This is a genomic window from Pseudomonas sp. H26/SER47-MNA-CIBAN-0231 (genome assembly GCF_040310465.1).
Taxonomy (GTDB): domain Bacteria; phylum Pseudomonadota; class Gammaproteobacteria; order Pseudomonadales; family Pseudomonadaceae; genus Aquipseudomonas; species Aquipseudomonas atacamensis.
Map to the genome: position 1 here is coordinate 113,581 of NZ_JBEOPW010000009.1, position 94,627 is coordinate 208,207.

Below are 94,627 nucleotides of genomic sequence, written 5' to 3' on the forward strand. Positions count from 1 at the left end.
CTGTTTACCGAACCCAAACACCCTTACAGCTGCGTGCTGTTGAACGCAGAGCCGGAAGGTGAAGCCCTGCCCCGTGATGAACGTGAAAATGTGCTGGAGGTCGCTGACCTGCGCGTCGATTTCCAGGTCGGCGGCGGGTTGTTCAGGCGCAAGCAGTATCTGCGCGCTGTCGATGGCATCAGTCTGAATATTCAGCGCGGCAAGACCTTGGGCATTGTTGGCGAGTCCGGTTCGGGCAAGTCGACGCTGGGTCAGGCGATCCTGCGTTTGCTGGACTCCGAGGGCAGCATTCGTTTTCAGGGCGAAGCGCTGGACGGCCTCAATCAAAAGCAGCTGCGGCCGTGGCGGCGGCAGATGCAGGTGGTGTTTCAGGACCCGTTTGGCAGCCTCAGCCCGCGCATGTCGGTGGCGCAGATCATCAGCGAAGGTTTGGAAGTGCATTGCGAGTCGACCGCTAACGAATGTGATGAGCAAGTGATTCGCGTGCTCAAGGAAGTCGGCCTCGACCCGGAAAGCCGCCATCGCTACCCGCATGAATTTTCCGGCGGCCAGCGCCAGCGCATCGCCATCGCCCGGGCGCTCGTGCTTAAGCCGGCGCTGATTCTGCTTGATGAGCCGACCTCGGCCCTCGACCGCACCGTACAGAAACAAGTGGTCGCCCTGCTCCGTGATTTGCAGGAAAAATATGGTTTGACCTACCTGTTTATCAGCCATGATCTGGCGGTGGTGCGCGCGTTGGCACACGACATGATCGTGATCAAGGACGGTCAGGTGGTCGAGCGTGGTGCCAGTCACGACGTGTTTGACAACCCGCAGCATCCCTACACCAAAGAGCTGTTGGCGGCGGCGCATCCGGGGTAGGTTTTTTCTGTTAATTCGCGGCGCGGCATTCGCGAGCAGGCTCGCTCCCACATTTGAATGCAGGCCCCTGTGGGAGCGAGCCTGCTCGCGAACGGGCCGTCACTGGCAACAAACAATCAGGACCAGCCTCCATGAACACCACCGAAAGCCTCAAGGACTACCAACGGGTACGCACCCTGGCGATCCGTTCGCTGTTCGAGATCATCGAGCAATCCAGCGAAGGCACGGTGATTGTTGACCGCGATGCGAATATCGTCTGGATGAACGAACGCTACGCCCGGCGCTTCGGTCTGGATTCAGCGGCAGGCGCTATCGGCAAACCCTGCGAAAGCGTGATCCCCGGCAGCCTGCTGCGCGAGGTGGTACGCACCGGTCGGCCGATTCTGCTGGACATGCAGGACACGCCGAAGGAACCGCTGGTGGTGATGCGCCTGCCGATCCACGACGATGCCGGCAGCGTGATCGGCGCCATCGGTTTTGCCCTGTTCGACGAGTTACGCACGCTGTCGCCGATGCTCAAGCGCTACCTGAGCATGCAGGAAGAACTGGCCTCGACCCGCTCGCTGCTGCGTGCGCGGCAGACCAAATACAACTTCGCCCACTTCATCGGTACTAGCGCTGCCAGCCTTGAAGTCAAACGACGTGCGCGCCGCAGTGCCAGCGCTGATTCGCCCGTGTTGCTGCTGGGAGAAACCGGCACCGGCAAGGAGTTGCTTGCCCAAGCGATTCACAGTGCCTCACCACGCGCGCATAAAGCCTTCGTCAGCATCAACAGCGCGGCAATTCCCGAGGCGCTGCTGGAAGCCGAATTCTTTGGCACGGCACCCGGCGCTTTTACCGGCGCTGACCGCAAGGGCCGCACCGGTAAATTACAAATCGCTCAGGGTGGCACGCTGTTTCTCGATGAGATCGGCGATATGCCGCTGCCGCTGCAAAGCAAACTGCTGCGCGTGTTGCAGGAAAAGGAGTTCGAGCCGGTCGGCTCCAATGAAGTGATTCAGAGCGATGTGCGGGTAATCGCCGCGACGTCGACGGATTTGCAGGCGGCGATCAAGCGCGGCGAATTTCGCGCCGATTTGTACTACCGCCTCAACGTACTGCCGATCCAGGTGCCGCCGCTGCGTGAACGCCTCGATGATCTGCCGGCGCTGAGCGAGGCGATTCTCGAAGAACTGCGCAGCCAGCATGAACTGCACCGCGACGCGCTGGCGTTGCTCGGCCAGCATGCCTGGCCGGGCAACATCCGTGAGTTGCGCAACGTGCTGGAGCGGGCGGCGTTGCTCAGTGATGATCTGATCCTGACCGAGCAGGATATTCGCGGGGCGATTGGCACCTTTACTCCGGTTGAGCGGACGGCCGAGCCGAGCATGCAAGCCTCCGCTGGGGAGACATTTGCACAGGCGCGGGCGCGGTTTGATCGGCAGTTGATCGAGTCGACCCTGGCGCAATGCGCGGGAAAAGTGCCAGAGGCGGCGGTTCGGCTGGGGCTGGGGCGGTCGACGCTGTACAAGAAAATGGCTGCGCTGGGGATCGTTGAGTCTACATAAAGAGATATTGAGTCTCCGCATGAAGACAAAACAAAAGCCTCGCGAGCAGGCTGGCTCCCACATGGGAATGAATGACAAATGTGGGAGCGAGCCTGCTCGCGAAGGCGTCCCTCCAGCATAAGAAGTCTCTGAATAGAGACAAAACCAATCCAAAACATTTCCTCGCAAGGAATAATCTTCATATATTTCAATCACTTGAGCTTCTGGCACAAATCTCGCTAACCCACTCTCCGCACCCGTTCCACCCACAAAAATAACAATCCTGGAGAGACACACCATGAGTGTGATCATTGCCTTGGCAGCCCTGACGCTGCTGATGCTCGCCGCCTACCGTGGCTACAGCGTCATCCTCTTTGCCCCGATCGCCGCCCTCGGCGCGGTCCTGCTCACCGATCCGTCCGCCGTTGCCCCTGCTTTCACCGGGGTGTTCATGGACAAGATGGTCGGTTTCATCAAGCTCTATTTCCCGGTATTCCTGCTCGGCGCGGTGTTCGGCAAGCTCATCGAACTGTCCGGTTTCTCGCGCTCGATCGTCGCCGCTGCGATTCGCTTGCTCGGGACTAAACAAGCGATGCTGGTGATCGTGCTGGTCTGCGCCCTGCTGACTTATGGCGGCGTGTCGTTGTTCGTCGTCGTCTTCGCTGTTTACCCGTTTGCAGCGGAGATGTTCCGCCAAAGCAATATTCCCAAACGCCTGATCCCGGCGACCATTGCCCTCGGCGCATTCTCGTTCACCATGGACGCCCTGCCCGGCACGCCGCAGATCCAGAACATCATTCCCAGCACCTTCTTCAACACCACCGCATGGGCGGCGCCGTGGCTGGGGGTGATCGGCACGATTTTCGTGTTCTGCGCCGGCATGCTGTTTCTGCAGCGCCAACGCAACAAGGCGCAACGTGCCGGCGAAGGTTACGGCACTGAACTGCGCAACGAACCGGAAACCGCCGAAGACCTGAAGCTGCCCAACCCGTGGATTGCCCTGTCGCCATTGCTGGCCGTGGGCATCATGAACCTGCTGTTCACCCAGTGGATCCCGCAGTGGTACGGCAAGACCCACAGCCTCGCACTGCCGGGCATGGCCGCGCCGGTCACCACCGAAATCGCCAAGCTCACGGCGATCTGGGCGGTGCAGGCGGCGTTGCTGGTCGGCATCCTCATGGTCCTGGCGTTCGGTTTCAAGGCGATCAAAAGCAAGCTCGCCGAAGGCAGCAAAAGCGCGGTCAGCGGTGCGTTGCTCGCGGCGATGAACACCGCGTCTGAATACGGCTTTGGTGCGGTAATCGCTTCGCTGCCGGGCTTTTTGGTGCTGGCCGACTGGCTCAAGCAGATTCCCAATCCGTTGGTCAACGAAGCGATTACCGTGACACTGCTCGCCGGCATTACCGGATCGGCGTCGGGCGGCATGAGCATCGCGCTGGCGGCGATGTCCGAGCAGTTCATCAGTGCAGCGCACGCGGCGAATATCCCGCTGGAAGTGCTGCACCGCGTGGCCGCGATGGCCAGCGGCGGCATGGACACCCTGCCGCACAACGGCGCGGTGATCACCCTGCTGGCGGTGACCGGACTGACCCACCGCGAAGCCTACAAAGACATTTTCTGTATTACGCTGATCAAGACCCTCGCGGTTTTCGTGGTGATCGGCACTTTCTACGCCACTGGCATTGTGTGAGGTATTCATGACCACTCTTTCCGGCAAGACAGCCTTGGTAACCGGCTCCACCAGCGGCATCGGCCTGGGCATCGCGCTGACTCTCGCAAAAGCTGGCGCCAACCTGATTCTCAATGGCTTCGGCGACGCCTCGAAGGTGATCGCCGACGTCGCTCAGTTCGGCGGCAAGGTCGGCCATCATCCCGCCGATGTCAGCGACCCGGCGCAGATTGCCGACATGGTCGCCTACGCCGAGCGCGAGTTTGGCGGCGTCGACATTCTGGTCAACAACGCCGGCATTCAGCACGTTGCGGCCGTAGAAGAGTTTCCTGTTGAGCGCTGGGATTCGATCATCGCGATCAACCTGTCATCGGTATTCCACAGCACGCGGCTGAGCCTGCCGGGCATGCGCCGCAAGAACTGGGGGCGCATCATCAATATCGCCTCGGTGCACGGCCAGGTCGGCTCCACCGGCAAAGCCGCGTACGTCGCCGCCAAGCATGGCGTGATCGGCCTGACCAAAGTAGTCGGGCTGGAAACCGCGACCAGCAACGTCACCTGCAATGCGATCTGTCCGGGCTGGGTGTTGACGCCGCTGGTGCAGAAGCAGATCGATGATCGCGCGGCCAAGGGTGTCGATCCGCAACAGGCGCAGCATGATCTGCTGGCGGAAAAACAGCCGTCGCTGGAGTTCGTCACACCTCAGCATCTGGGTGAGCTGGTGCTGTTCTTGTGCAGTGAAGCCGGCAGCCAGGTACGCGGCGCGGCGTGGAATATTGATGGTGGGTGGTTGGCGCAATAAACACCTGGCCATTGTGGGAGCGAGCCTGCTCGCGAATCCGATAAGAAGAGGCAAACCCATGTCCGACATCCTCTGGCAACCCGACGCCCAGCGTATCGACCGTTCGCGGATGGACGTTTTCCGGCGCGAAATCAATCAGCGGCATTCGCTTGAGCTCGACGGCTACCCTGCCCTGCACCAATGGAGCATCGATCAGCGCCCGGCGTTCTGGCAGGCGATCGTCGATTTCTTCGACATCCGCTTCCACACTCAGCCAGACGCCATCTTGCGTGAAGGTGCGGAAATGCCCAGCGCCGAGTGGTTCCCCGGCGCGACGCTGAACTTTGCCGAACACCTGCTGCGCCGCCGCGACGATGCCGTGGCGGTGGTTGCTGTGGCGGAAAACGGCCAGCGCGAACAACTGACCTGGGCCGAACTGGCCGAACACGTCGCCGGTTTTCAGGCCAGCCTGCGCGCGGCGGGCGTTGGCCGAGGTGATCGCGTGGCGGCGTGCATGCCCAACACCTGGCAAACTCTGGTGGCGATGTTGGCCACCACCAGCCTCGGCGCGATCTGGTCCTGCTCGTCGCCGGACTTCGGCACCCACGGCGTGATCGATCGCTTTGGCCAGATCGAACCGAAAGTGCTGCTCACCTGTGCCGGTTATCAATACGCCGGAAAAATCCTGGATCAGACCGCCAAGCTCAACGAAATCCTGGCACAACTGCCGTCGCTGCAGCAGTTGATCATCGTCCCGTACGCCCGTCCGCAAGCGCGCATCGAGGATTATCAAACCCACGCTGATGTCTGCTTGTGGGAGGATTTTTATCAACCCGGCGGCGAACCGGATTTCACCCCGGTGCCGTTCAATCATCCGCTCTACGTGCTGTACTCCAGCGGCACCACTGGCGTGCCGAAATGCATCGTCCACAGCACCGGCGGTGTGCTGCTGCAACACGTCAAGGAACATGGTTTGCACTGCGACCTCGGTCCCGGTGACCGCTTGTTCTACTACACGACCTGCGGCTGGATGATGTGGAACTGGCTGGTTTCAGCGCTCGCGGTGGGCAGCGCCGTGGTGCTCTACGACGGCTCGCCGTTTCATCCGGACCATCAGCGCTTGCTCGATCTGATCGACGATGAACGCATCAGTGTGTTTGGCACCAGTCCGAAATTCCTTGCCACATTGGAAAGCAGCGGCGCCAGGCCCCGCGAAAGTCATGACTCGAGCAGCTTGAAAACCCTGCTGTGCACGGGCTCGGCTTTGTCACCGCAAAGCTACGATTTCGTTTACCGCGACTTCAAAACCGATGTGTGCCTGGCTTCAATGTCCGGTGGTACCGACATCGTCTCGTGCTTCGTCAATGGCAACCCGCTGTCAGCGGTACGTCGCGGAGAAATCATGGGCAAGAGCCTGGGCATGGCCGTCGAGGTGTGGAACGACGCTGGCCAACCGGTGATCGGTGAGAAAGGTGAGCTGGTTTGCACACGGCATTTCCCGGCGATGCCGATCGGCTTGTGGAATGACCCCGACGGTTCAAAACTTCGCCAGTCCTACTTCAGCCTGTTCCCCGGCGTCTGGGCACAAGGTGATTACGCCGAACAGTTGCCCCACGGCGCGATGATGATCCATGGCCGCTCGGATGCGGTGTTGAACCCGGGCGGCGTGCGCATCGGCACGGCGGAAATCTATCGCCAGGTCGAGAAAATCACCGAGGTACTGGACAGCGTCGCCATCGGTCAGCAGTGGCAGGATGATGTGCGGGTCGTGCTGTTCGTGCGTTTGCGCGATGGTGTCGAACTCGATCAAGGACTCGAACAGCGAATCCGCGAGGTGATCCGCGCCAATACCACGCCGAGACATGTCCCGGCGCGGATTGTTGCAGTGACGGACATACCGCGCACCATCAGCGGCAAAGTCGTGGAGCTGGCGGTGCGTGATGTCGTGCATGGAAGGCCGGTAAAAAACACCGATGCACTGGCCAATCCCGAAGCGCTGGAGCAGTTTCGGGATCGGCCGGAACTGGCTGATTGAAACCGGCACTGACGCCCTCATCCGACAGGCTGGCGGCAGTGCTTTTCATCAACGAGGTTTGTTCAAGGTAATGACCACCGGCTCGCCAATCGCCCGGCCCGCACTGGCCTCGAGCGCACTGTCAAGAACAGTCATGTTTTGATCGAAAGTGACCTCGTCAGTGATCAGTTGACTCAGCAATGAGGTGACCAGCGTGAGCGAGTCGGCGTTTTCGAAGGCTCTGGACGGCGCATGACAGTCAGTGCCGCTCTGCGACTGCGCCAGGCAACCTGCCCCCAGATTGAGCAATACGGACACATCCAGCTGCTGTCCGCTGTCACTGGCATGCACGGCGTCGGTGGCATAGCCGACATCGTCGGTTTGTGCGCTGGCGTGGAACAGCTCATGAATCAGGTCGTCGGCGATAACATCGTGGTTCAGACCCATGCTGACGAAGTGTCGGTTGAAGTTTTTCGTGTAGACCTCAACAAACGCTATAGCGCAATCACCGCTCGAACCCGCGTCTTTCCAGCGCTGGTAATTGTTTGCATCGAACGATGCCAGGGTGTCGTCGATCTTGAGGCCGTCGAGAACCATGTTGCTCAAGGAGAAACCGGCGAAATCGAAGCGGATCAAACGCAAGTAGTTCACCAGCCGATCGGTGGACACCTGAGAAGCATCGCCGAACACGATCTTCATCAGCGCGTCGCGATCGCGTTTGAAATCATGACGGTTGAAGATTTCCAATGCGTTGTCGATCTTGGCCCGTGCACGGGGCAGGCTTTGCTCGATGAACTTGCGCGTGTAACTGAGCGGCAACGTGCGCGGCGAAGCAGGCAGTTGCAAGGGGGCTTGATACACAAAACCCTCCAGAGACTTGCCCCACAAGTTGCCGCGTCGATTCAGCGAGTACCATTTGTCACCACTGCGCGCGGCCAGCACGGCGACGGCTTCATGCGTAGCCCCGCGTGGCCGCCAGCTCCCCAACCCGAATTGCGCGTTATCGGCCGCTTCAAGCAGATCATAGGATTGCCGGCGACCGCTGATCCTGTGCAATTGCCCCCTGGCCAGAGTAATCAGGTCATGAGTGTTCTTGTTGAACCGCAGCAGGCCCTTGTGTACCAGTTTACCGCCCGCCTGCAGACCAGAGGGCACACCGTCGAAGGGATTGAAAAGCGAGATGGCCGAAGTAAACGCCAGCCGGGTGAAACGCGCGGCCTTGGCAGTAGTGGAAATGGCCCTGGTGGAAATACTCAGCGCCTTCGAGCTGGCGCCAGCCACTGTTCCCACCAGGCCGATGCCGTCCATCAAACATCCGTAAACCCCGTCCACCATCTTGTTGTGTTCGCCCGAGGCGATGTCCTCGATGCATTTTTTGAACGGCACCAACAGGTCGATGAAGTAAGTCAGCAAGCGTTCGCCCTCTTCCCGGGAGAGTTCGAGCGGCGTCGGTACACGCACGAGCTCTCTGAGCTCGGTTTTATTCAGGAACGGTCTGTTCTCGGCGAGAAACCCGGCGATGCGCACGACGTTCGGGTCGTTGAATTTCTGGTAGAACCCTGTCTGCAACTGCGCAGATTGCGCTGGCGCTTTCAGTGCGCCGAAGTAATCGATGATCGCCATACTGCTGCTGATCGAAGCGTCCTCGGCCGCGGCATGGGTATAGCGCCTGATGTTCAGCGGAACGCTCTGGGTCAGGGTATTGCTCAGGGGCGTCGTCATGTTGGCACTGGCGCTCATTCTTGAGCGTTGCTGAAGCTTTCTTTCCCGTCTGATGAAAGCACCCAGCGCATCATTCCTGCGGGTTTCTGCACGCGAAGTGAATAATTCATAACAAAGATCAGCGTCTTCATCAGATGTGTACATCACAACACCGAAGCGACCCGTGGCGGCATCCCGGCTTTGTTGTGTTTCTTGTTCAAGCCCTACATTCAAAGGCCCGCCGGCCCGGCGCGTAGTCACATAGGATGCCGATTCGCGCACGGTGAAAAAATGAATCTCGGCATTCATGAACACTTGCAGATCCGCTTCCGGCATGTGTGCCAGCGCCAGCTTGACGGCAGACATCATGCCGCCGTTCACCGCTTCGAAATGCACGGCCAACTGACGATCCATTTCCTCGTCACAGGATTCAATTGTCAGCAGTTGCGGATAACGCTGATAAAGACTGAGACCCGCAGGGTTGTAGTTGATCGCAGGTTGCAGCAATCCGTTGACGATCAAACGTACGGTGCGCCTGTCCCACTGACCGGTGACCAGATCGCCCGATTGGTGCAGCTCGACCATGGACATGATTTGCTGTCCGCCTTTCTCGGAAAGCGCCTTTTCGTCCAGTGTGTCGCAGCCAGGTGCAGCTTTTCTCAATTGGCTTCGGGCAATTTCCGCTCGGTTGGGTAACGGTGTCGAAAATGCGCGGGCTAGCTGGGCGAATTGGTCTACGTGTTGCTCAAACGCGTCAATCGCCCTTCGTGTACAGGTTTCTTCTGCCTGTTCGAGCTCGGCTCTGGAGATAATCCGGTTGAGCAACGCCCACTCGACAATCGGGTCGATCAGCGCCAGATCGCGCATATGCTTCTGCGCTTCACTGACCGGCTCCAGTTCGCCGTAAGCGATGATCTGTGCATAGGTCAATTCCCGCGAGGCCCCGGTTTTTACTGCCTCGACCAATACTACAGCGCGACAGAACTTGATCCAGGCGATCGACCCAAGTGTGACCTCTGTCGGAATTTTCCTGACCAGAAATTCGGGCGCGTTGCGTGCCAGGAGAAGATGAACCACCAAAGGCGCCAATATCGGATCTACCCAGCGCTTGTTCCGCACAAACTCGGTGTACTCCTCGAGTATCTCTGATGGATGGCGCTCAACATTGTCTGGCGAGTACAGGTCTCGCCGTTCGACCAGGTGGCGATGGCCGATCGATGGGTCCAGGTCGAGTAATATCGCGGTCATCAACAATTGGCGGAGAATATTTTCGGAGAGCGTTTGCCCGTCATTCACCCCGTACCAATTCAGCTCTTTGATATAACTTCTGGCAAGATCCAGCGAAACTGGATAGGCGACAAATTCAACGAGGCGCTGCGCCGCCGTTTCTTGAGATATATCTGCGCGCCCTGTGACGTTGTACAAGGCTGACAACAGTTTTCGCTTCGGCATCAATTTGGCGGTGGCGCCACGAATATCTGCAAACTGCTCTTCGGATAACCCGTTGTGACTCTGCTCACCGGATTGAAAGTGATCCCAAAAAGCAACTGGCTCCCTGACCTCGGGTGAAAACTTGAACAAGCCGATCAAGTTACTGATCTTGGCCTTGGTGTCAGGCAGATCGATATCATGAAACTTGAACCACTGATCCAGGGTTACATCCAGATCGGGCCATACAAAACCGCCGGCGACTGCGGCAATGTCGGCGATGAGACTCACCGTCGAGCGCGTAGGTTGACTGTATTCAAAATACTGCGCCGCAACCAGATCTACCCAACCTCTGACGGCACGGACTTCCATCTTGCCTTCCGGCGTAATCCGAACCAGGCCGTTATGCTCGCGCGCCTCCTCTCGACCGATTGCACCAATGACCGGCCCGGTTTTCAGCAGTTCATTGAGCAGAAGTCTGCCGGGGTTATATATTTCATGCAGTGAAGAGCCTGGTTGCAACTCTACTTCACGCCCATACCAGTCTATATCGTGATCTTCGGTGTACTCACTCAATGCCTCTTCCAGATGCCGAAGAACCATATCGCGCTCGGTGGCATCTGCCGCAGACCGATACTTCCATTCAGCCAGCGCAACTTTCGATGGGCGGAATACTTTATTTTTCTTGACTTCGTTCAAGGTAAAACCTCATCAAACCAACTAGCTGACCATTCAGCGTGATGACGTTTTACCCAAACACATACAACCGAACCACGAATCAATTATTAAGTGTTGTTGCCGTGCAAACACACGATGCAATCGAAGACACCAAGTCAATCCATCAAACCCCACTCGCCGGGGCCTGTACTGTTAACACCTGCCTGGTCGTGCTGAAGTTTGATTCGCAACTTCAAGTTATTCACCGAATCGGCATTCTTCAATGCTTCCTGCTCACTGATTGCACCTTCTGCAAACAGCGCAAACAGTGCCGCGTCAAATGTCTGCATACCGAGTCCGGTCGATTTTTCCATCATCGGCTTGACCTCTTCGAACTGGCCGCGTCGGACCAGGTCAGCGATGGTCGGCGTACCCAGAAGAATTTCGACTGCCGCGCGCCTTTGGCCATCGACAGTGCGGAGCAGACGCTGCGAAACACAGGCTTTGAGGTTGTTGCCCAATGTCTGCAAAAGCTGTTCGCGCTTCTCCTCGGGAAACATATTGATGATTCGATCCAGCGCCTGATTGGCGTTGGTCGCATGCAGCGTCGACAACACAAGATGGCCGGTATCAGCGAACGACAGCGCATGCTCCATGGTTTCGCGGTCACGGATCTCACCAATCAATACAACATCCGGAGCCTGGCGCAGAGTGTTCTTCAAAGCCGCATGAAAGCTTCGGGTATCTACGCCGACTTCACGCTGATTGATGATCGAGCGCTTGTGCCGATGGATATATTCGATCGGGTCTTCGATCGTCACGATGTGTCCGGCGCTGTGGCGGTTACGGTGATCGATGAGTGCCGCCAGCGAAGTTGACTTGCCTGAGCTGGTCGCGCCGACAAAAAGAATCAGGCCACGTTTGAGCATCACCGTTTCCAGCAGCACCGGCGGCAGCTTCAGGTCTTCGAATCGCGGGATGTCGACCTTGACGTTGCGGATCACGATCGAAACGTCGTTGCGCTGCTTGAAAATGTTCACCCGGAACCGCCCGACGCCCGTTCGGGAGATTGCCAGGTTCATTTCCAGATCCCGGTCGAACTCCCGGCGCTGCTCGGCGTCCATCAGGGAGGTGGCGATGGCCGCGGTTTCGCCGGGTTTGAATGGCTGATCGCTGAGCGCCGTCAGCACGCCATCAATGCGCGCACTCGGCGCTGCGCCGGTAGAGAGGAACAGATCCGAGCCGTTTTTTTGCGACAATATTGACAACAGTGCATCGATTTCCATGGCTGAAAGCACCCGCGAAGCATTGAATGAGCAAATTTGGCCGACGCTTGGCGCGGCTCCTGCAACAATGATAGACCCCGTCTCACCGAACCACGCTCAGGATTGAAACATGAATGCTGTATCCACCACCGATGACGCTCAGGCCCTGATTGCCCGCACCGACTGGAGCCGCAGCCCGCTGGGCGCCGCCGGCACCTGGCCGCAGAGCCTGCGCACGGCGGTGGACATCGTGATTCATTCGCCGATGCCGATGCTGCTGTTATGGGGGCCGCAACTCACGCAGATCTACAACAATGGCTTTGCCCTGCTCGCTGGCAGCAAGCATCCCGAAGCGTTCGGGCAGCCGACGCATGAGGTCTGGCCAGAGGTGCGGGATTTTGCCGAGCCGATATACCAGGCGGTGCTGCAGGGTCAGGTGCGCAGCTTCAGCGAGCAGCGGTTCAGCGTGCAGCGGGACGGCAAAAAAACCGATTTCTGGCTGGATCTGACCTACAGCCCGATTCGCGATGAAACCGCACAGGTGGCCGGGATTCTGATCACTGCCATCGAAACCAACGAGCGCCGACGCATTGCCCTGGAATTGCAGCGCCGTTCCGAAGAAAGCCTCAAGGCCCAGCGCCAGTCCGAGGAGCGTCTGCAACTGGCCCTCGCCGCCACCGACGCCGTCGGCACCTGGGATTGGGACATTGGCGAAGACCGTTTCATCGCCGATGCGCATTTTGCCGAACTGCATGGCGTTGATCCGAGCAAGGCCGGGCAGTTGCCGATCAGCGAATATATGCACGGGGTGCACCCCGAAGACCGCGCCATGGTCGCGCGCGGCATCAAGTACTGCATCACCCATGGCACCGAGTACGCTGAGGAATATCGCCTGTTGCAGGCCGATGGCACGCTGCGCTGGGTGTTCGCGCGCGGGCGTTGCTACAAGGATCATCATGGTCGGCCGATGCGCTTTCTCGGCGCGGCGCTGGACCTGACCGAACGCAAACATACGGAACAGGCGCTGCGTCAGAGCCAGACCGAACTTCAGCTGATCATCAACGCCATGCCGATCCTGATCAGCTACGTCGACGCCGAAGAACGTTTTCGCTTGAACAACGCAGCCTATCTGGACTGGTACGGCCTGACGCCGCAGGAGTTGTATGGGCGCACGATCCGCGAAGTCATCGGCGAAGAGGCGTATTTCCTGCGTGCGCCGTACATCGCCGAAGCACTGGCCGGCCGCTCCTGCTCCTTCAGTTTCTACACACCGCACCGCGACGGCAGCACCCGTCATGCCCTCATGAATTATCTGCCGCGACATGGCGCGGACGGCGCAGTGAATGGCTTCTACATCTTTGTCATCGACGAAACCGAGCGCAAGAAAACCGAGGAAGCCCTGCGCAATCTCAACGAGACCCTCGAGGAGCGGGTCAGCGCGCGCACCGAGCAACTGGCTCAGGCCAACGAGCGTTTGCAGAACGAGATGTTCGAACGCGAGCGCGCCGAAGACGCCTTGCGCCACGCGCAGAAGATGGAAGCTGTCGGCCAGCTCACCGGCGGCATCGCCCATGACTTCAACAACATGCTCACCGGCATCATCGGCAGCCTCGACTTGATGCAGCGCTATATCGCTAACGGTCGCGCCGATGAGATTGGTCGCTTCACCGAGGCGGCCGTGTCGTCGGCCAACCGTGCGGCCGCGCTGACGCATCGCTTGCTGGCCTTCTCGCGGCGCCAGTCGCTGGACCGCAAGCAACTGCACGTCAATGAACTGGTGCATTCACTGGAAGACCTGATCCGCCGCACCAAGGGCGATGCCATCGAGCTGCAACTGCGCCTGCCAGAGGATTTGTGGCCGGTGAGTACCGACGTCAGCCAGCTGGAGAATGCCCTGCTCAATCTGGTGATCAATGCCCGCGACGCGATGCCCGAAGGCGGCACGTTGCTGATCCAGACCGCGAACGTGTATCTCGACAGCAGCGACATCACCATCCTCGAGCCGGTGAAGGCCGGCGAATACGTGATGCTCGCGGTCAGCGATAACGGCACCGGCATGACCCCATCAATCCGTTCGAAGGCGTTCGATCCGTTCTTTACCACCAAGCCGATCGGCCAAGGCACCGGGCTTGGGCTGTCGATGATCTACGGTTTCGCCCAGCAGTCCGGTGGCCATGTCAGCCTCGACAGTGTGCCGGGGCAAGGTACTTGCGTACGTCTGTACTTGCCGCGTTTGCTTGAGCCGACGCCCGAATCCTCGTCTGTGGAGAAAGCCGAACCGATTGCAGCTTCATCTTCAGGCGAGACCGCGATTGTGGTCGAGGATGATCCGGCAGTGCGCATGCTGGTGCTGGATCTGCTCAAGGAACTGGGCTACACCACCTTCGAAGCGGAAAACGCCACGAACGCCCTGCCCGTGCTCGAGTCCGTGCAACGCGTCGATCTGCTGGTCACTGATGTCGGGCTGCCGGGCATGAACGGTCGGCAGTTGGCGGAGATTGCTCGCCAGCATCGTCCGGGGCTTAAAGTGCTGTTCATGACCGGTTACGCGCAGATTGCTGCCGAGCGTCAGGGCTTTCTTGAAGAGGGCATGGACATGGTCGCCAAGCCCTTTGTCCTTGAAGTGCTGGCGAGCAAGATTCGCAAGTTGAGCAACCCGACCCCGCGACTTGAGGCATAATCGCGCGCCCCGCTGTCACCCCGTTATCAGGTATTGCACGATGAAAGCCCAAGCCCGCCACATTCTGGTGAAAACTGCCGAAGAGGCCGAACAACTCAAACAGCGCATTGCCAAGGGCGAAGCGTTCGATGTGCTGGCGAAGAAATTTTCCACCTGCCCGTCCGGCAAACGCGGCGGTGATCTGGGCGAAGTACGTCCAGGACAGATGGTCGGCGCGATTGATGCGGTGATTTTCAAGAAACCACTGCGCACCGTGCATGGACCGATCAAGAGCAAGTTTGGTTATCACTTGGTGCAGGTTTTTTATCGAGATTGATCGGCTGGCTGCCGGACTTCTTCGCGAGCAGGCTCGCTCCCACATGTCCACCGCGTTTTCATTGTGGGAGCGAGCCTGCTCGCGAACCGATTGCGCAGCAAGCGGCCATTCTCTGATTACCTGGGGATCAGCGCTCCAGGCACCTGTATCACCCGACTGGCCAATTCATGTCCCGCTTGCGCCGCCTCTGCCGGACTGCCGCCGAGCAAGCGCCTGGCCAGATACGCCGCACTGAACGAATCCCCCGCCGCCGTGGTGTCGACAACCTTATCGACCTTCTGCGCCGGCACTTCAAACGCGTCCCCCTGACAACGAATCAGACACGCCTCGGCGCCGCGCTTGAGCACCACTTCCGGCGTGCCGATCTGTGCATACGTGGCAAACACCTCAGCGCCATCGGCAAACCCGAACAATGCCTGTTCGTCATCCACGGTGAGTAACGCCAGATCCACATATGGCAAGACGCTGCGATATGCCGCGCGCGCCTCTTCCACCGACGCCCACAGGCGCGGGCGGTAGTTGTTGTCGAAAACGATGCGTGCGCCGCGCTGTCTGGCTTCTATCAGGGTCTTGATCAGTCGGGCGCGGCCTTGCATGCCAAGTACGGCGAGGGTGATCCCACTGAAATACAGCACGTCGTAGTGCGGCAACGCCGCGAGGATCGGCTCGGCCGCAGGGGTGGTGAAGCAATCGCGTACCGCCGCTTCGTTGCGCCAGTACAGAAAGCGCCGCTCGCCGTTGGCGTCGGTCTGGATGCAATACAAACCGGGCAGCCGACCGGGCAGGCGCTGCACCAGATCGAGGCCGATGCCTTCGCTGCGCCAGATCTGGCACATGGCGTCGCTGAAACTGTCATCGCCCAGCGCGGTGACGTAGTCGACTTGCGCCTTGTCGCCCAGCGCACGGGACAGGTACACCGCCGTGTTGAGGGTATCGCCACCGAAGCTTTGCTGCAGACTGTCGTCGGCGCGTTGCTGCAGTTCGATCATGCATTCGCCGATCAGGGCGATGCGTGGGGTGTTGTGAAAGATTTTCATCGGGTGGGATCTCGGGTGGTTCAGTGGTGGCTAAGCGGGCGTCTTCGCGAGCAGGCTCGCTCCCACAATGGAACGCATTGATCTTGTGGGAGCGAGCCTGCTCGCGAATAGCCGCCGCAACGCAATCTCAAGCCTTAGAAACAAGTCTCCATGGTCTCGATGACCGCCAACTGCTCATCCACCAGCAACCCTACCCGCCACTTGTCAAAAGTCAGGCATGGATGCGAAGTACCAAAGGAAATGATGTCGCCGACCCTCAGTTCTACACCCGGCGCCACGGTCATGAACGCATGCTGATCCATCACCGCCGTGACCTTGCACGCGCCGACATCATCCCCCGCCGCCGGCACCACGCCGGCCTTGTAGCGCAACAACGGCACCGGCAAACCGGCATCGAAGGCGACGTCGCGCTTGCCCAGAGCAATCACCGCAAAACCCGGTTCCGGCAGCGACTGCACATGAGCCCAGACTTCCAGCGCCGGGCGCAGGCCTTCGTGCAGGTCGCTGCGACGGTCGAGCACGCAGCACTGCGCCTCTTTGTAGATGCCATGGTCGTGCGCGACATAACTGCCCGGGCGCAACACACTGAGGAAACGGCCAGCGGCGTTCTGGGTTTCGAAAGATTCGGCGATCAGGTCGTACCAGGCCGAACCCGACGCAGTGATGATCGGTCTGGCGATGGCAAAGGCGCCGCTGTCCTGTAGCTGCACCGCGAGGCGAACCAGCGACGCGGCGAATTCGCGAATGCCACGGACCGCGTGGTCGCCGTGAATAACACCTTCGTAACCTTCGATGCCGGTCAGGGCCAGTGCCGGTTGCGTATCGATGGCCTTGGCCAATTCGATGACTTCCTGCTCGCTGCGGCAACCGCAACGGCCGCCGACCACGCCATATTCGATCATCACGTTGAGCTTGACCCCACGGGAAGCGAAGTAAGCCCCGAGGTCGGCGACGTTGTCCGGGTGGTCGACCAGACAATGGAAATCGAACGTCGGATCGGCGAGCAGATCGGCAATCAACGCCATGTTCGGCTTACCGACCAACTGGTTGGCCATCAACACGCGACGCACGCCGTGGGCATAAGCCGCGCGGGTCTGGGTGGCGCTGGCGAGGGTGATTCCCCAGGCGCCGGCGTCAAGCTGTCGTTTGAACAGTGCCGGGGTCATGCTGGTTTTGCCGTGGGGCGCCAGCTCGGCGCCGCTGTCGCTGACGAATTTCTGCATCCAGCGAATGTTGTGCTCCAGCGCCTCGCGGTGCAGCACCAGCGCCGGCAGGCTGACGTCGCGGGTCAATTGCGCACCGATGGCGGCGTCGCCTTTTTCTACGGCAGAGTTGATGGCAGTGGTCATGGTCGAATCCTCACAGGCGCGGCCGCAGGCAGCCGCGGTTATTCGTTGATCCGCCGGGCGAGGCTGTTGGCGCTCTCGATCAGCACCCGGCGATAGTCGTTGTAATTGTTTTTCGCATCGGCGCGCGGGGCGACGATGCACAAAGTGCAAATGGCCACGCCCTGCGGGTCTTTGACCGGCGCGGCGAAGCAATGGGTGAAGGTGTCGGCGACGCTGTCGAAGGAGAAGAAGCCATCGCTGCCGGCCTGACGAATCTCCGCCAGAAAACGGTCCAGTGGCAGGCGTTCGCCGTCGGGCAGGAGGTAGTCGTCTTCGTCGATCAGGTCGATGATCTGTTGATCGCTCAAATGCGCGAGCAACAGACGCCCGGACGCTGTCCATGGGATCGGCGCGTTTTCGCCAATATCGGAGGAAATGCGGAAATGCCGCTCGCCCTCCTTCATCAATGCAACGGTGTATTTGCGCCCGTTGAGCAGACACATCTGCGCAGTTTCGCGGGTCTGGCTGACGATCTCCTGCAAAGCGTGATCGGCCTCGCGGCTGAGGTCGAAATGCCGCAGATGCGCCTGGCCAAGGAAGTACAACTGGCGGCCAAGGTAGACGTGGCCGTCCTTGCCCACCGGCTCGAGAATCCGTCGCTCCAGCAAGGACGCGACCAGTTCGTAGACCGTCGACTTCGGACTGCCGATGCCATTGGCGATGTCGTTGGGGCGCAGGGGCTGGCCGATTTCCTTGAGAAAATCGAGGATATCGAACGCCCGGTCCAGACCGCGTGCCCGGCGCTTGATGGTGTCTTCGGTCATGTCAGTGGTTTCCATTCAAAGTCGCCGGGAGTTTACCGAGAGTCCAGTGTCGCCTGTTACATCGCTTTCGCGAGCAGGCTCGCTCCCACAGAAAAACGCATTCCAAATGTGGGAGCGAGCCTGCTCGCGAAGAGGGCTGCACTTGTTTCAGGCCTTCTTCTTGTAGGCAATGCAGTCAATCTCAACCTTGCAATCAACCATCATGCTCGCCTGCACACAGGCCCGCGCCGGGGCGTGTTCGGGTTTGAAATACTCGGCGAAGACCTTGTTGAAACTGCTGAAATCCCGTGGATCGTCCAGCCAGACGCCAGCGCGGACCACGTCTTCAAGACCATAACCAGCCTCTTCGAGAATGGCGATCAGGTTCTTCATGGTCTGGTGGGTCTGTTCGACGATGCCACCAACGATGATCTCGCCATCCACCGCCGGAACCTGGCCGGACACATGCAGCCAGCCATCCGCTTCAACTGCGCGGGCGAATGGACGAGGCTGGCCGCCGGCGGCGGTGCTGCCGGTGCCGTAACGCGTAATGCTCATGGGTGTTTCTCCTGATTGCAAAAGTGCAGATTCAAAACCGCGTGCTCTTGAGAAATTCCGCCAGACGCGGCGATTGCGGGCGTTCGAACAGTTCCTTGGGAGGTCCCTGCTCTTCGATCCGCCCTTGATTCATGAAAACGATCTTGTCCGAGACCTCGAAGGCGAAACGCATTTCGTGGGTCACCAGCAACATGGTCATGCCGTCTTCGGCCAGCCCCTTGATCACGTTGAGCACCTCACCGACCAGCTCCGGATCGAGGGCCGAAGTGACCTCATCGAAGAGCATCAGGCTCGGGTTCATCGCAATCGCTCGGGCAATCGCCACGCGCTGTTGCTGGCCACCGGACAACTGACCGGGAAAGTGATTGCGCCGCTCCAGCAGGCCAACGCGCTCCAGCCATTTTTCCGCGAGCACCACAGCTTCGTCCTTGTGCATCTTCTTCACCTTGAGCAGGCCCAAGGTGACGTTCTGCAAAGCGGTCAGGTGCGGGAACAGGTTGAATTGCTGGAAGGCCATGCCGGTCATCGCACGATGGCGGGCAATGACCTTTTCCGCATGGCGCACGCGTTTGCCGTTGACCTCGTCGTAGCCGATGGACTCGCCGTCGAGCAGGATCTGCCCGCCCTGGAATTCTTCGAGCATGTTCACGCAACGCAGCAGCGTGGTTTTGCCCGAACCGCTGGAGCCGATCAGCGTGACGACGTTGCCGCGCTGCATGCTCAGGTCGACACCCTTGAGCACTTCCACCGCGCCGTACTGTTTGTGCAGGCCGCGAATGTCCAGCAATGCCTGATCCTGTGAAGCAACTTGAGCTTGAGTCATGGCAGGGCCACCCGCTTTTCAATGTGCCGGCCGAGTAATTCGATGCCGTAGTTGATGACGAAGAACAGAAAACCGGCGAACAGGTAGAACTCCAGGGTCATGAAGTTCCGGGCGATGATCTGTTGCGTGCTGAGCAGCAATTCGGCGACGCCGATCACCGAGAGCAAGGTCGACGCCTTGACGATTTCGGTGGACGAGTTGACCCAGGTCGGCAGGATCTGCCGCAGCGCCTGAGGTAACAGTACGTAGCCGAGGGATTGATAGAACGTCAGGCCGATGGCTTTCCCCGCCTCCATCTGCCCACGCGGCAAGGCTTGCAGCGCACCACGGACAATCTCGGCGACGTGCGAGCCGCAAAACAGCGTCAGGCCCAGGGCTCCAGCCTGAAACGCACTGATCTGCCAACCGAGCGCCGGCGCCATATAAAAGCAGGCCAGCACCAATACAAACACCGGTGTGCCGCGAATCAGATCGACGTACAGCCGAAACGGCGCACGCATCCAGAACTTGCCGTAAGTCAGGACCAGGCCGGCAACCACGCCGAGCAAGGTGCCCAACACAATGGCCAGCGCCGAGACCTGCACACTGGTCAGAAAGCCCTGCCACAACAGCTCGCGCGCGACCCACAATTCATGCAACCAACTGGGAGATTCGTACATCGCAGCCTCCTATCGGCGGATCGCCAGACGCTGCTCGAGGTAACGCAGCAGCATGGCAATGAGGTAACAGGCCGCGACATACAATGCCGTGGTCACCAGCCAGGTTTCGATCACCCGGTAGCTCTCGACGTTGATCTTGCGCGCGTAATAGGTCAGCTCCGGCACCGCAATCGCAGCGGCAAGCGAGGTGTCCTTGAACAGCGAAATGAAGTTGTTCGACAGCGCCGGCAACACGTTGCGCAGCATCACCGGCACGGTGACGTAAGCCTTGACCTGCCATTCACCGAGACCGATTGCCAGCCCGGCTTCGCGCTGGCCTTTGGGAATGCTCAGCAAGCCGCCACGGAAGACTTCGGTCAGGTACGCGCCGGCATACAGCGACAGCGTGATGATGAACGAAGGAATCTTGTCCAGACGAATGCCAAGGCTGGGCAGTGCAAAGTAGATCAACAGAATCAACACCAGGATCGGCGTGTTACGCACTACCGTGACGTACACCGAGGCCAGCACCCGCAAGGCGCGATGCTTCGACAGCAAGGCAAACGCCATCAGCAGGCCGATCACGCAGCCGATGGCGATCGACACCAGCGCCAGTTGCAAGCCCAGACCGAGCCCGGCCAGCAAGGTGTCGAAATCGCGCCACACGGCGGCAAAGTTCAACTGATAGTTCATGGTCAGCAGTACCTTGAGCGGGGCGATTTGACTCGCCCCACTCTCACGGGATCATTTGAATTCGACTGGGAAACCGATGGCTGGAGATGGCAGATCAACACCGAACCATTGTTTGAACGAAGCGGCGTAGGTCGGGAACTCAACTCCGGTCATGGCTTCATGCAGCGCGGTGTTGACGAAGTTCAGCCAGTCCTGATCGCCACGTTTGACGGCGCAGGCGTAAGTCTGCGGGCTCCAGGCGTAGCTCGGGCTGCGGTAGCGGCCAGGGTTCTGCACCATCAGGTATTTGACCGACGACTGATCGGTGGCGGCGGTATCGGCGCGACCGGAGTTCACGGCCTGGTACATCAGGTCGACGCTGTCGTACTGATCGACTTTGGCCTTGGGCAATGCCTGATGCACCAGTTCTTCGGCGTAGACGTTCTGTAGCACCGCAACGGTGACGTCATCGCCCGCCGCCTGCAGGTCTTCGATTTCCTTGTACTTGCTGTTGTTCGGCAACAGCAGGCCAACACCTTCGCGGTAGTACGGCAGGGTGAACGCGACTTGCTGTGCGCGGCTGGCGGTAACGGTGATGAACTGGCAGCTCATGTCGACCTTGTCGGTGAGCAGATTGGGAATCCGCGCATCGGACGACTGCACCACGAACTCGACTTTGCTCGGGTCGTTGAACAGCCCTTTGGCCACGATCCTGGCGATGTCGATATCAAAACCCTGCAACTTGCCGTCCGCGCCCTGAAAGTGCCACGGCGCATTGGTGCTGCCAGTGCCCACGATCAACTTGCCACGGGCGAGAACACTGTCGAGCTTGCTGTCGGCAGCCTGGGCCAGGCCCATGACCGAGAAAGAAGCCGCAAGAACAAAAACACACGCTTTGAACAACGAAGGACGGCGATGCATGGCAAGCACTCCAGAATTGTGTTTATTCCGCTATACCGGAACACGGTTTGTTACTACGGAATAAACAGCAGAAAGTGTGCCACAGGAATCTCGCGGAATCTGTAACTGCTTTGAACGCTATTGGAATCAACAAGATATGGTTCGTGGACCAAAGGGTTTGGCCCGACTTAGAACGAAGGAAAGACCTGACACAGCCATTAAAGGGGTAATGCGTTCCCAACTTGGGTCAGATCGCGCCGTTGTGGTGCGAATCAGGGTGACAGTTGAACAAGACCCGGTATCAGCGCTTTAGCGCCTGCCTGTAGACATCCCCACCCTGCCGTTTCCCGACGGCTATCACCGTCACGACAGCACTTCTCGTGGTTACGCAGCCCACCTGTAATTTCTGACAGTAGACCGCGACGCCCCTGCTCCTTTAACGTCAAGGTGCCTACCCGCTCGTTGAAAAGGACCCTTCGATGAACGCCACAAACACAACCTCCACGCTGGCCCCGGTTTACCGCAAAGCCCTGAAAACCTGGCGTCCGGTCATTCTGTATTTCGCCAATGAACACTGCCCCGCCTGCGAATGGGCCGGGCCGATCTTTCGGCAGATTGCCGAGCCTTACCGACTGCGCGCCAACATTTATATGCTCAACACCAGCCAATCGCCCAAGCACCCGAATGTCACGGGCACGCCAACAGTGCTGTTCTATAAAAACGGCAGGCTGCTGAAAAAGCTCAAAGGTATCGGCACCGAGGAAAGCCTGACGAGGGATATGGCCCGGCATGTCGGCAGAACAAAGGCTCCCGCAACGCCACGCAAACCTCACCATGATCTGGCATGGCTGAGGCGAACACTCAAGTCGTTGCGCACCGTCACTGGTTCGCGCCACCGGCTTCTGCGCTGAACCCGACCGGGATTGGACAACCCGCTGTCTGCCTGCTTTGCTGTTGAACGAACACATTGCGCGCCGCCCGCCGGTTCGGGTGGTTGCCAGGATCGGCGCAGACAGCGGGACAAGCATGTTCGAAACCATTGAAGCGCAAGCGTTGAAGGAAACCGCGTCAAACGAGTTGAGGGAAGAGTTTCTCCAGCGCGAATTCGAACGGCTCAAACCGTTCAGCTTGTTGATCTATGTGGTCAGCATTTTCATGTGGCTGCTGTTTGATCTGATCGTCAGTTTTCTCGGCGGCCAGGGTTTCACGTGGCGCTCGATGGCGTTTCTCGCTGGTTTCGCGCTGTTGACGGTGGTGCTCGGTTTTACGCGCAGGGCTAGCCATTTCGATGTGCTCACCCTGTTGCTGGTCCTGGGATTGACCGTCGGTGTGCGAATGATCGTCGACGGCCTCGCGCCTGCTTCGCACAGCTTGTGGCTGGTGCTGGCCGCAGCGAGCATGTTGTACAGCGTGTCAGTACTGCCGCTGCGGCGCTGGGCGTTCTTTGCGGTACAAGTTGTGATCTGGGTGATCCTCAACCCGTTTCTCGCCACCACTACCGAAATCACTGAACTGCGCGGCGTCCTGACTGCCTGCTACAGCGTGTTCCTCTGCGCGCTCACGGTGTACACCTTTTTGAAATTTCGTGAGGCCAAGCTGAACAACTACCTGATGTCGCGGCTGCTGCTGGATCAGGCCTATAACGACCCGCTGACGCAGATTCCCAACCGACGCTCGTTCATGACCCACGCAGGGCAACGGCTGCTGGCAAGCCCGCGCGAGCGCGATCATTACCTGATGATGATCGACATCGACAACTTCAAGAAGGTCAACGACACCTACGGGCATGACATCGGTGATGAGGTGCTCATTCGCGTCGCAGCCGATATCAAGGCAGTGATGATTTCGTTTGACTACGCGCGTATGGGCGGTGAGGAGTTCGCGATCTATCTGGCGGGAGTGCGGCACGAGGATGTTGAAAGCCTTGCCACGCAACTGTGCCAGTCAGTGCGTGAACACCCCACCCGGCACCCGGTCACCATCAGCATCGGCATTACCCGGGTGGCTGAGGGTGACTCGTTGAATCAGGCGCTGATCAAGGCGGATGCGGCGTTGTACGAATCAAAGCATACGGGCAAGGACCGCTTTACGTTTCATCAGTAACAAGCGCAGCGACCGCTGCGCCATTCCGCGAATGCTCAAGCCACCTCACGCTCCAGCAACACGCGCGTCACCCGCCGCTCTTCGACCGCTTTGACGGTCAGTTGCCAGCCCTCGTATTCCAGCCGATCACCGGTCATCGGCAACCGATCCAGCAGACTCATGACCAACCCGGCCATGGTCTGATAATCCTCGGTCGGCTCGGCATCGAAGCCGGTACGCTGGCGAACGCGAGCCAAGGGCAGCGCGCCGCTGACCAGAAACCCGCCGCGCTCTTCGACCACATCAGGGCCTTCGATTTCACTGGCATCGGGCAACTCACCGGCGATCGATTCGAGGATGTCGGTCATGGTCAATACGCCGACGAAATCGCCAAACTCATTGACCACGAAGGCGATGTGCGTCGATGCCGCGCGCATTTGCTCCAGGGCATTGAGGATCGAGTAACTGTCGAGCAGATTGACGGTCTTGCGTGCCAGATGCTCCAGGTTCGGCTCGTTGCCGGCCAGATACTCCTTGAGCAATTCCTTCTTGTGTACGAAGCCAAGCGGCTCGTCCACCGCGCCATCGCGAATCAGCGGCAAGCGTGAATACGACGAATGCATCAACTTCGTGCGAATGGTTTCGGCGTCATCGGCAAGATCAATCAGGTCAACGTCGGCGCGCACCGTCATCAGGTTGCGAATCGGCCGCTCCGCCAGTTGCAGCACACCGCTGATCATCACCCGCTCACGACGGTCGAACAGCTCGGCCACCGGCGCTTCACCGTTGTCCAGCAGGTCGGAGATTTCCTCACCAACCTCCTCCGGCGCCAGCTTGCGGCCACCGAGCAGACGCATCACCGCATGGGCTGTGCGCTCGCGCATCGGGCGCACGCCCTGCATCGAACGTTTGCGCCGAGCCCGGGCGATCTGGTTGAAGACTTCGATGAGGATCGAGAAACCGATGGCGGCGTACAGGTAACCTTTCGGGATATGGAAGCCCAGACCTTCTGCGGTCAGGGCAAAACCGATCATCATCAGGAAGCCCAGACACAGCATGATCACGGTCGGGTGCGCGTTGACGAAGCGGGTCAGCGGTTTGCTGGCGACGATCATCAGGCCGATGGAAATGATCACGGCGATCATCATCACCGCCAGTTCATCGACCATGCCCACAGCGGTAATCACCGCATCGAGGGAGAACACCGCGTCGAGCACCACGATCTGCGCCACGATCGGCCAGAACAGCGCGTAGGTTGTGTTGGTCGAGCGCTCGCCGACATGGCCTTCGAGCCGTTCATGCAACTCCATCGTCGCCTTGAACAACAGGAACACGCCACCGAACAGCATGATCAGATCACGCCCGGAGAAGCTCTTGTCGAACACCTCGAACAACGGCTGTGTGAGCGTAACCAGCCAGGAAATGCTCGCCAACAGGCCCAGGCGCATGATCAACGCCAGGGACAGACCGATGATCCGCGCACGATCGCGCTGATGCGGCGGCAGTTTGTCGGCAAGAATTGCGATGAACACCAGGTTGTCGATACCCAGTACCAGTTCCAGCACGATCAGAGTCAACAGGCCTAACCAGGCTGTGGGATCCGCTAACCATTCCATAAAACGTCTCGATCTCTCTTCAGTGAATTCAGGCGGCCGGACACGGCGAAGTGCAACGCGAAAGCTCAAGAGCCGCGTTATCAACCATAGTCGGAAGTCGGAAGACGGGATGCTGCGAAAGGATCAAGACCGCGCGAAGGCGTGCTGGAGAGTGCTGACTGGGAGGCTCCGAGAGGGTGTTCATGTAGATCCTGAATGAAAAATGGCCTTCGAGCGTACAGCGTCGACCGGCCTGTTCTACAGCGGCAAATCATTTCAAAATCTGTACGAATCAATGTAACCGAAGATTTTCAGCGTTGCTGAAGAAGCCTTCGCGAGCAGGCTCGCTCCCACAGGGTGCGAGCGGTGCGGCGGATTTCAGCGCAAATCCAGCTCATCGATATGCTGATACTGCGCTTGCAGCGCGGTCGCCAGATCCTTCGCCCGCCCCAGTCGAATCGGCCCGCGTTCGATGTCGATCAGCAATCCCGGGCACGCCAGCACCGGCAACCCCGACAGCTCTTTCAAGCGACCATCGGTCACGATCAGGCAGCGTTGCTGTTCGGCGGGAAAGCGCTTGCGTCTAACCGTCAGCCATTGCTGCGCCTGCTCCAGCGCCGCGAGCAACGGCGTGCCGCCACCGGCGCCCAGACCGTCGAGCCAAGCGCTCAGGCCGCTTGAGGCCTTCAAGCCTTGCACCTGCCATTTCGGCGCAGAACCACTGGCAGTCAGCAACGCCAGCCGCGCCCGCTGGTGGTAAGCATCGTCGAACAACTGCGCGAGCAGGCCCTTGGCATCGCTCAAGGCCTGATGGCGACGGGTCGAAGCCGACGCGTCGACGATCACCAGCCAAATTTCATGGGGCGAACGGGTGCGCTGTTGAAACAGCAAATCGGCGCGGCGCTGCGGGCGGCCATTGAGCAGCGTGCCCGGCCAGTTCACCGAACCGCTGCTGGCGCTCTGGCGTTGGCCCTGGCGGCCATTGTCGAGTTGTCCGGCACGGGGTCTGGCATTCGCCCCCGCGTCGGATCGAGGGCGAATGCCTAGGGCTTTTTTGCCAGTGGCGGCCAGCTCGGAACTTCGCGGCGGGCACCGGTGGCTTGCGCCGTTGCCGGCATCTCGCCCCACTGGCCCTGCCCTTCACCGGTTTTGCTGTCTGCGCCTGACGGAGATTGCGCTTGTGGCTCCGCGCCGGCCAAGGGCTGCTCGCGACGGCGATGGCGCAGGGCAAATTCGGCCACCGCGTTGATGTCCTCTTCAGCAATCGCATCCGCCCCACGCCACGCGGCATGGGCGCGAGCCGCGCGCAACCAGACCAGATCGGCGCGCAAGCCATCGACGCCAGCAGCGAAACAACGCTCGGTAATCAACGCCAATGCCGCGTCATCCAGTGGGATGGCTGCCAAACGCTCGCGGGCGCTTTCACAGCGCGAACGCAGGATGTGTTGCTCGCTCGCCCACTGCGCGCAGAACCCTTGTGGATCGCTGTCGAAATCCAGACGTCGGCGAATGATCTGTCCGCGTTCGGCGGGCGCGGTGTGGCCGCTGAGGGCAACGTTCAAGCCGAAGCGGTCAAGCAGTTGCGGCCGCAGCTCGCCCTCTTCCGGGTTCATGGTGCCGATCAGGACGAATTTGGCCGAATGCCGATGGGAAATGCCGTCACGCTCGATCAGGTTGGTACCGCTGGCAGCGACATCGAGCAGCAGGTCGACCAAGTGATCGGGCAGCAGATTGACCTCATCGACATAGAGCACGCCACCGTCAGCCTTGGCCAGAACACCAGGCGAGAACTGCGCGCGACCGTCGCTCAGGGCAGCATCGAGGTCGAGGGTGCCGACCAGCCGCTCTTCGGTAGCGCCCAACGGCAAAGTGACAAACTGGCCGCTGGCGAGCAGATCCGCCAGGCCCCGCGCCAGCGTCGACTTGGCCATGCCGCGCGGACCTTCGATGAGTACGCCGCCGATTTTTGGGTCGATGGCGCTCAGGCACAGGGCGAGCTTCAAGTCATCGGCGCCGACCACGGCGGAGAGCGGGAAATGCGGGGTGTCGGTCATTTGGGTTTTCCCTTTCGTGGTCTTTGGTGTGCTTGAGTTTTAGTGGCGTGTCAGTTGGGTGGCCCTCACCCTAACCCTCTCCCAGAGGGAGAGGGAACTGATCTGGGTATTCTTGCAAGTTGCGCCGACCTGAATTATCGAGTTGAACTCAGGCCTCAAAACCAACACAAATCGGCTCCCTCTCCCTCCGGGAGAGGGCTGGGGTGAGGGTAGCTTTTTAGCGGCTACATATCTTCCTCGATATCCAACAGCAAATTCTCCAGCGCCTCTTTATAAGCCCCAGGCTCCTGCCACATCCCGCGCTGCTGCGCTTCGAGCATGCGTTCGGTCATGTCGCGCAGAGCATGGGGATTATGCTCACGAACAAAATCCCGGGTCGCCGGATCAAGCAAATATGCCTCCGCCAGCAACGCGTACTGATGGTCGTCGATCAACTGCGTAGTCGCATCGAAGGCGAACAGATTATCAACCGTCGCCGCCAGTTCGAACGCGCCTTTGTAGCCGTGACGCTTGACCCCGTCGATCCACTTCGGATTCGCCGCGCGCGAGCGCACCACACGGTTCAACTCTTCCTTCAGGGTACGAATCTTCGGCAGATCCGGCTGGCTGTGATCACCGTGATAACTGGCCGCCGCTTCGCCGCGCAGCGTCTCCACCGCCGCGAGCATGCCGCCCTGGAACTGGTAGTAATCGTTGGAATCGAGCAAGTCATGCTCGCGGTTGTCCTGGTTCTGCAGAACTGCCTGAACCTGGCTCAGACGCTGGCTGAACTGCTCGCGGGCAGCCGTGCCCTCGTCGGCGCCGCCGTAAGCGTAGGCGCCCCAGTTCAGGTAAACCTCGGCAAGGTCTTCGCGGGTCTGCCACAGACGCCCATCGATGGCGCCTTGCACCCCGGCGCCGTAAGCTCCCGGTTTTGCGCCGAAGATGCGCCACCCGGCCTGACGCCGCGCGGTATCTTCATCGACGCCCGACTGCAACAGCGCCTGGCGTTCGGCGCGCACCTTGGCGGCCAATGGGTTCAAGTCATCCGGCTCATCCAGCGCGGCCACCGCTTGCACGGCGGCGTCGAACAGGCGGATGAGATTGGCAAACGCATCACGGAAAAAGCCCGAAACCCGCAGCGTCACGTCGACCCGGGGACGATCGAGCAGACTCAGCGGCAGAATCTCGAAATCATCCACGCGCTGACTGCCCGTGGCCCAGACCGGACGCACGCCCATCAACGCCATGGCCTGAGCGATGTCATCGCCGCCGGTGCGCATGGTTGCGGTGCCCCACACGGACAAGCCGAGTTGGCGCAAGTGATCGCCGTGGTCCTGCAGATGCCGTTCGAGAATCAGCGTCGCCGACTGGAATCCGATGCGCCACGCGGTGGTGGTCGGCAGATTGCGCACGTCCACCGAATAGAAATTACGACCGGTGGGCAGCACGTCGAGGCGACCACGGCTCGGAGCACCGCTGGGGCCGGCGGGGACGAAACGACCGCTGAGGGCGTCGAGCAGACCGCGCATTTCGGCCGGGCCACAAGCGTCGAGCCGTGGGGCGACGACTTCGCGCAGATGCTCGAGTATCGAATTAACCTCCGCCCACCCCGACCCTTGTGGGAGCGAGCCTGCTCGCGAACTCGGTGTGTCATTCAACAATGATTTACCTGACGCACCGCTTTCGCGAGCATGCTCGCTCGCACAGGGGACATTCAGTGTTTGGGAGATCAGGTCTGCGGCAAATAACTCGAGGCGTTCGCGGGTGTCGCCGGCGGTGCGCCAGACTTCTGCGCTGAGGGTCTGCAACTCGGTCGGACGCGGGCCGCTCCAAGGATCGGCCAAGGCGCAATCCAGCGGATCAAAACCGAGATCAAACGCTTTGGCCAGTGCTCGCAGCAGACTCGACTGCGAGCCTTTGCCGTCACCGCGCGGGATGCGCAGCAACGCCAGCAAGGTATCGATACGCAAGCGCCCGCTCGGCGATTCGCCAAAAATGTGCAACCCGTCGCGAATCTGCGATTCCTTCAGGTCGCACAGATAAGTGTCCAGACGCGGCAACCAGATCGCCGCATCGGCATCGCTGTCCAGCGCGGCATCCAGTTGCAGCTCGCGGTCGATCTGCGTGTCCCGCACCAATTGCAGAATGTCGCGCTGTAACTCACGGGCGCGGCGCGGATCGAGCAGTTGCGCCTCGTAATATTCGTCGGCCAGCAACTCCAGATTACGCAGCGGCCCATAGGTTTCGGCGCGGGTCAGCGGCGGCATCAGGTGGTCGATGATCACCGCTTGCGTGCGCCTCTTGGCCTGGGCGCCCTCGCCCGGATCGTTGACGATAAACGGATAGATATTCGGCAGCGGCCCGAGCAGCGCGTCCGGCCAGCAATTCTCCGAAAGGCCGACGCCTTTACCCGGCAACCATTCGAGATTGCCGTGCTTGCCGACATGGATCACGCCGTGGGCACCGTAGGTGTTGCGCAACCAGAAATAGAACGCCAGATAGCCGTGCGGCGGAACCAGATCCGGGTCGTGGTACACCGCGCTCGGATCGACCTGATAACCCCGGGCCGGCTGGATGCCGACAAAAGTCAGACCGAAACGCAGACCGGCGATCATCAGCCGGCCGTCGCGACACATCGGATCGTTGTGTGGCGATCCCCAACGCTCTTGCACCGCGACACGATTCGCCTCCGGCAACGCATTGAACATTGCCAGGTAATCGTCCATCGCCAGGCTCTGCTGGCACGGGCGCAAGTCGAGAGTATCGAGGTCGTTGCTGACACCGCCGAGCAGTTGCTGGATCAGTTCGGTGCCGCTGGCGGGCAACTCGGCCGTGATCGGATAACCTTCGGCACGCAATGCGCGGAGGATATTCAGCGCCGCCGCCGGCGTATCGAGGCCTACGCCATTGCCGATGCGGCCGTCGCGGGTCGGGTAGTTGGCAAGGATCAACGCGATGCGTTTTTCGCCGTTCGGCACGCGTGCCAAAGATACCCAGCGCCGCGCCAGTTCGGCGACGAATTCCATGCGTTCGGGCTGGGCGCGGTAGCAGACCACATCGGACTGGCTGCGCTCGCTGCGCCAAGCCAGATCCTTGAAGCTGATCGGGCGGCTGATGATGCGCCCGTCAAGCTCCGGCAAAGCAATGTGCATCGCCAGATCGCGCGGCCCGAGACCCTGTTCGCTGTCGCGCCAGCCGGGTTCGTTGTCCTGAGCGCAGATGGCTTGAATCACTGGGATGTTGCGGCGAAACGGGCGCAGATGCGGCGCTTCGGGGCTGGACTGGGCAAAACCGGTGGTGTTGAGAATCACCCCCGCCTCGACTTCATCCAGCCAGTCCTCGACCACCGACAGACAACCGGGTTCTTTCAGACTGGCCACCGCGATCGGCAGCGGATTGAGCCCGGCTGCCTGCAAACGCTGACAGAACACATCGATGAACGCCGTGTTCGCCGCCTGCAAATGCGAGCGATAAAACAACAGCGCCGCCACCGGTTGATCGGGCAGCCATTCGGCTTGCCAGTCGCTCAGGGCAGCGCTGTTTTTCTGTGGGTGATAAATCGCCGTGCGCGGCAGGGTTTGCGGCTCGCCCCACGAATAATCCCGGGCAAACCATTGGTTGCCCAAGCAGCGGAAAAAATCCAGCGCATTGCCCATGCCGCCCTGACGCAGAAATTGCCAGAGTCTATCGCGTACTTCGGCGCTGACCGTGCTCAAGTCACTGAGCTCGGGGTCCGGGCGGTCATCGCCGGGCACCAGAATCAGTTGCACGCCGCGTTCGGACAACTCGACCAGCCGCTCGACACCATAGCGCCAATAGGCAATGCCGCCATGCAGGGAGATCAGAATGACCTTGGCGTGGCGCAGCACTTCATCGACATACAGATCGACCGAGGCATGATTCTGCACCTGCATCGGGTTGGCCAGACGCAAGCTCGGATAATCATCAGGCAGCTGCTGCGCCGCCTCGGCAAGCAGCGCCAGGCTGGAATCGCCGCTGCACAGGATTACCAGCTCGGCGGGGGTTTGTCCGAGGTCGGCAATGTTGTCGTCCGAGACGAATCCGCCGGGCTGGGTCCTGAGCAGGTGCATGGCTTAAACGCTGAGCGCAGCGCGCAATTGCGCTTCGAGTTGCGCGGCATCGAGTTCCTGACCAATCAGCACCAGACGCGTGACACGCGCTTCGTCGGCGCCCCACTGGCGGTCGAAATGCTTGTCGAAACGCGTGCCCACACCCTGGATCAACAGGCGCATCGGCTTGTTCGGAATCGCCGCGAAGCCTTTCACGCGCAGGATGCCGTGCTGCACCACCAGTTGCGTCAGCGCATCGAGCAGCAGGCTCTCGTCAGCTTGCGGCAGTTCGATTGAGATCGAATCGAAGGCGTCGTGATCGTGATCGTCGTCATCACCGTCATGGTGGTGATCGTGGTGACTGTGGCGGCTGTCGATGTGCTCCTCGGAGCCGGCACCGAGACCGATCAGCACGTCGAGCGGCAGGCGGCCGTTGCTGGCTTCGATGATTTTTACCGCTGGCGGCAGCTCTTCGGCGACTTCAGCGCGCACCCGAGCCAGATCTTCCGCGCTGGTCTGGTCGGCTTTGTTGAGGATGACCAGGTCAGCACTGGCCAGTTGATCAGCGAACAATTCGTGCAGCGGCGACTCGTGATCAAGGTTCGGATCGAGTTTGCGCTGGGCATCGACCTGATCCGGGAACGCTGCGAAGGTGCCAGCAGCGACGGCCGGGCTGTCGACCACGGTGATCACCGCGTCAACGGTGCAGGCGCTACGGATTTCCGGCCACTGGAAGGCTTGCACCAGCGGTTTTGGCAGGGCCAGGCCCGAGGTTTCAATAAGGATGTGGTCGAGATCGCCGCGACGGGCAACCAGTTCGCGCATTACCGGGAAGAATTCTTCCTGCACGGTGCAGCACAGGCAGCCGTTGGCCAGCTCATAAACGCGGCCGGTGGCCTCTTCTTCGGTGCAGCCGATGGTGCATTGCTTGAGGATTTCACCGTCGATGCCCAACTCGCCAAACTCATTGACGATCACCGCGATGCGCCGGCCCTGAGCGTTGTCAAGCATGTGCCGCAGCAGCGTGGTTTTGCCCGAACCGAGGAAACCGGTGACGATGGTGACGGGGAGTTTGGCCAGTGTTTTCATCGGTATGCCCTTTGGCAAGCGGCGGGCATACGGGACGAGAACCGGCAGCGCGCATGCACGCCGGAAGCATTCGCCACCGGATCACCCCGCCCGGTTGTAGTGAGAATCTGTGACGAGGCAGGTCTCCTGGCTGACGGCGTTCAGGCGCTGGGCCTGGCGTCCATTGCGCCTTCCCGCTGGCTCATCGGTTGAGCTGGCAGTGGCGTGGCAACGAACATCACCGTTCACAGTTGCGGGGGCAGCCGCGGCTTTGACCGCGTTCCCTTCTTAGCTTCGGCGAGTGCCGAAGAACCTCGAAAGCGCAAGGCTACGCATGGGTCCGTCGTGGGTCAATGGTCGGTGAGTCTGAAACTGGGGGTATATCCGTTGCTGCGGTAACGGCTTCTTAAGGTTTTGCTCTTACAGCGAGTCCCTTTTTCAAACGCCGGAGTGCCGGCACAGCAAAAAGGAACCAAAAGGCTTTGCCCCGGCGTACGGCCCGCTCGCTGGAGCTCGGGGTACCTTCGTTACGGGACCGATCCGGGCGCAGCCTGCTGAAGGGGCAAAAGATCAAGAGCCAGAGCAAAAGCCCCTCACCCTAGCCCTCTCCCGGAGGGAGAGGGGACTGACCGAGGTGTTCAGGCGAAATACGCCGACTTGCGATATCGAGTCGAATGCAGATACTGAAAAGCCCGCAAATCGGCTCCCTCTCCCTCGGGAGAGGGCTGGGGTGAGGGGCGAATCCAACACAGATCCAAAGCAGACCACACGCTTTTCACCACTCAACAATGAGCGCAAGCTCGAGTGCTTTTGATCTTGATCCACCGGCGACGTCGGAAGGCTGGGTGGAGGGATTGATCCGGGCGTGGGAGCGCAGCGACCGTCTGGCGCAGCCAGACACAGCGGAAGGAGGTGCAGCGAAGCAAACCGGAGCCGCTGCGCCCGGAGCAGTCCCGCAGCGAAGGAACCCGAGCCTGCGAGGGCCGAACGTAGGAGCAAGCCTTTTGGGTACTTTTTCGGCGTTTGGAAAAAGTGCCTCGCCGTAAGGGCGAAACCGTAATCAGCAACACCCGCAGCAACGGATATACACACAATAACACCCGAAAAAAACGCCCCCCCAGCAACGGATCCGCCCCCGGAAATTGACTAAAAACCCAAACCCATGTTCTCCTGCCCACCTTGTTACGGGTGCCCTTCACAGGGTGAAACGGGAAACCGGTGAATCATGTGCTTTACTCAAAGCCATGTCAGTCCGGTGCTGCCCCCGCAACGGTAAGCGAGCGAAGCGTCAGATCCACTGTGCCCCGGCATGGGAAGGTGACGCTTGCAGGTCGGCCTCGTGCCAACCCCTCGCAAGCCCGGAGACCGGCCCGCAACACCCAGCACGCGCAAGCGCCGCTGACCACAAACAAACCCGCGGTGGGCGGGCGCTGTTCGAAATCCCTGCGTGCCCGGCTCGCAGGGATTTTCATGCGCTCTGTTTACCCGCTGACATTTCAGAGGGAAGCGCTATGTCGATCATCAGCAATACCGTCAGCCACACTGACCACATCTCCAGCAGCACCACACTCGGCCAACGCGTGGCCGCCGCCCTCTTCGCCTCGATCCTCGGTGCCAGCCTGGTCTGGTTCGCCGGTTTCTCGCACATCGAAGCGGTGCACAACGCCGCCCACGATACCCGCCACAGCGCCGCGTTCCCGTGCCACTGAGGCTTGCCGAGATGATCAAGCGTATCGCGCAAACCGCAGGCTTCACCGGCTTGCTGGCCGCCCTGCTGCTGACCCTGCTGCAGAGTTTCTGGGTATCGCCACTGATTCTGCAGGCCGAATCCTTCGAGAAATCCGAACCGGTCGCGCAAGTTCACGAACACGCTGCCGGCACCGCCGCCCACAGCCATGATGGCGAAGCCTGGGAGCCGGAAGACGGCTGGCAGCGCGTGGTCTCGACCACTGGCGGCAATCTGGTGGTGGCGGTGGGTTTCGCCCTGATGCTCGCCGGCCTGTACACCTTGCGCGCGCCAACCAAAACCTCGCAAGGGCTGCTCTGGGGTCTGGCCGGTTACGCGACGTTCGTTCTCGCGCCGACCTTGGGCCTGCCACCTGAATTGCCGGGCACTGCGGCTGCCGATCTGGCTTCGCGGCAGATCTGGTGGATCGGCACTGCCGCTTCGACCGCCGTCGGCCTGGCACTGATCGCTTTCAGCCGTCACTGGCTGATGAAGCTTCTCGGTGTGGCGATTCTCGCCGTGCCGCATGTGATCGGCGCGCCGCAACCGCAGGTGCATTCGATGCTTGCCCCAGAGGCACTGGAAACCCAGTTCAAAATCGCTTCGCAGCTGACCAACGTCGCGTTCTGGCTGGCCTTGGGCCTGATCAGTGCATGGTTGTTCCGCCGCAAAAGCGCAGGCCCATATCAGGCATGACCGATGACCGCGCAGCGCCGACCCTCGTGGTCGGCCTCGGCTGCCAGCGGGGCTGCCCGGCCAGTACGTTGCGTGCGTTACTCGATCAAGCGTTGCAGGCGCACCGCATCGAGCTGCGAGCGGTCAAGGCTTTGGCGAGTATCGACCTCAAGCGCGACGAACCGGGGTTGCTGGAACTGGCCACACAATTGAACCTGCCGCTGCAGTATTTCAACAGTGCCGAACTGGCGCCCTATCAACAGCGCCTCAGTCATCAATCGCAGATCGCCTTTGAGCGCACCGGCTGCTACGGCGTGGCGGAAAGCGCCGCGCTGGCGCTCGCCGAGCAACTGATTCAGGCGCCGGCGAAACTGCTGATCCACCGGCAGAAATATGCGCAGGCCACGCTGGCATTGGCCGGCGCTGCATAAAATCCCGATAATCCCCGCCATCGATCATGAGCACGCTTCATCTGCAGTGTGCCTGCGCCTCTTCACAAGGATTCAACGATGACCGTCTACTTCATCGGCGCCGGCCCCGGCGACCCGGAACTCATCACCGTCAAAGGCCAACGGCTGATTCGCAGCTGCCCGGTGATCATTTATGCCGGTTCGCTGGTACCCGCAGCGGTGCTGGAAGGTCATCAGGCCGACACCGTGGTCAACAGCGCTGAACTGCATCTGGAACAGATCATCGATCTGATCAGGACTGCCCATGCCCAAGGCCAGGATGTGGCCCGTGTTCATTCCGGAGACCCAAGTCTGTACGGCGCGATCGGTGAGCAGATCCGCTACTTGCGTGAGCTGAACATTCCTTTCGAGATCATTCCGGGCGTAACCGCGACGGCGGCATGCGCCGCGCTGCTCGGCGCCGAGTTGACCCTGCCGGACATCTCGCAAAGCGTGATTCTGACCCGTTATGCCGACAAGACCGTGATGCCCGCCGGCGAAGAACTGGCCAGCCTGGCGCAACATGGCGCGACCATGGCGATTCATCTGGGGGTCAATCATCTGGAAAAGATTTTGGTTGAAATGCTGCCGCATTACGGCGCGGACTGCCCGATTGCCGTGATTCACCGCGCGACATGGCCGGATCAGGACTGGGTGGTCGGTACACTGGCGGACATTGCCGCAAAGGTCGAGGCCAAAGGGTTTCGGCGTACGGCGCTGATTCTGGTCGGGCGGGTGTTGGGCAGTGAAGTGTTTAGCGAGTCTTCGTTGTATCGCGCCGGGCATGCGCATTTGTACCGACCGTGAGTGGAACGCGGAGCGTCCCGGGCTGCATGCCCACGCGGAGCGTGGGCATGATCAAGCCACAGGCATAAAAAAACGGCGCTCACGGGGCGCCGTTTTTCATGTTCGCAGCGAACGCCTTAGTAGTAGGCGTTTTCTTTCTGCGTGTGGTCGGTCACGTCGCGAACGCCCTTGAGCTCCGGGATGCGCTCGAGCAGAGTGCGCTCGATGCCTTCCTTCAAGGTCACGTCGGCCTGGCCGCAGCCCTGGCAACCGCCACCGAACTGCAACACGGCAATGCCGTCCTCGACCACATCGATCAGGCTGACCTGACCGCCGTGGCTGGCCAGCCCCGGGTTGATCTCGGTTTGCAGGTAGTAGTTGATGCGCTCGTTGACCGGGCTGTCGGCATTGACCATTGGCACCTTGGCATTTGGCGCCTTGATGGTCAGCTGGCCGCCCATACGGTCGGTGGCATAGTCGACAACGGCGTCGTCAAGAAACGCTTCGCTGAAGGAATCGATGTAAGCGGTGAAGCTTTTCAGCCCCAGCGCGGTATCTTCAGGCTTCTCTTCGCCCGGCTTGCAGTAGGCAATGCAGGTTTCGGCGTACTGGGTGCCAGGCTGGGTGATGAAGACACGGATGCCGATGCCCGGGGTGTTCTGCTTGGAGAGCAGATCGGCCAGGTAATCATGGGCGGCGTCGGTAATGGTAATAGCGGTCATAAAAACTCCTCGCAGGCTTGGGCGCAGTTTACGCCAATCGGCGCGGCTGACAAAGTCCTAGTATTTTTGTCGGGAAAGAATCCCGGCATATGCCTGCGAATGCTCAAAGGTTCTCGTACCGGTTCATATCCAGCACACCCTCTTCCACCGGATCGGTTTCGTGGATGTACTGGCTCAGATCGTGAAAATACAGCCAGAACTGCGGATGACTGCGACGAATGCCCCAGCGCTCGACGATCTTGTCGAACCGATTGGCATCCTTGGCATTCTCCATCGCATCGACAAACGCCGGCACCTGCTCGGCCGGTACGTTGAACATGAAGTTCGGGTAACTGGTGAGCACGCCCGGATAGATCGTCAAGGTGTCGAGACCCGGTTGATAGCGCAGCGACTCACCGAGCAGAAACGCCACGTTGCTGTGCGCGCGGTTGCGCAGCACGCTGTAGACCTCGCGCTTGCCGCTGGCGGTTTCGACACGCAGCAAGGTCGCTTCGGGCATCTGGTCGATGACTTTCAACCCTGCGGCCGGTCGCGAGGCCAGACGGCTCAGGGCCTGCTCGGCGTTCTGCAACGCCGGATCTATATTCGGTCGCGAGCAATAAGCGCCGTCGCAGCGATTGATAGGGTCTGGCCGCGCGTTCAGATCACCGTAGCGCGCCAGCAACTGCATGGCGAAATCGTGTTTCGGGTCTTTCTCGTCGAGCGTCAATGCGGTCGGTTTGTCGTCATCGATGGCCTCGTAATCGAGCCACATCTTGAATTGGCCGCCGTCCTGGTACCAATCGTTGAGGTAATCCTCACGTGAGTCGGCGGGCATCAGGCGCAGGAAGTTCTGCTCCGCGCCATTACGGATCAGGTCGAAATACAGGCGAGTCTGCGCTTGATGGGAGACGTTGCCGAACACGTCGAAGTTGACCGCGAGCTGATAGTAGGTGCGCTCGAGCAGTGGATAGTCGAACAGCCACATGGTTTGCGGCACCTCACCGATAAGCCCCTTGGTCACCGAAGCGCTGTCGAAGTGGCGGAAAATGCTCAGCAAGGCGTTGTCGTTGCCGGCCCACAGCGTCGACCAGCTCGGCGCCGGCAGATCGGCGTAGCTGTCGCGGCGCAAGGCTTCGTATTCGTTGCGCTTGTCGCGGTAGTTGCGCCACAGGCTCAGCACGCTGCCGACATCGTCGTTCTGCCCCGGCATCGCCAGCAGCGGCGTAGCCTGGCCACGGTAGTTCGGGTCGGTGATGTAGAGATCATGTTCCGGCGCCTGGAACAGCGCCCAGAAGTTGTCGCGGATCACGTCGGTCGCGATCTGCCCACGGCACACCGGGCCGCGAATGAAGGTGCGGACGAAGTATTCAGCGTTATCGAGCATGAACTGATAGCGCGCCTGCGCCGGAATCGCTTCGAAAGTGGCAAACGGATTGGCACGGCTTTGCGGGCCGTAACCCGGCAGCGCATTGACCTGCCAGTTGCCGTTGTAGAACAGGCTCTTGATCCGCGCCATTTTGGCTGCGCTCAGCGGATAAGTGATGTGCGTCTTGTGCACGATCACCCCCTGCACCGGCCACAAGCGGTAATACACCTGCGTGCCCGGGTCGTCGTTGGGGCGGCGCGTGGCGATCAGGTCGATCGGCTGGCCGCTCGGCGTACGCGACCGCACCCACTGGAAATAATGCCCCGGCTCGCCGTCCTTGAAATAGATGTGCGCCAGATACCAGTGCTCGAACAGCCAGCGCCCGACCAGACTCTGCCGCGCACCGGGGGCGTTGAGCAGGTTTTCCCACTGCAGGATCTGCATGGCCTCTTTGGCACTCGGCGCCAGGCTCTGCTCGTCGATCGGCGCGCCAGACGCCAGCCAGCGCTGCAGGGTCTGGTATTGCTGGTCGGTCAGGCCAGTGACCGCCAGCGGCATGCCCTCTTTCGGGTGCGCGCCGGCATATCCGTCGAACTCCGCAGGCATTGCGCATAGATTGTTGCGATTGAGCCCAAGAACAATCTCTTCCGGCAGTTTGGCGTTCGGCGTAAGCGGCGTCTTGTGGCCGAGTTCGAGCATGCGTGCCATCAGCGCAGCCTGACTGCCCTGGGCGTCGAGCACCGAATAGAAGTCTTTCTGCTGCCAGGCGCGCTTGCCGAAGGCGTCGTAAAACAAGCGCGTGGTCGGTGCTGCCTGGGTACGTTCGCCGTCATATACCGGCATCTTGCTCGCGCCACGGGCGGCGCCTTCACCACTGCCGAGATTGAGCTGACAGGCCGAGTCATAGCAGGCATGGCAGGCTACGCACTTCTCGGTAAAGATCGGTTGGATATCCCGGGTGTAGGAGATTGAAGAAGAAATGGCAGGATCTTGCGCCGCAACGCTCCCGCTCAGGACCAGCAACCATAAACTGATGAAGCGGTGCGGCATGCTGCTGATCTCGATGATAAAAAAAGGCTGCGATTCTACCGTTATGACGCTCGTACCAACATGAGCGATATTCATGCAAAAGCTGCACATGCTCCAAAAGCGCACAGGTTTGCTATGATCCCGCTCCTTCGTAATGGTCTTTCCGAGTAGTCCACATGTCCGATCGCAGCGTCCGCCTTCAAGCTCTCAAGCAAGCCCTCAAAGAGCGCATCCTGATTCTCGACGGCGGGATGGGCACGATGATCCAGAGCTACAAGCTCGAAGAACAGGATTATCGCGGCAAGCGCTTCGCGGACTGGCCGAGCGACGTCAAGGGCAACAACGACCTGCTGGTGATCACCCGTCCGGACGTGATCGGCGGCATCGAAAAAGCCTACCTGGACGCCGGCGCCGACATTCTCGAAACCAACACTTTCAACGCCACGCGCATTTCCATGGCCGATTACGGCATGGAAGAGCTGGCGTACGAGTTAAACGTAGAAGGCGCACGTCTGGCGCGCAAGATTGCCGACGCCAAGACCGCCGAAAACCCGGCCAAGCCGCGCTTCGTTGCCGGCGTGCTCGGCCCGACCAGCCGCACCTGCTCGCTGTCGCCCGACGTCAATAACCCCGGCTACCGCAACGTCACCTTCGATGAGCTGGTGGAAAACTACACCGAAGCCACCAAAGGCCTGATCGAGGGCGGCGCCGACCTGATCCTGATCGAAACGATCTTCGACACCCTCAACGCCAAAGCGGCGATCTTTGCCGTACAAGGTGTATTCGAAGAGCTGCACATCGAATTGCCGATCATGATTTCCGGGACCATCACCGACGCCTCCGGCCGTACCTTGTCCGGCCAGACCACCGAAGCATTCTGGAACTCGGTGGCCCACGCCAAGCCGATCTCCGTGGGTTTGAACTGCGCCCTCGGCGCCAGCGAACTGCGCCCGTACCTGGAAGAGCTGTCGAACAAGGCCAGCACCCACGTTTCCGCGCACCCGAACGCCGGCCTGCCGAATGAATTCGGCGAGTACGACGAACTGCCCTCGCAAACCGCCAAAGTCATCGAGGAATTCGCCCAGAGCGGTTTTCTCAACATCGTCGGCGGTTGCTGCGGCACCACGCCGGGCCACATCGAAGCCATCGCCAAAGCCGTGGCCGGTTACGCGCCACGTCAAATTCCGGACATTCCCAAAGCCTGCCGCCTCTCCGGTCTGGAGCCGTTCACCATCGATCGCAGCTCGCTGTTCGTCAACGTTGGCGAGCGCACCAACATCACCGGCTCGGCGAAATTCGCCCGCCTGATCCGTGAAGACAACTACACCGAAGCCCTCGAAGTCGCTCTGCAGCAGGTCGAGGCCGGCGCGCAGATCATCGACATCAACATGGACGAGGGCATGCTTGATTCGAAGAAGGCCATGGTCACCTTCCTCAATCTGATCGCCGGCGAACCGGATATCTCGCGGGTGCCGATCATGATCGACTCGTCGAAATGGGAAGTGATCGAAGCCGGCCTCAAGTGCATTCAGGGCAAGGGCATCGTCAACTCGATCAGCATGAAAGAAGGCGTCGAGCAGTTCATCCATCACGCCAAGTTGTGCAAGCGCTACGGCGCTGCGGTGGTGGTGATGGCCTTCGACGAAGCCGGCCAGGCCGACACCGAAGCGCGCAAGAAAGAGATCTGCAAACGCTCCTACGACATTCTGGTCAACGAAGTCGGCTTCCCGCCGGAAGACATCATCTTCGACCCGAACATCTTCGCCGTCGCTACCGGCATCGAAGAGCACAACAACTACGCCGTCGACTTCATCAACGCCTGCGCCTACATCCGCGATGAGCTGCCGTATGCGCTGAGCTCCGGCGGCGTGTCCAACGTGTCGTTCTCGTTCCGTGGCAACAACCCGGTGCGTGAGGCGATTCACTCGGTGTTCCTGCTCTACGCGATCCGCGCCGGGCTGACCATGGGCATCGTCAACGCCGGTCAACTGGAGATCTACGATCAGATCCCGGTCGAGCTGCGCGATGCCGTCGAAGACGTGATCCTCAATCGCACCCCGGACGGCACCGACGCCCTCCTCGCCATCGCCGACAAGTACAAGGGCGACGGTAGCGTCAAGGAAGCCGAGACCGAAGAGTGGCGTAACTGGGACGTCAACAAGCGTCTGGAACACGCACTGGTCAAGGGCATCACCACGCACATCGTTGAAGACACCGAAGAATCCCGCCAGTCGTTTGCGCGGCCGATCGAGGTGATCGAAGGCCCTTTGATGTCCGGCATGAACATCGTCGGCGACCTGTTCGGCGCCGGCAAAATGTTCCTCCCGCAGGTGGTGAAATCCGCGCGCGTGATGAAGCAGGCCGTGGCGCACCTGATCCCGTTCATCGAACTCGAGAAAGGCGACAAGCCGGAAGCCAAGGGCAAGATCCTCATGGCTACGGTCAAGGGCGACGTGCACGACATCGGCAAGAACATCGTCGGCGTGGTGCTCGGCTGCAACGGCTATGACATCGTCGACCTCGGCGTGATGGTCCCGGCCGAGAAGATCCTGCAGGTCGCCAAAGAAGAAAAATGCGACATCATCGGCCTCTCCGGCCTGATCACGCCGTCGCTGGACGAGATGGTCCACGTTGCCCGCGAAATGCAGCGTCAGGACTTCCATCTGCCACTGATGATCGGTGGCGCGACCACGTCGAAAGCGCACACCGCGGTGAAGATCGAACCGAAGTACAGCAACGATGCCGTGGTTTACGTGACCGACGCCTCGCGCGCCGTCGGCGTGGCGACTCAGTTGTTGTCCAAGGAACTCAAGGCCGGGTTCGTCGAGAAGACCCGCCTGGAATACATCGACGTGCGCGAGCGTACGTCCAATCGCAGCGCCCGTACCGAACGCCTGAGCTACGCCGCCGCGATCGCGAAGAAGCCGCAATTCGACTGGGCCAATTATCAGCCAGTGAAACCGACCTTCACCGGCAGCAAGGTGCTCGACAATATCGATTTGAAAGTGCTGGCCGAATACATCGACTGGACACCGTTCTTCATTTCTTGGGATCTGGCCGGCAAGTTCCCGCGCATCCTCGAAGACGAAGTGGTCGGTGAAGCCGCCACTGCGCTGTACAAGGACGCGCAGGAAATGCTTGCCAAGCTCATCGACGAAAAACTGATCAGCGCCCGTGCGGTGTTCGGTTTCTGGCCGGCCAATCAGGTCAACGAAGACGACATCGAGCTGTACGACGACAACAGCAAGCCGCTGGCCAAGCTGCATCACCTGCGTCAGCAGATCATCAAGACCGACGGCAAGCCGAACTTCTGCCTCGCCGACTTCGTTGCGCCCAAAGACAGCGAAGTCACCGACTACGTCGGCGGCTTTATCACCACCGCCGGCATCGGCGCCGAAGAAGTGGCTAAGGCTTATCAGGACGCTGGCGACGACTACAACTCGATCATGGTCAAGGCCCTCGCCGACCGCTTGGCCGAAGCCTGCGCCGAATGGCTGCACCAGCAAGTGCGAAAAGAGCACTGGGGTTATGCCAAGGATGAAACCCTCGACAACGATGCGCTGATCAAAGAGCAATACCGTGGCATCCGCCCTGCTCCCGGCTACCCGGCCTGCCCGGATCACACCGAGAAAGCCGCGCTGTTCACCCTGCTCGATCCAGAGGCTGCGGAAATGCGCGCCGGGCGCAGTGGCGTGTTCCTCACCGAACACTACGCAATGTTCCCCGCCGCAGCGGTCAGCGGCTGGTACTTCGCCCATCCGCAGGCGCAGTACTTTGCCGTGGGCAAGATCGACAAGGATCAGGTGCAGAGTTACACCGCGCGCAAAGGCCAGGACCTGAGCGTGACCGAGCGTTGGCTGGCGCCGAATCTGGGTTACGACAGCTGAGTCGAGCCGACCTGGGGAGTGCCCTGCTCCCAGGTCCGCTCGATCACTCAGTCGCGGCGCCACGAAGGCCCGGGTTTCGGTGACGACGGGGGCGCTGGCGACGCTCCCGCATCCTGCGACGCCAGGCTCTCCAGCTCTGTGCGAGTCAAAGCCTTGAGTTTCTCGATACGCGCATCCGCCAGTTCGATTTCAAGCACCCTCATCGCGTCCAGATAATCGCTGTTATCTCTGTCCGGGTAGGCATCCTCGACCGCTTCGTGCCGCCTGGTAGCGTCGCGTTCAAGTGCCTCGAACGCCTCGGCGTGGCGATCCTGCAGATAGCGGATCCAGTAGTCCCGCGCAATCAGATCCTCCAGAAACATGGGTGATGCCTCGTCCGCGAGAACCGAGGCACGCGCATCGAGCAATCGTCGCCCGCGAATCGGTGAGGCGTACAACATGTGTTCGGGTTGCGCCGGCAACTCCAGGTCGTCCGGCCAGCCGCGTGTCATGGCGATGCGGTATTGCAGGCGAACTTCCGCGCGATCCTTGTTCCTGGCGGCGGCTTCGGCCAGTCGATCCACCCTTTCCAGGCGAAACAGCCGTCGAGTCAGATCAAGCAGCGCTCTGCCGCGTTGCAGCTGACGATGCCGCGGAATGTCGCGCAGAGCGTTGTATTCATAGACGCGGGTCTCCAGTTCGCTGAACGACAGGATCCGGCCATCGGGGCACGTGCCGTGGGTTTCGGCGTTGAAAAACAACAGCTCGCGCAGTTCAGCGTTTTCCGTGGCAGCCTGGATCACTTGCCAGACCCGGTGGGTCAGATCGGCACCGGCAAACCTGAATTCCAGGGTGTCGGGCAAGGTCGAGAGCAAATGAAAGAACGCCTCATGGTTGGCCTGTCGAGCCAATTGCAGCCATAGCGCTTGCCGCGCTGCACGCGCATCTGCATGCGTATAGGTCATCCATATATCCATCGCCGGCGCCGCCACGTCCTGCGCCGGATTGGCAATCACCTCCGCGGCCTCCACACCGGCATGCATATCCACGGGCCTGCTACTGCTACCGCCACCGCCTCCGCCACGCGGATCATCACCATCGTCGCTATCGGAGTCGGGGTCCGAACCCCGATCCGAATCCGATTCGGATCCGCTATCGCTTTCCGAGTCGCTCATACGTTCGGCGATCAAGCGCTGCAAGGACTCCGGCGTGTAGCCCAGCACCTCACTGCCGCCATGCGCGACGCTGTAGTCCCTGATCTGCTCCAATGCGTTAAGCGACAGCGAGTTCTCCGACAGATCGGTGCCTGCCACGAGCGCCTCATGATTGCCGCCCAACAGCCGGTCCGGGAAAACCATGATGTTGTTGCCCGACAGGTCCAGCCTTTGCAGATGCGCCAGTTCAAGCACGCCTTCAGGCCAGAAATCCAGGCCGTTCTGGCCGAGGTTGAGGGTTTGCAGACTGCTGAAGGTTGCGGCGTTGAATTCTTCCAGCCGATTGTGACTAAGGTCGAGCCAGCGCAGCCGCGCCCCGCTCGCGTGCTGATACACCGATTGCGCCACGGCCAGGCGATTGCCGCTCAATTCCAGCCGTTCGAGCCGGCTCAGACCGCCGACAGCTTCCGGCAGGCGTGCCAGGCCCGTGCCATTGAGTGTCAGCGTGGTCAACTCAGGAAACGCCGGGCAAAAGAGGTTGAAACTCTCGACGGAAAATTTAGCCCCGGTCAGGTCCAGCGTCCGCACATGGGAAAACACGTTCGACAGCGCAGGCAAATCACCCAAGCCGCCCGCTGACAGGCTCAGCGTCCGTCCGGCGGATTCGGTATGGCCGGTGAGCCCGTCCCGCCAGCAAGCGCGGATCCTGGAGGCATCAAAGAATCTTGTTGACGACGCCCCTTCACCAGCCCCTTGCGCCGGGTTGAAGATCCAGCCGTTCAACTCACGCGTCAACGCCTCGTTACTTGCTCGCCACTGATTCAGTCTGCCGACCATTTGCTCAGGGGACAGGCCTTCAGTGCGCAAACGCTCAACGCTGGCCTGGGCCTTTTCAAGCGACAGTGACGGAAAGATTTCCAGCACTGCGCGATGCATCTCGGTGCCTTGCTGAATGACCGAGACAGATGGCAATGGCAAGAGATGAGCGGCGCGATTGAGTGCCGTGTCAGGCGTGGCACCGCTGGAACCGGCGGGTATCGATGGCGCTTGCGATTCGAACCGTTGCAGCGCCCCTTCGGGCAAACCCAAGGTCATTTCGATACGTCGCTGCGCCGCCTTTAGGCTCGCTTCGCCGCTGACACTGAAGCGGTTGTTCAGCAGCCGGGTCTTGAGCAGCACAGCGTTGTCGGCAAGCACGTGATCGGGGAGCGAACCGATGGTGTTATGCCGCAAATCCATTGCTTGCAAATGCGCCAGGTTCTCCGCCCCCTTCGGCCACACATTGAGCCCGTTTGAGCTGAGGTTCAGCGTCCTGAGGCCGGTCAGGCGAGAAACGTCCAGTGTGTCCAGCCGATTGAGGCGGGCATTGAGATGTTCGAGATTGCTCAGCGCGTCGAATTGACTTTGCACCTGAGGGGTCACGGCGATTCGGTTGAAAGACAGGTCCAGCTGTGCGAGCCGGGGCAAATCGGCTGGCCGCACCGGCACTTCGGTCAATCCGCAGGCGGTGACCTCCAGGCTTGTGGCGCCACTGAACGCCTGGAGAAAGCCGCGGATCTGTTCGACCGGCACAGTCAAGCGGTCCAGCCGAACCCGCTGTACATGAGCAAACGTACCGGCCGGCAATTGCGGCAGCTCACTCACCGACTCCGCGCCCAGCGCCCAGGCGGTGTCAACCAGTTCAAACATGCTGGCGTCGTCCAGATCGCTGGCGGATATCCAGTCCTCAGCATTGAAGGGACGAACGTCATCGTTCAAGCGATAACGCCGGCGTATGGCCGCGCGCCAGTTTTTTTCCAGTGCACGAACCACCCGGGCATTGGGCGGCGCTTGCCAGCGCGCTGCCGGCGTCGCCGTACGCAACTCTGCGGATGCGCTGGCCTCGTAGAACTGGCGGAAAATTGCGCTGTGCTCCACGCGCAGAATCTCCACGGCTCCAAGTCGGGTCTCCGGTGTGTTCCACAGACTCATGATGCGCTGAGGTAACGGGTTGAGACGGCCGGCCTCACCCGTCAGAAACTGCAGTTCCCCGGCGCAGTAGCGGCGGACCATCAAGTCCAGATCAACCAGATGCCCCCATTCCCCCATGTAGTTTTTCACATAGTCGTAAGCCGGTTTGAACGCTCCGTGGGAGAACCTCGACCAGTCCAGGGACAAACCGGCCCAGAGTCTCTCGTGCCCGACATAAAGGGTCTGTGGAAGGGATGCGATGGCGGTTTGCGTCAGATCCAGACGCTCCAGCTCAGGCAGTTGTTCCACATAAGCCGGCCACTGCGTCAGGCCCGGCGCTTCAATCTTGAGTTTCTTCAGTCGTTCAAGGGGAGCCAGGTCCAGCTCGGGCGGGCTGCCTGCGCCGCCGGGAAAATCGAGATGAAGCTCCTCAACCGCGGTCAGGCTACGCAATCTTGTCGACAGATCGGCAGCCATCACCCGCGCTGGCGTTCGGAACTTGAGCTTTTTCAATGCGGACATGCGGGTCACGCTCAGGGGCAAGGTCGTCAGTGACTGCTCGTGCTCCATGTAGGTGCCGAACAGACTGCCCCGCTCCCCCAGCGACAACTTTTCGATATTGGCAAATCGCTTCAGGAAGGCATCGGCGTTGGCGTCGGTCAAACCTCCGCCGCCAATCGACAGTTCACGCACGTGAGCAAAGTCGACGGTCATCTCTGGCAGAGGATCGTAGGTGAGAATCGACAGTTGATCGGCACCCGCGACCCCAGTGGACAAAGCGTTGCGCCAGCAGGTTTTCAGCGCTTGCGCGGTGCGAAACTTGTAATTTGTTCCGGAGCGTTCCCAGGGCGCCGCCGTCGCTGTCCCCGCCCATTCATCCAGCGTCGCATTGAGCTGTTCCCACTCACGCCGACGTGATTGCAACAGCTCGAAAATGGCCCGGTCGTTTTTTCCTGCCCGATACTGGTCAAGGAGGAAGCCACGAGCCTGTTCGTCGCTCAATTGCGGGTAGATATCCTGCACGTGAGCCAGCAGGTTCGGTGCCAATCCGGCGCCGCGTCCACTGGCGGGATAACCGATCAAGGTAGCGTTCACCCGCACCGGCGGTTTTATCCACTTGACCTGAGGCGCCAGCAACGCGGGTGCATCAGCCTGGTGCTGGTCGGCGTGATCGATGATCTTTGCTTGCAACTCTGCGGACTGCCCGACCTCAGGGACACCGAGGCTGCGGCGCGCATGATCAGGCAGGGCATGCATGATCGACGAGTAAAAATTGTCGCCGTTGCGAGGCAGGCTGTTGAGTGCCTCACCGCGCTCGTTGTATGCCTGAAACTGAACGCCTGTTTTGATCAGGTATTTTTTCTCGCTGGCGGTTTCACTGCCGATGCTGTCGCGCAGCATGCCGGCTTCGTGGCCTTCGCGTACTTCAATGCGAAGGCTGTCGGGCCAACCCGCCAATTGCTCCAGCGTGTGCAACGCCAGGCGCCGGCTGTCCGCAGAAGCGACGTTTTCGCTGCGCAGACCGGCATATGCCGCTACCTGTCGACTTTGCCGCGCGTACCAGCGGGCCTCCTCCAACAGGCGCAGCGGTACTCGTTGCCCTGAGCCGAGTCGCTGAAGATCATCGGGTCGACCATGTGCCAGCACCGTTTGCGCCGCCGGTTCACTGAGTCCCGGGCAGGCCTTCTGCAAGCGCGCAACCTGCGGATCGACGGGGTCGGTCCCCGAATGAATGCTGTCGTAAATCGCCGGCTGGCGGGTGTTGGCGTAGTCGGCGATCTGCTTGCCAAACTCTGCCGGTCGGCCATCGCGCACGCGTGCCCCCTGCTCGCCGAGGAGCCGAGTGATTTCTGACTCGTCCAGTCCTGCGAGAATACGTGCTGGCAGTTCACCGCTGAAGATATCGGCCCGCGATATCTGAATGGGTGGCTTGACGCCGACATCGCGAAACCGCCGCGCGGAGCCATACCTGACGAACTTGCCGGACAATTGCTCGCCGTCGAAGACTTCCAGCACCCGGTTCTCCGGCCAGCGCGGCATTTCGGTGATCAGCGGCAACGCGTAGAGGTACAGTTCATCGATCGGTTTTGTCCCGCGCAACTGCTCGACAACCAGTGCCGCGTTGCCGTCTGCTTGCATCATGCGCATGGCCTGGGTCAGTTCCGGTGGCGGCAGCGAAGAATCAATGTGCATCTTGCGCAGCGCGGCTTCACTGACACCGCTGATATCGGCAGCCTTGATCAGCTGTGCATCGGAAAAAGCTTCGGTTGCATGGCCGATACGCCGCAAAAGGGTCAGACGATCCCAATCCTGCGGACGTTCCAGAGTATGCCGCCAGGCACCGCTGCCATTGCTGTGGAGCACCGGCTGCCAGGCGTTGATGTCGGTCGGATGGCTGATCCGCCATTTGCCGATCGATTCATCGAAAAACTGCTCATAGACCTTGCCGCTCTGGCGAATATAGGTTTTACCCTCAAGCACGTGCTGGCCGGCACTGTTTGGCCCGGGACTGGCAGGCAGTGCGACAGCCGACTCGTAAGCGCTCAGGTCGGGTTTCCACAGCCGGGTTTCGCCGTTGGGCAACTTCACCGGATGCAGATTTTCAATGACCGGCACGGCTTTGGCGCTTGAGATTTTCCTTACTGCGGCGCCCACACCGGCCATCAGCGCAATCTGCGCAAGGTTTTCCGCCACATCGATCAAATGATCCTTCGCCGCACGCCGATCGCCCTCGGCCCATTCGATTGCGCCCTCAAGCGTTTCATAGAGCAGTTGCCCGGCCATCACCACCATCATCACTTCGCCCAACACAGGCACGAACATCGAGACCATGTTCAGACCGAGCATGCCAAGTTGCATCAGATGGGCCAGTTTGGCGTCCCTTGCTCGCGCGTCTACCTCGGCAGTCGGTACCGCATGGCTTCGGGCATCATCGATCAGCTTGGTGCGGTTCTGGCTATAGAGGTATTGCCACAGATCCTCGTTGGGAGCCCAAAGTCCCTGCCCCTTGCGTCCCAGGGTGGACGGTGCGATGTAAGGGTCCGCCACTGGCTCCCATTTGACCTGGCGTTCGGGCGGTACCTGCTGAATGCGGGTGAACGCCGAGCCGGCGGTGAAGCCTTGCAGCACCGACAGCCATGGCGAGCGCAGCAGATCCCAGCCATCGCCGGGTGAGTCAGGCGCCTTTTGCCTGAACTGGCTGAAATACTCGGGACGCTGGTCATAAGGCAGGAACTGGCTGAGAAAGCGCTGGTAGGCGGTGGGCTCCGCGCCCGTCTGTTGCAGAGCGTCGCGTGCAGTGAGCAAGCGTTTGAGCTCGTCGCGCATCTGCTGGAACGTGTAGCGCTTGAGCGGATGTTCAGGATCGTGCGGGATGTAGAGAATCAGTTCGTCGGTATAGCGGTATTTCTCGCAGATGACGAACGCGACGCAGCCGGTGAGTCTTTTTTTCATCAACCCCAGGTCCTTGAACCAGACCTGTTTTTTACCCATCCAGGGATGCATCTCGCCGTCAATCACCGAGACGATCATCGCGTGATCCGCCGCCTCGATATCCTTTTGCAACAGCGCCTGCTCGGCCGCAGCGCGCAACGTCGCCTTCTGTGCGGCGATGAAGCGTTCGGCAAGCACTGCCTCTGCCACCGTTTCCTCAGGATGAAAGAATCCTTGCAGGTAAGTCTGGTATTGCTGGCCGATATCCAGATCGCGGCAAAGGTGCAGAAACTGGCTGACCGAAATACCGATGCTCACATGGTCGAACGTCTGCGCCGTGGACCCTGCCACCACAAAACCTGAGCTCGAATGGTAGGTCCCTTCGCATTCGCCAGCTTCGAAGTTGTGCAGTGCGGCTTCCAGCAGCGTTAGCTTGAGCACCTCGAATGAGGCCAGTTCGATTTGCTGGATACCCATCTCCACCGGGCGGCGCAGACACAGCAGCGTTTTGTCGACATCAATATCCAGCGAGTGTTTGTCTTTCAGCGCTTTGATGACTAATGGCCGGGCAAACGTCTCGACGTCCTGAAGTTTCGCCATGCGCTTGTCGAGACTGTTCTGGGCGATGACACTGGCCTTGAACGTGTCGTCCACGGTTTTGCGCTGGGCCGGCGTCGCATCCTGATACCAGGCTGGCAATGCTGTCGCAACCGCCTTGAAGGCTTCGCGCCGTTGCGGCGAAGCGTCGGTCAACCATTGCGGGATCGAAGCTTCGAGAAACTCGCCGTGCAGGCTTTGCGTTGCAACGAGCTTTACTGACCGACTGGCGTCTGCCGGCTGATCGGTCGACGCAGGCTGCGTCGACACGGGTTTTGGGGAAATAGCGCTCATGGTCACTCCTTGTTGATGGAGCGCTCAGCAAACCATGTCGCGTTATCGCTTCTGCGTTATCCGGGTATTGCGCAACCAGCAGTGGTAAGCGGATGTGACTTGTCCTGCCTCGGACCGCCTCAGCAAGGTGCCCTCAGGAACCGGATGTTGGTGGCAGGCGGCCGGGTTGTTCGGATTCCGCAGCGAAGCTGCTCAGCTCGCTGATCACCCGGCGTGTCAGCTCGGCGCGTTTCTGTGTGCGCAGCACGTCCATGGCCTTGCCCAACCTGTTCAGCTCAAGGTCGTATTCTTCGGAACTCAGTTCATTGCGGGCGAGACGCTGATTGAGCTGGTCCCACAGTTGCTGGCGTCGCTCATCAACCGCAACGTCCACCGCGGCCATCTCTTGTGGGTGGAGATCTTGCAGGTAAGAGATCCAGTAGTCGCGCTCTGCCATGCTTACGGACAGCGCATCGGTGCCCTCTGCCTCAAGAATCGAGGCGCGGGTGTACTCGAGCAGTTCATCACTCAGCGGAACGTCATAAATCATCGACGCGGGCTGGCCCGGTAAATCGACACCGTCGCCCCAGCCGCCCGTCAAACCGATACGATATTTAAGGCGCACTTCAGCACGATCCATACCCAGACCGGCGGCTTCAGCCAGCGTCTCGACGCGATCCAGGCGAAACAGTTGCCGCGACAGACGCAGCAGCGCCCGACCTCTGGACGCCATTCGATTCAACGGAATGTCACGCAACTGGTGATAGACCGCGACCCGCACTTCCAAATCACTGAATGTCAGAATCCGCCCGTCCGGACAGGTGCCGTGGGTCTCGGCGCCCTGAAACAACAGCTGCCGCAGTTCGGTATTTTCCTCAGCGGCCTCCATGACACGCCAGACTCTTTGCGTCAGATCGCCTCGCACCTGCCTGTAGTCCTGCGTATCGAGCAACAAGCGCAGCAACTGGAAAAACCGCTCGTGATTCGGCTCTTGCGCCAATTGCGCCCAGAGCTCGGTTCTTCGCGCAACCCACTGCGGATCGCTGTCCACAAGCCACGGATCGCGTGAGCGTGGCGCAACATCGTAGGCTGGATCAAAAACTTTCTCGGCAGGAAATACCTGCGCATGGGGATCGTCGACAACGCCACCAGCGTGATCGGTTGGAGCACCGTCTTCGGGAGTCCCGAACAGATCACCGAACACCTGACGGTTGATCATCGTCTCAATCTGCGCGCGCGTCATGCCCAGCACATGCGGTATGGCGCGCTCGCGGCTGTAACGCCTGAGGTCTTGCAATGCAGAAAGCGACAAATTGCGGTTTTCTGACAGATCCGAGCCTGCGATCAGACCCGAATGATCACCATCGAAAAGCGCCGTGGGGATTTCCGCGATTGCGTTACCGCTAAGGTTCACGGCCTGCAACCCGGGCGCCCGCAACACTCCGTCAGGCCATTCGCTCAGTTGGTTGTAGCGCAGATCCAGAGACTCGATTACGCCATAATCGGGCGGATTGAAAACACGAAGTTCGTTGTAACTCAAATCCAGCGTGCGCAGCTGCGAGTTGCCCAGCAAAGGGTAAACACTCGTCGCACTGCGCAAGCTGCAATACTGCATGTCCAGGCGGGTGAGATGACGCATGTGCAGCACCGGCGCAGGCACCGCGCCCAATTCGTTACCACTCAGATACAAGGTCTCGAGGTCGGGAAAACCGTCGAGAAAACCCGCGCTCCCCCGCGCCGTGATTCCTGCACCGCTCAGATCCAGCGTCGTCACGCCCGGAAACTGCACCACAAGCGCCGGCAGTTCTCCGGTCTGCAATCCTGCCAATTCGAGCTCCAGACCGTCGCCGCCGGGGTGTCGGGTCAGGGTGTCGCGCCAGGTCTCGCTGATTCGCCGGGCCACCAGCGAACGCACTTGCGCACTGACCAGGACAGTGTTCGTTCGTACTTCCCTGGTATAGAGCCAATCGTTCAACTGACGGGTCAGCGCCTCGCAGCTCAGATGCCATTGGCTGATCTGCGCATCGATCTGAGCGTCATTCAAGGCCCGTGTTCGCAGCACCAGCAGACTGCGTTGCGCTCGTTCGCGATTGAGGATCACCGCCAACCGCTGCAAGTGCCCCGAAGCGCCTGAGCTGACAGGCGCCGGCTGCGGGAGTGGCAGGAGCAGATCACTGAACGAACCGCCGGTTTCCAACGGCGGAAAATGCTCTGGCACCGGCTCTGCGGCGAAGCGTGACAACGTGCCCTGGCCCAACCCCCGCTGCTGCTCGATGCGCTGCAGCGCCGCGTGAAAAGCTGCCTCACCGTCGGCACTGAAGGCGTTGCCCGACAGATTCGTCCTCATCAATGCGTCAGGATGCGCCAGCGCTTGCGGCGACAGGCACGCGATCCGGTTGTCTCGTAAATCGAGCCATGACAGCCGTGGCAGAGTTTCCGCCCCGGTGGGCCAGGCCAGCAAATCCGTCGATCTCAGATTCAAGGCCTCGAGCCCGCTCAAAGCCGTGGCATCGAGTCGCCCCAGCGGGTTATGGCTCAGGTTCAGTCGTACCAGTTGTGGCAGCGCATTGAGTTGGCGCTGGACCATTGCCGTCACCGTGATTCTGTTACCCGACACGTCGAGCCGACGCAGCGCGGGCAACGCCTGCGCTGCAAAAGGTAGCTCGGTGAACATGCATCCCCCCAGCTCAAGGGTTTCGATATGACTGAAGGCGCGAATAAAATCCCGCGCCTGGCCGGAGGGCACGTTCAGCCCTCCCAGACGCAGCGTGCGCACATGGGCGAAACTGCCGGCCGGCAACGAAGGAAGCTCGACACCGGTGGTGGCACCGGGCAGCTCGACGAAGCTAAAGCGCTCAACGTCGGTCGCCAGGCCATAGCGCTGACGAATCGCACCGTGCCAGCTGCTTTTCAGCGTATGTAACAGGTCCGCGCTGGCCCCTGTCGACCAGCGCCGCGCGGGCGCTGCATAGCGTGATCCCTGGCGCGGGGATGGCGGATAAAACGCGGCGAAGATGGCCTCATGTTCGGCCCGAAGCTGCTCGATCGCCGCTACCCTCGCCGACGGTGTTGACCAAGCCGCATTGAATGCCTGCGGCAAAGGGTCGGCGCTATCCGGGGCGACGGCCATGCTATCGAGTTCGGCGCGGCAATAGTCACTGACCATCTGATGCACATCGAGCAGGTGGCCGCGCGGGCCGGAGCGGCGGCTGACAAACTCATAGGCCCGACGGAACGTCGCTGGGGTGACACGCGACCAATCCAGCGATAGCCCGGCCCAGAGTCTGTCATGGCCGCTGTAGAGCGAGTCGGGCAAGGTTTCGATCAAGGTGTGCGTGAGGTCAAGGCGTCTGAGCTGCTGAAGTCGTTCAACGTATGCCGGCCATCGCCATAACGCGTGGGGCGCATCGATGCGTAATCTGCGCAGTCGTGTCAGCGATTGCAGGTCAAGACCATGCAAAGTGGTGGAATCGAATCCGTGATAGTCGATGCGCAGTTCCTCCAGTGAAGTCAGTCCACCCAGCCTTCGCGCAAAGCTTTCCGAGAGCAATGGCGCATCGGTAGAGAAACGCAGACGTCTCAGCCCGGGCAGCCGCTCAACCGCCTCCGGCAATGTGCTAAGCGGTCGGGTGACAGGTGTCTGGCCATAGCGCCTCAATTCACCGAGCCATAAATCAGTGACATTCGGGAACGCCGCCAGAAACCCGTCCGCATTGGCGTCGGTTATGCCGATGCCGGTGATGGCCAGTTCGCGCACGTGGGGAAAGCCTGTACTCAGCTCGGGCAAAGGCGTGTCGCAATGGATTGTCAGGCGGGCCGCCTCCGCCGCCTGCCCCTCCAAGGGACCATTACGCCATGTCTCTCGCAGTGTCTGTGCCAGTTGCGCCCTGTGCGTTGCAGTGCGGCTATCACTCGGCGCTGCCTGCCATCGCTCAAGTGCAACGTTCAACGCGTCCCAATCCTGGCGGCGAGATTCCAGTTCGAGCTGAATCTGCGCCTCACTCTGGCCGTGTTGCCGGGCGAGAAATGCCCGTGCCTGGCGCGACTCGGGGTATAGATGCGCAATGCGTGATTCGAGGGACGGATTGAGGCCTGTACCACGGCCACTGGCGTAATAACCCAGCAGTCGCGCGCCCACGCGTACCGGCGGTTTGAACCACTTTGCAGCCGGTGACAGCAATCGCGCAGCTTCGGCTCGATGAAGGTGGGCCGATTCGATGATTTTCTGTTGCAGCTCACCATGGGCGTTGCCGACAGACAATCCGATTGATGAACGTGTGTCCTCAGGCAACGCGTGCATGAGCGAACTGTAAAAGCTGTCCTGGACCCTCGAGACTCTGTTCAACGCCTGGGCGTGATCATTGAACGCTTGATAGAAAGGTCCGTTTTTCACCAGATAGCGTCTAACCGGCGCCATCGGCTCGCCGATGCTGTCGAGCAAGGTGCCAGTCACGCTCCCCTCGCGAACTTCCACACGCAGCGAGTGCGGCCAGCCAGACAATTGTTCCAGCGCGTGCAAAGCCAGTCGCCGACTGTCCGCCGACGCCAGGTTTTCGCTGTGCAAACCGGCAAATGCGCGGGCCTGGCGACCATGGCGGACATGCCAGCGAGCCTCTTCCAGCATTCTCAAAGGGGAACGCCCGGTCGCATCCATTCGGGCCAGCTCGTGCGTCGAAGCATGCTCGATCACATCCTGGGCAGCCACGTCGCTGAGACCGGGACATTCACGCTGCAACAGGCGCACGGGCGCACTCGGTGATTCGGTACCCCGATAAAGACTGTCAAAAATCGCCGGTTGACGCGTATAGGCGTACTCGGCGAGTTGTTTGCCGAACTCATCGGGCCGCGCCGGGCGAAATTGGGCAGCCGTTCGTCCAAGCAGATAGTTGATTTCCTGCTCTTGCAACGCAGCCAGAATCCGCGCCGGCATTTCCCCGTTCAACACTTGCGAACGTGTCAGGCGGATAGCGGGCTTGTGGCCCAAACCGGGCAGCGTATTCTGCGCACCATAGCGGATGGACGGCCCTGCTCCATGCGGATCAGCTGTCATCTCCAGAACCCGATCGGCAGGCCAACGGGGCATCTCGGTGACCAACGGGACTGCGTACAGGTAGTGCTCGTCGATGGGCCTGGCTCCGCGCAATTGCTCGACCATTTGCCTCGCCTGTGCATCGGCATCGAACAGGCGCATGGCGTCTCGCAGTTCAGGGGGCGGGGGCAACTGATTCAGATGCATCTTGCGCAGGGCGCCATCGCTGATACCGCTGATATCGGCCAGCGCCAGCAAGGTGTCATCGGAGTAACCATCGGTGAGGTGCCCGGTGCGTCGCAGCAGGGTCAAGCGATCCCACGCCATGGGCTGTTCCAGGCTCAGGCGCCAGGCACCGTGGCCGTTATGGCTGAGCAACGGTTGGTAAGCCAGAGAATCGGTGGGATGTTTCAACCGCCAGTGCCCGCTGGAGCGGTCAAACGTCTGCTCATAGAGCCTGCCGCCCTGGCGCATCCAGGTTGTGCCGGCGACGCGGTACTGCCCCGCCGCGTCGGGCCGCGACAACTTGCCGGGGATGAGCGCTTGTTCATAGCCGCGCAAGGTCGGCCGCCACAGGCGCCTCTTGCCATCAGGCAGCGTCACCGGGTGCAGATCTTCGATCACCGGCTCCGGTTTAACGGCTGTCACCCGATTGAATGTTGCTCCTGCGGCGGCCATCGCACCGATCTGCGCAAGGTTTTCAGCAACGTCGACAAGATGTGCCCTGGCGGCGTGTTTATCCCCCTCGCTCCACTCGATCACGCCTTCGACAGTTTCGTAGAGCAACTGGGCCGTCATGACAACCAGCATGATTTCGCCCAGTACCGGAACGAACATGGACGCCATGTTCAGCGCCAGCAGACCAAATTGCAGCAGCCCGGACAGCTTGGCATCGCGCGCCTTGGCGTCGACGTCGGCGGTAGGCACCGCGTGACCACGAGCGTCATTGATGACCTTGTCACGATGTTTTTCGTACAAGTACGCCCAGAGGTCGCTATTCCTCGCCCACGGATATACCTGAAGGTGCGGCATCAACGAAACTGCCACGTAAGGATCGGTATCCGGGACCATTTTTTGATATTTCGGTGAAGTCTTCCAGATCTCTACAAAAATCAACGTTGTCTGCAGAATTTTGCGCCACGGTGACGACAGCCAATCCGATGCGCCGTCTGCAGACTTTACGAATTGGCTGAAGTAATAAGCACGCTTCTCATATGGGAAGAACTGACTGAAGAATCGTTGATAGGACGTAGGGGCCGTGCTGTCCGCCTGTTGCGCATCGCGAGCACTCAGCAGGCGCTTGAAGGTGTCCTGCATTTGCGTGCCGGTATAGCGCTTGAGCGGGTGTTCCGGATCGTTGGGGACGTACAGAATTACCGCGTCCACCGGGCCATACTTTTGCGCGATCTTGAACACCACACATCCGACCAGCCGGTGCCGCATCAAGCCCAGGTCTTGAAACCACACCTGCTTGCCGCCGATTCGCGGGTGCCTTTCGCCGTTGATCACCGCGAGGATCATCGCGTGATCTTCAGGTTGAATATCCTTGGTCAACAGTGCGCGTTCGGCTGCCGCGCGCATGGCCGTTTTCTGACTGGCGATGAAGTGCCGGCGCAACTTCGCTTCCGCGGCCGGATCGACCGGATGGAAAAACCTTGTCAGATAAGCCTGGTACCGGGCACCGATATCCAGTTCGCGGCACAGGTTCAGGTAGTTCCTGACCGACACATTCACCGGAACAGCCTTGAGGGCACCTTTTACGGCGGTTGCGGTTGCGAAGCCAGAGCTGCTGTGAAAGGCGCCATAAGCACACTCATCACTTTCGAAGTTGTGCAACGCGGCCTGGAGCATCGGCAGCGTCAATGCCTCGAATGAGCCGATTTCCTCGCCGAGAATGCCAGCGCGTATCGGCCGCCTGAGGCACAACAGCGTGTTATCCAGATCCACGGCGACCTGATAGCGGTGTTTCAGCGCCTGCGCCAGGAGCGGCCGGGCGAAGGTTTCGATGTCTTTGAAGGTGGACATGGAGCGGTCCAGCCTCGTCTGAGCAATAAAACTCATCCTGTAGCTGGTATTGACCACCTGACGCTGGGCCGGCGTCGCTTGCGTGTACCAGCGCGGGAACATTGTCTGCGCCTGCTTGAGCTCGGTTTTCCTGTGCACCGGCGCCTGAATCAGCCAATGCGGCATCACGGATTCGAGCCAGGGTGCGTGGAGGCTCTCGGACGCCGCAGGTTTGAGGGGGCGCCCGGTTACGGTCGAAACGTCTGAATCGGTGGACATACATCGCTCCTGTAAATGGAGCGACAGCACATCACTGACGCCGCGCTGTCCGGCGGTACATGGCTATATCCCTTGCGCAAAAGTTGTAACGCGGCATCCGTGACCACAGCGATTGACTATGCTTCGGGGGACGATTTTTCGCAGAGGGATTTATGGACGATCCAGTCGACAACAAACCGCCGAGTTTCTGGCAGATGCTGCACAGCGTCATGGCAGCGGCGTTCGGCGTGCAAAGCGGCAAGAACCGGGAAAGGGACTTTACCCACGGCAAACCCAGCCACTTCGTGATTCTCGGCGTTTTGTTTACAGCCGTGTTTGGCCTGACGCTGTTTGCCATCGTCAAACTGGTGTTGTATCTGGCCGGGGTGTGATGGCGCCAAGCGGGCACCGACTCAAGCTATCCGGGCCCTGAAAGAAAGGCCCGGAACGCTGATCTATTGATGGCTGACCCAGAAGACCGCTGTTCCTACAACGAGAATGATCAGGAACAAAATGGCCCACGCATCGACGCTACTGTCGCTTTTCCTGGCTTTGGTCGGGTTGCTCATTGCATCGCCTCTTGTCGGTTTTATCGGTGATTGCACAAAGACTCGATCACAGTTAAGACGATGATTGTCCGCACGACAAATGTGGATTAGATGACCGGCATTCGCGTTAGGCGATTTGGTTCTTTACATATACTCAAACATCACTTTTGCGCATAACTGCAAACGGGTATATTGCCCCGGCTCCGTGACGGAGTGCGCGGCCGTGCGCGCAGAATTGCAGAGGCAACATCGGACTCCAGCAAGCGAAAACGCAGCGTTTTCCGAGTAGCCCAAGCCTGAGAACAGGACTTATATGTACGTATACGACGAGTACGATCAGCGGATCATCGAGGACCGCGTCAAGCAGTTCCGTGATCAGACCCGACGCTATCTGGCAGGTGAGCTGAGCGAAGAAGAATTCCGCCCCCTGCGCCTGCAAAATGGCCTGTACATCCAGCGTTTCGCGCCGATGCTGCGCGTGGCCGTGCCTTACGGCCAGCTGACTTCGCGCCAGGTGCGCATGATGGCCAAAATCGCCCGCGACTACGACAAGGGCTACGCCCACATCAGTACGCGGCAGAACGTGCAGTTCAACTGGCCTGCGGTGGAAGACATCCCGGACATCCTCGCTGAACTCGCGACCGTGCAGATGCATGCGATCCAGACCAGCGGCAACTGCCTGCGCAACGTCACCACCGACCAGTTCGCCGGTGTCGCTGCCGACGAAGTGATCGACCCGCGCCCATGGTGCGAGATCGTCCGCCAGTGGACCACGTTCCACCCGGAATTCGCCTACCTGCCGCGCAAATTCAAGATCGCCGTCAACGGCTCGACCAGTGACCGCGCTGCCATTGAAGTCCACGACATCGGCCTGGAACCTGTCTACAACGCTGCTGGCGAGCTGGGTTTCCGCGTGCTGGTTGGCGGCGGCCTCGGGCGTACTCCGGTGGTGGGCGCATTCATCAATGAATTCCTGCCTTGGCAAGACCTGCTGAGCTATCTCGACGCCATCCTGCGTGTGTACAACCGCTACGGCCGTCGCGACAACAAATACAAGGCGCGGATCAAGATCCTCGTCAAGGCGCTCACGCCTGAAGTGTTCGCGCAGAAAGTCGATGCGGAAATGGAGCACCTGCGCGGTGGCCAGACCACGCTGACCGAAGCCGAACTGCATCGCGTCGCCAAGCATTTCGTCGACCCGGACTACAAAACCCTCGACAACCAGACTACGCAACTGGCCGATCTGGACCAAGAGCATCCCGGTTTCGCCCGCTGGCGCAGCCGCAATACCCTGGCGCACAAGAAGCCGGGCTATGTGGCTGTGACGCTGTCGTTGAAGCCGACCGGCGTTGCCCCTGGCGACATCACCGACAAGCAACTCGACGCCGTCGCCGATCTGGCCGAGCGCTACAGTTTCGGTCAACTGCGCACCTCCCACGAGCAGAACATCATTCTTGCCGATGTCGAGCAGAGCCAGTTGTTCACCCTGTGGGGCGAGTTGCGTGAAGGCGGTTTCGCCACGCCGAACATCGGCCTGCTGACCGACATCATCTGCTGCCCAGGCGGTGACTTCTGCTCGCTGGCCAACGCCAAGTCGATCCCGATTGCCGAATCGATCCAGCGTCGCTTCGATGATCTGGACTACCTGTTCGACATCGGCGAGCTGGACCTGAACATCTCCGGTTGCATGAACGCCTGTGGTCACCACCACGTTGGCCACATCGGCATTCTCGGCGTGGACAAGAAAGGCGAAGAGTTCTATCAGGTCTCCCTCGGCGGCAGCGCCAGCCGTGATGCGAGCCTGGGCAAGATCCTCGGCCCGTCCTTCGCACAGGAAGCCATGCCTGACGTGATCTCCAAGCTGATCGACGTGTACGTTGAACAACGCACCGAAGACGAGCGCTTTATCGACACCTATCAGCGTATTGGCATCGACCTCTTCAAGGAACGCGTCTATGCAGCGAATCATTAAGAACAACGAAGTCGTCGACGAAACCTGGCACCTGTTGCCGAAGGATTTCAACATCGATGAAATCAGCAACTGCGACGATCTGATCGTTCCTCTGCAGTTGTGGCGCGAGCACAGCCGCATGCTCCTGGCCCGCGATGGTGGCCTGGGTGTGTGGCTGGATGCTGATGAAGAGGCCGAGGAAATCGGTGAGGACGTCGCCAAGTTTCAGGTGATCGCCTTGAACTTCCCGGCGTTTACCGACGGCCGTAACTACTCCAATGCCCGCCTGCTGCGTGACCGTTATGGTTTCAAAGGCGAGCTGCGTGCGATTGGCGATGTATTGCGGGACCAATTGTTCTACATGCATCGCTGCGGTTTCGACGCCTTTGCCATTCGCGCGGACAAAGACCCGTACGAAGCACTGGAAGGCCTCAAGGACTTCTCGGTGACTTACCAGGCTGCCGCTGACGAACCACTGCCGCTGTTCCGTCGCCGCTAAGCGTCGGACGTTGTTGCAGACACAAAAACGCCGGTCATGTGACCGGCGTTTTTTTATGCCTGCGGTTTACCAGAAGCGTTGCTGGGTAAGACGGCTCCACCAGCTCAAAAGCACGCGGTCCACCGAGCCACTGGCAGCCATGCCGATGCGTTCCTGCAGGCTTTTGCGCTCGGCATAGTGCAGGTGATAGACCTCGGCCTGTTTGGCCTTCTGTGCCAGGTATTCATCGCTGGTCTTCAGTTCGTCCACCAGTTGGTTTTCCAGCGCAGCGATACCGAGCCACACCTCACCGGTAGCCACCTCATCGATCGCCAGTTGCGGGCGATAACGGGCGACGAAGTTTTTGAACAAGCGATGGGTGATGTCGAGGTCTTCCTGAAACTTCTCGCGGCCCTTCTCGGTGTTTTCGCCAAACACGGTCAGAGTGCGCTTGTACTCACCGGCGGTCAGCACTTCAAAGTCGATGTCATGCTTCTTCAAAAGGCGATTGACGTTGGGCAATTGCGCGACTACGCCGATCGAACCGAGAATGGCAAACGGAGCGCTGATGATCTTATCGCCGATACACGCCATCATGTAGCCGCCGCTGGCCGCGACCTTGTCGATGCACACGGTCAGTGGCACGCCCGCATCACGGATTCGAGCCAGCTGCGACGATGCCAGACCGTAGCTGTGCACCATGCCGCCGCCACTTTCCAGACGCAGAACCACTTCGTCTTTCGGCGTGGCCAGGGTCAGCAGCGCGGTGATCTCGTGGCGCAGGCTTTCCGTGGCGGAAGCCTTGATATCGCCGTCGAAGTCGAGCACGAACACCCGGGATTTGGTCTCAGGCTTGTTCTTCTGTTTCTTCGCGCTTTTTTCCGTTTTCGCTTCGCCCTTGCGCAATGCCTTGAGCTGATCCTTGTCTAGCAGGGTCTGCTCCAGGCGTTCACGAAGCCCCTTGTAGAAATCGTTGAGCTTGCTGACCTGCAACTGGCCCGCCGATTTGCGCCGGCCCTTGCTGCGCAACGCAGCGAAACTGGCCAGCACCACGAGAATGGCGATCACCAGCGTGACGGTCTTGGCCAGGAAGCTGGCGTATTCGGTGAAAAAATCCACAGAGACTCCTCAAAGCAATGCGTGACGGTGTATTACACGCGGAATGGCTCCAGCATACCCATGCGCTGGCTCATCGGCCAGCCGTGAAACCTCTGGCAACACGCCTGTAACGGGCATTTCAAACAAGCGTATGTTTTTTCATTGACAGCCTTACGCCATCCTCATAACCTCGCCTGACCTTCAACGTACCGGGACGACGCGGACGTGGGCAGCATCTACTTGATACGACATGGCCAGGCCTCCTTTGGTGCAGACGATTACGACGTGCTGTCGCCGACCGGTGTGCGTCAGGCAGAAATCCTCGGCCAGCACCTCGCCGACCTCGGTATCAGCTTTGATCGTTGCCTTGCCGGTGACCTGCGTCGCCAACAGCACACCGCCACCAGTGCACTGGAGCAATTCAGCGCCAGAGGCCTGCCGGTTCCAGTCCTCGAAACCGATTCCGCCTTCAACGAATTCGATGCCGATGCGGTGATCCGCGCTCTGCTCCCGGCCATGCTGCCGGAAGAGCCGGAAGCCCTCGACATACTGCGCAACGCCGCGCAGAACCGCGGTGAATTCCAGCGCATCTTCGCCTTGATCGTCGAGCGCTGGCTTGCCGGCACCTACGACACGCCCGGACTGGAAAGCTGGCTGGGTTTCGTCGAACGGGTTCAGGCCGGGCTGCACCGCATCCTCGACCTGGCGGAAAAGAACCAGAAAATCGCCGTGTTCACCTCCGGCGGCACCATCACTGCCCTGCTCCATCTGATTACGCAAATGCCTGCCAGACAGGCCTTTGAATTGAACTGGCAAATCGTCAACACCTCGCTCAACCAATTGAAGTTTCGTGGTCGCGAGGTGGCTCTGGCTTCCTTCAACAGTCACGCACACCTGCAACTGCTGAAGGCCCCGGAACTCATCACTTTTCGCTGAGTCCGGCTTACTGTGACCCTGGCTGTAACCACCCAGCTCCCATGACCAAGAAAGGATCGAACCATGACCTCCGTAGCTGATGCCGTAAAAGCAATGCAAGCCAAGTTCAACCCAGCCGCCGCTGCCGGTCTGGACCTGGTCTTCGGTTTCAACATCACCGACGAAGACAAGCAATACGCGCTGATCGTCAAAGACGGCACCTGCGACATCCAGGAAGGTGAAAACCCGGACGCCAACTGCACGCTGGTGCTGGACAGCCAGACCCTGAAAGACATCGTCAGCGGCGAAACCGACGGCATGCAGGCCTTCATGGGCGGCAAGCTGCGCGTTGAAGGCGACATGATGCTGTCGATGAAACTGTCCGAGCTGTTCCCTTCGTAAGAAGCTTCTTGGTAAAACACAAATCCCGCTTATTGGCGGGATTTGTCGTTTCAACCATTGAAGACATGGCAACGTGAGTTAACGCTTGGCTGAAGCCGTCCCATCAAGCTCTTTTTTTACCTGGAGGTATGCCGCCTCTTCATCACTTTTTTCGATCAGATTCGAAGCCATCGAGCGGGGCAGGAGTTTCTTTTCTGTCACGTCCCAATCGATCGTAACGACCACGGTCTTGTTTGCAAACGTGATGAAAAGCCAATAGGAATCCACCGGCCTGTCAGGCTCGGCAAATGAACTATAGGCATACCGTATCTGGCGGTGCAGGTCCGGCGTATTCAGAATGAGGTCTTCGGTGTCCAACTTCGGAAACTGCCGCCCTACAGCGAATAACGCTTCTGTCAAGAGAACATCATTCTCAATATGTCGCAAACTTTCAGGCCTATTGCGCAGCATGGTCACTGGGCTCTCTTCAGGCGGAGTACCCATGAGACGCGGGCGATACATACCTGAACTGAACCACCGGCTGGCGTCGAAACGGTTTTCTTCCGGACTCCACGGGCCGTAATACATCATTACTTTGGCTGGCATCTGGGCTTCCTTGGCGTAAATAAATAGTCCTGCAAAGCTGACAGCAATCAACAAGACACATAAGACGTGACGTTTGCCTATAAACTTCAGGAGCGTCATAGCGGTTTATAGGCAAGCAGGTGTTTGGGTACGCCGTCCGGTGTATCACCTGATCGAACGTCACGATGTGCGCCTAAGGCATCCAGCGGAAATCCAATCTTTCGTTCATACAATGCTCGGCTGTCATCGTGCGCCAGCAAATTGCGCTCTTCTTCAGAGACTGTTGGCGTCGGCGCCTGCGGCGCCTGTTCATCAGGTAATTGCGCCGTTGGGTCTTTGAGGGTCTTGCGATGTTCGATCAGCTTTCGTTCATAAGCGGTTTTTCGACTCAAATAATTCCGCATCGCTCGCCCATCAGCTGCTTCTCTTTCACGAATTCCCGGCACAGATCCCCGTTCCGCGGCAGTACCATAAGTCGTGTCGTAGTTGCTGCGTCTTGGAAATGCCCACACGGTGGTCCGGGTAGCATTAGCAAGAATCTGCGCTAGGCTGCGCTCGTAATGAGGATCTTCTGTTTCATTGACCTTGAAGTCGGCATCGATACCCAAACCTGTGCGACAAGCGTAGGAGTGAATTTTCGCACCATAGGCAAACGCTTCGGGCTTGAACATACTCGCTTGTGCATCACGCAGACGGTAGCTATCGTTTTTATCCAGCTCGTAGCCCAACTCGATACTGCCCACCACACCATGAGAAAAAAAGTCGAGCTGTTTGATCTCGCGCCCGCGGCGTTGCCGAGCTGCGATGAAATCCACAAGACCGGATATCGAGTCCATCTCCCGGTACTGTGCTCCGTGCTGATTTTCGACAACGTCCTTCAAAGCCGCCAGCAAGTTCTCCGGATAGTCATTTTTGAAAATCAGAAATACACGCTGGATTGTGAAGTTTGGAGTGCCGATTGGATACTTTGTGAGTTGGCGGATACCCTGATTGATAAAGCGCATCTTGTTGCCCTTCTGGCCACGAACCTTTTCATAAAGGGACATGTAAGACGCACCCACAACCGTTACGTAATCCTGTGCCAGCGTACCTTTCACTTGGGTCGTTGTATGTTGATCGCTTGTTCGAGCTTGATTCTTTTTGGGGGCTGCCACCTGCCACCTCCCTTAGTAATCTAGGCCGAGCGCGTCGAGATGGGCGGCGGCTTCCTTACCCCACTGCACAACTATCGAAGTCGGGTTGGCCGTAAACACTCGCGCGGCGTTACCATGACTATCGGTATGGCCGACGAGACGCTGCCCGTCACCCGTTTCGATGCAATAGAGCATGTCGGGAATAGCTTCGCCAGTGGCCTCATCAACCAGTTGGAAGCGCTCGCTGTGTTTAGGAACAGTGATAATCGGGGAGAAAGGTGCGGAACCGACCTGGGTGCCGACAAAAACGTCGCCAGAGCCCGTGATTATCATGCCTCCGTGGGCCGTTGCACTGCCCAAGAAAGCAATAGGCTTGCCATTGATCAAAATATTGCTGATGCCTTCGGTGACAGTATCTCCGCACGCGGTGGTGTCTCCGACACGCAAAACTGGCATTCCATTGATGTTTACATCACCGGAACCGCTGTTACTGGGATTGGTGCCATGGCCTGTGATCGGGCATGCATTAAGATCGCTGAGTCGAGCGGCAGGCTTTGCCATCTTTAACTTCCTTGTAGTAAGCGTGGGCGCGAAATGTACCGGATCTTTATATTGGTTGAAAGCCTCAATCCAGACGTAGAATGCGAGCCGCCGCGAATGTAGCTGGCAGCGACTCATCGGCCCTTGATCGCTCCCGGAACCTGGAAATTGTCATGTCGGATTCGCAGGCCCACACAAATCCGATCAACCCTCCTGCAACAACCGCGTATCCAGCCCAAACCGCTCTTGCGAAACCATCCTGAACTGACCCTCCGCCAGATCGCAACTCACCAGCAAATTCCACGAGTGTCGGGTGGCCACCGAAGGCACCAGAACAAATGGATGTTCGGCCAACAGTGCATCGGCAAACTTTCGCTGGTTGGGTGAGGTTTTGATCGGGGTGAGCCAATGCGGATTGGGCACATCTTCCGGTTGCACGATTCTGACGCTGGCGTCGTGGGTGATTTCAAAACAGGTCAATACATAGGGCTCCTGATCAAGCGCATCGAAGCTGCCATGGGCGGCCACCTCCAGTATCGCCGTGGAGGGGTCGACCGACGCATAAACGACTCTGCGGCCGGGCGTATTCCAGCGGCCGCCGTCCCGTTTCGATCCGAGGCCGCTGTCCCAGGTCTCGCTGTACACCTCGCGATCCAGCCGCCACGCGTACCAGCGATCATCCCAGGGCAAGGGATTCATTGATAAACCCCGTATTTGATCTGGTTCAGATACTCCTCCACCATCCTGAAGCCCAGCGCATTTCCAACCAGATCGAGCGGCACATAACCGTAGAAGTAAGTGGCGCGTTGCTCCAGCCATGATTCGGCCTTGGCCTGTCGCCCGAACACCTCGATGGCCAGTTCCAGCGCTGCCGCATATTGGTAGGCAATGATGCTCTGCGGCGTGTCCAGGCGCACAAACGCGCCTTCCTTGAGCAGGCGTCGCACGGTTCTCACAGATTTGCCGGTGATACGTTTGACCATCTCTCCCTGTTGGTACAGCTCGGAGGTTGCGATCATGTTCACCACATCAAGCAGCTCAAATCCTTCGCTTGTGCAGCGCAGGATGAGCATCGGATCGTCGCCGGTATCCTGCCCACGCAACAGCAACTCCAGAGGTTTGCCCTCGAGCTTCTTCAAGCCCGTGAGCCGGGGCACTTTGGTGCTCGGCATGGCAACGTCCTCCGAGGGACACCTGGCGCGATCGTCGCGCCAATAATGGCGAGGCGAATAAGCAGGCGTATGGCTTTCAATCAGTGGGATTCGCATAGTCCATCCTTTGTCCGGGTCCAGAGCGATCTGTGCGCTCGATGACTTCAATGTCAGGACTGATCCTATAGATCCGGCGTCCGACGACCAACCTGAAAAAGTCGTCAGAAATATCCCCTCATCTGATCAAAACGCTCCTGTTTCCGTAGGACTCAAACGCAATTTTCAGCGGTTCAATCCGTTGTTGCTTTCAGGTTGGGGAGAGAGCCTTTTGACTTACAATGCGCTCCACCTCCAGACACCGGCCCTGCCCCATGGACATCGACCTCGCTCGCACTTTCCTCGAAATCGTCCGTCACGGCAGTCTCGCCGCCGCTGCGCAGAAGCTGTTCGTCACGCAGACCGCCATCACCGCGCGGGTGCAGAAACTCGAAAGCCAGTTGGGCAGTACGCTGTTCGTGCGCAATCGCGCCGGGGCGAAGTTGACGGCCAATGGCGAAGCGTTTGTGATCTACGCCAATCAACTGGTGCAGACCTGGGAAGCCGCGCGCCGCGACTTGCCGCTGCCCGAGGGTTATCACAACGTTCTGCATATCGGTGGCGAGGTCAGCCTGTGCAACCCGTTGATGCTCAGTTGGGCGGCGGAACTGCGCGAGAAAATCCCCGGCCACGCACTGCGCATGGAAATTCGCGATGGCGAAAATCTGCTGCGTCAGCTCGAACTCGGTGTGCTCGATGCCGCGCTGGTTTATCAGCCGGAATACTGGCCGGGTCTGCAGGTCGAGCAAGTGCTGGAGGAAAAACTGATTCTGGTACGCGCGCCCGAGCGTCCGGAGCCTTACGTCTACATCGATTGGGGTCCGGATTTCCGCCGTCAGCACGACGCCGCCCTGCCGGAAAAAGCCAAAGCCGCGCTGAGCTTCAACCTTGGCCCGCTGGCCCTGCAATACATCCTCGAACATGGCGGCAGCGGCTATTTCCGCACTCGCGTTGTGCGCACTTACCTGGAGACCGGCGCCCTGGAAGCCGTCACCAAAGCGCCGGAATTCGGCTATCCGACCTATCTGGTGTATTCCCGTGATCGCGACTCGGCCGTGCTGCAACAGGCCTTCGATCTGTTGCGCGAAGTGATCCGCACCGATGACGACTGGTCACAGCGCTGGAATCCGTTGAGCTGACGGACAGCTTCAGTCCAGAGCATGGCGCTTAAGGCCGCAAGGTTCGCCCTGCACAAGTCAGCGGATCGGCTAATCTGCCGGGTATAACAACAATACCCGCAGGTGAAACGCATTGAGGCAGACCACCGAGGCATTCCGCAGCCGCTACCGGGCGGCCATTCATCCGTTGTACAACCCGTGGTTGCATGGCGCGTTCGTGTTGCTGTTCGGCATTTTCGCCGTCGCTGCGTTCTGGCGCACGGTGCATTCAGTGAGATGGCTGGAATGGCTGACCGTGCCGCTGAGCCTGTTGTTATTCAACTTCGGCGTGTACATGGTCCATCGCCATTTGGGCCATCACAAAAAAGCCTTCGCAAAGATGTTCTATGCACGGCATGCCGGCGATCATCACAGCTTCTTCACCCCCGGGCACATGACTTACGACAGCGCGCGGGACTGGCGAGTGATTCTGTTTCCAGCCTGGCTGATCGTCATTCATACGCTGCTGATCACGCTGCCCCTGTGGTGGTTGCTCGCGCAGGTCAACGCCAATGTCGCCGGGCTTTTCGCCGGGTGCATGGTGCTCGGTTATCTGCTCTATGAGGTGTTCCATGCCTGCGAACATCTGCCGCCGCAGAATCCGTTGACTCGTTTGCCGTGGATCCGCCAGATGCGCCGTCTGCACGAACTGCATCACCGCCGCGAGCGCATGCAGGAGCGTAATTTCAACATCGTTCTGCCCTTGATGGACTACCTGTTCGGCACGCTGTACATCGAGCCGGAACCCGCCCCTTTGAGTGATTCGCAAATGCCCATGACGCGCATGCAGCACCAGATCGATATCGCCGGCGAGCCGGTCGCTGTGCTGGCTTATGCCGCCAGCGTCAGTCACTGGCCGGACTGGCATCCCTCCTCATTGAAGATTGACGGTCCGCACGGTCCACTGCATGCCGGTGCGCGTTTCGAAGAGGACATCCATGCCGGCGGACGTGCCGGTCACTTGCGCTGGGAAGTCACTGAATATCTGCCGGGCCGGCGCTGGTGCGCACGCGCGCAAAGTGATCAGGGCCTGTCCCTGCGTTTGACTTACGAATGCTCGGCGGAGGCTGGCGGCACGCGATTCGTGCGTACGCTGGAATATCGCTTTGACGGTTTGCTCATGCGTCTGGCCAATCGTCTGTTGCTCAAGCGGCGCATCGAGCGCGAGTCTGCCGCGTCCATGCTTGCCCTGCGCGACACGACCGCGCAGTACATCGGCGCGGCGAGGGCCAGCGCGTGAAATTACGTTATGTGCTGTGCCTGCTGATCACTCTCGTCATCGCCTTCTTGTTGTTGCTGCCAACCAAAGTCGTACCAGTGGCCTGGACACCGCCACCGGCGCCCTCGTTGAAAGACGGGATCTACGCGGACAATCAGCGCCTCAAAGCTGTGGCGAAGGTCGGGCCGAGCGACATCGAAGGGCCTGAGGCGCTGCTGCTGGAAGACGAATTCCTCATTACCGGATTGCATGACGGCCGGCTGATCCGCAGCAGCCTCGACGGCACGCAGCGCAAGGTCCTCGCCGACACCGGTGGCCGTCCCTTGGGCCTGGCCCGTCATCCGAACGGCATGCTGGTGATTGCCGATGCGGTCAAAGGCTTGCTGTCGCTGGATGCACAGGGCCGCGTAATCCCCTTGACCACCGAGGCCAACGGCGTGCCATTTGGATTTACCGATGATGTGGCGGTCGACAAGTCAGGCCACTACGCTTACTTCAGCGATGCCTCGAGCCGCTGGGGCTATGGCCATGACGGTGAGGCGATCATCGAGCACGGCGCCGACGGCCGTTTGCTGCGCTACGACTTTCAAACCGGCAAGACCAGCGTGTTGCTCGACAAGTTGCAGTTTGCCAATGGCGTCACTCTTGGTCCGGACGAGGCCTATGTGCTGGTCAATGAAACCGGCGCTTATCGCATCAGCCGCTACTGGCTGAGCGGGCCGAAGGCCGGTACCCATGATGTGTTCATCGACAACTTGCCAGGGCTTCCGGACAACCTCTCGTTCAATGGCAGCAATCGCTTTTGGGTAGCGTTGTACGCGCCGCGCAACGCGTTACTCGACGGCACCGCGCAGCACCCGTTCGTACGCAAGATGATCGTGCGGGCGTTGACGGTTTTGCCCAAGCCTGTCGAAAAGCGTGGGTTTGTGCTGGGACTGGATCTGGACGGCAAGGTGATAGCCAATCTGCAGGACGCGAGCGAAGGCAATTATTCGCCGATTACCACGGTGCGCGAATATGGGCAGTGGTTGTATTTCGGCTCGTTGAAGGCGAGGCATATGGGGCGGATGGGGTTGGATGCGGCGCTGAAGTAAGCCTGCGGGATTTGCGGGGGAATGGACTTGCGCCTTCGCGAGCAGGCTCGCTCCCACAGGGGAAACGAATTCCAAATGTGGGAGCGAGCCTGCTTGTGAAGGCGGTCTGTCAGTTGCCGGAACGGTCGAACTTCTCCGGATCTTCATCCTCCGGCAGTTCTTTCACGGTTTTTTCCGGATGCGCCGTGGTATGCGCCGGGCTGTTGGGTTCAGGGCGGGTCGGAATCGGGTCGAAGCCGCCCTGCTCTTCACTGGGGAATTTCGGATCGTTCATGAGGCACCTCGCAACGAGTCGATGGTTTGCAGACTCTGCACATTGGAGGTGCCGTGGGTGGTCGCCGTTCCCTTTGGATGGCGACCACGGGTCAGGTAATTACTGACCGGTCAGCGGCTGCCCGGCCAACCGGGCGACGATCTGCTCCTTGACGATCACGCGCTTCTCTTTGAGCTTCTTCAATTCGTCGTCACTGGGGGCGTCTGACTGGGCGTTCTCGGCCTCGACCACTTCAGCATCCACCTCGAAATACTTGTTGAGCAGCGAATCCAGCTTCGCATCCTCGGAGCGTTTTTGCTCGATCTCTTCCTTTTTGCAGCCCAGGTCCTGATACAGATCATGTGAAACCGGCATGAAACACCTCCATCAAATTGATCGACAACCAGCGCGACCGATGCGCTGACTCGTTATCAGCATGGCCTTGCGCAATGGCTTCTGTCGACACCCTGTCAGACCAGCGGTTGCCGTTCGTCGCCCTGTCGTAAATGCGATAAAACCTTTGGCTTATGCATTCGCTCCATTGGGTAACGCTCACAAAAACCTGCGTGGAGATACCCAATGGACGGATTCAACCTGCGTCATCTCGCTCTGGCTGTTGCACTGTCTGCCGGCATGGGCAGCGCCTTTGCCGCGACCGACAATGACTTTGTCGATAACGCCGCCGCCGGTGGCATCGCTGAAATCGAAACCAGCCGCCTGGCTCTGGAAAAAAGCCAGTCAGCTGACATCAAAGCCTTTGCCAATCAGATGATCACCGATCACAGCAAGGCCAACGATGAGCTGGCAGCAATTGCCAAGGCCAACGACATCGAAGTCCCGGACACCACCACCCTGGTCAAACAGGCCAAGGAAAAGATTCTCGACATGCGCGATGAATCCTTCGATGCGGCCTACGCCAACAACCAGGTCAAGGCTCACGAAGAAACCATCGAGCTGTTCAAGAAGCAGGCAAACACCGTGACCGATGACAAGGCCAAAGGCGCCACTGAACTGAAAGCGTTCGCGCAGAAGATGCTGCCAGCGCTGGAAAAACACCTGGCCCACGCCAAAGAGCTGCAAGCCAAACATCCGAGCAAGTAACCGGCCGGCAATAAAAAGGCCGCATCCTTCGATGCGGCCTTTTTGCGTTTCAGCGATCAACCGCCATCGGTGTCGATATCGGCGTCGGTGCTCTCGCCCGGTTCAGGACGGTCAGGGTCAGGCTTGAAACCGGGGCTGAAGTCGTTGCTGTTGTCATTGTGATGCTGCTTCTGATCAACCTCGGCAGCCGCGCTGTCCGCCTGTCCTTCTTCAGCCGGCGCGGGGGTGTTTTGCCCCGGCGTTTGCGGGTCGATGGCCGGGTCGTTGCGGTTAATTGACTCTGAGGACTGATTTTGCTGTTGCGGCGCTTGCTCGTTCATATCCACCTCATTCATAGTCCTGCCTCCTTCTTCCAGCACGACTGGAAAACGTCGGGCATGCAGATTCGAAGCCTGACGCCGCAGATTCGTTCAAAAGATCGCTGCCTGTTGCCACGCCGACTAGAGTTACCGGGGCCTTCGACGCGGCAGGCAGAAAAATTCGCCGCTGGATGAACAACTATTTCAAGCGGCAAATGTCAGTCAATTCGCGCCGGTCATTTCGCTGAGCCGGCACCATTACGTAACGGAGCGACACGCACATGGCAGCACTGCAGAACAGCACAGTTGAAGCAATCAGGAACAACCAGGCTCAACTGCTGAGCGAATGGACCAAACGCCTCGAAGCCAGCGGCGCCACGCGCAACCTCAAGGAACATGACCTCGCTCAGCAAACCCGCGACTTGCTCTCCCTGCTGCTGGCCGGTCTGGAAAACGGCAACGGCAGCAAGATTGCCGCCGCAGGCTGGGAAGACACCCGTCAGTTCCTTGAAAAGCTGTCGCAGAGCCGCGCCCTGCTCGGCCAGGATTCCCAGCAAACCGCCAACTTCATCTTCGCCTTGAAAGGTCCGCTGTTCGCCCTGCTGCAAAACCATTATCAGGACCAGCCGGCACTGCTCGCCGAGCAACTGCTGGAAGTTTCCGAACTGCTCGACACGGTCGGCATGCACACCATCGGCACCTTCCAGAAATCCCGCGAAGCGGTGATCAAGCGTCAGCAGGAAGAGTTGCTGGAACTGTCGACTCCGGTGGTCAAGCTGTGGGACGGCGTTCTCGCCCTGCCAATGATCGGCACACTCGATTCGCAACGCACCCAGGTAGTCATGGAATCGCTGCTGCAACGCATCGTCGACACCGGTTCCGAGATCGCCATCATCGACATCACCGGCGTGCCGACCGTCGACACCCTGGTTGCCCAGCACCTGCTGAAAACCGTGACCGCCATTCGCCTGATGGGCGCTGACTGCATCATCAGCGGCGTGCGTCCGCAGATCGCCCAAACCATCGTTCACCTGGGTCTGGATCTGCAAGGCGTTGTGACCAAGGCCAACCTGGCCGACGCCTTGAAACTGGCCCTGACTCGCCTGGGCATCAGCCTCGGCAAAGCGGTCTGAGCCGATGGAACGTATTCCGATTCTTCAAATGGGCGATTTGCTGCTGGTGACCATTCAGGTCGACATGCACGACCAACTCGCCATGACCCTGCAGGACGATCTGTCCGAGCGCATCAGCCGGACCTCGGCCCGTGGCGTGCTGATCGACATCTCGGCGCTGGACATGGTCGACTCGTTCATCGGGCGCATGATCGGCACCATCTCGGGGTTGTCGAAAATCATGGACGCCGAAACCGTGCTGGTCGGCATGCAGCCGGCGGTGGCGATCACGCTCGTTGAGTTGGGCATGACTTTGCCGGGCGTCAGCACCGCCCTCAACGTCGAACGCGGAATGAAACTGCTGCAGGATCGAGTACGCCTGCAATGACCGTGCGCAGCAGTGGTACTCAACCCATCCTGATCGAACAGGACGTGGTACTGGCCCGCCAGACCACGCGCAAACTCGCCACCGAATGTGGCATGCGCCTGATCGACCTGACCAAACTGGTGACCGCTGTCAGTGAGCTGGCGCGTAACACCATGGTCTATGGCGGCGGCGGCGACATGGATTGGCAGATCCTCGAGGAAAACGGCCGGGTCGGTTTGCGCATCACGTTCCGCGACGAAGGCCCGGGCATTCCCGATATCAAACTGGCGATGACCGACGGCTGGACTTCCGGCAGCGGACTAGGCCTCGGCCTGACCGGCGCCAAACGTCTGGTCAACGAATTCGAACTCGACACTGAGCCCGGCAAAGGCACGCGCATTACGATCACACGATGGACATGAATATCACCGGGTCGTTGACCCAGGTTCTGCCGATCGAGGACAGCAGCCAGATCGGCCACGCCCGGCGCACCGCGCAGAAACTCGCCGAGCAGCATGGCTTCGACGAAAACGATGCCGGCCGCGTGGCACTGGTCGCGACGGAACTGGCAAGCAACGTGCTCAAGCATGCCCAGCGCGGCGAGTTTCATCTGCGTGCGCTGGCTCGGCCGGATAACGGCTTCGGCATCGAAATGCAGACCGTGGATCGGGCGCAAGGCTTTGATCTGGATGCCTGTCTGGCGGATGGCTTTTCCACTGGCGGCACACAAGGCATCGGCCTCGGCGCCGTATCGCGGCAGACCAATGTCTTCGATGTCTACGCCGACCACCGTGGCGCGGTGTTGCTGGCGCGGATTTTTCCGCGCAGCGATCGTCAAGCGGATATCCGCTTCGGCGTCAGCCAGCATTCGCTGCATGCCGATCCGGCCTGCGGTGATGTCTGGCATCTGGCGTATGAAGGTTCGCGGATCAGCGCGCTGGTGGTCGATGGCCTCGGCCATGGCGAGGACGCCGAACGTGCCGGCCTGGCCGGGGCGCAGGCATTCGCCCGGGCACCGTTTGCCGATCCAGTGGTATTGATGGAAGACCTGCATCAGGAAATGCTCGGCACCCGCGGCGGCGCCGTCGCTTTCGCGCAGTTCGACAGCCAGCGCGATGGCCTGACGTTCGCCGGTGTCGGTAACATTGGCGCCAGTCTGCTCGAGGCTGGCAAATCCCGTGGCCTGGCCTCGCACCCCGGCATCGTTGGCGGCCAGTACCGTAAAGCCAAACCCTTTGACTATGCTCACGTGAACGGACATTTATTGATCATGTACAGCGACGGCTTACAGTCCCGTTGGAATCTTGCAGACTACCCCGGCCTGGTGCATCGCCATCCGTCCGTGATAGCCAGCGTCCTGCATCGCGACTTCTGTCGTGGTCGCGATGACGTGACGGTACTGGTCGTTGCTCTGGAGGCCGCCCATGGCTGAATCGACAACCCTGAGCCCTGCTGAACAGGCGGCGCTCATCGCTCAGTTGCAGCGCGAAACCACTGCCCTGCGCGAAGAGCTCGATGAAACCAACCAGGGCGTGCTGGCGCTGTACGCCGAGCTCGACACTCAGGCTGAAGAACTGCGTCAGGCATCGGATCTCAAGAGCCGTTTCCTGTCATACATGAGCCATGAATTCCGCACGCCGCTGGGCTCGATCCTGAGCATCAACAGTCTGCTCGCTGACGAACTTGACGGTCCGCTCAGCCCTGAACAGCACAAGCAGGTGGCCTTCGTCAGCACCGCTGCCCGCGAGCTCAGCGACATGGTTGATGACCTGCTCGATCTGGCGAAGATCGAAGCCGGGCGCATCAGCATCTCGCCGGCCTGGTTCGACATGTTCGACCTGTTTTCGGCCCTGCGCGGGATGTTCCGGCCAATCGTCGACGCCTCGGCGGTGGATCTGATCTTCGAAGAGCCGCTGGGCCTGCCGCGCCTGTATACCGATGACAAGAAGCTCGGGCAGATCCTGCGCAACTTCATTTCCAACTCACTGAAATTCACCACCCGTGGCGAAGTGCGCGTGTCGGCGCGACTGCAAGGTGAGGACAAAGTGCGCTTTGCCGTCAGCGACACCGGCATCGGCATCGCGGCCGAACTGCATGACACGCTGTTCGAAGATTTTTCACAGGTCGATTCACCACTGCAGAAACGTCTGCGCGGCACCGGTCTGGGTCTGTCACTATGCAAGCGTTTTGCCGCCCTGCTCGGCGGTGAAGTCGGGGTAGACAGTACGCCGGGCGTGGGCTCGACGTTCTTTGTCATCATCCCGCTGGCAATCGCTCTGGAGAACGTCGATGAATCGTGACATCCGCCTGTTGATCGTCGATGACAACGTCGCCACCCGCTACGCACTGCGTCGGCGCCTGGAGCGCCACGGCTACACAGTGCTCGAAGCCGGCACCGGCAGCGACGGCCTGGCCCTGATCGAGAGCGAAGCCCTCGATGCGTTGATCCTCGACGTCAACCTGCCGGACATGAGCGGTTTCGACATCGTCCGCTTGTTGCGCGCCGACCCGGGCACCGCGCTGCTGCCGGTAATTCATGTGTCAGCGGCGTCGATCCAGACCGGCGACATCATCACCGGCCTCAACGCGGGCGCCGATGCCTATCTGATTCACCCGGTCGACCCCGATGTGCTCTTGGCGACGCTGCGTACCCTGCTGCGGGTGCGCGACACGGAAAATGCCCTGCGCGAAAGTGAGGCGCGTTTCCGCGAGATTTTCGCCAACGTCTCGGCGCCGATCGCCGTGCTCGATGCCAATCTGAAAGTGCATGAGTGCAATCACGCGTTCGCCCAATTGATCGTCGATAACCGCGATCCGCAGGCGCTGCGTGAATGCTTCGCCGAAGATCAATGCTCGATCCTCGATGAACTGCGTCTGCGTCTGGTCGACGGCGAGCGCTGGAAAGGCACGCTGAACATGCGCGTGCAGGGCGAGATTCGCGAGACGCAATGGCAGATTTCGCCGTATCGCACGCCAGAGCTGAGCCTGGTGTTCGTCGAGGACGTCACCGAACACCGCCACCGCGAGCGCTCGCATCTGGCGCGACTGGATGACACCACCACGCAGCTGGCCAAGGAAGTCGCCGAGCGTGTGCACGCCGAAGCGCAATTGCTGCAAGTGCAGAAAATGGATGCGCTGGGCAAGCTCACCGGCGGTATCGCCCACGACTTCAACAACCTGCTCACCGGGATCATCACCAGCCTGGAACTGATCCAGAAACGCGTGGCCGATGAGCGTCTGGACAAGGTGCAGTTCTATACCGAAGCAGCGCTGAATTCAGCGATGAGCGCGGCCTCGCTGACCCATCGTCTGCTGGCATTTGCCCGTCAGCAGCCGCTCGATACACGGCCGGTGGACATCAACGAGCATGTCCGCTCGCTGGAAGAATTGCTGGTGCGCACCATCGGCGAGCGCATCACCCTCAAGCTGGAACTGACCAACAAACCGGCGATTGCGCTGGTCGACCCGGTGCAGCTGGAAAGCGCGGTGCTCAACCTGGTGATCAACGCCCGCGATGCCCTGCCCTCCGGCGGCAATATCTGGGTCAATACTTACGCCGCTTATTCCCACGGCGATCCGAATCTTGCCGATGGCGCGTACGTGGCATTGTCGGTACGCGACGACGGCACCGGCATCGAACACAACGTGATCGACAAGGTGTTCGAGCCGTTCTTCACTACCAAGCCGCTGGGCCAGGGCACCGGGCTTGGTCTGTCGACGATTTACGGCTTTGCCCGTCAGTCCGGCGGTGACGCGCACATCCGCAGCGTCGCCCGGCGTGGCACCGAAGTGACCATCATGCTGCCCGGCACCAACGACCCGACCGGGGCCGACGCGCCTGTGCCGGTGCCTGACGCCAAAGGCAGTGGCGAGCATGTGCTGATCGTCGAGGACATGGCCACGGTGCGCTTGTTCGTTACCGAAGTGCTGGAAGACGCCGGCTATCGCTGCACGCAAGCGGCGGATATCGAATCGGCGCTGGAGCGCTTGCAGAACGACCAGTCGATCGACCTGCTGTTGACCGACGTCGGCTTGCCGCGCATGAGCGGCCGTGAACTGGCGGATGTTGCCCGTGGCTGGCACGAGGGGCTGCCGATCCTGTTCATGACCGGCTACGCCGAAACCGCGCTCAACCGCCAGGTCTTCCTCGGCACCGGCATGGACATGCTGGTCAAACCGTTCCAGATCAGCGAACTGCTCGACAAGGTCCGCCGCACGCTGGATGGCGCCTGAACTGGCGCCATCGCTGGCAAGCCAGCTCCCACAGGGGGCATCAGTGTGCGCAGATTTTCGGCAACAACTTGAATTCCTGTGGGAGCGGGCTTGCCAGCGATGGCGGCCAGCAAGGCGCTGCAGTTATCGGCTCAAAGCCCGAGCCAGAAACGGCGCAGTCTTGCTCTTCTTGCTCGCCGCGACTTTCTGTGGTGTGCCGGCGGCGACGATCCTGCCGCCCTGATCGCCCGCTCCAGGGCCGATGTCGATCACCCAGTCGCTCTGCGCGACGACACGCATTTCGTGTTCGACCACAATCACCGTGTGCCCCGCCGTCACCAGCGTATCGAGCTGTTCCAGCAAGCGATCGACATCCCTCGGGTGCAATCCCGTGGTCGGCTCATCCAGCACATACAAGGTCGCGCCACGCTGGTTGCGCTGCAATTCGGTTGCCAGTTTGATCCGCTGCGCCTCACCACCGGACAGTTCCGTGGCCGGTTGCCCCAAGCGCAAGTAACCCAGGCCGATATCGCGTAGCACTTCCAGCGAACGACGAATTCCTGCCTGCTCGGCAAACACCGACACCGCCTCATCGACAGTCAGTTGCAGCACCTGAGCGATGCTCAAGCCCTGCCAGAGAATCGCCAGCGTCTGCGGGTTATACCGCGCGCCATGACAGGTCGGGCACGGCGCATACACGCTGGGCATGAACAGCAATTCCACACTGACGAACCCCTCACCCTCGCAAGTGGCGCAACGGCCCTTGGCGACGTTGAAGGAAAACTGCCCGGCGTCATAGCCCGCCGCTTGTGCCTCGGGAGTCGCGGCGAACAGCTTGCGCACGTTGTCGAACAGCCCGGTGTAGGTCGCCAGATTGGAGCGCGGCGTGCGTCCAATGGGTTTCTGATCAACCTGCACCAGGCGTTTGATCGACTCCAGGCCGGCGCTGATCTGCCCGGTGCTGGGCGACGGCGTGTCATCTTCCAGGCTCGGTTCTTCCGACTCGGCCTCGGCCACCGGACGGCCCAACTGCGCGCCGACCAGTTCCAGCAAGGCCTGACTGACCAGACTCGATTTGCCAGAACCCGATACGCCGGTCACCGAGGTGAAACAGCCCAAGGGGAATTCGGCGCTGAGATTATTCAGGTTGTTGCGCGTCACGCCGTCGAGCTTCAGCCACCCGCTCGGCTTGCGTGCGGCGCGCTCAGAGCGCTGGTTTGCCGCGAACAGATAGGCGCGGGTCTGCGAATCTGCAATATCAGCAAGTCCCGCAGGCGGACCGCTGTACAACACGCGGCCGCCCTTTTCGCCCGCCGCCGGGCCGACGTCAATCAGCCAGTCGGCACGGCGCATGGTTTCAACATCGTGCTCGACCACAAACAGCGTATTGCCGTCAGCCTTCAAGCGCTGCAACGCCTCGAACAGCGCCTCGCCATCCGCCGGATGCAGACCGGCAGACGGTTCGTCCAGCACATAAATCACCCCGAACAACTGCGAACCCAATTGCGTGGCCAGGCGCAAACGCTGCAACTCGCCCGACGACAGCGTCGGTGTACTGCGTTCCAGCGCCAGATACCCCAGGCCGAGATCGGTCAGGGTGCTGACCCGCTCCAGCAAATCCTCAGCAATGCGTTGCGCCGCCAAGCGTTTTTCCAGCGACAGGTTCGGCGTGTGGCGCACGTCCGGTGCGCTGGCATGCCCGCTGGCGCCATGGGCGACCCGCTGCTGACGCGCCTCGCGGGTTTGCGCATGGCTGAGGGTATCGCCGCTCTCCTCGACCTGTTCCAGATAATTTGCCGCTGCTACAGGCCGCAGCACTTCGGCCACTTGCAGCAACGGCATCTGCGAAAACTCACCGATGTCGTAACCGGCGAAGGTCACCGACAACGCCTCGCGCTTGAGCCGCTTGCCCTCGCACAATGGGCAAGGGCTGCCGCGCATGAACTGTGAAACACGCTTCTTCATCAGCGCACTTTGCGAGTGAGTGAAGGTGTGCAGGATGTAGCGCCGGGCGCCGGTGAAGGTGCCCTGATAACTCGGTTCCATCTTGCGTTTGAGGGCCACGCGGGTTTCTTCCGGGGTCAGCCCGGCGTACACCGGCACCGTCGGCGTTTCTTCAGTGAAAAGAATCCAGTCGCGCTGCTTTTTCGGCAGTTTCTTCCAGGGAATATCGACATCAATGCCCATGGTCACCAGGATATCGCGCAGGTTCTGCCCCTGCCACGCCAAGGGCCACGACGCCACGGCGCGCTGGCGGATGGTCAGGTTCGGGTCCGGCACCATCAGCGCTTCGGTCACTTCATAGACGCGGCCAAGTCCGTGACACTCCGGGCAGGCGCCCTGGGGTGTGTTCGGTGAAAAGTCCTCGGCATACAACATTGGCTGCCCCGGCGGGTAACTGCCAGCGCGGGAATAGAGCATGCGGATCAGGCTCGATAACGTCGTCACGCTGCCCACCGACGAACGCGCGCTTGGCGTGCCGCGCTGTTGTTGCAGAGCGACGGCGGGCGGCAGTCCTTCGATGGAATCGACATCCGGCACGCCGACCTGATCGATCAGCCGCCGCGCGTACGGCGCCACCGATTCGAAATAACGCCGCTGGGCCTCGGCGTACAGCGTGGAGAACGCCAGCGACGACTTGCCCGAACCGGAGACACCGGTGAACACCACCAGCGCATCGCGCGGAATATCGACATCAACGTTCTTCAGGTTATGTTCGCGGGCGCCGCGCACACGAACCATGCCGGCGGGTGCTTTGGAATTGCGCTTGGAAATCATCGGCCTGCCTTGATTGAAAAACTGGGCAGCGCTCGGCTTCAGGTGCCGAGCACCTCGCAAATCATCTGCAGTAACGCTTGCGGGCTGTAGGGTTTGCCGAGCAGATGCGTATCGGGGCTGAGCTGGTGGTCGCGGGAAATGATGTCGCGGGTATGCCCGGAAGTGAACAGCACCGGCACCGGCGGCGTCTGCACCTTGGCCCACGCGGCCAGATCCGAACTCTTGATCAGGCCGGGCATGACCACGTCGGTGAAGATCAGATCGATCTCGATGCCTTCCAGCAACATCTGCATGGCCACGTCGCCATTGCACGCGGTCATCACCCGATAGCCTTCTTCGCGCAGCAACTCCACCGCCGAAGCGCGCACCGCGTCATTGTCTTCCACCACCAGAATGGTTTCGTGGCCGCCGCTCTTGCGTTCGCCGACACTGGCGGTCTCTTCGCGAACCGGACGCAGACTGCGCGGGAAATACAACTGCACCCGCGTGCCTTCGCCGAGCTTGCTGTCGATCTCGACGTGGCCGCCACTCTGTTTGACGAAGCCGAAAACCATGCTCAGACCGAGCCCGGTGCCCTGGCCGTCGGCCTTGGTGGTGAAGAACGGTTCGAAGACCTGTTCCAGCATTTGTGGGGCAATACCCACGCCGGTGTCGGTGACCGCCACGCGAACATACTCACCGGCCGCTATGCCCTTGCCGGCGCAGTATTCGCTGTCCAGGCTGACATTGGCGGCACTGAGGCCGATGACGCCCTCGCCTTTCATCGCGTCGCGGGCGTTGATGGCCAGATTGAGAATCGCGTTTTCCAGTTGGTTGCGGTCGACATTGATATGCCACGGCTGCGGCGGCAACTGCACGTCGATCTGAATGGTTTCGCCCAAGGCGCGTTGCAGCAACTCGCCAACGCCTTCGAAAATCTGTTCGGGGTTGCACACGGCGGGTGAAAGCGGTTGCCGGCGGGCAAACGCGAGCAATTGTGAAGACAGTTTGGCCCCGCGCTCGACCGCCGCCAGCGAAGCCCCGACCCGGCGCTGCACGTTGGCATTGTTGGGCTCGTGCCGAGCGAGCAGATGCAGGTTGCCGGCGATCACTTGCAGCAGATTGTTGAAGTCATGGGCAACGCCACCGGTCAGGCCGCCGATGGCTTCGAGTTTCTGCGACTGGCGAAGTTGTTCTTCAGCCGCCAGCCGCGCATTCACCTCAGCGGCCACGCGCTGTTCGAGGTTACGGGTGAATTTGAGCAGCGACTCTTCAGCATTCTTGCGCTCATGAATATCGATCAGCACGCCGGGGAAGCGAAACGGCCTTCCGTCTTCATCGAACTCGCAGGCACCACTGGCCAGCACCCACAGATATTGGCCATCGCCGCGCTGTACACGGTACTCGGCGTTGTAGGGCTCGCCAGTGCGCACACAATGGGCGACCCGCTCCTGGACCCATTGGTGGTCGTCGGGATGAATGCGCGATTCGGCGATCTCTTGTTGCAGATCGCTCAGGTCCTGATCCGGCGGATAGGAAAAGGTGCGGGCGAAACGTTCGTCAGCGGAGAAGCGATTGTTCTTGATGTCCCAGACAAACGAGCCAAGCAGTGCGCCGGCATTCAGCGCCAGACGCACGCGCTCGTTGTCGGCGCGATAGGCATCTTCGGCCGCCTGACGCAGGCGCTCGGAATGCACCAGTTCGGTGGTTTCGACCACCATCGCCATGACGCCGCCGGGCACGCCTTCGTCGTTGGCCACCGGGCTGTAATACAAGTCCATCCAGACGTCTTCGGGCACGCCGTCGCGCAGCAGTACCAACTCTTTGTTGCGATAGGACAAGGTGCCACCGGCCAGGCAGGTGTCAACGACGTGGCGGTTGAACTCGGCGACTTCCGGCCAGCCCAGCTCAACCGGGACGCCAAGCAGATAGGGGTGGCGGCCGCCGGCGAATTCGGAATAAGCGTCGTTGTAGATCATGTAGCCGGCGTGGCCCCACAGCATCACCATGGGCAACGGCGAAGCCAGCATCAGTTGCACGGTGTTGCACAGGCTGGCCGGCCATTCGGCGAGCGCGCCCAGTTCGGTGTGGCTCCAGTCGAACGCACGGATGCGTTCGGCCATTTCGCCTTTCCAGCCTTCACAGCCGTGGCTTTCGGATAAAAACTGCATCGCCTGACTCAGTGTCCTTTTTTGCGGTTTTCCGATCTATCGCAACGCTACAACGACGCGACGCCCGTGTGTTTCGAGGCTGTGAAAACGCATTGGTTTCATCGCAGGTATAGCCGATTTGCGACGCAGAGCCATTCAAACGCCAATCAAGTGCTTGAGTGGGTGATAGCCGGTTTTCATTTTCGCCGCGACGTCGAGGATCGCCTTCTCGATTCCGTTGAGGTGCGTGCAGGTCAGTTCGATCGCGGCGCTCTGATCGCCGGCTTCGATGTACTCGAGCAAACGCAGGTGTTCATCGTCGCGGCAGGCTTGATGACTGTCATCATCGAGCGCGGCGGCATATAGCGAGGCCCGCGAGATCAGCTTCTGGAACCAGTCGAGCAGTACCGGATTGTTCAGGCTGCGCGCCAGTTTGAGGTGGAACTCGCCGAGCAGATGGATCAGTCGTTCATGGTCGCCGGCAGCATGCGCGGCATCTTCCAGTAACAAGTGCTCGCGCAGGTCCTGCATGGCAACGCTGTCTTTACGCCGGCACAGTTCGGTGACGATGCCGATCTCGATCAGCCGCCGGGTTTCGAACAACGAACGCAGCTCTGCGTCACTGGGCAGCGACACCGAAGCGCCTTTGTTGGGCTCGGTGGTGACCAGACCATCGGCTTCCAACTGCTTGAGCGCAGCACGCACCGAGGTGCGACTGACATTGAACAGCTCGGCCAGCGAGGCCTCGCCCAGCTTCATGCCCGGGCGCAACGAACGCTTGCTGATCGCCGCGTAAACCCCTTGGTAGACGCGGTCGACCGTGGTTTCCAGCTTTTTTTCGCTCATTCGAACACTCCTTTGGCGTCGGGCAATTCATCCTGGCAGTGGCTCGCCATGGAGTTGATCGGGTTCCCGTACCAGTGTGAAGCGCAGAATATCTGCCTTCGGCCCAAAGGTGCAGCCTTTTGATTTATCTCGATTTTGAATAAACAGCCAAAACCTGTGGGAGCGGGCCTGCTCGCGAAGGCGGCGGCACAGTCAACATCGTCATCGCCTGACAGTCCGCTTTCGCGAGCAGGCTCGCTTCCACACTGATACGGGGCAGATCGACCATCTTCATCGCAACCAAAATCCCTGTGGGAGCGAGCTTGCTCGCGAAGGCGGCGGCACAGTCAACATCGTCATCGCCTGACAGTCCGCTTTCGCGAGCAAGCTCGCTCCCACACTGATCCGGGGCAGATCGACCATCTTCATCGCAACCAAAATCCCTGTGGGAGCGAGTTGCTCGCGAAGGCGGCGGCACAGTCAACATCGTCATTGCCTGACACTGCGCTTTCGCGAGCAGGCTCGCTCCCACACTGATACGGGGCAGATCGACCATCTCCAGAGCAACCAAAGTCCCTGTGGGAGCGAGCTTGCTCGCGAAGGCGGCGGCACAGTCAACATCGTCATCGCCTGACACTGCGCTTTCGCGAGCAGGCTCGCTCCCACACGGGTCAGTGGAAATCGCGGCTCTGCACATGAATGCCATTGAGCAGCGGGCTCAGGTCGCTCATGCGCCCGGCGATCAGGTGGCGCACATCGCCTTCGCGTTCCCAGCGGCCGTCGACCTTGAGCAATTGCGACCCCACCAGCACTTGGCGCTGACGCTCGGCCAGGTCACGCCAGACCACCACATTGACGTTGCCGAACTCGTCTTCCAGGGTCACGAACGTCACCCCGCTGGCCGTACCGGGGCGCTGTCGGCCGGTGACCAGACCGGCCACGCTGACCGGCCGGCCATGTTCGATATCCATCAACTCGCGCGAACTGCGGCAACGCCGGGCCTGCAACTCGCCACGCAACAATGCCAACGGGTGCGGCCCCAGCGTTGTCCCCACCGTGGCGTAATCAGCATGCAGGTCTTCGCCAACGCTGGGTTTGGGCAAGACGATTTTGACTTCTTCCTCGTTGGGCAGGCCGGCGAACAGGCCGAGTTGTTTCTGCACCCCGGCCACTTCCCAACGCGCACGATGGCGATGCCCGGCCAAGCCACGCAAAGCGCCGGAGTCTGCCAGCAAGGCCTGCGCTCGACTGTCGAGGGCGGCGCGCTCACCCAGGTCAGCGACATCGGCAAACGCCCCATGGCGGCGCGCGGCTTCGATGCGCCGGGCATCTTCTTCGCGAAACCCCTTGATCATGCGCAGGCCCATGCGAATCGCCGGTTGCCCGGTACTCAGCGGTTCGAGGCTGCAATCCCAATCGCTGGCGCGCACGTCCACCGGACGGATCTGCAATTGGTGCCGCCGCGCGTCCTGCAGAATCTGGTCCGGGCTGTAAAAGCCCATCGGCCAACTGTTGATCAGTGCACAGGCGAACGCCGCTGGCTCGTGACACTTGAGCCAGCAACTGGCGTAGGTCAGCAAGGCGAAACTGGCGGCGTGGGATTCGGGGAAGCCGTAACTGCCGAAGCCTTTGATCTGCTCGAAGATCTGCGCAGCGAATTCCGGTGTGTAGCCGTTCTTTTTCATGCCGGCGGCGAGGCGTTCCTTGTGCGGCTCCAGTCCGCCATGGCGCTTCCACGCCGCCATCGAGCGGCGCAACTGATCGGCCTCGCCGGGGCTATAGTCGGCAGCGACGATGGCGATCTGCATGACCTGTTCCTGGAACAACGGCACGCCCAGGGTTCTTTTGAGTACGACTTCGAGCGCCGGCGACGGATAGGTTTCCGCCTCTTCGTTATTACGTCGGCGCAGATACGGATGAACCATGCCGCCCTGAATCGGCCCGGGACGGACAATCGCCACTTCAATCACCAGATCGTAGAAGGTCTTTGGCTTCAGGCGCGGCAGCATCGACATCTGCGCCCGCGACTCGATCTGGAACACGCCGACGGTATCGGCGCGGCTGATCATTTCGTAGGTCGGTTTGTCTTCGGCGGGGATCGTCGCGAGCGTCAGGTTCAGATCACGATGCCGGCGCAGCAGATCGAAGCAGCGGCGAATCGCACTGAGCATGCCCAAGGCGAGGATATCCACCTTGAGCAGGCCGACCGCATCGAGGTCGTCCTTGTCCCACTGAATGATGGTGCGGTCGGCCATTGCCGCGTTTTCGACCGGCACCAAGGTGTCCAGCGGCTGCTCGGAGATCACAAAACCGCCGGGATGCTGCGACAGATGCCGGGGGAAGCCGATCAGTTGCCCGGTCAGGCTCAGTACCCGACGCAGCACCGGACTATCCGGGTCGAAGCCGCCTTCACGCAAACGTTCCAGCGGCGGCGTCTCATCGCTCCAGCGCCCGCAGCAGTCGGCCAGCGCGTTGATCTGATCCGGCGGCAGGCCGAGGGCCTTGGCCACATCGCGCACGGCACCGGTGGCGTGATAGGTGCTGACCACCGCCGTCAGCGCCGCACGTCGCCGGCCGTAACGGTTGAACACGTATTGCAGGACTTCTTCGCGGCGCTCGTGCTCGAAATCGACATCGATATCCGGCGGCTCGTTGCGCTCTTTGGACATGAAGCGTTCGAACAATAGCGTGGTGCGCTCCGGGTCGATTTCGGTGATGCCCAAGGCATAACACACCGCCGAGTTGGCTGCCGAACCACGGCCCTGACAGAGGATTTTCTGTGTGCGGGCAAAGCGCACCACGTCGTGCACGGTGAGGAAATAGCTTTCGTAGCCGAGCTCGGCGATCAATTGCAGCTCGTCATCGATCTGCTTGAGCACCTTGGCCTGAGGCCCTTTCGGCCAGCGCCAGGCAATGCCCTCCTCGGTCAGATGGCGCAACCAGGAACTGGCACTGTGGCCCTCGGGCACCAGCTCTTTCGGGTACTGATAGCGCAGCTCGCTCAGATCGAAGGTGCAGCGTCTGGCCAGTTTTAGCGACGCTTCGAGCAAGTCCGGCGGATACAGGGCGCGCAGCTCATCGAGGCAACGCAAATGCCGCTCGCCGTTGGGATGCAGGCGCAAACCCGCTTCGGCCACGGGGATGTGATGACGGATCGCGGTCATGGTGTCCTGCAAGGCACGGCGCCCCCGGGCATGCATGTGCACATCGCCGCTGGCCACGGCTGGAATCTGCAACTCAGCCGCCAGAGCCAACAATGCCGCAAGCCGCTGCTGATCGTTCTGCCCGCGATGCAGTTGCACCGTGAGCCACAGGCGGTCGCCGAAGGTTTGTTTCAGCCAGCGCCCTTCTTCCCGGTCATCCACTGAATCCGGCACCCACAACACCAGCAAACCCGGCAGCGCTTCGGCGAAGTCTTCGCGCAGCACCTGATACTGGCCTTTCTGCGTACGCCGCCGAGCCTGGGTGATCAAGCCGCACAAGGCCTGATAACCGGCAAGGTTTTCCACCAGAAGCACCAGTTTCGGGCCGTTGTCGATGCGTATCTCGCTGCCGATGATCAACGGCAACTCAACGGACTTCGCCGCTTGCCACGCACGAACGATGCCGGCCAGGGTACATTCGTCGGTGATCGCCAGCGCCTGATAGCCGTGCTTTTTCGCCCGCTGAAACAGTTCCAGCGCGCTCGAGGCTCCGCGCTGGAAACTGAAGTTCGACAGGCAATGCAGTTCGGCGTAATCGGCACTCATGCGAACCAGCCTTGCAGCCACAGCGGACCGCCCTCACCCACCGCCCGCCAGGCCCAGCCCTGCTGACCGGCGCGGTTCTGGATCAGGTAGTAATCACGCCGCACGTCGCCACCGTCCCACCAACCGGATTCGATGCGCTCCGGCCCCATGAGAATCCGCGCCGAACCTTCCGGCACGCTTTGCGGTTCGTTGAGCAGCCAGCCCGGACGCTGCACGCTGGGCAACCCCGTGCAAGGCTGCTTGTCGACGGCGCTCTGCCACGCGCACTCAGGGCGATGATCGGCCTGAAAGCGCAGCCCCTGCACCGCGTCATCACCCAGCCGTGCGCGCAGACGTTCGCGCAATTGCTCCCAGGGCAAGGTCTGCTGCGGGCGGTCGTCGAACAGCTCCTGATACTGCGGAACGAAACTCGGCAGGTCTTCGGCGCGCAAGCGAAAACCACGCACCGGTGCTTCGACCTGGACTTGTTCCAGCCGGCCACGGGCCAGTTCGAAGAGCATCGCCGCGTCACGCTCGGCGCTGAGCAGGCCGACCTTGATCACTGTGTCCGGCAGCCCGGCGTGTTCCAGAAGCAAATCGAAGCGCTGCACACCGCTGTCGCGCCCACAGAGAAACGCCGACAGGTCGCCGGTCAAGCGCCGTAACGGGAACAGCAAGGCTTGATGGGATTGCACGTCGAAATTCAGTTCGATGCGGATATCGAAACGGTCGGGCGGCAGATAGAACGCCAGCGCCAGAGGGCGTGCGCCGAACAGCGTATCCAAGTGCTTGAGCATCTGCGCTTCGAAACGCCGGGCCAGTGCCTGGCGTGGCAGGCTTTGCACCTGACTGAGATTGCGCAGGCCCATGCGCGACAACGCCGTGGCGACATTCGGCTCCAGCCCGACGCGGTCGACCGGCAATTGCCCGAGATGATGCTGCAAGGCCTCGCCGTCCGGCACCACCAAGCCATCGTAGGCATTGGCCAGCACTCGCGCCGCCACCGGATTCGGCGCGGCGACTATGCGATGACGAAAGCCCAGATCTTTCAACTCCTGGCGCAGGCGAGCTTCAAATTGCGGCCAGGTACCGAACAGGCCGAGGCTGGATTCGATCTCGAACACCACGGTACGCGGGTAATGCACGCTGACTTGCGCGCTGAAACGGTAGGCCCATGCGGCGAGAAACTGCTGCCAGTGCTCGACCTCGGCCACCTCGTAATCGGCGGTGGCAAAGCCTTTGCTCATGGCTTGCGCGGCGGTCATCGACATGCCGGGGCGCAGGCCGAGTTTGCGTGCCGACGGATTAACCGCTTGCAGCACCCGCCGCTGGGCCGGGCCGCTGAGCAGGACCAGCGGCTCTTCAGGGTCGGGCCGCTGACGCAGCACAGCGTCGAGGGCCAATTGCGGAAACAGGATACATACCCAGCGCATGACGATCAGTGCCCCACGGCAAAGGCAATCGGCGCCGCCCGCGCCAGCCCGCCACGGCACTTGAGCACACGTAGCTGCGCCGGTTTGGCATCGATGGCTATGCGTAACGCTGCCGGTGACGGGTTGACCGCTTCGCTCAACGGGCGCCAGGCAAAGGCCAGGGTCTGGCCGGTTTCCGCCGCTACCTGCAAACGCCGCAAGGCTCGGTCATCGGCCTTGTTCGGCCAGCACAGCACGGCGCCGCAACTGCCCGAGCGCAGGCATTGCTCCGCCGCCCACAAGGCATCGCGTTCGCTGGCCTGAATCACCGACAACTGGCGCAGATCGACTCCGGCATTGGCCCAAGCCTGCGGGTACGGCACGAACGGCGGCGCCACCAGCACGATGCGCTCACCGGCCGCGGACAATCGCGCCAGGGTGGGCCAGACCAGTTGCAGCTCGCCGACACCGGGGCCGGCGAGAAGGATTTCGCTCAGCGCCGCTTCCGGCCAGCCGCCGCTGGGCAGAGCTGCGTCCAGTCCCGCATGCCCGGTCGGCTGCGGACTTGCCGCCGGTGGCGCAGGCCTGCCGCGCCAGACCTGGCCGCCATTGAACAGCGTATTCAACGCAACGACGGCGCCCATCAGCCTTGCCTCACCAGACCACAGAACACGCCTTCGATGGCCAGATCCTGATCGTTACGCACAACGATGGGCTGATAGGCCGGGTTGCGTGGCAACAGGCGCACTTCATCACCGACCCGTTCGAAGCGTTTGATGGTGACTTCACCGTCCAGACGCGCAACGACGATCTGGCCGTTCAGCGCCTCCGGATTGCGCCGCACACCGACCAGATCGCCATCAAGAATGCCGTCTTCGATCATCGAGTCGCCCTGCACCCGCAGCATGTAATCCGGGGTGCGGGAGAACAGCGCCGGGTCGAGCAGCAAACGGTTATGGATATCGACATCGGCGCCAATCGGTGCGCCGGCAGCCACGCGACCGAGTACGGGGATCTCCAGCAATTCCGGACGCGGTGGCTGACCTAGCAGGCGAATGCCCCGGGCTTGATGCGGATTGACCTCAATGAAACCGGCTTCGGTGAGCGCCAGCACATGCTTGCGCGCCACGCTGCGCGAGGCAAAACCAAAAGCCTCGCTGATTTCAGCGAGGCTTGGGGGCTGACCGTGCTCGGCGATGCGATCGCGGATAAAGGTCAGAATGGCGGTACGGCGGGGAGTCAGGTTCGTCATGGAGTACATTTGTACTCCTGTGGGAATTTCCTGACAAGAACCGCCAGTCGGCGCAAGCCGACGCAGGCAGCTGCAATCGGATCAATCTGTCTGATCGTTCCCACGCTCTGCGTGGGAATGCCTCAAGGGACGCTCCGCGTCCAGTGACGCGGAGCGTCACGGGCTGCATTCCCACGCGGAGCGTGGGAACGATCATCGGATAAGGTCAGGAATCCAGTTGCGCCAGGTACTCCCACGGGTAAATCCCGCGTTGATGGCCATCGCTGAACACCAGTTGCACGCCATACCCCTGCGGATTGACCTCGATCAGGCGCACGCGCTCATCCACCAGCGGCGTGACACCGCGCAGGCGAAATGCGCGGCATTGCGAGCATGGGCATTGCCGGCGCAGATCGGCATGCTTGAGCAGCGATTCGCGCCCGTCCGGCCAGCTCAGGTGTAACGTGCGCTCACTCTGCGAGTTGCCCACCGACAGTGGGTTCATTGCAACTGACTCAACGCGATGCGCACGGCTTTGCGCACTTCCGGGTCGCCGTCGTCCTGCGCTGCCTGCAACGCGGCCACGGCGCCGCGATCGTTCAATTCACCGAGGGCCAGCGCGGCTTCCTTGCGCAGATTGCTGATGCGGTGGCCAAGGGTGTCGATTAGCGCGTCCAGCGCCGGGGCGAAGCGCAAGCGGCCAAGGCTGCGAGTGGCGCGCAGGCGCACTTGCCAGTAATCATCGCTCAGCGCTTCGACCAAGGCCGGGCCGGCGTCGCTGTGGCCAACCTTGCCCAGCGTGGTCGCAGCTTCTTCGCGCACTTGCCAGGCAGGGTCGCGCAAAGCCTGGCGCAACGCTGGCAATACTTCGGCGTCGCTCGCCAGACCGAGCGCACCCGTCGCGGCGCGGCGCACTTCGGTGTCCGGGTCGTCGCTGGCCAGGCGCGCCAGGGCTGGCAGCGCGTCGAGCTGTTTGAGCCAGCCGAGCACACCGACCGCTTCGCGACGGACATTGCCATCGGCGTCCACCAACGCGGCGACGGCAGCCGGCGCGGCCTCGGCGAAGCGCAATTCGCGTAACGCCCGAAAGGCGGCGATGCGCACACTGACATCGGCATGTGCGGTCCACGGCAGAATGATCCGCCCCGCCGCCGCAGTCTTGAGCAGGCTCAGGCTTTGCGCCGCCACCGATTGCACGGCGGGCGCCGGATCCGTCAGCGCTTCGCACAAGGCTTGCACGACCGCTTCATCCTCCCACGCTTCGAGCAATCGTGCGGCTTCAGCGCGAACGTCCTCGGCGGGATCCTGCCGGAGTCGATCAACCAGCCAGAGCAAACCATCCGGCTCCTCCAGATCGGCCAGATCAATCAGGGCAATGCGCCGCACGCCAGCGTCTTCAGCCGTCAGGCGCGGTTGCAGGGCGAGGATGTCTTCGTTGTCGGTCACAGCAAAAATAGAGGTCATAGGGCAAATCGCGGCAAAGGGTTTTCAGGAGGCAGGCCGAGCGGATTGAGGCGCGGCAGCGATCGGTCGTTGTCGTGGCGCAGCAGGTCGAGGCAATGGCGTTTCAGTCGAGCGAACTCGGGGCTGGTCACCAGTTCACTGGTACGCGGGCGTGGAAAGTCCAGACGCAAGTCTTCGATGATTCGCCCCGGTCGCGCGCTCATTACCAGCAAGCGATCGGCTAGAAACAGCGCCTCGTCGATGTCATGGGTGACGAAAACCACGGTGGTGCGGATGCGCGTCCAGATGTCCAGCAGCAGTTCCTGCATGTTCAAGCGGGTCAGCGCATCCAGCGCGCCGAACGGCTCGTCCATCAGCAACAGTCGCGGGCGATTGACCAGCACCCGGGCGATTTCTACCCGTTGCTGCATGCCCCCGGAGAGCTGATCGGGCCAGCGCTCGGCAAAGCCTTCGAGGCCGACCAGTTTGAGAATGTCGTCAGCGGCGCGATGGCGCTCAGCCTTGCCGACCCCGCGCATCTTCAGGCCGAAGGCGACGTTGTCGCGCACCGTGCGCCACGGGAACAGCGTGTGGTGCTGAAACACCATGCCGCGCTGCGGCGACGGGCCGGTCACCGCGCTGCCGTCGACTTTCAAGCTGCCGGTACTGGCATTCAAGTGTCCGGCCAGGGCGCCGAGCAAGGTCGACTTGCCGCAACCGGAGGGGCCGAGAATACACACGAACTGGCCGGATTCGATCTGGCAATCGAGGCCCTGCACCGCTTCGAAGGCTTCGCGGCCCTGGCCGAGGACGATGGACAATTGACGGATGTCGATCCGCCCTTCCGGGGTTTGCATGACGCTCATCAGGCTTTGCCTCGCGGTCGATGCCAAGGCGTGAACAAACCGCCCAGGCGTTTGATCAGCCAACTGCTGCCCATGCCCAACACGCCGATCAGGAGCATGCCGACGACAATGTCGGCGTAGTTCTGAATGGTGTAGGACTCCCAGGTGTAGTAACCGATACCGAACTGCCCGGAGATCATTTCCGCCGTCACCAGGCAGAACCATGAAGTGCCCATGCCGATCGCAAGGCCAGTGATGATGCTCGGCGCAGCGCCCGGGAGGATTACTTCCAGCAGAATCGCCCGGCGCCCTGCTCCGAGGCTTTTTGCAGAGGCGATCAGGCGTGGATCGACGCCTTCGACGCCGTGCACGGTGTTGAGCAGGATCGGGAACAGCGCGCCGGTGAAGGTGATAAAGACCATGGACAATTCCGAGGATGGAAACATCAGGATCGCCAGCGGAATCCACGCCACGGCGGGGATCGGGCGCAGGACTTCCAGTGGCGGCAGCAGAATGTCTTCGGCCCATTTCGACCGGCCGATGGCCAGGCCCAGGGCGATGCCGAGGATCAACGCCGCCACGTAACCGGCGAAGACCCGGCCGAGGCTGCTGCTCAGGTGCTGCCAGAGTTTGCCCGAGTCGCCCAGGCCCAGCGCGGCTTCGATCACCGCCAGTGGCGTCGGCACGTTGGCAAAGGTGACCAGGCCGAGGTTCCAGTGATGGCTGGCGGCGAGTTGCCAGAAGAGCAGGCAGAGCAGCAGTGAGGCGGCTTTTGATGTCCAGCGCAACGGTGTTTTCATAGTCCGGTTTCCAGTTCGGGTTCTGTGTGATGGCTGAGATTTACCCCCTCACCCCAGCCCTCTCCCCCAGGGGGGCGAGGGGGAAAGGGAGCCGATTTGCGTGCTTTTCACGACCTGAGTTCGACTCGATATTTCACGTCGGCGTATCTCTCACCAACAACTCGGTCAGTCCCCTCTCCCTTCGGGAGAGGGTTAGGGTGAGGGGCTTTTGATCTTCAGCGCTTGCAGACCTGAGTTCGACTCGGTACTTCACGTCGGCGTATCTCAACAACAACTCGGTCAGTCCCCTCTCCCTCCGGGAGAGGGTTAGGGTGAGGGGCTTTTGATCTTCAGCGCGCAGCAACAACCTGCGCAGTGGCATCGCTAAAGTCGAACACCTTGCCACCCTGCGCCGCAGCGTATTGCTGGGCCTGGCCCTTGAGCAGAAATGCGCTGAGGCGACCCTTGGCATCGCTGGCAAACCACGCTTGTTCGGCGAGCAACTTGATCCCACTGTCACTGGCCTGCGCATACACCGCACGAATGTTCTTGCCCTCCTGCTTCAACCCTGCCAACGCAGTGAACGCCGCTTCAGCCGAGCCGTAACGGCGGACTTTTTCCTCACCGCGCACCCAGATTTCCGCGACATGGCTGACGTCGGTGATGGCTTTGCCCGTCGCCGCATCCACACCCGGCACCGGCGTCTGCGCGTAGTTGGCCAGTTGCGCGGTGTAATCGAGGTTCGCAGCCTTGAAGGCGGCGCGGATGTACTGGTCGTCGATGAAGCTGTTCAGGTCGAGCCCGCGATCGGCTTTCTTCAGCAGCTTCAGGGTATCGATGGCGGTACCGACGGCCTGGCGATATTCAGGCTTCCAGCTCAGGTCACGGGTCTGTACGCCGAGCGGGCCATGGAACAGGTAGCTGACCTCGGCATCGACCCCGGTGACCTTGGCGATCAGTTCGCTGTACTTCTCCGGTTCGGCGGCGAGCAGTTGGTTGGCTTCGATGCTCGCACGCAGATAGGCGACGACGATTTCCGGATACTTTTTCGCGTAGGCCTGATCCACCAGTGCGCCATGGAAAGTCGGTGCGTTGGCCTGAGCGCCGTCGTAGATCTTGCGGGCGAAACCACGGCTCGGGAACAGCTCGGCGAAAGGCACAAAATCGGCGTGGGCGTCGATCTTGCCGGCCTGCAATGCCGAGCCGGCGACTTCCGGTGGCTGGGCGATGATGTTGACATCCTTGAGCGGGTCCCAACCCTGCTCTGCCACGGCGCGCAGCAACATGCCGTGAGCCGTCGAGGCGAACGGCACCGAAATGGTCTTGCCCTTGAGTTCGCTCAGGCTTTGCACCGACGAAGCGCTCGGCACGACGATGCCGTTGCCGCTGCCCTTGATGCTGCCCGACAGCACGCTGATGAACAGGCTGTGCTTGCCCGCCGTTTCGAACGCCACACCGTTGAATGCACCGGGGAAATCGGCCATCGCACCGAAATCGAGTTTGCCGGCGACCATCTCGTTGGTCAGCGGCGCGCCACTGGTGAAGTTTTTCCACTGCACGTCGTACTTCGCGTCTTTGTAGGCGCCATCGTGGGGCAAGTATTTTTCCAGCAGACCGAGTTGACGGATCAACAGGCCACCGGCGGCGCAATTGATAGTGGTGTCCTGGGTGCCGATGGCGATGCGGATGGTTTCGGCCGAGGCCGACAAGGTGAATGAAGCCAGGACCAGCCCAGCGAGTGCTGCACGCAACATGAGTGTTTCCCCTCGAATCATTTGTTTGAGGTTCGTCTCCGCCGCGATCGGGGCGCGGTGGGAAACGAGGGGTGTTTTGCATTCAGCGTCCGGGGTTCTCCGGATGGCTATTGGATAATCACAATCGCAATGTGGGAGATTCTATGGTTCATGCCTAGCCCCTAAACGCCTTTGGGTGAGTATTCGCTCTGGTTTTTCAATAGAGCA

General features: G+C 60.5%; 70 protein-coding genes and 2 riboswitches (1 of these 72 cut by a window edge). Of the genes, 29 read left to right on the plus strand and 41 right to left on the minus strand.

All coding sequences use genetic code 11. From position 1 onward, the window contains the following. The 5 genes from AAEZ10_RS15910 to AAEZ10_RS15930 form a co-directional block, all read left to right on the plus strand. A protein-coding gene (locus AAEZ10_RS15910; protein ID WP_073474724.1) for an ABC transporter ATP-binding protein crosses the window boundary here: on the plus strand, window positions 1–861 show its 3' portion. 714 nt of this gene lie to the left of the window's left edge; only the last 861 of its 1,575 coding nucleotides appear in the window; the start codon falls outside the window, past its left edge; it ends in the stop codon at window positions 859–861. Window positions 862–992: 131 nt separating this feature from the next. Next, window positions 993–2,408 carry a sigma-54 interaction domain-containing protein gene (locus AAEZ10_RS15915; protein ID WP_071172268.1) on the plus strand — a complete coding sequence of 472 codons (1,416 nt, stop codon included), beginning with the start codon at window positions 993–995 and terminating at the stop codon, window positions 2,406–2,408. Window positions 2,409–2,685: 277 nt separating this feature from the next. Next, entirely contained in the window at window positions 2,686–4,077 is a 1,392-nt protein-coding gene (locus AAEZ10_RS15920) for a GntP family permease (protein WP_016774505.1), read from the plus strand. A 7-nt stretch (window positions 4,078–4,084) separates the two neighbouring features. Continuing rightward, window positions 4,085–4,858 (plus strand): 3-hydroxybutyrate dehydrogenase, encoded by a 774-nt coding sequence (hbdH, locus tag AAEZ10_RS15925; protein WP_110599378.1) that lies wholly within the window; start codon window positions 4,085–4,087, stop codon window positions 4,856–4,858. Between the two features lie 58 nt (window positions 4,859–4,916). Continuing rightward, complete coding sequence (locus AAEZ10_RS15930) at window positions 4,917–6,872, plus strand: acetoacetate--CoA ligase (protein WP_350570001.1); 1,956 nt, start codon at window positions 4,917–4,919, stop codon at window positions 6,870–6,872. 48 nt (window positions 6,873–6,920) lie between these two features. On the opposite strand, the gene AAEZ10_RS15935 is transcribed toward AAEZ10_RS15930, so the two are convergent. Together AAEZ10_RS15935 and AAEZ10_RS15940 are read right to left on the minus strand one after the other, a co-directional pair. Next, entirely contained in the window at window positions 6,921–10,679 is a 3,759-nt protein-coding gene (locus AAEZ10_RS15935) for a hypothetical protein (protein ID WP_350570003.1), read from the minus strand. Between the two features lie 134 nt (window positions 10,680–10,813). Further along, window positions 10,814–11,923: a PilT/PilU family type 4a pilus ATPase gene (locus tag AAEZ10_RS15940; protein WP_350570005.1), complete on the minus strand. Its 1,110-nt coding sequence runs from the start codon at window positions 11,921–11,923 to the stop codon at window positions 10,814–10,816. Window positions 11,924–12,032: 109 nt separating this feature from the next. Between AAEZ10_RS15940 and AAEZ10_RS15945 the strand changes: the two genes are divergently transcribed. After that, a complete protein-coding gene (locus AAEZ10_RS15945) occupies window positions 12,033–14,582 on the plus strand; it encodes a PAS domain-containing hybrid sensor histidine kinase/response regulator (RefSeq protein ID WP_073474740.1) in 2,550 nt (849 codons plus the stop codon). Between the two features lie 40 nt (window positions 14,583–14,622). Then, a complete protein-coding gene (locus tag AAEZ10_RS15950) occupies window positions 14,623–14,898 on the plus strand; it encodes a peptidylprolyl isomerase (RefSeq protein WP_007912322.1) in 276 nt (91 codons plus the stop codon). A 116-nt stretch (window positions 14,899–15,014) separates the two neighbouring features. Here AAEZ10_RS15950 and kdgK read toward each other — a convergent pair whose 3' ends face one another. From kdgK to AAEZ10_RS15990, 8 genes are all read right to left on the minus strand, one after another. Beyond that, window positions 15,015–15,935, minus strand: a complete 921-nt coding sequence (kdgK, locus tag AAEZ10_RS15955; protein WP_350570008.1) for a 2-dehydro-3-deoxygluconokinase — start codon at window positions 15,933–15,935, stop codon at window positions 15,015–15,017. A 134-nt stretch (window positions 15,936–16,069) separates the two neighbouring features. Next, complete coding sequence (locus tag AAEZ10_RS15960) at window positions 16,070–17,284, minus strand: amino acid deaminase (protein WP_350570010.1); 1,215 nt, start codon at window positions 17,282–17,284, stop codon at window positions 16,070–16,072. 38 nt (window positions 17,285–17,322) lie between these two features. After that, entirely contained in the window at window positions 17,323–18,087 is a 765-nt protein-coding gene (locus AAEZ10_RS15965) for an IclR family transcriptional regulator (protein WP_350570071.1), read from the minus strand. Between the two features lie 147 nt (window positions 18,088–18,234). Continuing rightward, window positions 18,235–18,624, minus strand: a complete 390-nt coding sequence (locus AAEZ10_RS15970) for a RidA family protein (protein WP_016774497.1) — start codon at window positions 18,622–18,624, stop codon at window positions 18,235–18,237. A 31-nt stretch (window positions 18,625–18,655) separates the two neighbouring features. Continuing rightward, entirely contained in the window at window positions 18,656–19,447 is a 792-nt protein-coding gene (locus AAEZ10_RS15975) for an amino acid ABC transporter ATP-binding protein (protein ID WP_073474746.1), read from the minus strand. Beyond that, window positions 19,444–20,106 carry an amino acid ABC transporter permease gene (locus tag AAEZ10_RS15980; protein ID WP_110646499.1) on the minus strand — a complete coding sequence of 221 codons (663 nt, stop codon included), beginning with the start codon at window positions 20,104–20,106 and terminating at the stop codon, window positions 19,444–19,446. Before AAEZ10_RS15980 ends, AAEZ10_RS15975 begins: the two co-directional genes overlap by 4 nt. 9 nt (window positions 20,107–20,115) lie before the next feature. Next, window positions 20,116–20,778, minus strand: coding sequence for an amino acid ABC transporter permease (locus AAEZ10_RS15985; protein WP_024012746.1), 663 nt, complete (start codon window positions 20,776–20,778; stop codon window positions 20,116–20,118). A 51-nt stretch (window positions 20,779–20,829) separates the two neighbouring features. Continuing rightward, a complete protein-coding gene (locus tag AAEZ10_RS15990) occupies window positions 20,830–21,678 on the minus strand; it encodes a transporter substrate-binding protein (protein WP_350570013.1) in 849 nt (282 codons plus the stop codon). Between the two features lie 458 nt (window positions 21,679–22,136). Between AAEZ10_RS15990 and AAEZ10_RS15995 the strand changes: the two genes are divergently transcribed. Together AAEZ10_RS15995 and AAEZ10_RS16000 are read left to right on the plus strand one after the other, a co-directional pair. Further along, window positions 22,137–22,568 carry a thioredoxin family protein gene (locus AAEZ10_RS15995; protein WP_350570015.1) on the plus strand — a complete coding sequence of 144 codons (432 nt, stop codon included), beginning with the start codon at window positions 22,137–22,139 and terminating at the stop codon, window positions 22,566–22,568. A gap of 115 nt (window positions 22,569–22,683) precedes the next feature. Beyond that, window positions 22,684–23,760 (plus strand): GGDEF domain-containing protein, encoded by a 1,077-nt coding sequence (locus tag AAEZ10_RS16000; RefSeq protein WP_110646496.1) that lies wholly within the window; start codon window positions 22,684–22,686, stop codon window positions 23,758–23,760. Between the two features lie 35 nt (window positions 23,761–23,795). Here the strand turns inward: AAEZ10_RS16000 and AAEZ10_RS16005 are convergent, their stop codons facing one another. The 5 genes from AAEZ10_RS16005 to cobW form a co-directional block, all read right to left on the minus strand. Further along, window positions 23,796–25,355, minus strand: a complete 1,560-nt coding sequence (locus AAEZ10_RS16005; protein WP_350570018.1) for a TerC family protein — start codon at window positions 25,353–25,355, stop codon at window positions 23,796–23,798. Between the two features lie 357 nt (window positions 25,356–25,712). Beyond that, on the minus strand, window positions 25,713–26,405 hold the full coding sequence (locus tag AAEZ10_RS16010; protein ID WP_350570073.1) for a vWA domain-containing protein: 693 nt from the start codon (window positions 26,403–26,405) through the stop codon (window positions 25,713–25,715). Further along, window positions 26,378–27,388 carry a magnesium chelatase ATPase subunit I gene (locus AAEZ10_RS16015; protein WP_350570020.1) on the minus strand — a complete coding sequence of 337 codons (1,011 nt, stop codon included), beginning with the start codon at window positions 27,386–27,388 and terminating at the stop codon, window positions 26,378–26,380. The genes AAEZ10_RS16010 and AAEZ10_RS16015 overlap by 28 nt, the downstream gene beginning before the upstream one ends. Before the next feature lie 224 nt (window positions 27,389–27,612). After that, entirely contained in the window at window positions 27,613–31,461 is a 3,849-nt protein-coding gene (cobN, locus tag AAEZ10_RS16020; protein ID WP_350570022.1) for a cobaltochelatase subunit CobN, read from the minus strand. A 3-nt stretch (window positions 31,462–31,464) separates the two neighbouring features. Next, window positions 31,465–32,529, minus strand: coding sequence for a cobalamin biosynthesis protein CobW (gene cobW / locus AAEZ10_RS16025; RefSeq protein WP_122507090.1), 1,065 nt, complete (start codon window positions 32,527–32,529; stop codon window positions 31,465–31,467). Window positions 32,530–32,628: 99 nt separating this feature from the next. Beyond that, window positions 32,629–32,840, minus strand: a riboswitch (cobalamin riboswitch). Between the two features lie 837 nt (window positions 32,841–33,677). After that, window positions 33,678–33,896, plus strand: a riboswitch (cobalamin riboswitch). A gap of 123 nt (window positions 33,897–34,019) precedes the next feature. On the opposite strand from cobW, the gene AAEZ10_RS16030 reads away from it, so the two are divergent. The 4 genes from AAEZ10_RS16030 to cobM all read left to right on the plus strand — a co-directional run bounded on the left by AAEZ10_RS16030 (window position 34,020) and on the right by cobM (window position 36,165). Then, window positions 34,020–34,217: a CbtB domain-containing protein gene (locus tag AAEZ10_RS16030; RefSeq protein WP_016774486.1), complete on the plus strand. Its 198-nt coding sequence runs from the start codon at window positions 34,020–34,022 to the stop codon at window positions 34,215–34,217. Between the two features lie 11 nt (window positions 34,218–34,228). Beyond that, window positions 34,229–34,930: a CbtA family protein gene (locus tag AAEZ10_RS16035; protein WP_122751413.1), complete on the plus strand. Its 702-nt coding sequence runs from the start codon at window positions 34,229–34,231 to the stop codon at window positions 34,928–34,930. Then, the gene (locus AAEZ10_RS16040; protein ID WP_122507089.1) at window positions 34,927–35,340 is read left to right on the plus strand and encodes a cobalamin biosynthesis protein; all 414 of its coding nucleotides are present in this window, start codon (window positions 34,927–34,929) and stop codon (window positions 35,338–35,340) included. The genes AAEZ10_RS16035 and AAEZ10_RS16040 overlap by 4 nt, the downstream gene beginning before the upstream one ends. Window positions 35,341–35,418: 78 nt before the next feature. Continuing rightward, window positions 35,419–36,165, plus strand: a complete 747-nt coding sequence (gene cobM, locus AAEZ10_RS16045; RefSeq protein WP_350570025.1) for a precorrin-4 C(11)-methyltransferase — start codon at window positions 35,419–35,421, stop codon at window positions 36,163–36,165. A 116-nt stretch (window positions 36,166–36,281) separates the two neighbouring features. Here cobM and nfuA read toward each other — a convergent pair whose 3' ends face one another. Beyond that, on the minus strand, window positions 36,282–36,866 hold the full coding sequence (gene nfuA / locus AAEZ10_RS16050; RefSeq protein ID WP_003225494.1) for a Fe-S biogenesis protein NfuA: 585 nt from the start codon (window positions 36,864–36,866) through the stop codon (window positions 36,282–36,284). Window positions 36,867–36,969: 103 nt separating this feature from the next. Then, on the minus strand, window positions 36,970–39,264 hold the full coding sequence (locus AAEZ10_RS16055; RefSeq protein ID WP_350570027.1) for a fatty acid cis/trans isomerase: 2,295 nt from the start codon (window positions 39,262–39,264) through the stop codon (window positions 36,970–36,972). Between the two features lie 155 nt (window positions 39,265–39,419). On the opposite strand from AAEZ10_RS16055, the gene metH reads away from it, so the two are divergent. Beyond that, window positions 39,420–43,130 (plus strand): methionine synthase, encoded by a 3,711-nt coding sequence (metH, locus tag AAEZ10_RS16060; RefSeq protein ID WP_350570029.1) that lies wholly within the window; start codon window positions 39,420–39,422, stop codon window positions 43,128–43,130. Window positions 43,131–43,177: 47 nt separating this feature from the next. On the opposite strand, the gene AAEZ10_RS16065 is transcribed toward metH, so the two are convergent. Together AAEZ10_RS16065 and AAEZ10_RS16070 are read right to left on the minus strand one after the other, a co-directional pair. Beyond that, the gene (locus AAEZ10_RS16065; RefSeq protein ID WP_350570031.1) at window positions 43,178–50,536 is read right to left on the minus strand and encodes a dermonecrotic toxin domain-containing protein; all 7,359 of its coding nucleotides are present in this window, start codon (window positions 50,534–50,536) and stop codon (window positions 43,178–43,180) included. A gap of 133 nt (window positions 50,537–50,669) precedes the next feature. Then, window positions 50,670–57,827 (minus strand): NEL-type E3 ubiquitin ligase domain-containing protein, encoded by a 7,158-nt coding sequence (locus tag AAEZ10_RS16070; protein ID WP_350570033.1) that lies wholly within the window; start codon window positions 57,825–57,827, stop codon window positions 50,670–50,672. Window positions 57,828–57,979: 152 nt separating this feature from the next. Here AAEZ10_RS16070 and AAEZ10_RS16075 point away from each other — a divergent pair, with 152 nt between their 5' ends. From AAEZ10_RS16075 to AAEZ10_RS16085, 3 genes are all read left to right on the plus strand, one after another. Further along, on the plus strand, window positions 57,980–58,198 hold the full coding sequence (locus tag AAEZ10_RS16075; RefSeq protein ID WP_016774481.1) for a DUF2970 domain-containing protein: 219 nt from the start codon (window positions 57,980–57,982) through the stop codon (window positions 58,196–58,198). Between the two features lie 469 nt (window positions 58,199–58,667). Next, window positions 58,668–60,326 (plus strand): ferredoxin-like domain-containing protein, encoded by a 1,659-nt coding sequence (locus tag AAEZ10_RS16080; RefSeq protein ID WP_122601782.1) that lies wholly within the window; start codon window positions 58,668–58,670, stop codon window positions 60,324–60,326. Next, on the plus strand, window positions 60,310–60,804 hold the full coding sequence (locus AAEZ10_RS16085; RefSeq protein ID WP_016774480.1) for a DUF934 domain-containing protein: 495 nt from the start codon (window positions 60,310–60,312) through the stop codon (window positions 60,802–60,804). Before AAEZ10_RS16080 ends, AAEZ10_RS16085 begins: the two co-directional genes overlap by 17 nt. Window positions 60,805–60,870: 66 nt before the next feature. Here AAEZ10_RS16085 and sohB read toward each other — a convergent pair whose 3' ends face one another. Further along, complete coding sequence (gene sohB, locus AAEZ10_RS16090) at window positions 60,871–61,902, minus strand: protease SohB (protein WP_016774479.1); 1,032 nt, start codon at window positions 61,900–61,902, stop codon at window positions 60,871–60,873. A 204-nt stretch (window positions 61,903–62,106) separates the two neighbouring features. Here sohB and AAEZ10_RS16095 point away from each other — a divergent pair, with 204 nt between their 5' ends. Further along, window positions 62,107–62,817: a histidine phosphatase family protein gene (locus AAEZ10_RS16095; RefSeq protein WP_016774478.1), complete on the plus strand. Its 711-nt coding sequence runs from the start codon at window positions 62,107–62,109 to the stop codon at window positions 62,815–62,817. Window positions 62,818–62,880: 63 nt separating this feature from the next. Further along, entirely contained in the window at window positions 62,881–63,198 is a 318-nt protein-coding gene (locus AAEZ10_RS16100) for an SCP2 sterol-binding domain-containing protein (RefSeq protein WP_016774477.1), read from the plus strand. A gap of 78 nt (window positions 63,199–63,276) precedes the next feature. On the opposite strand, the gene AAEZ10_RS16105 is transcribed toward AAEZ10_RS16100, so the two are convergent. From AAEZ10_RS16105 to AAEZ10_RS16125, 5 genes are all read right to left on the minus strand, one after another. Next, on the minus strand, window positions 63,277–63,783 hold the full coding sequence (locus tag AAEZ10_RS16105; protein ID WP_130929838.1) for a hypothetical protein: 507 nt from the start codon (window positions 63,781–63,783) through the stop codon (window positions 63,277–63,279). Between the two features lie 95 nt (window positions 63,784–63,878). Beyond that, window positions 63,879–64,916, minus strand: a complete 1,038-nt coding sequence (locus tag AAEZ10_RS16110) for a hypothetical protein (RefSeq protein ID WP_130929837.1) — start codon at window positions 64,914–64,916, stop codon at window positions 63,879–63,881. A 12-nt stretch (window positions 64,917–64,928) separates the two neighbouring features. Next, window positions 64,929–65,456, minus strand: coding sequence for a PAAR domain-containing protein (locus AAEZ10_RS16115; protein WP_041478692.1), 528 nt, complete (start codon window positions 65,454–65,456; stop codon window positions 64,929–64,931). A gap of 183 nt (window positions 65,457–65,639) precedes the next feature. Further along, entirely contained in the window at window positions 65,640–66,134 is a 495-nt protein-coding gene (locus tag AAEZ10_RS16120; protein ID WP_016774476.1) for an RES family NAD+ phosphorylase, read from the minus strand. After that, on the minus strand, window positions 66,131–66,703 hold the full coding sequence (locus AAEZ10_RS16125; protein WP_490809811.1) for an antitoxin Xre/MbcA/ParS toxin-binding domain-containing protein: 573 nt from the start codon (window positions 66,701–66,703) through the stop codon (window positions 66,131–66,133). Before AAEZ10_RS16125 ends, AAEZ10_RS16120 begins: the two co-directional genes overlap by 4 nt. Window positions 66,704–66,957: 254 nt before the next feature. Between AAEZ10_RS16125 and AAEZ10_RS16130 the strand changes: the two genes are divergently transcribed. The 3 genes from AAEZ10_RS16130 to AAEZ10_RS16140 all read left to right on the plus strand — a co-directional run bounded on the left by AAEZ10_RS16130 (window position 66,958) and on the right by AAEZ10_RS16140 (window position 70,152). After that, window positions 66,958–67,821 carry a LysR family transcriptional regulator gene (locus tag AAEZ10_RS16130; RefSeq protein WP_024012724.1) on the plus strand — a complete coding sequence of 288 codons (864 nt, stop codon included), beginning with the start codon at window positions 66,958–66,960 and terminating at the stop codon, window positions 67,819–67,821. A 112-nt stretch (window positions 67,822–67,933) separates the two neighbouring features. Then, window positions 67,934–69,079 (plus strand): sterol desaturase/SRPBCC family protein, encoded by a 1,146-nt coding sequence (locus tag AAEZ10_RS16135; protein WP_350570039.1) that lies wholly within the window; start codon window positions 67,934–67,936, stop codon window positions 69,077–69,079. Further along, entirely contained in the window at window positions 69,076–70,152 is a 1,077-nt protein-coding gene (locus AAEZ10_RS16140; RefSeq protein WP_350570041.1) for an SMP-30/gluconolactonase/LRE family protein, read from the plus strand. Before AAEZ10_RS16135 ends, AAEZ10_RS16140 begins: the two co-directional genes overlap by 4 nt. A 109-nt stretch (window positions 70,153–70,261) precedes the next feature. Here AAEZ10_RS16140 and AAEZ10_RS16145 read toward each other — a convergent pair whose 3' ends face one another. Next, window positions 70,262–70,426: a hypothetical protein gene (locus AAEZ10_RS16145; protein ID WP_016774471.1), complete on the minus strand. Its 165-nt coding sequence runs from the start codon at window positions 70,424–70,426 to the stop codon at window positions 70,262–70,264. 99 nt (window positions 70,427–70,525) lie between these two features. Further along, window positions 70,526–70,780 (minus strand): DUF465 domain-containing protein, encoded by a 255-nt coding sequence (locus AAEZ10_RS16150; RefSeq protein WP_016774470.1) that lies wholly within the window; start codon window positions 70,778–70,780, stop codon window positions 70,526–70,528. 204 nt (window positions 70,781–70,984) lie between these two features. On the opposite strand from AAEZ10_RS16150, the gene AAEZ10_RS16155 reads away from it, so the two are divergent. After that, the gene (locus AAEZ10_RS16155; protein WP_016774469.1) at window positions 70,985–71,506 is read left to right on the plus strand and encodes a DUF4142 domain-containing protein; all 522 of its coding nucleotides are present in this window, start codon (window positions 70,985–70,987) and stop codon (window positions 71,504–71,506) included. A 56-nt stretch (window positions 71,507–71,562) separates the two neighbouring features. Here the strand turns inward: AAEZ10_RS16155 and AAEZ10_RS16160 are convergent, their stop codons facing one another. After that, entirely contained in the window at window positions 71,563–71,826 is a 264-nt protein-coding gene (locus tag AAEZ10_RS16160) for a hypothetical protein (RefSeq protein ID WP_041478793.1), read from the minus strand. Window positions 71,827–72,086: 260 nt separating this feature from the next. Here AAEZ10_RS16160 and AAEZ10_RS16165 point away from each other — a divergent pair, with 260 nt between their 5' ends. From AAEZ10_RS16165 to AAEZ10_RS16190, 6 genes are read left to right on the plus strand one after another with little or no spacing between them, the layout of a single operon-like run. Next, window positions 72,087–72,938 carry an STAS domain-containing protein gene (locus tag AAEZ10_RS16165; protein ID WP_016774467.1) on the plus strand — a complete coding sequence of 284 codons (852 nt, stop codon included), beginning with the start codon at window positions 72,087–72,089 and terminating at the stop codon, window positions 72,936–72,938. Window positions 72,939–72,942: 4 nt separating this feature from the next. After that, on the plus strand, window positions 72,943–73,305 hold the full coding sequence (locus AAEZ10_RS16170; protein ID WP_016774466.1) for an STAS domain-containing protein: 363 nt from the start codon (window positions 72,943–72,945) through the stop codon (window positions 73,303–73,305). Beyond that, entirely contained in the window at window positions 73,302–73,706 is a 405-nt protein-coding gene (locus AAEZ10_RS16175; RefSeq protein ID WP_016774465.1) for an anti-sigma regulatory factor, read from the plus strand. The genes AAEZ10_RS16170 and AAEZ10_RS16175 overlap by 4 nt, the downstream gene beginning before the upstream one ends. After that, window positions 73,703–74,716, plus strand: coding sequence for an ATP-binding protein (locus AAEZ10_RS16180; protein ID WP_350570045.1), 1,014 nt, complete (start codon window positions 73,703–73,705; stop codon window positions 74,714–74,716). Before AAEZ10_RS16175 ends, AAEZ10_RS16180 begins: the two co-directional genes overlap by 4 nt. Further along, on the plus strand, window positions 74,709–75,584 hold the full coding sequence (locus tag AAEZ10_RS16185) for a sensor histidine kinase (RefSeq protein ID WP_350570047.1): 876 nt from the start codon (window positions 74,709–74,711) through the stop codon (window positions 75,582–75,584). Before AAEZ10_RS16180 ends, AAEZ10_RS16185 begins: the two co-directional genes overlap by 8 nt. After that, window positions 75,574–77,517: a PAS domain-containing hybrid sensor histidine kinase/response regulator gene (locus tag AAEZ10_RS16190; protein WP_350570049.1), complete on the plus strand. Its 1,944-nt coding sequence runs from the start codon at window positions 75,574–75,576 to the stop codon at window positions 77,515–77,517. Before AAEZ10_RS16185 ends, AAEZ10_RS16190 begins: the two co-directional genes overlap by 11 nt. A gap of 123 nt (window positions 77,518–77,640) precedes the next feature. Here the strand turns inward: AAEZ10_RS16190 and AAEZ10_RS16195 are convergent, their stop codons facing one another. From AAEZ10_RS16195 to AAEZ10_RS16260, 13 genes are all read right to left on the minus strand, one after another. Further along, window positions 77,641–80,274: an excinuclease ABC subunit UvrA gene (locus tag AAEZ10_RS16195; protein ID WP_282387308.1), complete on the minus strand. Its 2,634-nt coding sequence runs from the start codon at window positions 80,272–80,274 to the stop codon at window positions 77,641–77,643. A gap of 38 nt (window positions 80,275–80,312) precedes the next feature. After that, window positions 80,313–82,424 carry an ATP-binding protein gene (locus tag AAEZ10_RS16200; RefSeq protein WP_122707995.1) on the minus strand — a complete coding sequence of 704 codons (2,112 nt, stop codon included), beginning with the start codon at window positions 82,422–82,424 and terminating at the stop codon, window positions 80,313–80,315. A 135-nt stretch (window positions 82,425–82,559) separates the two neighbouring features. Next, window positions 82,560–83,249 carry a GntR family transcriptional regulator gene (locus tag AAEZ10_RS16205; RefSeq protein ID WP_024012714.1) on the minus strand — a complete coding sequence of 230 codons (690 nt, stop codon included), beginning with the start codon at window positions 83,247–83,249 and terminating at the stop codon, window positions 82,560–82,562. 124 nt (window positions 83,250–83,373) lie between these two features. Further along, complete coding sequence (locus AAEZ10_RS27990) at window positions 83,374–83,865, minus strand: hypothetical protein (RefSeq protein ID WP_502947697.1); 492 nt, start codon at window positions 83,863–83,865, stop codon at window positions 83,374–83,376. Window positions 83,866–83,899: 34 nt separating this feature from the next. Then, a complete protein-coding gene (locus AAEZ10_RS16220; protein ID WP_350570052.1) occupies window positions 83,900–86,977 on the minus strand; it encodes an error-prone DNA polymerase in 3,078 nt (1,025 codons plus the stop codon). Beyond that, window positions 86,974–88,389, minus strand: coding sequence for a Y-family DNA polymerase (locus AAEZ10_RS16225; RefSeq protein ID WP_350570054.1), 1,416 nt, complete (start codon window positions 88,387–88,389; stop codon window positions 86,974–86,976). The genes AAEZ10_RS16220 and AAEZ10_RS16225 overlap by 4 nt, the downstream gene beginning before the upstream one ends. A gap of 5 nt (window positions 88,390–88,394) precedes the next feature. Then, the gene (gene imuA, locus AAEZ10_RS16230; protein WP_350570056.1) at window positions 88,395–89,012 is read right to left on the minus strand and encodes a translesion DNA synthesis-associated protein ImuA; all 618 of its coding nucleotides are present in this window, start codon (window positions 89,010–89,012) and stop codon (window positions 88,395–88,397) included. After that, window positions 89,012–89,629: a transcriptional repressor LexA gene (gene lexA, locus AAEZ10_RS16235; RefSeq protein ID WP_073474832.1), complete on the minus strand. Its 618-nt coding sequence runs from the start codon at window positions 89,627–89,629 to the stop codon at window positions 89,012–89,014. The genes imuA and lexA overlap by 1 nt, the downstream gene beginning before the upstream one ends. Window positions 89,630–89,825: 196 nt before the next feature. After that, window positions 89,826–90,104, minus strand: coding sequence for a DUF971 domain-containing protein (locus tag AAEZ10_RS16240; RefSeq protein ID WP_350570058.1), 279 nt, complete (start codon window positions 90,102–90,104; stop codon window positions 89,826–89,828). After that, the gene (locus AAEZ10_RS16245; protein WP_350570060.1) at window positions 90,101–91,063 is read right to left on the minus strand and encodes a HEAT repeat domain-containing protein; all 963 of its coding nucleotides are present in this window, start codon (window positions 91,061–91,063) and stop codon (window positions 90,101–90,103) included. Before AAEZ10_RS16245 ends, AAEZ10_RS16240 begins: the two co-directional genes overlap by 4 nt. Then, the gene (locus AAEZ10_RS16250) at window positions 91,060–91,908 is read right to left on the minus strand and encodes an ABC transporter ATP-binding protein (protein ID WP_350570062.1); all 849 of its coding nucleotides are present in this window, start codon (window positions 91,906–91,908) and stop codon (window positions 91,060–91,062) included. The genes AAEZ10_RS16245 and AAEZ10_RS16250 overlap by 4 nt, the downstream gene beginning before the upstream one ends. Further along, entirely contained in the window at window positions 91,908–92,687 is a 780-nt protein-coding gene (locus AAEZ10_RS16255) for an ABC transporter permease (RefSeq protein ID WP_073474840.1), read from the minus strand. Before AAEZ10_RS16255 ends, AAEZ10_RS16250 begins: the two co-directional genes overlap by 1 nt. A 329-nt stretch (window positions 92,688–93,016) precedes the next feature. Further along, the gene (locus AAEZ10_RS16260; RefSeq protein WP_350570064.1) at window positions 93,017–94,420 is read right to left on the minus strand and encodes an ABC transporter substrate-binding protein; all 1,404 of its coding nucleotides are present in this window, start codon (window positions 94,418–94,420) and stop codon (window positions 93,017–93,019) included. Window positions 94,421–94,627: the final 207 nt, after the last annotated feature.

What these genes read in the sequence shown, in the direction of transcription:
- AAEZ10_RS15915 (WP_071172268.1), top strand. Translation starts at nt 993, where the DNA reads ATGAACACCACCGAAAGCCTCAAGGACTACCAACGGGTACGCACCCTG.
- AAEZ10_RS15920 (WP_016774505.1), top strand. Translation starts at nt 2,686, where the DNA reads ATGAGTGTGATCATTGCCTTGGCAGCCCTGACGCTGCTGATGCTCGCC.
- hbdH (WP_110599378.1), top strand. Translation starts at nt 4,085, where the DNA reads ATGACCACTCTTTCCGGCAAGACAGCCTTGGTAACCGGCTCCACCAGC.
- AAEZ10_RS15930 (WP_350570001.1), top strand. Translation starts at nt 4,917, where the DNA reads ATGTCCGACATCCTCTGGCAACCCGACGCCCAGCGTATCGACCGTTCG.
- AAEZ10_RS15940 (WP_350570005.1), bottom strand. Translation starts at nt 11,923, where the DNA reads ATGGAAATCGATGCACTGTTGTCAATATTGTCGCAAAAAAACGGCTCG.
- AAEZ10_RS15945 (WP_073474740.1), top strand. Translation starts at nt 12,033, where the DNA reads ATGAATGCTGTATCCACCACCGATGACGCTCAGGCCCTGATTGCCCGC.
- AAEZ10_RS15950 (WP_007912322.1), top strand. Translation starts at nt 14,623, where the DNA reads ATGAAAGCCCAAGCCCGCCACATTCTGGTGAAAACTGCCGAAGAGGCC.
- kdgK (WP_350570008.1), bottom strand. Translation starts at nt 15,935, where the DNA reads ATGAAAATCTTTCACAACACCCCACGCATCGCCCTGATCGGCGAATGC.
- AAEZ10_RS15960 (WP_350570010.1), bottom strand. Translation starts at nt 17,284, where the DNA reads ATGACCACTGCCATCAACTCTGCCGTAGAAAAAGGCGACGCCGCCATC.
- AAEZ10_RS15965 (WP_350570071.1), bottom strand. Translation starts at nt 18,087, where the DNA reads ATGACCGAAGACACCATCAAGCGCCGGGCACGCGGTCTGGACCGGGCG.
- AAEZ10_RS15970 (WP_016774497.1), bottom strand. Translation starts at nt 18,624, where the DNA reads ATGAGCATTACGCGTTACGGCACCGGCAGCACCGCCGCCGGCGGCCAG.
- AAEZ10_RS15975 (WP_073474746.1), bottom strand. Translation starts at nt 19,447, where the DNA reads ATGACTCAAGCTCAAGTTGCTTCACAGGATCAGGCATTGCTGGACATT.
- AAEZ10_RS15980 (WP_110646499.1), bottom strand. Translation starts at nt 20,106, where the DNA reads ATGTACGAATCTCCCAGTTGGTTGCATGAATTGTGGGTCGCGCGCGAG.
- AAEZ10_RS15985 (WP_024012746.1), bottom strand. Translation starts at nt 20,778, where the DNA reads ATGAACTATCAGTTGAACTTTGCCGCCGTGTGGCGCGATTTCGACACC.
- AAEZ10_RS15990 (WP_350570013.1), bottom strand. Translation starts at nt 21,678, where the DNA reads ATGCATCGCCGTCCTTCGTTGTTCAAAGCGTGTGTTTTTGTTCTTGCG.
- AAEZ10_RS15995 (WP_350570015.1), top strand. Translation starts at nt 22,137, where the DNA reads ATGAACGCCACAAACACAACCTCCACGCTGGCCCCGGTTTACCGCAAA.
- AAEZ10_RS16000 (WP_110646496.1), top strand. Translation starts at nt 22,684, where the DNA reads ATGTTCGAAACCATTGAAGCGCAAGCGTTGAAGGAAACCGCGTCAAAC.
- AAEZ10_RS16005 (WP_350570018.1), bottom strand. Translation starts at nt 25,355, where the DNA reads ATGGAATGGTTAGCGGATCCCACAGCCTGGTTAGGCCTGTTGACTCTG.
- AAEZ10_RS16015 (WP_350570020.1), bottom strand. Translation starts at nt 27,388, where the DNA reads ATGACCGACACCCCGCATTTCCCGCTCTCCGCCGTGGTCGGCGCCGAT.
- cobN (WP_350570022.1), bottom strand. Translation starts at nt 31,461, where the DNA reads ATGCACCTGCTCAGGACCCAGCCCGGCGGATTCGTCTCGGACGACAAC.
- cobW (WP_122507090.1), bottom strand. Translation starts at nt 32,529, where the DNA reads ATGAAAACACTGGCCAAACTCCCCGTCACCATCGTCACCGGTTTCCTC.
- AAEZ10_RS16030 (WP_016774486.1), top strand. Translation starts at nt 34,020, where the DNA reads ATGTCGATCATCAGCAATACCGTCAGCCACACTGACCACATCTCCAGC.
- AAEZ10_RS16035 (WP_122751413.1), top strand. Translation starts at nt 34,229, where the DNA reads ATGATCAAGCGTATCGCGCAAACCGCAGGCTTCACCGGCTTGCTGGCC.
- AAEZ10_RS16040 (WP_122507089.1), top strand. Translation starts at nt 34,927, where the DNA reads ATGACCGATGACCGCGCAGCGCCGACCCTCGTGGTCGGCCTCGGCTGC.
- cobM (WP_350570025.1), top strand. Translation starts at nt 35,419, where the DNA reads ATGACCGTCTACTTCATCGGCGCCGGCCCCGGCGACCCGGAACTCATC.
- nfuA (WP_003225494.1), bottom strand. Translation starts at nt 36,866, where the DNA reads ATGACCGCTATTACCATTACCGACGCCGCCCATGATTACCTGGCCGAT.
- AAEZ10_RS16055 (WP_350570027.1), bottom strand. Translation starts at nt 39,264, where the DNA reads ATGCCGCACCGCTTCATCAGTTTATGGTTGCTGGTCCTGAGCGGGAGC.
- metH (WP_350570029.1), top strand. Translation starts at nt 39,420, where the DNA reads ATGTCCGATCGCAGCGTCCGCCTTCAAGCTCTCAAGCAAGCCCTCAAA.
- AAEZ10_RS16065 (WP_350570031.1), bottom strand. Translation starts at nt 50,536, where the DNA reads ATGAGCGCTATTTCCCCAAAACCCGTGTCGACGCAGCCTGCGTCGACC.
- AAEZ10_RS16070 (WP_350570033.1), bottom strand. Translation starts at nt 57,827, where the DNA reads ATGTCCACCGATTCAGACGTTTCGACCGTAACCGGGCGCCCCCTCAAA.
- AAEZ10_RS16075 (WP_016774481.1), top strand. Translation starts at nt 57,980, where the DNA reads ATGGACGATCCAGTCGACAACAAACCGCCGAGTTTCTGGCAGATGCTG.
- AAEZ10_RS16080 (WP_122601782.1), top strand. Translation starts at nt 58,668, where the DNA reads ATGTACGTATACGACGAGTACGATCAGCGGATCATCGAGGACCGCGTC.
- AAEZ10_RS16085 (WP_016774480.1), top strand. Translation starts at nt 60,310, where the DNA reads ATGCAGCGAATCATTAAGAACAACGAAGTCGTCGACGAAACCTGGCAC.
- AAEZ10_RS16100 (WP_016774477.1), top strand. Translation starts at nt 62,881, where the DNA reads ATGACCTCCGTAGCTGATGCCGTAAAAGCAATGCAAGCCAAGTTCAAC.
- AAEZ10_RS16105 (WP_130929838.1), bottom strand. Translation starts at nt 63,783, where the DNA reads ATGCCAGCCAAAGTAATGATGTATTACGGCCCGTGGAGTCCGGAAGAA.
- AAEZ10_RS16115 (WP_041478692.1), bottom strand. Translation starts at nt 65,456, where the DNA reads ATGGCAAAGCCTGCCGCTCGACTCAGCGATCTTAATGCATGCCCGATC.
- AAEZ10_RS16120 (WP_016774476.1), bottom strand. Translation starts at nt 66,134, where the DNA reads ATGAATCCCTTGCCCTGGGATGATCGCTGGTACGCGTGGCGGCTGGAT.
- AAEZ10_RS16125 (WP_490809811.1), bottom strand. Translation starts at nt 66,703, where the DNA reads ATGCGAATCCCACTGATTGAAAGCCATACGCCTGCTTATTCGCCTCGC.
- AAEZ10_RS16130 (WP_024012724.1), top strand. Translation starts at nt 66,958, where the DNA reads ATGGACATCGACCTCGCTCGCACTTTCCTCGAAATCGTCCGTCACGGC.
- AAEZ10_RS16145 (WP_016774471.1), bottom strand. Translation starts at nt 70,426, where the DNA reads ATGAACGATCCGAAATTCCCCAGTGAAGAGCAGGGCGGCTTCGACCCG.
- AAEZ10_RS16150 (WP_016774470.1), bottom strand. Translation starts at nt 70,780, where the DNA reads ATGCCGGTTTCACATGATCTGTATCAGGACCTGGGCTGCAAAAAGGAA.
- AAEZ10_RS16155 (WP_016774469.1), top strand. Translation starts at nt 70,985, where the DNA reads ATGGACGGATTCAACCTGCGTCATCTCGCTCTGGCTGTTGCACTGTCT.
- AAEZ10_RS16160 (WP_041478793.1), bottom strand. Translation starts at nt 71,826, where the DNA reads ATGAACGAGCAAGCGCCGCAACAGCAAAATCAGTCCTCAGAGTCAATT.
- AAEZ10_RS16165 (WP_016774467.1), top strand. Translation starts at nt 72,087, where the DNA reads ATGGCAGCACTGCAGAACAGCACAGTTGAAGCAATCAGGAACAACCAG.
- AAEZ10_RS16170 (WP_016774466.1), top strand. Translation starts at nt 72,943, where the DNA reads ATGGAACGTATTCCGATTCTTCAAATGGGCGATTTGCTGCTGGTGACC.
- AAEZ10_RS16175 (WP_016774465.1), top strand. Translation starts at nt 73,302, where the DNA reads ATGACCGTGCGCAGCAGTGGTACTCAACCCATCCTGATCGAACAGGAC.
- AAEZ10_RS16180 (WP_350570045.1), top strand. Translation starts at nt 73,703, where the DNA reads ATGAATATCACCGGGTCGTTGACCCAGGTTCTGCCGATCGAGGACAGC.
- AAEZ10_RS16185 (WP_350570047.1), top strand. Translation starts at nt 74,709, where the DNA reads ATGGCTGAATCGACAACCCTGAGCCCTGCTGAACAGGCGGCGCTCATC.
- AAEZ10_RS16190 (WP_350570049.1), top strand. Translation starts at nt 75,574, where the DNA reads ATGAATCGTGACATCCGCCTGTTGATCGTCGATGACAACGTCGCCACC.
- AAEZ10_RS16195 (WP_282387308.1), bottom strand. Translation starts at nt 80,274, where the DNA reads ATGATTTCCAAGCGCAATTCCAAAGCACCCGCCGGCATGGTTCGTGTG.
- AAEZ10_RS16200 (WP_122707995.1), bottom strand. Translation starts at nt 82,424, where the DNA reads ATGCAGTTTTTATCCGAAAGCCACGGCTGTGAAGGCTGGAAAGGCGAA.
- AAEZ10_RS16205 (WP_024012714.1), bottom strand. Translation starts at nt 83,249, where the DNA reads ATGAGCGAAAAAAAGCTGGAAACCACGGTCGACCGCGTCTACCAAGGG.
- AAEZ10_RS16220 (WP_350570052.1), bottom strand. Translation starts at nt 86,977, where the DNA reads ATGAGTGCCGATTACGCCGAACTGCATTGCCTGTCGAACTTCAGTTTC.
- AAEZ10_RS16225 (WP_350570054.1), bottom strand. Translation starts at nt 88,389, where the DNA reads ATGCGCTGGGTATGTATCCTGTTTCCGCAATTGGCCCTCGACGCTGTG.
- imuA (WP_350570056.1), bottom strand. Translation starts at nt 89,012, where the DNA reads ATGGGCGCCGTCGTTGCGTTGAATACGCTGTTCAATGGCGGCCAGGTC.
- lexA (WP_073474832.1), bottom strand. Translation starts at nt 89,629, where the DNA reads ATGTACTCCATGACGAACCTGACTCCCCGCCGTACCGCCATTCTGACC.
- AAEZ10_RS16240 (WP_350570058.1), bottom strand. Translation starts at nt 90,104, where the DNA reads ATGAACCCACTGTCGGTGGGCAACTCGCAGAGTGAGCGCACGTTACAC.
- AAEZ10_RS16245 (WP_350570060.1), bottom strand. Translation starts at nt 91,063, where the DNA reads ATGACCTCTATTTTTGCTGTGACCGACAACGAAGACATCCTCGCCCTG.
- AAEZ10_RS16250 (WP_350570062.1), bottom strand. Translation starts at nt 91,908, where the DNA reads ATGAGCGTCATGCAAACCCCGGAAGGGCGGATCGACATCCGTCAATTG.
- AAEZ10_RS16255 (WP_073474840.1), bottom strand. Translation starts at nt 92,687, where the DNA reads ATGAAAACACCGTTGCGCTGGACATCAAAAGCCGCCTCACTGCTGCTC.
- AAEZ10_RS16260 (WP_350570064.1), bottom strand. Translation starts at nt 94,420, where the DNA reads ATGTTGCGTGCAGCACTCGCTGGGCTGGTCCTGGCTTCATTCACCTTG.